125 protein-coding genes and 1 pseudogene (2 of these 126 only partly in view) are annotated in these 108569 nt (G+C 63.2%); 47 read left to right on the top strand and 79 right to left on the bottom strand.

The genetic code is table 11. The features are described from left to right. Together QWE_RS16465 and QWE_RS16460 are read right to left on the bottom strand one after the other, a co-directional pair. Window positions 1-2593, bottom strand: partial view of a baseplate multidomain protein megatron gene (locus tag QWE_RS16465; protein ID WP_006727291.1) — the 5' portion only. Its footprint begins 1187 nt before the window's first position; only the first 2593 of its 3780 coding nucleotides appear in the window; its start codon is at window positions 2591-2593; its stop codon lies off the left edge, out of view. Between the two features lie 2 nt (window positions 2594-2595). Then, window positions 2596-3111, bottom strand: a complete 516-nt coding sequence (locus QWE_RS16460) for an NlpC/P60 family protein (RefSeq protein ID WP_006727290.1) — start codon at window positions 3109-3111, stop codon at window positions 2596-2598. A 298-nt stretch (window positions 3112-3409) separates the two neighbouring features. Here QWE_RS16460 and QWE_RS16455 point away from each other — a divergent pair, with 298 nt between their 5' ends. Both QWE_RS16455 and QWE_RS16450 read left to right on the top strand, forming a co-directional pair. Continuing rightward, window positions 3410-3670 carry a CopG family ribbon-helix-helix protein gene (locus tag QWE_RS16455; RefSeq protein WP_006727289.1) on the top strand — a complete coding sequence of 87 codons (261 nt, stop codon included), beginning with the start codon at window positions 3410-3412 and terminating at the stop codon, window positions 3668-3670. Further along, complete coding sequence (locus tag QWE_RS16450) at window positions 3670-3978, top strand: type II toxin-antitoxin system RelE/ParE family toxin (RefSeq protein ID WP_006727288.1); 309 nt, start codon at window positions 3670-3672, stop codon at window positions 3976-3978. Before QWE_RS16455 ends, QWE_RS16450 begins: the two co-directional genes overlap by 1 nt. A gap of 105 nt (window positions 3979-4083) precedes the next feature. Here the strand turns inward: QWE_RS16450 and QWE_RS16445 are convergent, their stop codons facing one another. The 4 genes from QWE_RS16445 to QWE_RS16430 form a co-directional block, all read right to left on the bottom strand. After that, on the bottom strand, window positions 4084-4704 hold the full coding sequence (locus QWE_RS16445; RefSeq protein WP_006727287.1) for a heparin lyase I family protein: 621 nt from the start codon (window positions 4702-4704) through the stop codon (window positions 4084-4086). A gap of 304 nt (window positions 4705-5008) precedes the next feature. Further along, window positions 5009-5905, bottom strand: coding sequence for a DUF2163 domain-containing protein (locus tag QWE_RS16440; RefSeq protein WP_006727286.1), 897 nt, complete (start codon window positions 5903-5905; stop codon window positions 5009-5011). Further along, a complete protein-coding gene (locus tag QWE_RS16435; RefSeq protein WP_006727285.1) occupies window positions 5902-6534 on the bottom strand; it encodes a DUF2460 domain-containing protein in 633 nt (210 codons plus the stop codon). The genes QWE_RS16440 and QWE_RS16435 overlap by 4 nt, the downstream gene beginning before the upstream one ends. Window positions 6535-6623: 89 nt before the next feature. Then, window positions 6624-7202 carry an NUDIX hydrolase gene (locus tag QWE_RS16430; protein ID WP_006727284.1) on the bottom strand — a complete coding sequence of 193 codons (579 nt, stop codon included), beginning with the start codon at window positions 7200-7202 and terminating at the stop codon, window positions 6624-6626. A 172-nt stretch (window positions 7203-7374) separates the two neighbouring features. On the opposite strand from QWE_RS16430, the gene QWE_RS16425 reads away from it, so the two are divergent. The 3 genes from QWE_RS16425 to QWE_RS25925 are packed head-to-tail and all read left to right on the top strand — an operon-like array spanning window position 7375 to window position 8043. Then, the gene (locus QWE_RS16425; RefSeq protein ID WP_006727283.1) at window positions 7375-7620 is read left to right on the top strand and encodes a type II toxin-antitoxin system VapB family antitoxin; all 246 of its coding nucleotides are present in this window, start codon (window positions 7375-7377) and stop codon (window positions 7618-7620) included. Beyond that, complete coding sequence (locus QWE_RS25930; RefSeq protein WP_006727282.1) at window positions 7620-7880, top strand: type II toxin-antitoxin system VapC family toxin; 261 nt, start codon at window positions 7620-7622, stop codon at window positions 7878-7880. The genes QWE_RS16425 and QWE_RS25930 overlap by 1 nt, the downstream gene beginning before the upstream one ends. Beyond that, on the top strand, window positions 7849-8043 hold the full coding sequence (locus tag QWE_RS25925) for a type II toxin-antitoxin system VapC family toxin (protein ID WP_338058792.1): 195 nt from the start codon (window positions 7849-7851) through the stop codon (window positions 8041-8043). Before QWE_RS25930 ends, QWE_RS25925 begins: the two co-directional genes overlap by 32 nt. Window positions 8044-8200: 157 nt before the next feature. Here QWE_RS25925 and QWE_RS16415 read toward each other — a convergent pair whose 3' ends face one another. The 4 genes from QWE_RS16415 to QWE_RS16400 all read right to left on the bottom strand — a co-directional run bounded on the left by QWE_RS16415 (window position 8201) and on the right by QWE_RS16400 (window position 10214). Continuing rightward, window positions 8201-8812: a phage tail tape measure protein gene (locus QWE_RS16415; protein ID WP_006727281.1), complete on the bottom strand. Its 612-nt coding sequence runs from the start codon at window positions 8810-8812 to the stop codon at window positions 8201-8203. 385 nt (window positions 8813-9197) lie between these two features. Beyond that, entirely contained in the window at window positions 9198-9401 is a 204-nt protein-coding gene (locus QWE_RS24800) for a phage tail assembly chaperone (RefSeq protein ID WP_040300433.1), read from the bottom strand. Beyond that, on the bottom strand, window positions 9398-9799 hold the full coding sequence (locus tag QWE_RS16405) for a gene transfer agent family protein (protein ID WP_006727279.1): 402 nt from the start codon (window positions 9797-9799) through the stop codon (window positions 9398-9400). Before QWE_RS16405 ends, QWE_RS24800 begins: the two co-directional genes overlap by 4 nt. Window positions 9800-9806: 7 nt before the next feature. Next, on the bottom strand, window positions 9807-10214 hold the full coding sequence (locus QWE_RS16400; protein ID WP_006727278.1) for a phage major tail protein, TP901-1 family: 408 nt from the start codon (window positions 10212-10214) through the stop codon (window positions 9807-9809). 676 nt (window positions 10215-10890) lie between these two features. Between QWE_RS16400 and QWE_RS16395 the strand changes: the two genes are divergently transcribed. Beyond that, complete coding sequence (locus QWE_RS16395) at window positions 10891-12087, top strand: MFS transporter (RefSeq protein ID WP_006727277.1); 1197 nt, start codon at window positions 10891-10893, stop codon at window positions 12085-12087. On the opposite strand, the gene QWE_RS16390 is transcribed toward QWE_RS16395, so the two are convergent. From QWE_RS16390 to QWE_RS16330, 11 genes are all read right to left on the bottom strand, one after another. Beyond that, window positions 12084-12533 (bottom strand): HEPN domain-containing protein, encoded by a 450-nt coding sequence (locus QWE_RS16390; RefSeq protein WP_006727276.1) that lies wholly within the window; start codon window positions 12531-12533, stop codon window positions 12084-12086. The two genes, QWE_RS16395 and QWE_RS16390, sit on opposite strands and share 4 nt — an antisense overlap. After that, the gene (locus tag QWE_RS24480) at window positions 12523-12891 is read right to left on the bottom strand and encodes a nucleotidyltransferase domain-containing protein (protein ID WP_052018212.1); all 369 of its coding nucleotides are present in this window, start codon (window positions 12889-12891) and stop codon (window positions 12523-12525) included. The genes QWE_RS16390 and QWE_RS24480 overlap by 11 nt, the downstream gene beginning before the upstream one ends. Window positions 12892-13125: 234 nt before the next feature. After that, complete coding sequence (locus QWE_RS16380; RefSeq protein WP_006727274.1) at window positions 13126-13524, bottom strand: DUF3168 domain-containing protein; 399 nt, start codon at window positions 13522-13524, stop codon at window positions 13126-13128. 323 nt (window positions 13525-13847) lie between these two features. Next, a complete protein-coding gene (locus tag QWE_RS16370; protein WP_006727272.1) occupies window positions 13848-14183 on the bottom strand; it encodes a phage head closure protein in 336 nt (111 codons plus the stop codon). A gap of 2 nt (window positions 14184-14185) precedes the next feature. Next, window positions 14186-14755: a head-tail connector protein gene (locus QWE_RS16365; protein ID WP_006727271.1), complete on the bottom strand. Its 570-nt coding sequence runs from the start codon at window positions 14753-14755 to the stop codon at window positions 14186-14188. A 256-nt stretch (window positions 14756-15011) separates the two neighbouring features. Then, entirely contained in the window at window positions 15012-16298 is a 1287-nt protein-coding gene (locus tag QWE_RS16360; RefSeq protein WP_040300542.1) for a phage major capsid protein, read from the bottom strand. 56 nt (window positions 16299-16354) lie between these two features. Then, window positions 16355-16930: an HK97 family phage prohead protease gene (locus tag QWE_RS16355; protein WP_006727269.1), complete on the bottom strand. Its 576-nt coding sequence runs from the start codon at window positions 16928-16930 to the stop codon at window positions 16355-16357. Between the two features lie 454 nt (window positions 16931-17384). Beyond that, window positions 17385-17705 carry a DUF6107 family protein gene (locus tag QWE_RS16350; RefSeq protein WP_006727268.1) on the bottom strand — a complete coding sequence of 107 codons (321 nt, stop codon included), beginning with the start codon at window positions 17703-17705 and terminating at the stop codon, window positions 17385-17387. Between the two features lie 638 nt (window positions 17706-18343). Beyond that, complete coding sequence (locus tag QWE_RS16345; protein WP_040300430.1) at window positions 18344-19516, bottom strand: phage portal protein; 1173 nt, start codon at window positions 19514-19516, stop codon at window positions 18344-18346. A gap of 475 nt (window positions 19517-19991) precedes the next feature. After that, window positions 19992-20297, bottom strand: coding sequence for a Dabb family protein (locus tag QWE_RS16335; RefSeq protein WP_006727265.1), 306 nt, complete (start codon window positions 20295-20297; stop codon window positions 19992-19994). A gap of 82 nt (window positions 20298-20379) precedes the next feature. After that, a complete protein-coding gene (locus QWE_RS16330) occupies window positions 20380-21000 on the bottom strand; it encodes a glycoside hydrolase family 19 protein (RefSeq protein WP_006727264.1) in 621 nt (206 codons plus the stop codon). Between the two features lie 209 nt (window positions 21001-21209). On the opposite strand from QWE_RS16330, the gene QWE_RS25920 reads away from it, so the two are divergent. Together QWE_RS25920 and QWE_RS16325 are read left to right on the top strand one after the other, a co-directional pair. Next, window positions 21210-21335, top strand: a complete 126-nt coding sequence (locus QWE_RS25920) for a hypothetical protein (RefSeq protein ID WP_256367279.1) — start codon at window positions 21210-21212, stop codon at window positions 21333-21335. 354 nt (window positions 21336-21689) lie between these two features. Further along, window positions 21690-22046, top strand: coding sequence for an endonuclease domain-containing protein (locus QWE_RS16325; RefSeq protein WP_006727263.1), 357 nt, complete (start codon window positions 21690-21692; stop codon window positions 22044-22046). Window positions 22047-22332: 286 nt separating this feature from the next. Here the strand turns inward: QWE_RS16325 and QWE_RS16320 are convergent, their stop codons facing one another. From QWE_RS16320 to QWE_RS25795, 8 genes and pseudogenes are all read right to left on the bottom strand, one after another. Next, on the bottom strand, window positions 22333-23805 hold the full coding sequence (locus QWE_RS16320) for a DNA-packaging protein (protein WP_006727262.1): 1473 nt from the start codon (window positions 23803-23805) through the stop codon (window positions 22333-22335). Between the two features lie 443 nt (window positions 23806-24248). Then, window positions 24249-24719 (bottom strand): hypothetical protein, encoded by a 471-nt coding sequence (locus tag QWE_RS16315; protein ID WP_006727261.1) that lies wholly within the window; start codon window positions 24717-24719, stop codon window positions 24249-24251. A 172-nt stretch (window positions 24720-24891) separates the two neighbouring features. Continuing rightward, window positions 24892-26052, bottom strand: coding sequence for a GGDEF domain-containing protein (locus QWE_RS16310; protein ID WP_006727260.1), 1161 nt, complete (start codon window positions 26050-26052; stop codon window positions 24892-24894). Between the two features lie 184 nt (window positions 26053-26236). Next, entirely contained in the window at window positions 26237-26587 is a 351-nt protein-coding gene (locus QWE_RS16305) for a carboxymuconolactone decarboxylase family protein (protein WP_006727259.1), read from the bottom strand. Between the two features lie 202 nt (window positions 26588-26789). Further along, the gene (locus QWE_RS16300) at window positions 26790-26993 is read right to left on the bottom strand and encodes a heavy-metal-associated domain-containing protein (protein WP_040300537.1); all 204 of its coding nucleotides are present in this window, start codon (window positions 26991-26993) and stop codon (window positions 26790-26792) included. A gap of 78 nt (window positions 26994-27071) precedes the next feature. Continuing rightward, a complete protein-coding gene (gene cueR, locus QWE_RS16295; protein WP_052018222.1) occupies window positions 27072-27515 on the bottom strand; it encodes a Cu(I)-responsive transcriptional regulator in 444 nt (147 codons plus the stop codon). Window positions 27516-27773: 258 nt separating this feature from the next. Then, the gene (locus QWE_RS16290; RefSeq protein ID WP_006727256.1) at window positions 27774-30482 is read right to left on the bottom strand and encodes a heavy metal translocating P-type ATPase; all 2709 of its coding nucleotides are present in this window, start codon (window positions 30480-30482) and stop codon (window positions 27774-27776) included. Window positions 30483-31214: 732 nt separating this feature from the next. Then, window positions 31215-31460: pseudogene (locus QWE_RS25795) on the bottom strand (type II toxin-antitoxin system RelB/DinJ family antitoxin); the annotation flags it as partial. Between the two features lie 300 nt (window positions 31461-31760). Between QWE_RS25795 and QWE_RS16280 the strand changes: the two are divergent. After that, complete coding sequence (locus QWE_RS16280) at window positions 31761-32282, top strand: GNAT family N-acetyltransferase (protein WP_006727254.1); 522 nt, start codon at window positions 31761-31763, stop codon at window positions 32280-32282. Window positions 32283-32392: 110 nt separating this feature from the next. Here QWE_RS16280 and QWE_RS16275 read toward each other — a convergent pair whose 3' ends face one another. Genes QWE_RS16275 through QWE_RS16265 form a run of 3 tightly spaced genes read right to left on the bottom strand, consistent with a single transcriptional unit; the run spans window position 32393 to window position 33512 of the window. After that, entirely contained in the window at window positions 32393-32716 is a 324-nt protein-coding gene (locus QWE_RS16275; RefSeq protein WP_006727253.1) for a type II toxin-antitoxin system RelE/ParE family toxin, read from the bottom strand. Continuing rightward, window positions 32713-32991 (bottom strand): ribbon-helix-helix protein, CopG family, encoded by a 279-nt coding sequence (locus tag QWE_RS16270; RefSeq protein ID WP_006727252.1) that lies wholly within the window; start codon window positions 32989-32991, stop codon window positions 32713-32715. Before QWE_RS16270 ends, QWE_RS16275 begins: the two co-directional genes overlap by 4 nt. 56 nt (window positions 32992-33047) lie before the next feature. Further along, window positions 33048-33512: a YcgN family cysteine cluster protein gene (locus tag QWE_RS16265; protein ID WP_006727251.1), complete on the bottom strand. Its 465-nt coding sequence runs from the start codon at window positions 33510-33512 to the stop codon at window positions 33048-33050. Window positions 33513-33856: 344 nt separating this feature from the next. Here QWE_RS16265 and QWE_RS16260 point away from each other — a divergent pair, with 344 nt between their 5' ends. Next, the gene (locus QWE_RS16260) at window positions 33857-36046 is read left to right on the top strand and encodes a transglycosylase domain-containing protein (RefSeq protein ID WP_052018221.1); all 2190 of its coding nucleotides are present in this window, start codon (window positions 33857-33859) and stop codon (window positions 36044-36046) included. Between the two features lie 315 nt (window positions 36047-36361). Then, window positions 36362-37552 (top strand): GGDEF domain-containing protein, encoded by a 1191-nt coding sequence (locus QWE_RS16255; RefSeq protein WP_240532572.1) that lies wholly within the window; start codon window positions 36362-36364, stop codon window positions 37550-37552. A gap of 25 nt (window positions 37553-37577) precedes the next feature. Here QWE_RS16255 and QWE_RS16250 read toward each other — a convergent pair whose 3' ends face one another. After that, window positions 37578-39212 carry a sensor domain-containing diguanylate cyclase gene (locus QWE_RS16250; protein WP_240532571.1) on the bottom strand — a complete coding sequence of 545 codons (1635 nt, stop codon included), beginning with the start codon at window positions 39210-39212 and terminating at the stop codon, window positions 37578-37580. A gap of 203 nt (window positions 39213-39415) precedes the next feature. Further along, window positions 39416-39877 carry an L-alanine exporter AlaE gene (alaE, locus tag QWE_RS16245; protein WP_006727247.1) on the bottom strand — a complete coding sequence of 154 codons (462 nt, stop codon included), beginning with the start codon at window positions 39875-39877 and terminating at the stop codon, window positions 39416-39418. Window positions 39878-40113: 236 nt separating this feature from the next. Here alaE and QWE_RS16240 point away from each other — a divergent pair, with 236 nt between their 5' ends. Then, window positions 40114-40647: a DUF4269 domain-containing protein gene (locus tag QWE_RS16240; RefSeq protein ID WP_006727246.1), complete on the top strand. Its 534-nt coding sequence runs from the start codon at window positions 40114-40116 to the stop codon at window positions 40645-40647. Between the two features lie 132 nt (window positions 40648-40779). Here QWE_RS16240 and QWE_RS16235 read toward each other — a convergent pair whose 3' ends face one another. Beyond that, window positions 40780-41559 (bottom strand): class I SAM-dependent methyltransferase, encoded by a 780-nt coding sequence (locus QWE_RS16235; protein WP_006727245.1) that lies wholly within the window; start codon window positions 41557-41559, stop codon window positions 40780-40782. Window positions 41560-41954: 395 nt separating this feature from the next. Between QWE_RS16235 and QWE_RS16230 the strand changes: the two genes are divergently transcribed. After that, complete coding sequence (locus QWE_RS16230) at window positions 41955-42632, top strand: permease (RefSeq protein ID WP_240532578.1); 678 nt, start codon at window positions 41955-41957, stop codon at window positions 42630-42632. A 3-nt stretch (window positions 42633-42635) separates the two neighbouring features. On the opposite strand, the gene QWE_RS16225 is transcribed toward QWE_RS16230, so the two are convergent. From QWE_RS16225 to QWE_RS16215, 3 genes are all read right to left on the bottom strand, one after another. Further along, entirely contained in the window at window positions 42636-42902 is a 267-nt protein-coding gene (locus QWE_RS16225; protein WP_006727243.1) for a hypothetical protein, read from the bottom strand. Between the two features lie 185 nt (window positions 42903-43087). Next, on the bottom strand, window positions 43088-43606 hold the full coding sequence (locus QWE_RS16220; RefSeq protein WP_006727242.1) for a hypothetical protein: 519 nt from the start codon (window positions 43604-43606) through the stop codon (window positions 43088-43090). A gap of 129 nt (window positions 43607-43735) precedes the next feature. Then, window positions 43736-44629 carry an NAD-dependent epimerase/dehydratase family protein gene (locus tag QWE_RS16215; RefSeq protein ID WP_006727241.1) on the bottom strand — a complete coding sequence of 298 codons (894 nt, stop codon included), beginning with the start codon at window positions 44627-44629 and terminating at the stop codon, window positions 43736-43738. Between the two features lie 153 nt (window positions 44630-44782). Here QWE_RS16215 and QWE_RS16210 point away from each other — a divergent pair, with 153 nt between their 5' ends. The 3 genes from QWE_RS16210 (at window position 44783) to QWE_RS16200 (ending at window position 46125) form a co-directional block, all read left to right on the top strand. Further along, a complete protein-coding gene (locus tag QWE_RS16210; RefSeq protein ID WP_006727240.1) occupies window positions 44783-45262 on the top strand; it encodes a DUF3833 family protein in 480 nt (159 codons plus the stop codon). A gap of 79 nt (window positions 45263-45341) precedes the next feature. Continuing rightward, complete coding sequence (locus QWE_RS16205; RefSeq protein WP_157790721.1) at window positions 45342-45647, top strand: hypothetical protein; 306 nt, start codon at window positions 45342-45344, stop codon at window positions 45645-45647. Window positions 45648-45747: 100 nt separating this feature from the next. Then, window positions 45748-46125, top strand: a complete 378-nt coding sequence (locus tag QWE_RS16200) for a PH domain-containing protein (protein ID WP_006727238.1) — start codon at window positions 45748-45750, stop codon at window positions 46123-46125. A gap of 75 nt (window positions 46126-46200) precedes the next feature. Here QWE_RS16200 and QWE_RS16195 read toward each other — a convergent pair whose 3' ends face one another. Both QWE_RS16195 and QWE_RS16190 read right to left on the bottom strand, forming a co-directional pair. Next, entirely contained in the window at window positions 46201-46848 is a 648-nt protein-coding gene (locus QWE_RS16195) for a hypothetical protein (protein WP_006727237.1), read from the bottom strand. After that, window positions 46848-47288 carry a RusA family crossover junction endodeoxyribonuclease gene (locus QWE_RS16190; protein WP_006727236.1) on the bottom strand — a complete coding sequence of 147 codons (441 nt, stop codon included), beginning with the start codon at window positions 47286-47288 and terminating at the stop codon, window positions 46848-46850. Before QWE_RS16190 ends, QWE_RS16195 begins: the two co-directional genes overlap by 1 nt. A gap of 197 nt (window positions 47289-47485) precedes the next feature. Between QWE_RS16190 and QWE_RS16185 the strand changes: the two genes are divergently transcribed. Further along, window positions 47486-48070 (top strand): DUF1214 domain-containing protein, encoded by a 585-nt coding sequence (locus QWE_RS16185; protein ID WP_006727235.1) that lies wholly within the window; start codon window positions 47486-47488, stop codon window positions 48068-48070. Beyond that, complete coding sequence (locus QWE_RS16180) at window positions 48067-48618, top strand: DUF1254 domain-containing protein (RefSeq protein WP_006727234.1); 552 nt, start codon at window positions 48067-48069, stop codon at window positions 48616-48618. The genes QWE_RS16185 and QWE_RS16180 overlap by 4 nt, the downstream gene beginning before the upstream one ends. A gap of 52 nt (window positions 48619-48670) precedes the next feature. Here QWE_RS16180 and QWE_RS16175 read toward each other — a convergent pair whose 3' ends face one another. Together QWE_RS16175 and QWE_RS16170 are read right to left on the bottom strand one after the other, a co-directional pair. Then, window positions 48671-49609 (bottom strand): HD-GYP domain-containing protein, encoded by a 939-nt coding sequence (locus QWE_RS16175; RefSeq protein ID WP_006727233.1) that lies wholly within the window; start codon window positions 49607-49609, stop codon window positions 48671-48673. Window positions 49610-49836: 227 nt separating this feature from the next. Further along, window positions 49837-50049 carry a hypothetical protein gene (locus QWE_RS16170; RefSeq protein ID WP_006727232.1) on the bottom strand — a complete coding sequence of 71 codons (213 nt, stop codon included), beginning with the start codon at window positions 50047-50049 and terminating at the stop codon, window positions 49837-49839. Between the two features lie 325 nt (window positions 50050-50374). Between QWE_RS16170 and QWE_RS16165 the strand changes: the two genes are divergently transcribed. Further along, window positions 50375-51526: a DUF2336 domain-containing protein gene (locus tag QWE_RS16165; protein ID WP_240532569.1), complete on the top strand. Its 1152-nt coding sequence runs from the start codon at window positions 50375-50377 to the stop codon at window positions 51524-51526. A 209-nt stretch (window positions 51527-51735) separates the two neighbouring features. Here the strand turns inward: QWE_RS16165 and QWE_RS16160 are convergent, their stop codons facing one another. From QWE_RS16160 to QWE_RS16145, 4 genes are all read right to left on the bottom strand, one after another. Further along, a complete protein-coding gene (locus tag QWE_RS16160; protein WP_006727230.1) occupies window positions 51736-52083 on the bottom strand; it encodes a DUF1491 family protein in 348 nt (115 codons plus the stop codon). A 46-nt stretch (window positions 52084-52129) separates the two neighbouring features. After that, window positions 52130-52636 (bottom strand): type II toxin-antitoxin system YhaV family toxin, encoded by a 507-nt coding sequence (locus QWE_RS16155; RefSeq protein ID WP_006727229.1) that lies wholly within the window; start codon window positions 52634-52636, stop codon window positions 52130-52132. Then, window positions 52629-52952, bottom strand: coding sequence for a type II toxin-antitoxin system PrlF family antitoxin (locus QWE_RS16150; RefSeq protein ID WP_006727228.1), 324 nt, complete (start codon window positions 52950-52952; stop codon window positions 52629-52631). The genes QWE_RS16155 and QWE_RS16150 overlap by 8 nt, the downstream gene beginning before the upstream one ends. 169 nt (window positions 52953-53121) lie before the next feature. Further along, entirely contained in the window at window positions 53122-54585 is a 1464-nt protein-coding gene (locus QWE_RS16145) for a methyl-accepting chemotaxis protein (protein ID WP_006727227.1), read from the bottom strand. Between the two features lie 191 nt (window positions 54586-54776). Here QWE_RS16145 and QWE_RS16140 point away from each other — a divergent pair, with 191 nt between their 5' ends. Next, window positions 54777-55757, top strand: coding sequence for a glycosyltransferase (locus tag QWE_RS16140; protein ID WP_006727226.1), 981 nt, complete (start codon window positions 54777-54779; stop codon window positions 55755-55757). Between the two features lie 26 nt (window positions 55758-55783). Here the strand turns inward: QWE_RS16140 and QWE_RS16135 are convergent, their stop codons facing one another. Further along, window positions 55784-56794, bottom strand: a complete 1011-nt coding sequence (locus tag QWE_RS16135) for a peptidoglycan-binding domain-containing protein (protein WP_006727225.1) — start codon at window positions 56792-56794, stop codon at window positions 55784-55786. Beyond that, window positions 56766-58265 (bottom strand): sensor histidine kinase, encoded by a 1500-nt coding sequence (locus tag QWE_RS16130; protein ID WP_006727224.1) that lies wholly within the window; start codon window positions 58263-58265, stop codon window positions 56766-56768. Before QWE_RS16130 ends, QWE_RS16135 begins: the two co-directional genes overlap by 29 nt. A 500-nt stretch (window positions 58266-58765) precedes the next feature. On the opposite strand from QWE_RS16130, the gene QWE_RS16125 reads away from it, so the two are divergent. Next, window positions 58766-59230 (top strand): DUF5330 domain-containing protein, encoded by a 465-nt coding sequence (locus QWE_RS16125; protein WP_006727223.1) that lies wholly within the window; start codon window positions 58766-58768, stop codon window positions 59228-59230. A 273-nt stretch (window positions 59231-59503) separates the two neighbouring features. Next, window positions 59504-59920: a SufE family protein gene (locus tag QWE_RS16120; RefSeq protein WP_006727222.1), complete on the top strand. Its 417-nt coding sequence runs from the start codon at window positions 59504-59506 to the stop codon at window positions 59918-59920. A 9-nt stretch (window positions 59921-59929) separates the two neighbouring features. On the opposite strand, the gene QWE_RS16115 is transcribed toward QWE_RS16120, so the two are convergent. From QWE_RS16115 to QWE_RS16070, 10 genes are all read right to left on the bottom strand, one after another. After that, window positions 59930-60721, bottom strand: coding sequence for a DUF6456 domain-containing protein (locus tag QWE_RS16115; RefSeq protein WP_006727221.1), 792 nt, complete (start codon window positions 60719-60721; stop codon window positions 59930-59932). Between the two features lie 15 nt (window positions 60722-60736). Continuing rightward, a complete protein-coding gene (locus QWE_RS16110; RefSeq protein WP_006727220.1) occupies window positions 60737-61162 on the bottom strand; it encodes a helix-turn-helix domain-containing protein in 426 nt (141 codons plus the stop codon). Window positions 61163-61400: 238 nt separating this feature from the next. After that, window positions 61401-61829, bottom strand: a complete 429-nt coding sequence (locus QWE_RS16105; protein WP_006727219.1) for a Ros/MucR family transcriptional regulator — start codon at window positions 61827-61829, stop codon at window positions 61401-61403. A gap of 407 nt (window positions 61830-62236) precedes the next feature. Continuing rightward, window positions 62237-62566: a monovalent cation/H(+) antiporter subunit G gene (mnhG, locus tag QWE_RS16100; RefSeq protein ID WP_006727218.1), complete on the bottom strand. Its 330-nt coding sequence runs from the start codon at window positions 62564-62566 to the stop codon at window positions 62237-62239. After that, the gene (locus QWE_RS16095; RefSeq protein WP_006727217.1) at window positions 62563-62961 is read right to left on the bottom strand and encodes a cation:proton antiporter; all 399 of its coding nucleotides are present in this window, start codon (window positions 62959-62961) and stop codon (window positions 62563-62565) included. Before QWE_RS16095 ends, mnhG begins: the two co-directional genes overlap by 4 nt. Further along, window positions 62961-63434, bottom strand: a complete 474-nt coding sequence (locus QWE_RS16090) for a Na+/H+ antiporter subunit E (protein WP_006727216.1) — start codon at window positions 63432-63434, stop codon at window positions 62961-62963. Before QWE_RS16090 ends, QWE_RS16095 begins: the two co-directional genes overlap by 1 nt. Next, entirely contained in the window at window positions 63431-65011 is a 1581-nt protein-coding gene (locus QWE_RS16085) for a Na+/H+ antiporter subunit D (RefSeq protein ID WP_006727215.1), read from the bottom strand. The genes QWE_RS16090 and QWE_RS16085 overlap by 4 nt, the downstream gene beginning before the upstream one ends. A gap of 20 nt (window positions 65012-65031) precedes the next feature. Next, window positions 65032-65409 carry a Na+/H+ antiporter subunit C gene (locus QWE_RS16080; RefSeq protein WP_006727214.1) on the bottom strand — a complete coding sequence of 126 codons (378 nt, stop codon included), beginning with the start codon at window positions 65407-65409 and terminating at the stop codon, window positions 65032-65034. Continuing rightward, window positions 65409-65828, bottom strand: a complete 420-nt coding sequence (locus tag QWE_RS16075; RefSeq protein ID WP_006727213.1) for a Na+/H+ antiporter subunit B — start codon at window positions 65826-65828, stop codon at window positions 65409-65411. The genes QWE_RS16080 and QWE_RS16075 overlap by 1 nt, the downstream gene beginning before the upstream one ends. Beyond that, complete coding sequence (locus tag QWE_RS16070; protein WP_040300517.1) at window positions 65825-68221, bottom strand: putative monovalent cation/H+ antiporter subunit A; 2397 nt, start codon at window positions 68219-68221, stop codon at window positions 65825-65827. The genes QWE_RS16075 and QWE_RS16070 overlap by 4 nt, the downstream gene beginning before the upstream one ends. Window positions 68222-68524: 303 nt before the next feature. Between QWE_RS16070 and msrB the strand changes: the two genes are divergently transcribed. From msrB to QWE_RS16060, 3 genes are all read left to right on the top strand, one after another. Further along, window positions 68525-68938 carry a peptide-methionine (R)-S-oxide reductase MsrB gene (msrB, locus tag QWE_RS16065; RefSeq protein WP_006727211.1) on the top strand — a complete coding sequence of 138 codons (414 nt, stop codon included), beginning with the start codon at window positions 68525-68527 and terminating at the stop codon, window positions 68936-68938. Between the two features lie 105 nt (window positions 68939-69043). Further along, complete coding sequence (locus QWE_RS25285; RefSeq protein ID WP_157790720.1) at window positions 69044-69193, top strand: hypothetical protein; 150 nt, start codon at window positions 69044-69046, stop codon at window positions 69191-69193. A 155-nt stretch (window positions 69194-69348) separates the two neighbouring features. Further along, the gene (locus tag QWE_RS16060) at window positions 69349-69744 is read left to right on the top strand and encodes a hypothetical protein (RefSeq protein ID WP_006727210.1); all 396 of its coding nucleotides are present in this window, start codon (window positions 69349-69351) and stop codon (window positions 69742-69744) included. Window positions 69745-69871: 127 nt separating this feature from the next. Here the strand turns inward: QWE_RS16060 and QWE_RS16055 are convergent, their stop codons facing one another. Further along, complete coding sequence (locus QWE_RS16055) at window positions 69872-70444, bottom strand: nucleoside 2-deoxyribosyltransferase (RefSeq protein ID WP_006727209.1); 573 nt, start codon at window positions 70442-70444, stop codon at window positions 69872-69874. Between the two features lie 226 nt (window positions 70445-70670). On the opposite strand from QWE_RS16055, the gene QWE_RS16050 reads away from it, so the two are divergent. After that, on the top strand, window positions 70671-71396 hold the full coding sequence (locus QWE_RS16050; protein WP_006727208.1) for a TylF/MycF/NovP-related O-methyltransferase: 726 nt from the start codon (window positions 70671-70673) through the stop codon (window positions 71394-71396). Window positions 71397-71490: 94 nt separating this feature from the next. Then, a complete protein-coding gene (gene recQ, locus QWE_RS16045) occupies window positions 71491-73347 on the top strand; it encodes a DNA helicase RecQ (RefSeq protein WP_006727207.1) in 1857 nt (618 codons plus the stop codon). Between the two features lie 185 nt (window positions 73348-73532). On the opposite strand, the gene QWE_RS16040 is transcribed toward recQ, so the two are convergent. Further along, entirely contained in the window at window positions 73533-74669 is a 1137-nt protein-coding gene (locus QWE_RS16040; RefSeq protein WP_100220942.1) for a helix-turn-helix domain-containing protein, read from the bottom strand. Window positions 74670-74841: 172 nt separating this feature from the next. Between QWE_RS16040 and QWE_RS16035 the strand changes: the two genes are divergently transcribed. The 3 genes from QWE_RS16035 (at window position 74842) to QWE_RS16025 (ending at window position 77975) form a co-directional block, all read left to right on the top strand. Beyond that, on the top strand, window positions 74842-75588 hold the full coding sequence (locus QWE_RS16035; protein WP_006727205.1) for a hypothetical protein: 747 nt from the start codon (window positions 74842-74844) through the stop codon (window positions 75586-75588). A 489-nt stretch (window positions 75589-76077) separates the two neighbouring features. Continuing rightward, window positions 76078-77115, top strand: coding sequence for an NADP-dependent oxidoreductase (locus QWE_RS16030; protein ID WP_006727204.1), 1038 nt, complete (start codon window positions 76078-76080; stop codon window positions 77113-77115). A 185-nt stretch (window positions 77116-77300) separates the two neighbouring features. Continuing rightward, window positions 77301-77975, top strand: coding sequence for a type 1 glutamine amidotransferase domain-containing protein (locus QWE_RS16025; protein WP_006727203.1), 675 nt, complete (start codon window positions 77301-77303; stop codon window positions 77973-77975). Window positions 77976-78509: 534 nt separating this feature from the next. On the opposite strand, the gene QWE_RS16020 is transcribed toward QWE_RS16025, so the two are convergent. Continuing rightward, on the bottom strand, window positions 78510-79007 hold the full coding sequence (locus QWE_RS16020) for a GNAT family N-acetyltransferase (RefSeq protein ID WP_006727202.1): 498 nt from the start codon (window positions 79005-79007) through the stop codon (window positions 78510-78512). A gap of 134 nt (window positions 79008-79141) precedes the next feature. On the opposite strand from QWE_RS16020, the gene QWE_RS16015 reads away from it, so the two are divergent. Further along, window positions 79142-79621 (top strand): ABZJ_00895 family protein, encoded by a 480-nt coding sequence (locus tag QWE_RS16015; RefSeq protein WP_006727201.1) that lies wholly within the window; start codon window positions 79142-79144, stop codon window positions 79619-79621. A 157-nt stretch (window positions 79622-79778) separates the two neighbouring features. Here the strand turns inward: QWE_RS16015 and trhA are convergent, their stop codons facing one another. After that, window positions 79779-80438 carry a PAQR family membrane homeostasis protein TrhA gene (trhA, locus tag QWE_RS16010; protein WP_006727200.1) on the bottom strand — a complete coding sequence of 220 codons (660 nt, stop codon included), beginning with the start codon at window positions 80436-80438 and terminating at the stop codon, window positions 79779-79781. 201 nt (window positions 80439-80639) lie between these two features. Here trhA and QWE_RS16005 point away from each other — a divergent pair, with 201 nt between their 5' ends. Then, entirely contained in the window at window positions 80640-81023 is a 384-nt protein-coding gene (locus QWE_RS16005) for an MAPEG family protein (RefSeq protein WP_006727199.1), read from the top strand. Window positions 81024-81045: 22 nt separating this feature from the next. Here QWE_RS16005 and QWE_RS16000 read toward each other — a convergent pair whose 3' ends face one another. From QWE_RS16000 to xylF, 5 genes are all read right to left on the bottom strand, one after another. Then, window positions 81046-81231, bottom strand: coding sequence for a hypothetical protein (locus QWE_RS16000; RefSeq protein ID WP_006727198.1), 186 nt, complete (start codon window positions 81229-81231; stop codon window positions 81046-81048). Window positions 81232-81257: 26 nt separating this feature from the next. Next, complete coding sequence (locus tag QWE_RS15995) at window positions 81258-81911, bottom strand: hypothetical protein (protein ID WP_006727197.1); 654 nt, start codon at window positions 81909-81911, stop codon at window positions 81258-81260. Between the two features lie 374 nt (window positions 81912-82285). Beyond that, on the bottom strand, window positions 82286-83071 hold the full coding sequence (locus QWE_RS15990) for an ATP-binding cassette domain-containing protein (protein WP_006727196.1): 786 nt from the start codon (window positions 83069-83071) through the stop codon (window positions 82286-82288). A 14-nt stretch (window positions 83072-83085) separates the two neighbouring features. Next, window positions 83086-84399: a sugar ABC transporter permease gene (locus QWE_RS15985; protein ID WP_006727195.1), complete on the bottom strand. Its 1314-nt coding sequence runs from the start codon at window positions 84397-84399 to the stop codon at window positions 83086-83088. Between the two features lie 244 nt (window positions 84400-84643). Further along, window positions 84644-85684 (bottom strand): D-xylose ABC transporter substrate-binding protein, encoded by a 1041-nt coding sequence (gene xylF, locus QWE_RS15980; protein ID WP_006727194.1) that lies wholly within the window; start codon window positions 85682-85684, stop codon window positions 84644-84646. 239 nt (window positions 85685-85923) lie between these two features. Between xylF and QWE_RS15975 the strand changes: the two genes are divergently transcribed. Continuing rightward, window positions 85924-87135: an ROK family transcriptional regulator gene (locus tag QWE_RS15975; protein WP_040300513.1), complete on the top strand. Its 1212-nt coding sequence runs from the start codon at window positions 85924-85926 to the stop codon at window positions 87133-87135. A gap of 19 nt (window positions 87136-87154) precedes the next feature. Here QWE_RS15975 and QWE_RS15970 read toward each other — a convergent pair whose 3' ends face one another. After that, window positions 87155-87586: a hypothetical protein gene (locus QWE_RS15970; protein ID WP_006727192.1), complete on the bottom strand. Its 432-nt coding sequence runs from the start codon at window positions 87584-87586 to the stop codon at window positions 87155-87157. Window positions 87587-88015: 429 nt separating this feature from the next. On the opposite strand from QWE_RS15970, the gene QWE_RS15965 reads away from it, so the two are divergent. The 3 genes from QWE_RS15965 (at window position 88016) to tam (ending at window position 89779) form a co-directional block, all read left to right on the top strand. Further along, the gene (locus tag QWE_RS15965; protein ID WP_006727191.1) at window positions 88016-88228 is read left to right on the top strand and encodes a hypothetical protein; all 213 of its coding nucleotides are present in this window, start codon (window positions 88016-88018) and stop codon (window positions 88226-88228) included. 76 nt (window positions 88229-88304) lie between these two features. Next, window positions 88305-89012 (top strand): haloacid dehalogenase type II, encoded by a 708-nt coding sequence (locus QWE_RS15960; RefSeq protein WP_006727190.1) that lies wholly within the window; start codon window positions 88305-88307, stop codon window positions 89010-89012. Beyond that, on the top strand, window positions 89009-89779 hold the full coding sequence (tam, locus tag QWE_RS15955) for a trans-aconitate 2-methyltransferase (RefSeq protein WP_006727189.1): 771 nt from the start codon (window positions 89009-89011) through the stop codon (window positions 89777-89779). Before QWE_RS15960 ends, tam begins: the two co-directional genes overlap by 4 nt. A gap of 45 nt (window positions 89780-89824) precedes the next feature. Here the strand turns inward: tam and QWE_RS15950 are convergent, their stop codons facing one another. Further along, window positions 89825-90820, bottom strand: coding sequence for a magnesium transporter CorA family protein (locus QWE_RS15950; protein WP_100220941.1), 996 nt, complete (start codon window positions 90818-90820; stop codon window positions 89825-89827). A 446-nt stretch (window positions 90821-91266) separates the two neighbouring features. On the opposite strand from QWE_RS15950, the gene QWE_RS15945 reads away from it, so the two are divergent. Both QWE_RS15945 and QWE_RS15940 read left to right on the top strand, forming a co-directional pair. Further along, complete coding sequence (locus QWE_RS15945) at window positions 91267-91515, top strand: DUF982 domain-containing protein (protein ID WP_006727187.1); 249 nt, start codon at window positions 91267-91269, stop codon at window positions 91513-91515. Between the two features lie 77 nt (window positions 91516-91592). Beyond that, window positions 91593-92135, top strand: a complete 543-nt coding sequence (locus tag QWE_RS15940; RefSeq protein WP_006727186.1) for a chloramphenicol phosphotransferase CPT family protein — start codon at window positions 91593-91595, stop codon at window positions 92133-92135. A gap of 26 nt (window positions 92136-92161) precedes the next feature. On the opposite strand, the gene QWE_RS15935 is transcribed toward QWE_RS15940, so the two are convergent. Both QWE_RS15935 and QWE_RS15930 read right to left on the bottom strand, forming a co-directional pair. Further along, entirely contained in the window at window positions 92162-92599 is a 438-nt protein-coding gene (locus tag QWE_RS15935) for a YqaA family protein (protein WP_040300509.1), read from the bottom strand. Between the two features lie 211 nt (window positions 92600-92810). Beyond that, a complete protein-coding gene (locus tag QWE_RS15930; RefSeq protein WP_006727184.1) occupies window positions 92811-93113 on the bottom strand; it encodes a hypothetical protein in 303 nt (100 codons plus the stop codon). 287 nt (window positions 93114-93400) lie between these two features. On the opposite strand from QWE_RS15930, the gene QWE_RS25790 reads away from it, so the two are divergent. Further along, a complete protein-coding gene (locus QWE_RS25790) occupies window positions 93401-93640 on the top strand; it encodes a DUF1622 domain-containing protein (protein WP_240532568.1) in 240 nt (79 codons plus the stop codon). A gap of 57 nt (window positions 93641-93697) precedes the next feature. On the opposite strand, the gene QWE_RS15920 is transcribed toward QWE_RS25790, so the two are convergent. Further along, on the bottom strand, window positions 93698-93919 hold the full coding sequence (locus QWE_RS15920; RefSeq protein ID WP_006727182.1) for a hypothetical protein: 222 nt from the start codon (window positions 93917-93919) through the stop codon (window positions 93698-93700). 220 nt (window positions 93920-94139) lie between these two features. On the opposite strand from QWE_RS15920, the gene QWE_RS24475 reads away from it, so the two are divergent. Continuing rightward, window positions 94140-95663: a sensor histidine kinase gene (locus QWE_RS24475; protein WP_052018210.1), complete on the top strand. Its 1524-nt coding sequence runs from the start codon at window positions 94140-94142 to the stop codon at window positions 95661-95663. Between the two features lie 42 nt (window positions 95664-95705). Here the strand turns inward: QWE_RS24475 and QWE_RS15910 are convergent, their stop codons facing one another. Both QWE_RS15910 and QWE_RS15905 read right to left on the bottom strand, forming a co-directional pair. Then, window positions 95706-96533, bottom strand: a complete 828-nt coding sequence (locus tag QWE_RS15910; protein ID WP_040300422.1) for an SDR family oxidoreductase — start codon at window positions 96531-96533, stop codon at window positions 95706-95708. After that, window positions 96530-97723: a phytanoyl-CoA dioxygenase family protein gene (locus tag QWE_RS15905; RefSeq protein WP_006727179.1), complete on the bottom strand. Its 1194-nt coding sequence runs from the start codon at window positions 97721-97723 to the stop codon at window positions 96530-96532. The genes QWE_RS15910 and QWE_RS15905 overlap by 4 nt, the downstream gene beginning before the upstream one ends. Before the next feature lie 55 nt (window positions 97724-97778). Here QWE_RS15905 and QWE_RS15900 point away from each other — a divergent pair, with 55 nt between their 5' ends. Beyond that, window positions 97779-98837: a LacI family DNA-binding transcriptional regulator gene (locus QWE_RS15900; RefSeq protein ID WP_006727178.1), complete on the top strand. Its 1059-nt coding sequence runs from the start codon at window positions 97779-97781 to the stop codon at window positions 98835-98837. 24 nt (window positions 98838-98861) lie between these two features. On the opposite strand, the gene QWE_RS25915 is transcribed toward QWE_RS15900, so the two are convergent. From QWE_RS25915 to QWE_RS15885, 3 genes are all read right to left on the bottom strand, one after another. Next, complete coding sequence (locus tag QWE_RS25915) at window positions 98862-100550, bottom strand: methyl-accepting chemotaxis protein (RefSeq protein ID WP_006727177.1); 1689 nt, start codon at window positions 100548-100550, stop codon at window positions 98862-98864. A 263-nt stretch (window positions 100551-100813) separates the two neighbouring features. Beyond that, entirely contained in the window at window positions 100814-102502 is a 1689-nt protein-coding gene (locus QWE_RS15890; protein WP_006727176.1) for a methyl-accepting chemotaxis protein, read from the bottom strand. A 342-nt stretch (window positions 102503-102844) separates the two neighbouring features. Further along, window positions 102845-103234 (bottom strand): DUF2780 domain-containing protein, encoded by a 390-nt coding sequence (locus tag QWE_RS15885; protein ID WP_006727175.1) that lies wholly within the window; start codon window positions 103232-103234, stop codon window positions 102845-102847. Window positions 103235-103478: 244 nt separating this feature from the next. Here QWE_RS15885 and QWE_RS15880 point away from each other — a divergent pair, with 244 nt between their 5' ends. The 5 genes from QWE_RS15880 to QWE_RS15860 all read left to right on the top strand — a co-directional run bounded on the left by QWE_RS15880 (window position 103479) and on the right by QWE_RS15860 (window position 106991). Further along, a complete protein-coding gene (locus tag QWE_RS15880) occupies window positions 103479-105044 on the top strand; it encodes a helicase HerA-like C-terminal domain-containing protein (RefSeq protein ID WP_006727174.1) in 1566 nt (521 codons plus the stop codon). Between the two features lie 153 nt (window positions 105045-105197). Continuing rightward, window positions 105198-106004 carry an EAL domain-containing protein gene (locus QWE_RS15875; RefSeq protein WP_100220940.1) on the top strand — a complete coding sequence of 269 codons (807 nt, stop codon included), beginning with the start codon at window positions 105198-105200 and terminating at the stop codon, window positions 106002-106004. 52 nt (window positions 106005-106056) lie between these two features. Continuing rightward, window positions 106057-106377, top strand: a complete 321-nt coding sequence (locus tag QWE_RS15870; protein WP_006727172.1) for a YnfA family protein — start codon at window positions 106057-106059, stop codon at window positions 106375-106377. Between the two features lie 60 nt (window positions 106378-106437). Further along, window positions 106438-106686, top strand: coding sequence for a BrnT family toxin (locus QWE_RS15865; protein ID WP_006727171.1), 249 nt, complete (start codon window positions 106438-106440; stop codon window positions 106684-106686). Further along, window positions 106683-106991: a BrnA antitoxin family protein gene (locus QWE_RS15860; RefSeq protein ID WP_006727170.1), complete on the top strand. Its 309-nt coding sequence runs from the start codon at window positions 106683-106685 to the stop codon at window positions 106989-106991. The genes QWE_RS15865 and QWE_RS15860 overlap by 4 nt, the downstream gene beginning before the upstream one ends. A 27-nt stretch (window positions 106992-107018) precedes the next feature. Here the strand turns inward: QWE_RS15860 and QWE_RS15855 are convergent, their stop codons facing one another. After that, window positions 107019-107654 carry a LysE family translocator gene (locus QWE_RS15855; RefSeq protein ID WP_006727169.1) on the bottom strand — a complete coding sequence of 212 codons (636 nt, stop codon included), beginning with the start codon at window positions 107652-107654 and terminating at the stop codon, window positions 107019-107021. Window positions 107655-107776: 122 nt separating this feature from the next. Here QWE_RS15855 and QWE_RS15850 point away from each other — a divergent pair, with 122 nt between their 5' ends. Then, window positions 107777-108469, top strand: coding sequence for a helix-turn-helix transcriptional regulator (locus tag QWE_RS15850; RefSeq protein ID WP_006727168.1), 693 nt, complete (start codon window positions 107777-107779; stop codon window positions 108467-108469). Window positions 108470-108559: 90 nt separating this feature from the next. On the opposite strand, the gene QWE_RS15845 is transcribed toward QWE_RS15850, so the two are convergent. Further along, window positions 108560-108569, bottom strand: the 3' portion of a protein-coding gene (locus QWE_RS15845; RefSeq protein WP_006727167.1) for a fatty acid desaturase. 1043 nt of this gene lie beyond the right edge of the window; the window shows 10 of its 1053 coding nt (coding positions 1044-1053); its start codon lies beyond the right edge, outside the window; the stop codon is at window positions 108560-108562.

Below are 108569 nucleotides of genomic sequence, written 5' to 3'. Positions count from 1 at the left end.
CAAGTGCGGTCTCTTCCGGCATCGCCGCCGGCAGGTCGCGGGCCAGTTGCCGATCGGTCGCCGCCTCCACCTTGCGCGAGCGCACGCTCGCCTCGACATAATCCGACGCCGGATCATAAAAGGTCACCAGTGCCTCGGAAGCAAAATCGCTGTCATGGCCGCGCGTCTCGCTCCACAGCGGACGATCGGCGATGTCGGCAAGGACCGTGATCTCACGTGCAGCCAGGCTCGCCGTCGGCCGGGTGCGGAATTTCAAACGTCCGGCGTCCTCGATCACGTCGATCTGGAACAGTTCGAGCAAGGGCTCGATCAGATCACGCGCCGAGGTCAGATCACCCTTCACATAGCCGCCGAGGTCACCCGCCACTTCCGACACGTCGAAATCGGCAAAGCCGTGATCCCTGAGGATCGCCGCGATCGTGTCGGCCAGTGTCGCCGTGCCCAGGCGGCCGTTCAACCAATGCCCCGTGCGCCAGTTCGATCCGTCTGCCCAGAGCGCCATGTTCTGCGGGAAGGCCGGATAGGGCCGCGCGTCCCAGGTCCAGGCATAGACATGCGACGGATCGACCATATCAGGCGGCAGGAGACTGCCGGTCCAGTGATCAAGATGCGCCTCCAGAAAGCGGCGCTGCTGGCTGTCGCTGCGCGCACCCGCAGAGAAGTAAGGCCTTCCGCTCTCGGCCGATTTGGCATCGACGAAAATGTTTGGCTGGTTCGCCCCCTTGTCGACCGCGCCGCAACCGACCTCGGTCATCCAGAAGGGCTTCATGCGGGGTACCCAAGCCGTCGGGCTCGCCTGCTCGACGCCACCGATCCGGTTGAAATGCGGGTTCTCCCACCAGGATTTCAGGTCCTTGAACCTGAAGACCCAAGGCTTGCCATAGGCGCCATCGGTGATCGGCGTCCGCACCCGCGCGCGACGATCCGCTTCGCTCGCATAAAACCAGTCGAAGCCCTCGCCCGATGTCAGCGTCCGCGCAAATCCCTCGGCATCGTCCGCTCCGGTGAAACCATCGGGGCTTTCCGCCTCCAGATCCTCGTCCCGCCAGTCGGCGAGCGGCATATAGTTGTCGATGCCGACAGCCATGATGTGAGGACTCGCCCAGAGCGGATCGAGGTGAAAGAAAACGTCGCCCGAGCCATCCGGCGGCTGATGGCCGAAATACTCGGTCCAGTCGGCACCATAGGAAATCGCCGTCCCGCCGCCGAGCAGACCCCGTACTTCACCGGCGAGCGCCACCAGTGCCTCAACGAAAGGAAAGGCGTTGGCCTCATCGCGCAGGACGGTCAGCCCGCGCAGTTCCGAGCCCAGCAGAAAGGCGCCGACACCACCGGCAGCGGCGGCAAGCGCCGCATAATGCAATACGAGGCGTCGATAGCCGTCGCTGCGGTAGACGAAGCTGGAGACCTGCGCCCGCGCCGAGGCCGTCTTGTCGCTTCCGGGAGGATAGGCCGTGATCCGCCCGCGCCAGGGATAGGCCGCCTGCTCGGCGCCGCCATAGGGGTCGGGCAGCCCGTTGCCGGCGGGAATGTCCATCAGCACGAAAGGATAGAGCGTCACCTTCAGCCCGCGCGCCTTGATGTCCCTGATGGCCTCGATCACGCTCTCGTCGCTCGGCGAGCCGCCATAGGCCGGACCACCGCTGTGGCGCGACACCACATAGGCATCGCCCCGCGCCAGCCCCGCGACACTCCAGGGCCGGCTCTCCTCGTTGCGGTAGCCGACCTCCACCCCCGGCAGCACCCGGCAATCACCGGCGCGCAAATCCGTGCCGAACCAGGCCACCACCAGCGCCACGCTTTCGAGATCAGGGCAAAGCGCCTGCAATTCGTCCAGCGAGGCCTGCCAGTCGGTGGCCGCAACAAGCGTGTTGCGGTTCAGCCAGCGTTTCGCGCCCTCGCTCGGCGCATCCGAGATCCTCACCGTCGCATAACCGTGTTCCGTCGCGCCGGGGATCATCGTCACCGCCCGGATCTTCTCCTCCAGCGCCCCGACCGGTCGGATCACCTCGAACTGGATCAGCGGAATGCGGTTGCCGAAATCATCGAGCGGCAACCGCTCGAAGACGACATAGGCAAGCCCACGATAGGCTGGCGCATTGTCCGCGCCTTGCTTGGCCGCAATCAGCGGATCGGCCGGCTGGCTCTCGGTGCCGCGATAGACTCGCATCTCGATTTCGGTGGTGTCGAGTTCTCGCCCGTCCGCCCAGACCCGCCGCACGCCCGCGATCGGCCCTTCGCAGAGCCCGAGTGCCAGATTGGCAAAGTAGCGATAGGTCGTGGTGCGCGTGCCGCCGGAGGATTTGCCCCCGGTGCGCTCGGTCACCGTCTCTTCCTCGAAACGCGTCGCCCAGATCAGCGTGCCGCCCAGCCGCGCGGTGCCATAGAGCCTCGGAATGACAGTGCCTTCGCTGGCGCCGGAAATGCGCGCAGAAGACAGCCGTGCACCGTTCACTTCGCGGGTGCCCGAGAGCAGGCTCCGATCGATCATGCTGCCGGCGAGTGCACCCGCGGCCTGGCCGATCGCCGCCCCGACCGGCCCGAAGACGGAGCCGAGGGCAGCGCCCGCCGCCTGCAGAAGAATGGTCGCCATCTTCAGATCCTTTCGGGGAAGCGGTAGATGCCGGCAATCCTGCGCCGCCAGGCCGGCACGAGCGCCGATAGCGTTACCGCCGATTGTTCATAGGCATGGATGAAAGCATTGGGCGGCGGCTGACTGGGAGCGTATTCCGCCGACAACCGCTCCCCTGCGGCGTCCATCGCACCGCCGCCCGCTTCCGACGCCATGCAGGCCAGAATGCCCGCATGCTTCGCCGCCAGATGCGGCCGAAAGCGAAACAGCACGAGATCCCCCGCCCGGCTCTCCGCAAAGGACGCAACCGCCAGAAAATGCCGCCCGGCCGCGGCCAGCAACCGCTCCTCACCCGCCCGCTCCGCCCAGTCAGGCGCATAGGCCGGCACAGCCTCGGGCTCTTTGCCATAAAGCTCCCGCCAGATCCCGCGGACGAGTCCGAGACAATCGCAGCCCACCCCTTTCACCGATCCCTGATGCCGATAGGGCGTGCCGATCCAGGTCCCGGCAATCGCCAGGACGGATGTGTTGACGGACATGGGGAGGCTCCGGTTTGGGCGGTTGGATTGGGAAGCGGTGAGTTTGGAATGGACGAAGGGATCGCGCGAAGGGAATCGCCGCCATGGAGGCGAAGAGCGAGCAACAGCATTTCCCCTCACCCTGAGGTGCCTCGCCCAGCGAGGGCCTCGAAGGGTCGAGGCCAGATCTGCTGCAGTATCCTCCGAGCCCCTGCTCTGCAGGGGCTCCTCAGGATGAGGTCTGCCGCCTCGCAAGAGGCCCCTTCATCCATCACCAAATCCGTATTACAGTGTATTACGCTTGTACCGGAGGATCACGATGACCAAGCCACCTCTATCTGATCCGATTACGCTCCGTATCCCCGAGGATGTGCTCGCCGACATCGAGACGATCGCGCAGGCGACCGAACGCTCGCGGAGCTGGGTCATCGTGCGCGCGCTCAGAACCTATCTCCAGCGGGAGGGGGCGGAAATCCTCGCCTATCGACAGGGCCTCGAAGAGGTGGCCGCCGGCGACGTGGAGGACATCGACCAGGTCCTCAAAGACCTTGAACGCATCGCATCCGACAAGGTCGCCTGATGCGCGTCTTCCTTTCGAAATCGGCAGCAAGCTGGCTTCGAACGGAAATACGGTACCTGCAGCAGCGAAGCCCGGCCGGGGCGCAAAACTTCATCGCGCGCATCTCGAATGCAAGACTCGTGCTTGGCGCGCATCCTGAAGCCGGCCCGGTTGCCAGAAGCCTGCCCGTTCCAGGAGCCAGAACCTTCGTCATCGGAGACCATCTGCTCGACTACATCATAGAGGCCGACCACATCGTCATCGTCACGATCCGTCATGGGCGCATGCGTCCACCGGATCTGCCATTTGATGCGGACTTCGAAGATTGAAGCGCGGAAGTTCATCGTGCGGCATACCCCAGCATTTCCCCTCACCCTGAGTGCTCTCGCCCAGCAAGCGGGGAGAGGGGGCGCAGGCGTGGGGCCTCTTGGCCCTCACCCCGCCGCCCGGCTGACGAGCCGGTAGCTCGCCTCCTGGACGGGGCCGACCAGGCCTGCACGCATGTTGCGATAGATACCGTACTTGAAATGCATCGACTGGGTCGTGGCCGGCACGAGCGGGATGCCGGTCTCCTTGACCACCGTCCGGCCATTGACCGAGGCTGCAATCGCCCCGAGGCTCGCATGCCAGGTGAAGGTGTAGACGAAGGTATTCCATACGCCCTTGTTCAACGGCGTCTGATATTCGACGAAACTGCCGGCTTCCTTATTGTTGAGGCAGATCGTGAAAACACCCTCTTCATAGCGATTGAAGACGGTGTCATAGGTCCCGTTATGCCACTGGCCGAGCGTCTGCTTCGGGCTATATTCCGGATAACCCTGCGGGATCTGCAGGTGAAACTGGTAACGCCAGGTGGAGCCGATCGCGTCTTCCGTAGTCACCCGCGCCTCGCAGCGCTCGCGAAAGTTCGCCGCATCGCTACCCTCGGGACCGTTCCAGTAATCCCCGGCCTTGACGATGAAGGTCTCCACACCCCTCGCCCTGATATAGCGGCTCTCGTCGACCGCCTGAACGTAATAGGCATAACCGTTTCCGTCGGGGCAAATGATCTTCATGGGGACAGTCCTTTCATGCTTGGGGGATGTCGGCGTTGTCAGGGTTCTCCCCGCCCCGAGGTGCGCCCTCGCAGCGTCAGGGCGTCAAAGGGTTGGGATATGGTCAATGGTGTCCTCCTGCTCACGGCTCCGAGAGATCGGCAGCTTTTGCCCTTCACCCTGCCCTCTCCCCGCAAGCAGGGTGAGCGGGCGCGAGCGTCGGCCGTCTCGGCCTTCTCCCCGCCTGCGGGGAGAAGGTGCCGGCAGGCGGATGAGGGGCAGCGAGAACGGACCCCTCCCCCTCAAGGCGAGGGTCTTTGAGACCTCACCGATACAACACCCCGCCGTCATGGGTGCTGTCGCCGCTGACATAGGAATAGGCGAAGTCGCTGCCCGGCATATGTGGAAAACCGCGGAAATTCAGCGGGTTGCCAAAGATTGCTCGACACGTGGCAAAACTCTTGTCGCAGCCGACCGTCAGCGTCACGGCATCGCCCGCCCCCGGCCGCGCCTCCAGCGGCAACCAGAGCCTCAGCGTGAGCAGCCCACCCACCACAGCACTGCTCTCCTCGATCGCCAGCCGCTTGCCGGCCAGAAGGCCATCGTCGAACCTGAGATGCCCGAGCCGGAAATGCCCCTCGCCCACGCCCGGTAGGCCAGACACCGTCAGCCGGTCGGCCGCGAGCACCTCGGCAACGACGCCCGCCACTCTTCGATTGCCGATGTCCATGTTGACCCGGCACCTGTCATCGCCGAGATCGGCGTCGCAGCGCCTGTTATAGATCCGCCCCTCCGCCTGCTGCAGGCGATGGGCAAAGCTGCGGAGCTCCGCCGAAAAGCCCGGTCCTGCGCGGCTGACCTCGCCGATTTCCTGCAAGGAGATCAGCGCGTGCTGCTCCTCCGGCGCCTGCCAGTTGGTGAGAAAACACTCGACCCGCGCACCGTCAAAACGCCCGGCGGCGAGGTCGTCTTCGGTGATCGCCTCGCTCGAAAAGCCGCCACGCACCTCGGCACCCGGCGCCGCCAACCCGCTGGCGCTGCTTGCCTCGGTCGCCGCAAATCCGGCGCCCGGTTCGAACACCGTACCGGCGAAGATCAGCCGCTGGTCGTGCTCGGTAAACCCCAGTTGGAAGCCGTCGCGGCATGTAACGCGCCACGCCCGGGAGAGCGTCGTCTCGCCGGTCGCGACATGGGCGGCGAGCGCTGCGGGAAGCCGTCTCATGGGATCACCTCGATCAACGGAATGGAGGGAATGCGCCCGGCCCGGAAGGCTTCGAGATCGATCTTGATGCGGTCGGTGTCGAAACGGACTGGCACGTCATAGTCGAAACCCGCCCGGATCTCCGCGCCCTCTCCCGGCACATGACCCGCCGCAAACGTAACCATCCCGGTCGTCGCATCGACAGAAAACCCACCCGTCTGCTCTACCCCGTCGATCGCAACCCGCACCGAACCCGCCACCGGTTTCACCACCGGCCGCCGCTCGACCGCCGCGCCATCGCCATAGGCCTTCACCAACTGAAAAGCCGAGGTCTCGCCATCGCCCGCCCCGATCCACTGGTCGAGCGGCGTCACAGCCTCACCCGGCCGCGCCGAGGAGCCATCGACGGGATCGCGAAAGCGAAACCCATGCAGCTGCCCGCCGCGCGCCTCGAAGAATTCCAGCACAGCATAGAGATCGGCGACCGAGCGCACCGCGGTACCGACATCATACCGGCGCCTCGAAAATCGCCAGCGCCGATTGCGCGCCTCGCGGCCATTGGAGAGCGAAACGATATCCGTCTGCCGCCCCGGCCCGCCGCTCGTCGTCAGCGACAGGCGCAACGGAAAACGCTGTTCGTGAAAGGCCATGACGGGCTCCAAGACATAGATCGAGGCACACCCGCTTGGGGCGCCTCATGATGTATTGACGGATTTTTCCAGGGAAGGGATCGGCGCGATCAGCGAGATCTGCCGTTTGGTACAATCGTCAGATAACCGGCAGTCATCAGAGCCGTGTGCAACGAAGACACATGCAAGGCCTGCTCCAGCAGTCCGGTCACGATCCACTCGAGATAACCGACCAGGCTCTTCAGTTCCACTGTCAAGCCCTCTTCGCCCGCGTCCAGGTTTGGTGAGGTCGTGCGCACGGCACCCTGGGCGAGGAAGGTATGAAGTCTGTTTGTCTGTAAGGCAGGATTGGGAAAGCGGGAGGCGACCAGATTGAAATGCGGGGCGGTGTAGCCGGTTTCCTCCAGCAGTTCGCGCCGTGCGGCCACCTCCAGATCCTTGTCCAGGTCCTCTACCGCTCCACCTGGCAACTCAAGGAAAGTCCGCCCGGCAGCATGTCGATATTGCCGCGTTAGCACCAGATGCTGGTCTTCGGTGATGGCAACAATGTTCACCCAGTCGGGATAGGAGAGCACGTAGTAGGGATCGATCTCTTGTCCCTGAGGCGTCTCACACGTCTCGGCTCGCAGATCGATCCAGCGATCCTTGACGACTTGCTGGCTCTGGCGAACGCTCCACTTCGAATCCATGCGCATCTCCCTGCGAAACGAGTGACCGTAGACCCAACTTCCGTTGTCGTACAAACGGTCATTGCATGCCAGGCTTGGCGCCGACCGGCTGCCCAAGGCGCGGCTTGCGCCCCTTGGAAAAGCGACCACTGTCATCTACATTGAAAGCGGAAAACATCTACATGGAGCCGCCATGGCCATCAATGTCAACAATCCGGAAGCCGATGCGCTGACGCGGCAGTTCGCCGAGATGGCAGGCGTCGGCATCACCGATGCGATCGTGATCGCCATGAAGGAGGCGATCGAACGGCGCAATCGCGCCGAAACAGCGCTGGAAACGGCCGCGCGCCTCAGGAAAAAACACCAGATCGTGCTGGCGGAACGGGCCCGGCGTCCCCTTCCCCGCGCAGTCTTCGATGACCTGTGGGACGACAACTGATGTTCGTCGACGCCTGCGCGATTATCGCCCTTCTCTCGGACGAGCCGGAAGCACAGCGCGTGTCCGATGCGCTCGCATCCCTCACGCGGCCGTTCACTTCCCCGGTCGCTGTCCTCGAAACGGTTCTCGGTCTCGCCCGCCCGGACAAGCTCAATCTTCCGGTGCCTGCGGTTCAGGCCCTGGTGACGGAATTTCTCGAAGCCTACGGAATTTCTCGAAGCCCGCGGCATCGACATCCGCGATCTGCCGCCAGCCACTGAGACGGTTCGGCTCTCCTCGGAGGCAGCCCATCGCTATCGGCATGGCCGCCACGGCCTGAACCTCGGCGACTGCCTGCATTATGCCTGCGCCAAATTCCACGGCGTCCCGATGCTTGCCACCGCCGACGAGTTTCGCGCCCCGGATCTGGAGGTCGTCGCCTGAGCACAGGCCGGGCGCCGGCCGCGCTTGCTTGATTGCAGCTTCCGACGCCGGCCGCCCTTTCCTTCTCCCCGCCTGCGGGGAGAAGGTGGCCCGCAGGGCCGGATGAGGGGTAAGCCATTCCCTACTCCCTACTCCCTACTCCCTACTCGCTCCCCACTCACATCCCACGCCGTCCGCGCCCCACGGAGCGCGCCAGCATCGCCGTGATCTGCCCCTCGCTTCTGGCGAAACTCGCTGCATCGCTTGCCGTCACCTGGAAATGGATGACCGTCGTGCCACCGCCGCCCTCAGCCGCCACGCCGAGCGCGCCGTCCGCACCGCGTTTCAGCGGCAGGATCGCCTCCGCCCCGGCCTCGCCCATCAGTCCGGTCCCGCCGGCCATCGGAAAGTAGGTGGGCGCTGCCACGACGCCGCCCTCGGCAAACGGCGTGACCCGTCCCGGCACGCCGCCTTGCGCAAAGGCGGTAACCCCGCCTCCGGATAGCGCCGATCCAAACCCGGCGGAAAGGCTGCCGATCAGGCTGCCCGCCGCGTTGCCGAGCAGGGTCTCGAGCGGCTTCAGGCCCGAGGCGAGTGCGATGTCGGTGAGCCGCAGCCCGACCCCGCGCAACACCTCCTCCAGCCCCTTGCCGCCTGTCGTCGCACCTTTGAGCGCCGAGGTCAGCGCCCGGCCGAAACTCGCCGACCGGCTTTCGAGATCGTCGAGCACGGAAAGCGCTGCAACCGCATCGAGGTCGACTGCGACCGAAAGTGTGTCGTCATCGGTCATGGAAATGTCCTTTCGTGAAAGGGCCTGACGGACAGGCAGGAGACATCCGTGATGCCTGGCATCACTTTCCCCTCACCCTGAGGTGCTCTCGCACCGCGAGGGCCTCGAAGGGCGAGGCCATCGATCCAGTTGCTGAATGGATCCTTAGAGGCCCCGGCGCGGGCAGGGTTTCTCAGTATGAGGCGACGACAGTTCGCTCCCCCCTTGAGGGGAGGTCGCCGCGAAGCGGCGGGTGGGGTGAACCTGCTCTCGGCAGCAAATCCTGCTGGATTTCACGCCACCCCGAACCTGCGGTCCACCCTCCCCCTCCCCCTCAAGGGGAGGGTGGCTTCGACGCAAGCGTCACCCGATCCTCGCCCCGAGGGAGAGGCACTCACGCCGACGCTCAATCCGGAAACTGCCGCATCAAAGCCTCCACCTCGCGCCGCGACAGGCCACCGGACTCACCGAAAGCCCCCGCCATTGCCGCCAGCTCCGGCAGGCTCAGGCCCCAGAAAACGTGAGGAGAAAGCCGCAGACGGGAGAAACCAAGCGTCATCACCGATCCCCAGGGAAACGGCCGGACGTCTCGCCCGCCTGCGGCCCTCAAGGGGAGGTGCCGCCCTCGCCTGATCTCAGATCCTGCGCGTCTGGTTCAGCCCCAAAGGTCACCGCCAGCAGATCGCCCACCAGTTTCGCTGCACCCGCCACGCCGCCCTCGACCGCCATCTCGGCGACATCGGCATCCGAAACGCGGTTTCCCCCGCCACGCAAGCCGCAAGCGAGGATGCGCGTCAGATCGGCGCTCTTCAGCCGGCCGCCGGCAAACCGCGTCGCGAGATCCGTGAGACTGTCAGCCCCGAAAGCGGTCTCCAGCTCGGCAAGCGCACCGAGCGTCAGACAGAGAATGCGCCGCTCGCCGTCGATGACGCCTTCGACCTCGCCGCGATGGCGGTTGGCGCGGTTGACCGTCACCGGCTCGCGCATCTCGCGTTCATAGCCCCGCATGACCACCTCACAGTGCCGCGAAGGAAACGGCACCGGCCGATTCCAGCGCGATCTCGAAGGTCACCTCGCCCTCGTGATTGCCGGCATAGTCCAGCGCCGTCACCTGAAACGGTGCGGTCACCGTGCCGAAATCCGGGATCACCACCTGGTAAGTCAGGATCGACCCTGCAAAGAAGGCCGCCCTGACCAGTGCGTCCGAAGCCGCATCCTTGAACAGGCCTGAGCCGGTGAGCCCCGCCCGCCTGACACCCGCTCCCTCCAGCAATTCCCGCCAACGCCCGGCACTTTCACTATCGGTCACATCGACCGATTGCGCATTGAAGGCGAGCCGCCTCGCCCTCAAGCCCGCCACCGTCACAAACCCCGCCCCATCCTCGACCTTCAGCAACAGGTCCTTGCCCTTCTGCGCGCCCATGGTGTCTCTCCTTTGATGATGTCTGTGATTGTCTGTCGGGGGGGAGGCGCCGGCGGCGCTCCCACCTCCCCCTTGAGGGGGAGTTCGCCGCAAAGCGGCGGGTGGGGTGATCTTCGCCAGAATGGGCACAGCCGGAATCGGCATCCCCCCCCCTCAAGGGGAGGGTGGGCAGCGCTCCCATGCGTCCCCTTGAGGGAAGGAACCCGTCCCAGACAGGACTCGAGCGGTGGCCGAAGGCCAGAAATCGATCCAGTGAATCGATTTCAGCAAACGAAGGCCTGAGCGCGACGCCGCGCGAAGGCGATGAGAAGGCTTGAGGTCTGCGCAAGCTGCATAAACTTCAGATTTTCCAAGAAAGGGGCACTGTGAGATGGGCGCGGCTTAACGAGCCCACGTCTTGCCCAGATATGCCGCATCACCCCTCAAGGGGAGAGTGGCAGCGGCACACCCATGCGTCCCCTCACCCTGAGGTGCCCGGCAATGCCGGGCCTCGAAGGGCCGAGGCCACCAACAAGACGGATGCTTCGAGGCCCTCGCCTGGCTCGGGCAGCTCAGCATGAGGACCTCGTACTGGGCACGCCCTAACACGCGCGCACCCTAAGATTTTACCCTATCGCCCACCCTACAACCGGCCTAGAAGAAAACCCCCGCCCCGAACTATCCGCCTGAGTCTCCCATGAACATGCCCCGCACCCTCCTCGTTGCCGCGCTTGCGGTCTCGCAGATCCTCGGCTGGGGCACGACCTATGAAATGCCGGCGGTCTTCGGCCGGGCCATGGCGTCCGATCTCGGACTCGCCAACGAGACCGCCTTTGCCGGACTCACCGTAATGATGCTGACAATGGCCTTTCTCGGACCCTGGACCGGCCGACTGATCGCCCGCCACGGCGCCTCGAAGGTGCTCGCCATGGGCTCCATCCTGATGGCCACGGGCCTTGCCATGCTGGCGCTCTCCACCGGCATCGTCACCTATGCAATCGCCTGGCTGATCCTCGGCGCCGGCGGATCTTTTGCGCTCACCGTGCCGGCCTTTGCCGCCGTCGTCGAGCGCGAGGGTCACGGCGCCCGCCGCGCCATCGGCATCCTGATGATCTTTACCGGCCTGTCCTCTGCTGTCTGCTGGCCGCTGCTGACGCTGGCCGGCGAGGCCTTCGGCTGGCGCGGCGCGCTGCTGGCAGCAGCCGCAGCACAGCTATTTCTGGCGCTGCCGATCCATCTGTCCCTCGGCCGCATCGCGATCGCCCGCTCGGCCGAGGACCTCGCCGCGGATGCCCGGGAGCCGCTGGAGTTGAGCCGTCGCATGGCGACGATTGCCTTCCTGCTGATTGCGCTCTCGACCTCGCTCGCCAGCCTGATGACCTTCGGACTGTCGCCGCAGCTCCTGCATATTCTCGAACTCTCCGGCGCCACGCCGGCTCTGGCGCTCCAGCTCGGATCGCTGCGCGCCGTCTTCGGCATTGCTGCCCGCGCCTTCGATCTGGTGCTCGGCAAGCGCTCCTCGCCGGTGACCACCGGGCTTGCCGGCATGGCCATGCTGACCGGCTCGACCCTGCTTCTGATCTTCTCATCCGGCACGCCGTCGAGCCTGCTGATGTTCACCGCGCTCTACGGCTTCGGCTCCGGTGTCGCAACGCTTGCGCGCGCCACGCTGCCGCTCGCCTTCTTCTCCGCCAGCCGCTTCGCCCGCCAGTCGGCGCGCCTCGCTCTGCCGCAAAACCTCGCCAATGCGACGGCCCCGGTCCTGATGACGGCCGTCATCGACCGCGCCGGCATCGACGCCGGCCTCGTGCTTGCCACCCTCTTCGCCGCCACCGGCTTTGCGGCCATCCTGGCGCTGGCGGTGATTGCGAAGCGGGGACGGGTCAAGGTCTAGGCGCGCGGTGGGCTTGACGTCGTTGCTGGCAAACGATCCGAGGCGAGAAGCTCGACGCCAAAATACCCCGCGAGATCGGTCAGGATTTGCTTCAGCTTTGCGAGTGCTGCTTCCAGTTCAACGCGTTCGGCCCGCGCCGGAATTCGACCGGCGTCCTTGGGATAGCGATAGGTCGTCGCGAACACCGTCAGGAAAGTCAGCGGTGCAAACCGCGCCTTAAATGGATTCGTGTCGGGCAGCAGATCCCGCAACACGTCGATGCGGTGGCTATCCCGGCGCTCGGCCCGGATACCCTCCGCCGTCAGAAGGGCCAGCAGCATTTTCTCCGCAGCCTGTTGTGCGTGATAGGCGTCATTGCGGTTATCGGCAGCCGCAAGCAAGATCGCCGCCTCCAGATCCTCACGCGCCAACCGCAGTGCGTTGGCGATGTGCAGTTCAGCGGACAAGCAAAATACCGTCGTCTACGATGTGACTGGCCGCAGAATTCGCGACCTGAAGGTCCGCCTGGAAATCCGAAAGGCGCGCAACCGAAACGTCTGCATGCACCCCTGAGCCTTCCTGCAGGCGCCAGCCAAACAGCGGCGACATCAGCGTCTCCGGCGCGTCGTCCGAAACGATCACCTTCAGATCCCAGTCGCTTTGTGCCGTTGCCGCGCCGCGTGCACGACTGCCATACAGGATGACATCAATCGGATCGCAGGCGGCTTCGATGCGAGCAAGCAGGGTCTGCAGCTCCGGAAAGTCTTCCGGATCCGCCGCCCTGCCACCCAGGCTTTGCGCAATCAGGCCCATCGATCCACCCATGGAAGGTTTTATCGAAAGATAGCCGATTACCCGGGCAGTTTCCAGAGGGCCGCACTTTGTCGCGGCAAGGCGGACTTGGGCACCCACTCGGCGACCGTCCATCCCTCATCCCGAGGCGCCGGGCAAAGCCCTGCCTCGAAGGATCGAGGCCACAGAAAAACTGCTACCGGATCCTTCGAGACCCGCGCGGTGCGCGGGCACCTCAGGATGATGAGGTCGCAGCAATTGGACACATCACTCCACCACCGCCCGAAACCCCGCCTCGGCCACGAACAGCCCCGTCTTCACCTCGCGCCGGCTCGTCGTCCGGCGGTGGCGAAAATTGACCAGCCGAAACCCATCGAGCCCCTCCGGCAAGCTGTCGGCCAGTCGCCTCACCTCCGCCACCAGCCCTTCGGCCTCACGTCGGGAGACCGCACTCCAGGCCTCGAGCGTCAACAGGATCTCCGCGCCTTCAGCCTCGCCGGTCGAAAAATCGCGCGCTTCGACCGTGCCGACGACCAGCGCCGGAAAGCGTTGCGGCCGGACCGTTCGGTCGGACAGGCCCTGGGGTCCGAGCGCGGCTGTCAGTGCCGTGTCCGCCTTGACCGCCTGTTGAAGCGCTGCCAGCACGGCATTGACTGCATTCGTCATCTCACATTCTCCCAAGGCTTTGCCGTGTGACGCCGACCGGCTCTTTCGTGACTCTCGCGCACAGCCGGTGTCCGCGAAGCTTCCATCTGGCTAGCCGTCCGTCCGCGCCTCACCAGTCACCCGGTTATCGCGTCCGTCGGCACCCCGGCCTTCGGTCGCCGGCCCATCCGCGTCCATCCAGGCCCCCTCCGCCGAGGCCCGATCGCTCAGCTTCGCCACACGGACCGCCAGTGCCCGCCGCAAGATGTCTGCGAGTTGCCTGCCCGTCTCCTCCAGCGCCACGCCACGCCGCCCGGATCCGCGCCCTTGTCTGGCGCCGCCGCTCATCCCGTCACCTCGCGGCAAAGCGCCAGCTGAAAACGGCCCGTCTCGTCCGGATCGCGCACCGCCAGGATATCGAACACACGCGCTCCTTTTCGAAAACGCTGCCCGGCCACGAGATCGCCACGGGCCCGCACCGTCACATGATGCGTGACGGTCGCCACAAGCCCCGGCCCCTTCTCCTCCTCGGCAAAGCTGCGCGGCTCGACCAGCGCCCAGACACGGGCCAGTTCGACGAAGCCGGTCGCAGCCCCGCCCTGCCCATCTTCCACCGCCCCCGGCCGCTCCAGCACCAGCCGCGCCGTCAGCCGCCCGGCATCAATATCGAGCAGCGCCATGGTCAAAGCCCCCGCCGGCAAAAGGGCGCAATCAGCCGGTCGTAACCCGGCGGCACCACAGCCGGCTGGGCCTCGACCGCCACCACGCCCCGGCAGGCAAACATTGCCGCCACATGCAAAAGCATTGCCCGCTTCAGCGTCTCCGGTAGATCTGCGCCGCTCTCGCCAAAACCAGCCGAAAACTCCACCTCGATCCCGTTCATCGCCCGCCCCGGCTGCGGCACATCCCGCAGCCAAAGCCGCGCCGGCCGCGCCTGCCCATCGAGCAGATGCCCTTCGAGATCCACCGCCTGCGGCTCGCCGTCCCCGTCATAAACGATCACCGAAGTGATGGCCCGGACCGGCCCACGCGGAATGGTCACAACCCCATCCGCCGGCCAGTCGTCGATGCAGAGCCGGAAATCCCTTTCCGCCAGCACCAGCCCCGTCTCGCGCTCCAGATGCTCGCGGGCAACCGTGGCAAGCGCTGAAAGCAGCGCATCCTCGTCCTCCGTATCGAGCCTCAGATGCGCCCTGATCTCGACAAGCGTCAGCGGCTCCACGGCGGGTGGAGTGAGTTCAATGATGGTCATGGGAGTTTCCTTGAAAGCGGATTGCAGGCGCACCCCTCACCCTGAGGCGCCGGGCCACGCCCGGCCTCGAAGGGCGAGGCCACCCTGAAGAGTTGAGACATGGGATGCTTCGAGGGGCGCGCCGCGCCCACCTCAACATGAGGGAGCCGAAGTGCTGGGGCGGGCCCACCTCCCCCCATGTGGGGGAGGTCCCGCGAAGCGGCGGGTGGGGGTAACCGAGCTTCCGACCCTCCCCCTCAAGGGGAGGGTCAAAAACTCACGCCGAAAACTTCACCAGCTTGATCGCCTCGAAGTCCTGCACGCCGCCGCCCACACGTTTCGTCGTATAGAACAGCACATAGGGCTTGGCCGAATAGGGATCGCGGAGCACCCGCACACCCACCCGATCCACCACGAGATATCCGGCGCGAAAATCGCCGAAGGCGATCGCCGTGGCATTGGCCGCGATTTCCGGCATGTCCTCGGATTCGGCCACCGGAAAACCCATCAACGAGGCGGGGTCACCGGCCCGCGCCGGCGGCGCCCAGAGATAGTTGCCGTCGGCATCCTTCAGCTTGCGCACCGCGCCCTGGCTGCGGCGGCTCATGACGAATGTGCCGTTCTGCCGGTGCCCAGCCTTCAGCGCATAGACCGCGTTGATCAGCACGTCCGAGGCGCCGCTTGCCGCGAAAGCCCCCGCCGCCCCCGTCGAGACAGTGCCGATCTTGCCCCATTCCCAGGATGCGTCATCCACCTGTTCGTAAGACAGAAACCCCTTCGGCTTCAGAACCCCGTCGCCCGAAACGAAGGCCTCGCCCTCCTGTTCGGCAAAGGCGATGTCGACTTCGGCCGCAATCCAGGCCTCGATGTCGACGGCGGCATCGTCGAGCAGACCCTGGGTTGCCGCCGGCATGGCATAGAGCTCCATTGTCGGGAAGGCGAGCTCGGAAAGCTCCGGCGTGCCGGTCTGGCTTCGCGCCGCCGTCTCCGCCACCCAGCCGGAGGCAAAACCTGCCGCCGCAAAGGGCTTCTTCAGCACCGCGCCCGAAACCTGCCGCACCGTTGCCAGCGAACGGATCGGCGAGATCACCCTGAGCCTCCGGCCGATCTCCTCGTCCACCTGCGGCGGCACCAGGTAGCCGCCATCGCCCGACACACCTGCCGACAGCGCCTTCTGGTCGAGATCGCGCAGCGCTGCATCATCGCCACGCCGCACATAGGCCTCGAAAGCCGCCTTGTGTTCGGCAAGCCCCGCCTCGTCGCGACCGGGCCGCTCCAGCGCCGGACGGCGCTTTTTCAGCACGAGTTCGTCGAGCAGACGGCTCTGCTCGTCGATCGCCTTGTTGATCCGCTCCACCTTGTCGCGGGTCACGACATCGCTCGAAAGCTTCTCCTCGATCTCGCCCAGCCGCTCGTCATTTGCCTCCTTGAAGGCCTCGAAAGCCGTCATGAATTCGGCAAAGGCTGCCGTCACCGTATCGGGTGCCGCCTTCACCTCCGGTGCGAGCTTCGCCGCCGACACCTTCGCCCGCTTGCCGCTCCGCCCGCCTGCAGCAGACGCCATACGCCCCGCCTCGCCCATCATCTCCTGCCCTGTCATCATCGCCTCTTCCATGTCGCTCATCCTTTCGTGAAGTGATTGTTCGCCATCGAGCGAGCCGCCCGGCGCATCAGCCGGACGAGCTCGGTTTCCCTGTCGCGGTAGAACCGCCTGTGCTTGACGTTGGAGACCCTGGCCGTCGGCAGCATGGGAAAGGTCACCACCGAGATCTCCCAGAGATCGGCCTCCAGGATCCGCCGCACGGCCGTCTTGCGGTCGGCCCGCGTCTTGACCGCGCGAAAGCCTATCGACAGGCCATCCAGCGCGCCCGCCTTCATCAGCGCATGCACTTCGCGGGCACGGGCCACGTCGGTCGCCAGTCTCCCCTCGACATAAAGCCCCCGCTCGTCCTCGCGGATTTCCGTCCAGCGGCCGATCACCTCGGCCGGATCGTGCTGAAAGAGCATGCGCACGCCACCCGCCCCGCGCTTGGTCAGCGAGGCTGCAAAGGCCCCGGGTTCGATCGCATCGCGGCCCAGATCGACCTCGCCGAACAGGCTCGCATAACCCGAAAACCGCCCATCGCCCGCCACGCCCTTCAGCGTCAGCCCGGCATAACAAAACCGCGGCGCACCCGCCGTTTCCAAAGCCTGCATGGCTCGTCTCCTCGTGATGTTGATTTGTGTCTCGGCGTCGCATTCCACCTGGCCCCCGGTGGGCGTTCGGCGGCGATCCGCTCTCCCCCCTTGTGGAGGAGATGTCCGCGCTTCGATGCAATCGAAGGAGAACAGAGGGGGGTTGCCGTCGTACCCGCCGCAGCCGCCCACCTCGCCCTTGAGGGGGGAGGTCGCCGCAAGGCGGCGGGTGGGGGTGATCCCGGCTGCGAGTGGAATGCTGAACCCAGAAGGAGGCGCCGAAGTCATCACCCCACCCCGGAGCTTCGCTCCACCCCCCCTCAAGGGGAGGGTGGATAGCCGCACCGCCGGCACCCCCTCACCCTGAGGTGCCCGCGCACCCCCCGGGCCTCGAAGGGTCAAGGCCACCGATAACAACCTAGCGCCATCCTTCGAGGCCCCTGCCTGCGCAGCCGCTCCTTAAGGATGAAGGCGTTCACCCACCCACCTTGTCCCCCGCCCGGCCCGTCAGCCGCACCAGCACACCAAGCCCCCACCAGGCGGTGAAGGACGCCAAGGTCGCCCCGGCCAGCATGGTCTCCGCCGTCGACAGCTGCCCTTCGAGCCCCAGCTGGCCCGCGCCCCAGAGACCCGTCGGTCCGCCGAAGATCAGCCCGCAGGCGACGCCGGTCAGAAAGCGCACGGCCGCCTCGCGGCGATGTTTGGGAAGCAGATAGACCAGCGAGATTGCGGAGCCGGCGATAGCACCGATCACGCGCGCGGAGGTCACCCCGCCGTCATGGCCGAAGTCAGTCATTTGTTCATCTTTCGCGGTTAGCTTTGGTATGAGCGCCGGCCGGAACGATCCCGCCGACAGGCTGCGGCCGGCGCTTCCTCTTCCTTGTACGCACTCGTCGAGCGCTTCACCCGTCAGGTGAAGTGGGCGCAGATTGTCGAGTCCCTGGAATCGCTTGGCGGCGAAAGTTCACAGTCTGATTCCGTCGGTTCAATTGATGCATGAAGCCGCGGCCGGTCCTGCCTGCCTGGGCCTTGCGTCAAAACCGCATCAGTGCGACTTCTTCTGCCGGAGTGATCCAGTCGGCGGTGAGACCGGCACCGGGTGGGAGCTGGGACTGGGCGTCCATGGGCGCGTGTCCGTATCTGTCGAGCGAGCATCCTAGCGGGAACATACAAACCCGGCATCCTAGTGATGCTAGGGTTGCCAAGAGAACGGACCCCCTCACTTGCGAAATCTGAAGTTTAGGCGGCTTGCGCTCGCCTAAGCCTTCGATTTCGCTTTCTCCCCCACAGAGGGGGAGAGGGAACGCGCCGCCAGCCGCATCGACACCTCTCCCCTTTGTGGGAGAGGTTACAAAATCGAGGGCTTAGCCCGATCAGGGTTAAACCTCAGATTTTGTTGGTGAGGGGATCCGTGCTTGTGGCACAACAAACCCCTCAATACCCCACCGCCTCGCGCTTCTCCTCATCCGTCAAAAACGCCGCCGCCCCCACCCGCGCCCAGAGCGCATCGCGTTCCGCCGAAAGCCCCGCGACCGTATCGAGATCCGGCACCAGCCTCAGCGCCTCGCCCGTCAGCTCTCCGAGAAACACCGAAAGCGAAGCCCCCGTGCGGGTCACCAGCGGCAGCACGGTCAGCCGATAGAAGGCGCGATTGGCCTCCTGGTAATTGGCATAGGTATTGTCGCCGGGAATGCCGAGCAGCATGGGCGGCACGCCGAAGGCGAGTGCGATGTCGCGCGCTGCCCCGTTCTTCGCCTCGACGAAATCCATGTCCTTGGGCGAGAGCCCCATGGACTTCCAGTCAAGCCCGCCCTCGAGCAAAAGCGGCCGCCCGGCGCGCATCGGGCCGGAATAGCCCTCGTCGAGCTCCGTCTTCAGCCGCTGATACTGATCGGTCGAAAGATTGCCGCCCTCCTTCGGCTGGTAGACCAGCGCACCGGAGGGCCTTGCCGAATTGTCGAGCAGCGCCTTGTTCCAGCGCCCCGCCGCATTGTGCAGATCGAGTGCCACTTGCGCGGCCGCGAGCGGCGCAAATCCCTCGTGATCGTCGAGCGGATGAAAGAGCTTCAGATGCAGGAGACCATCGAGCGCGATCCGCCTTGCCCTGGTGCCGGCGCGGTAGTCATATGCAGACGGCCAGCCGTCGGCCCCGGTCACCACGCTCACCCTGTCAGGCCGAAGCAGATGCAACTCCGCCGCCCGATCAGAGGCACGCCCGCCCGCGGCCACCGCCTCGACATAGGCATTGCCCGAGAGCAGCAGCTGGCCATAGAGCGTCTCGAGAAAATCCGCCCCCGTCATCGCCCCGTTCGGCCGTGACAAGAGGGCAAGTGCCGGATGCCCCGGCTGCTCTGTCTCGCGCTGATAGGCGAGGAAGGAGATGCTGGCGGCGGCCTCCGAGACCATCCGCACGCAACGATGCGCGACCGGGTTCTTCATGAACCCCTCCCGCGCAAGTGCCGCATATGATCTGCCCGTCCACCGCGCCTCGCCCTCGCCCGCAATCAGCGCCAGCGCCGTGCCGGGTCGGGGGTGGAGTGCCTTCGCCTCAGGCACAGGGGGTCGATCCCGGGCGTGCGCCCAGGGCAGACGAAAGGGGAGTTTCATGGCGACTATCCTAAATGAGGTGGTTGGGGTCTCGAGTGCGTAGGCTTGGCTTCAAGCCAACCATCGCTTATCATCTAGAGGTTGCAACCTGGATCACGGAAAAGGGTCAATGCAGATGAACGCGCCAAGAGACGGTCTGACGGTTCTCATCCGAAACGAGACCCAGAAGCTGACAGCGAACTTCGTGAATACATGCGGGACGACAATGGTGGCGATCGGTGTGCTGACGCCGACGATCAATGCGATCGTGACGGATCCGAGAACGCTTAGCCCGCTAGCCGTCTTGGGATTTTCTGCATTCGGCGTTATATTGCATTTGTGGGCACGAACATTTCTCGCGGACCTTGAGGAAGCACCATGATGGACATCACCGCGACCAGCGGTTTCTTCAATCAGGCCGGCCTGTTTTTGCTCGGCGTGTCGATCCTTGCCGGGATCTACCTTCTGCTGCGCCGGCGTCAGAGCCGCTGAGCTCTCACACCCGCCCTGTCACCGCATCCTCCACCACATAATCCGCCGCAAACCGCTCCTCGCGCAGCGGCTTCACACGCCGGATGCTCTCTTCATACAGCGGATGTGCCTTGTAGGCGGCGAGTGCTGCCTCGTCCTCGAATTCGCCATAGACGACGAGGTCGATGCTGCGGTGAAAGCCGTCGGTCTTCACATTCGTGCCGATCTCCAGCCGTTTCGCGCTGGGGATTTCCGTCAGGATCGACAGCCCCGCCCTGACGGCCTCCAGATTTTCGGGGCTCACGGTGAAGAAGACGATGTGGCGGATCATGGGGCACCCTCAACCTGTTGCAACGCAAGAGCCGATAGCATCGCGCCGCCTTCCGCTCAATGCGCCGCCTCGCCCGTCTCACTCACACCACCAGCCCCGCCCTGATTGCCGCGTCGAAGGTCCGCGCCGTCACCCCGATCTTCTTCGCCCGGTCGGTGCCGTTGACGATCTTGCGCGCGCCCGTCCAGTCGGCTTTCGTGCCTGAAAAGAAGTCGGAAAGCCTGGCCCCCGAAAACAGCCCCTCGGTCATGCCGACCACCAGAATGGTCGCGGACACGTCGAGCCTCAGCGCCAGATCCGGTTCGGCGACGAGGTCGAGGCCCGTCACCCGGCTCATCTTCGCGTAATTCTCGCGATGGGTGATCTGCACCAGACCGCGTCCATAATAGCTCCGGCCCGCTGCATCGCGGCGCCAATAGGGCGTCGACACCGTCGGCAGCTTCCCCGCCCGCCAGGCCCGTTCCAGCCGGTTGACGGCTTCCTCATCGTCGGGCGCAAAGGTCTCGCGCACCGCCTGCATGGTGCCGCCGGTCTCGTGATGCGCGGTCGCCAGCATATAGGCGAGCCAGCGCGGATCGCCCCAGCCGCGCGCCGAAAACCGCGGCAGCACCGCCTCCACGCCATCCACCTGCCCTTGAGACAGCCGCCCGCCGAACACGGCATTGCGCAGCCCCGCGAAGACGATTCGCCGGTCGATCCGCATGATGAAATCCTCGATGTCGGGGAAAACGGCGCAACGCCTCGCCTCTGTGGGGGCAGCGCCGACAAAAAAAAGTTCAGAATTAAAACGATTGAAGAAATTTCAATCGTTTAGAGCTCGTTCCGTTCATATTTACAAAGGTTTAACGCTGTGGAACTTTCGCCCCACAGACACGTTTGGAGGCCAGACTTCCAAACCCGAGGAGGGAAGAGATGCAGACGAACACTTCGACCAAGACCGCCGCGCCGGCAACGATCCCGGCCCATGTCCTGCAGCGCCTCGAAAACGAATGGCGCCAGGTCCGCCAGCCGGCAGCCCCCGCAACGGCTGCGAAGTAAACCGATCCACCGCATTGCAGTGTGAAACCGGCGCTCGAGAGGGTGCCGGTTTTTCGTTTTGGATGCCTACTGAACCGATCCCCTCACCAACAAAATCTGAGGTTTGGCCCTGATCGGGCTAAGCCCTCGATTTTGTAACCTCTCCCACAAAGGGGAGAGGTGTCGCAGCCGCCAGCCCTGCGCTCCCTCTCCCCCGCTGTGGGGGGAGAAAGCGAAATCGAAGGCTTAGGCGAGCGTAAGCCGCCTAAACTTCAGATTTCGCAAGCGAGGGTTCGGTTACACAGGCACAACCCTACTGATAACTTGAAAACACAACCCAAAAGCGCATACTTCCCCCATCCAAAGGGTCAGTTCATGCGCTACGAACCGAAACCCCTCGCCCAAGCCCGCGCACGACAAATGCGCGCCGACCCTACCACACCCGAAGCCATGCTCTGGCGGGCACTCCGCGACCGCCAGCTCGGCGGCGCAAAGTTCCGCCGCCAGGTGCCGCTCCGCGGCTACATCCTCGATTTCGTATGCTTCGAAGCGAAACTCATCGTCGAAGTCGACGGCGGGCAGCACGGCGACAGCGCCCACGACATCGGCCGCGACGCCCTCTTCCGCGCCGAAGGTTTCCGCATCCTGCGTTTCTGGAACGACGAAGTGCTGGAGCATCTCGATGACGTCTGCCGGCATATCCTTTCGGAGCTGCAAAATGCGGGTGGGTGAGGGTGGCAGTTGAACCGATCCCCTCACCAACAAAATCTGAGGTTTAGCCCTGATCGGGCTAAGCCCTCGATTTTGTAACCTCTCCCACAAAGGGGAGAGGTGTCGCAGCCGCCAGCCCTGAGCTCCCTCTCCCCCCGCTGTGGGGGAGAAAGCGAAATCGAAGGCTTAGGCGAGCGTAAGCCGCCTAAACTTCAGATTTCGCAAGTGAGGGGATCAGTTCAGTCGGCACAACTCGAAGCAATTTCCGCGGTCCCTGCATCGTAACAACACCTCAGCATGAGGGACCTCACACCCCCCGGATCCGCGGCTCGCCACCACCCTCCAGCATCAGCGCCGTCAGCGCCCAGACCAGCGCATCCAGCCGGTCCGGCGAGCGCCCATTCGACAATCCCTCCGGACCGAAATCACACATCTGATCCTCAAGCTCGGTAAACCGCCCCGCATGCAGCACCCGCCCCTGCTCATAGAGAGCCGCCACCGGCTCGGCGCGCAGGAACTTGCCGCGCGTGGCTCGGACCGTCGTGACCGGCAGCCGCGCCTCGATACCCTCGAGCACGGCACGCACCATGTCACCGCCCTGGTTCACCTCGGCCACCACCCGGTCGGCCTCGAAGCGCCGATAAGCCGACACCACCGCCCGCGCCCAGCCGGCTGGGCCGGTGCCCTCGACCGAACAATCGGAGAGCACCACCGCCTGGCCGTTCTCCTTCAGACCCGCCACTACAATGCCGCAACAGGCGGAGACCCCGCCCGCCGGCGGATCGACTGCCACCACGATGCGCCGCAAGGGTTCGGCCAATTTCACCACGATCTCGTCGAGCCGCGTCCGCTTCCACAAGCCGTCCGCCCGGTCCTCGATCAGTTCGCCATAGAGCTCCTGGCGCCCCAGTCTTGTCCCGCCATAACGGGCGGACAGCGCCGCCAGAAATCCCGGCGCCAGATGCCTCGCATTGGCCGCCGTCGCCATCCTCGTCAGCGCCGTTCCCTCATCCGCCATCAGCCGCTTCAGAAGCGGCACCGGCCGCGGCGTCGTCGTAACCACCTGGCGCGGATCATCACCCAATCTCAGCGCAAACTGCAGCATGTCGAAGGTCTCGTCGGCATGTTTCCACTTCGCCAGCTCGTCGCACCAGGCGAGATGAAACTGCGGCCCACGCAGGCTTTCGGGGTCTTCCGAGGAAAAGATCTGCGCGATCGCCCCGTTCGGCCAGACCAGCCGTCGCCTGGAAATCTCCACCTCCGGCCGCATGCGTCTCGCAATCCTTGAAAGCCCCGAGGCCCCGTCGATCATCACCTCGCGCGCATCGCCGAGCGTCTCCGCCACCAGCGCAATGCGCAGATCCGTCCGCTTGCCCGCGGCGATCACCTGCGCCTGCACCCATTCGGCGCCTGCCCGCGTCTTGCCGGATCCACGTCCGCCGAGGATCAGCCAGTTGCGCCAATCCCCCTCCGGCGGCAATTGCTCGGGCCGCGCCAGAAGCGGCCAGTCGCGGGCGAGAAAGGCAAGATCACAAGGTGAGAGCCGCGCGAGGTCGAGTGCTCCCTCAGGGCGGACGGCGACACCGTCGCCATACCTCACCGCCCTTGCCGCCACCCGCACGTCCAGCATCCGATGCCTTACCACTGCCTCCGAAGCATCAAGCCCCGCCGCCGCCCAGGTCTCGGGCGTCACCGTCGTGGCAACAGTCTCCAGAGCGGCCGTGGTTCTCTTGCCAATCCCGGCCAGCGCCTCGGCTTCCACCGCGGCCTGCCCGATCATGGCGGATACAGCCCGCACATTCTTCGCCGCCCGATCCCTCGTCCGCCGCCCCGGGGATTTCGGCGTCATCGGCAGTCTCCTTGGGCGGTCATGCAAAACAATTTGAGCCTTCTCGGTGGCCCTCATGCTGAGGTGCCCGCGTTTGGCGGGTCTCGAAGCATCCGTTTGATCCGGTGCCAACAGAACCGATCCCCTCACCAACAAAATCTGAGGTTTAGCCCTGACCGGGCCAAGCCGTCGATTTTGTAACCTCTCCCACAGATGGGAGAGGGGTCGCCGCCGCCAGCCCCGAGCTCCCTCTCCCCCCTCTGTGGGGGAGAGAGCGAAATCGAAGGCTTAGGCGAGCGCAAGCCGCCTAAACTTCAGATTTCGCAAGTGAGGGGATCGGTTCCGTTGGCAAGCCTTGTTCATCATTAGGCCTCGAAAGCTTCGGTCAATCCCACTCACGGCGGCCCCCGCCCCTCGGCCAATCCTGCAACCTCTGCCAGCCTCGCCGCCACCGCGCTCTCCAGCCGCTCGGCCACCGCCGCCTCGACCCTGGCTACGATCAGAGCCTCCACCTCGCCGCGCAAAATCTCCGGATCGCGCGCCTCGAGCAGACGTTCCTCCGCATCCAGCCGGTCGCGCTCCAGCTGGCGCAACAGTGCATCGATCTTTTCCAGCGTGCGCACGATCAGCGCAATCGCATCGGTCGCCGCCTTGATGTCGGCGCGCGCCAGTTTCGCCAGTGCCTCGTCGGCCCCGTCGATTAGGCTCTCGGCGCCTGCCCTTAAGCGGCGAAACAGGTCGAACTGGGCACGCATTTCGATGGTGAATTCCTGGAGCAAATGCTCCAGATCGCCAGCGCCTGCCGCCTTCACCTCGATCACGTCAGGCAGCGCCTCGAGATCCCCGCATCGATCCTCGCCCAGCATGGCCGCCTCCGAAACGAACGAAGGGCCCGCCAAGCGGACCCTTTCCAAACCTCTCCGGATCACCCTGGCCCCCAAGGCCACAGCTTTCCGATCATGCACAAACCCTATCCGACGACCGTCACGGTGTCAAGGATTATTTTCCTATTTGACGTAGGCACCACCTCACGCGCCCTCACCCCGCCTTCGACCTGTTCCGCCCCGCACTCTTCGCCTCATACAGCGCCAGATCCGCCCGTGTCACCAGATCGCGCGCTTCCCGAACGCCGCCCTCGCCGGTCCCGGCATAGCCGACCGACACCGTGACATGGGCCAGCCCGTCGGCGCGGGCCGGATGCGGGATTGAAAGCTCGCGCACGGTTCGCACCAGCCGGTCGGCCAGAAACGCGCCGCCGGTCTCGGCGTCGACGGCAAACAGCAGGGTGAATTCCTCGCCGCCATAGCGGGCGACAAAGCCGTCATGGCGGGCGGCGAAGGTGGCAAGGGCGGAGGCGATGCGGCGCAGGCAATCGTCGCCCGCCACATGGCCGAAGCGGTCGTTGAAGGCCTTGAAGTGATCGACATCGACCATCAGCAGCAGCACGGCGCCCGGCGCTGCGAGCCAGGTGCCGAGCGTTTCGTCGAGATGCCGGCGGTTGGCAATCCCGGTCAGCATGTCGGTGAGCGTCAGATCGCGCAACTGGTCGCCGCGGCGTTCCGCAAGGTCAGCGCGGTTCTGCGCGTCGTAGCGGGCGAGATAGGTGAGACAGCGCTGTCTCTCGACATGCCAGTTGCCGTAGAGCGTGAAGAAGAGACCGGTCACCACCTGCACGGTCAGCGGAAAGATCAGGTTCTCGTCCAGACCCGGCTTGGCGTGAATGACGAAGAGCGCCGTCAGGCAGGTGACGGCGGTGAAGATCAGGGCAAGGCGAAAACGTAGCACCAGCAACATGTTGCCGAAGAGCAGGACGAGCGGCAATTCGCCCAGCGTATAGGTCGCATAGGCCGATTGCGAGATGTAGAGCAGATAGAGCGGCAGGAGGCTTGCGACGAACATGCCGCCGAGCAGGAGCAGTTCGCGCAGCGCCGGCGGCACGCGCGGCACGAGGTAGAAGATCGCCAGCGAGCCCGGCACCAGCACGAAGAGGCGCATGGCAACCGTGAACGGCTGGATGTCGGCCATCAGGTGCAGGCTGGTGAGATTGTAGATGTTGTAGACGATCAGGCCGACGATGATCGCATGGCGCAGATGCCGGATGCGCTCGGCGCCGAAATCCCGTTCCTCGGCCCGTTCCACCTCGGGGGCCATGCGCAGCAGCCAGTTCAACCGCCCTTTCGCGCCCGTCTCCGTCTGCATGCCCTGGCCATTGCTCCCTGGCGACGCGCGAGTGGCGCCGCATCTGAGATCAGCATGACGGAGTGCTGCAAATTTTTCGCTAATTTAGAACGCGCAAAACGAAGCAAGTCCGGCATTTTTTGGGCCGCGACCCGGCGACGTCGCGCCCGGTTTCGCCCCGGCTCGGGCCCAGCTTGCGCCTGCCTCAGGCCTCCGGTCCGCCGAACTGCTCCCAGGCAGCCATGGCGTCGCCGGCATACATCAGCGACGGGCCACCGCCCATGTAGACTGCAAGCCCCAGCGTCTCCTCGAATTCTGCCTTGGTGCAACCGAGCTTGATCAGCGCTTCGGTGTGAAACCCGATGCAGCCGTCACAGCGAGTGGAGATCGCAATGCCGAGCGCCACCAGTTCCTTGACCTTTTTCGACAGCGCCCCGTCCTTGGTCGCCGCACCGGCCATGGCCGAAAAGCCCTGCATCACATCCGGAATGTCCTTGCGCAAGGTCTTGATCCCGTTCGAGATATCCCGGGTGATGGCGATGTAGTCCTTGCTCATGGCGGCGTCTCCAAGATATATACGATACTACATATATATTGAGGTTTGAGAGCTTTGCAAGGGAGAGTAGGCAGTAGGCAGTAGGCAGTAGGCAGTAGGCAGAGAGATCTGCATTCTTTCCAGCGGATGACGTCAACCGTTTCTCGCTCTTCTCTCCCCCCTGGCCCTATTGCCTACTGGCTACTGCCTACTCCCTACTGCCTCACATTTCCCGCACCGGCGTATAGCCCGCCTCGCGGATCGCCTCTTCGGCGAGAGCCGCATCGCCCTCAACGAAGGCCTTGCGGGCGGCGAGATCAATGGTCACAGCCTTGCCCGGCAAGACCTCCGCCAGCGCCTTGACCACAGTCTTCTCGCAGTGCCCGCAGGTCATGTCCTCGATCTTGAAAATCGTCTGTCCGATCATCGTCTTGTCCTTTCCATTTGCCGGCAGCGTCGAGCCGTCGCTTCCAGTCTCTTTCTGCACCTTCCCATGGGGGCAAGGTCAATCCCCGCAGCAGTTGCCGCCCTCATCCTTGGCGGCGGTCTTTTGCCGCAGCGGTCTGCCCTCAAGATCGGCGAGGATCGGGCAGTTCGGCCTGTCGTCTCCGTGGCAGCGCTCGGCGAGATGGGCGAGCGTGTCGCGCATCGCCTGCATTTCCGCGATCTTTCCTTCCAGCTCCTCGACATGGGCAAGCGCCAAGGCCTTCACCTCGGCACTCGCGCGCTCCTTGTCGTCCCAGAGCTTCAACAGCCGCTCGGTCTCCTCGAGCGAAAAGCCGAGGCTGCGCGAGCGCCGCACGAAGCGCAGCCGGTTGACGCTGTCGGCGTCATAGACCCGATAATTCGAGGCCGTGCGGCCCGCCGGCGCAATCAGCCCGATCTCCTCATAATAGCGGATCATCTTGGCCGACACGCCCGAGGCATGCGAGGCTTCACCGATATTCATCGTCATGGTCGTTTCTCCTTTCGTCGCCGCCCCCTCAGTTCCTCTCCCCCTCGGTGGGGGAGACGCGCCCCCCATGCGTTGGAAGACAGGGCGGAGCAGCGGCCTCCCCCGCAATCCGCTCTCCCCCCTTGTGGGGGAGATGTCCGGCAGGACAGAGGGGGGGTGCAACACATGCCGTCTTCCGCCAAAGCATACCCCAGATCGCCCCCCTCTGTCGGCTTCGCCGACATCTCCCCCACAAGGGGGGAGAGTGTCTCCTCACCCCGTCACCTTCGCGGTCCGCAACCGCAGCGCATTCGACAACACGAACACGCTCGAAAGCCCCATGGCCGCCGCCCCCAGCATCGGCGAAAAGGTCACGCCGAAGAGCGGATAGAGCAGCCCGGCCGCAACCGGGATCAGCGCGACATTGTAGCCGAAGGCCCAGAACAGGTTCTGGCGGATATTGCCCATCACCTTGTCCGAGAGCTCGATCGCATGCAGCGCGCCCATCAGGTCACCGCCGACCAGCACGACATCGGCGCTTTCGATTGCCACATCCGTGCCGGTGCCAATCGCAATGCCGGCATCGGCCGTTGCCAGTGCCGGCGCATCATTGATGCCGTCGCCGACAAAGGCGACCTTCTCACCTTTCGCCTGCAGGTCCTTGATCGCGCTCACCTTTCCCTCCGGCAGCACTTCGGCGACCACCGCATCGATGCCGGCTTTATTCGCCACGGCCTCGGCGGTGCGCCTGTTGTCGCCGGTCACCATGACAAGCTTCAGACCTCGAGCCTTCAGGGCTGCAATCGCCTGTTCACTCGTCTCCTTGATCGGATCGGCAACCGCAATTGCCGCTGCGAGCTTGCCGTCGATGGCGACGTAAAGCGGACTTGCGCCCTCGTCGGCAAGACGGGTGACGGCAGCCTGCAGGCTGGCGGCGGAGACAGCCCCTCCCCCCTTTGGGGAGGGGTTGGGGAGGGGTCTTTGAGCTGGCAAAGAGCCCGAAACAAAGTCCCCCTCTGGCCTGCCGGCCATCTCCCCCACAAGGGGGGAGAGACCGTGTGGCATCACCCCGAGCTTCACCATGAACCGGTCAGCCCCGGCAGCTACCCGCCTGCCCTCGACCATCCCGGTCACGCCAAACCCAGCCACCGCCTCGACATTCTCCACGGCAGACAGCGCCATCCCGCGCGCCTCAGCCGCCCGCACGATGGCATCCGCCAGCGGGTGCTCCGAGCGCGCCTCGAGGCTCGCGGTCAGGCGCAGCACCTCGGCCTCGTCGAACCCCTCTGCCGTCACGATCTCGCTCACTTCGGGCTTTCCGGCCGTGATCGTGCCGGTCTTGTCCATGACAACCCAGTCGATCTGGCCGAGGCTCTGTAGCGCCTCGCCCTTGCGAAAGAGCACGCCGAGTTCGGCGGCGCGCCCCGTTCCGACCATGATCGAGGTGGGCGTGGCCAGCCCCATGGCACAAGGGCAGGCAATGATCAGCACGGCCACTGCCGCCACGAGCCCATGGGTATAAGCGGGCTCCGGCCCGACGATCAGCCATAGGAACAAAGTCACAACCGCGATGCCGATGACTGCGGGCACGAACCAGGCCGTCACCTCGTCGACCAGCTTCTGGATCGGAAGCTTTGCCCCTTGCGCCTCCTGGACCATGCGGATGATGCGCGACAGCATCATGTCGGCGCCGATGCCTGTCGCCTCGAAGCGGAAGCTCCCCGAACCGTTGACCGTTCCGCCGATGACGGTGGCGCCCGGCCCTTTTTCGACCGGGATCGGCTCGCCCGAGATCATCGCCTCGTCGACGGCGCTTGCCCCGTCGATCACCCGGCCATCGACCGGAATACGCTCACCAGGACGCACGACGACGACATCGCCGAGCCTCACCTCGGAGAGCGGCACATCGCGTGTCTCACCCTCACGTTCGACCCGGGCCGTCTTCGCCTGCAGACCCGCGAGCTTGCGGATCGCCGCCCCCGTCCGGCCCTTGGCGCGCGCTTCCAGAAGCCGGCCGAGCAGGATCAGCGAGACGATGACGGTCGCCGCCTCGTAATAGACATGCCGGGCATCGACGGGCAGGATTTCGGGCGCAAAGGTGGTCACGACGGAATAGAGATAGGCGGCCCCGGTACCGATCGCAACCAGCGCGTTCATGTCGGGGGCAAGACGCCAGAGTGCTGGAAAGCCTTTCAGATAAAAGCGCCGCCCGGGACCGGCCAGAACCGCCGTCGCCAGCGCAAACTGCAGGAGATACAGACTGTTGCCGGGGAAAAGATCCATCAGCACATGATGCAGCGGCGGATAAATATGCCCGCCCATTTCCATGACGAAGAGCGGCAGTGTCATCACGAAGGCAATCAGGAAATCACGCTTCAGCCCGGAGATCTCCTTCTCCCGCCGCGCCTCGCGGCCATCAAGCGTCTGGCCTCCAGAGACAGCCTGATCCGCTGACATCGCCGCGTCACCAGTGCCGGCGTGGCCGCTGGCGCCCTGCCCGCCTGCGGCAGCGGCTTCCTCCGCTGAAGCACCGACAAGCCGGACAGCATACCCCGCCTTGGCCACGGCTGCGGTGAGCGCCGGCAGGGCCAATGCCCCGCCCAGCACCTTCACGATTGCCTCGCCGGTCGCGAGATTGACGCTTGCCGTCTCGACCGACGGCACCGATTTCAAGGCCTTCTCGACCCGCGACACGCAGGAGGCGCAGGTCATGTCCTCGACCTCGAGCACCAACGTCTCGGCCTTGGCCTCATAGCCGGCCTTGTCGATCGCTTCGAGCAGGGCGCCTGCCGTAAAGCCCTTGCCGGGCGTCACCGACAGGGTCTCGGTCGCGAAATTCACCGCGCTCGCCTCGACCCCCGGCACCGCCGCCACGGCCTTTTCCACCCGCCGCACACAGGAGGCGCAGGTCATGCCCTCGACAGGCAAAAGGATGGTTTCATTCTTGTTGTTGGCCAGATCTGGCCTGGACTGCATATTCATAGCGGTCACCTCCGCCATGATAGATGGACCTTCCCATCATGGGAGGGTCAAGGGCGGCGATGCCAATTAGTTTTCGAGAGCTGAAAAATCCGTGCGAAGAGAGTCAATAAGGTTCTTCAAGTGAACACGTCTCGCGTCGGGCAAATGCCAGAACGGCCAAGGATCGGCTGCAATTCTTCCAATCAAGGTAACAATTTCCACCGCCATTCGCGGTAAGCCGGCCAACTCGATCGACCATCCCGCTGGCTCAAAGTGGACAAAACGATTTCGGAGTTCATGAAGCAGCTCAAAAGCATGCTTTTCGCTAGCCGAAATCTCTATTGGTTGACCCGCTCCCAACTCCGTCATCTCGTCCCTGGTTTGAACCCGAGAGAAAAGCGTCTTCATGTCAGCGAGACGGGACGACGGAAACGGATCCGAGATATTCTTTGGCTTACCAGCAATATGGCGCTCACGATCTCGCTCATGCCACTCCAGCTGTCTGTCGACGGATCTCTGATCGAGTGCACCCACGCCGGCTGTGCCGTTCAAATGACAGACTAAAGCTCCCTGTAGCGCGTTGTGAAGGCAGATGACGAGGTATTTCCAGTTTAAGGGCTTGAACCGAAGATCCTCCAGGAAGGTTTTGCAAGCTTCCAGCGATCCCAATACGTCTTCACGTTCATCAACGCGCAGCCAAACGTCGGAACGGGCAGTTGCAGACGACTGAACTCTTTGGACATCCGTGAGCTTTTCTACAGCGTCATCCTGGACATCATCGCGCACATCCTCCAGCGCTTCGCGCACCTTGGCGCGGAACCAGGCATCATGAACGGCGGGATCCGAGAGGAGCTGGATCGGGAGAACACCTTCATTGGCGGTGCGTGTCAGCAGAATGCGCACTGCATCGGACACAGTCAGCCCCATGCTCTCCAGCACAGCGGCCGCGCGGTCGCGGATATCGGGATCGATGCGTGTCTGAACGAGTGCGTTGGTCATACCGGGCTCCCAAGGTGGCAGTGTAATTCAATTGAATGGCGACGACAATCACCGCAGCCAACATCCTCCTCTTGAGGGGGAGGGTCGGAGCGCAGCTCCGGGGTGGGGTAACCAAGATGCCGCGTTTGGCTTCACTTGACGACGTCGAACACTCAGGGTCACGCTCATCCGGCGCTTTGCGGCGATCTCCTTCTCAAGGGGGATGTGGGGGATTCGCCCGCTGCCCCACCCAGACCTATCATGGGCTTGTCGCGGAGCTTCGGAGGACCTAGGTGTGCATCCTTCACCGGAGAAAAGCACATGACGCTGAGCTTCACCCGGGGCGAAACGCTGCCTGCGGACCTCCCTCACATCCCTCACCTCAATGCCGCCGCCTTTCCGCGAGAGGATCTGGTGCCGCTGGTCGAAGCCCTGCTCGCCGACCCGGCCGTCCTCTCGCTCTCTGCCCATCTCGACGACAGGCTGATCGGCCATATTCTTTTCACCCGCGCACGGCTTGAGACTGCCGACGAGACCGTCGCCCTGCTCGGGCCACTCGCCGTGCAGCCCATGCACCAGCGCAAAGGGATCGGCAAGGCCCTGATCGCCGAGGGTCTGGCGCGACTGAAGGCCGAGGGCGTCGCCGAAGTTTTGGTGCTCGGAGACCCCGCCTATTACAGCCGCTCCGGTTTCCGTCCGGCAAGCCGGGTGACGCCGCCTTATACGCTCCCTGCCGAATGGGTGGCGGCTTGGCAATGGCAGAGGCTTGATGGCGCAGACGAGGATCTGTCCGGGATCCTCGTTTTGCCCGAGGCCTGGATGCGGCCGGAACTGTGGGGCTAAAGGTCATCGGAGGATGCCCGGCTCCCACTAAGAGATGAAGCGCAATCCATGCGCCGGCATGGAGTGAGGCGGAAATGCGTCAGCGTATGCGTCGACGTGATCGATCAGCGTCAGAAATCGCCGCCTTGATCTTCACCCCGCGAGCGGGGCTCATACTGTCGACCACCGTAGTAGATTCCGATGATGGTGACGGTGCCGTCGCTAACTTCAAAAAGGATTGTCACTCGTCTCCGGAAACCGATTATGCGCAGTCCCGCTCGCAAATCGACGCGGACCGTTCCACGATGAGGAAAGGTCTTTAGCTGCTGGCAATAATCGACAATCGCATTGACATATGCGGCGGCTCGGCTGGCGGACGAAGCTTGGGCAATGTAGTCTTCCAGGGCTTGTAACTGGTCCAGAGCCTCAGGTGCGAAGCGCAAACCGTAGCTCAACGCGAAGCACGCCCGGCGCGTTTCTCGCTCAACCGCGCCCGCACCTCATCTACACTCAGAGCACTGTCGGGATCAGCCTTGAGCCGGTCGTAGGCCGCGACACCCTCGGTCATCAGCCATCTCTCAAAAGATGCCTTGTCTCGCGCGGCATGTTCCAGGTCTTCGATCTGCGCGGCAATCGCCTCTTCAACCAGCGCGGCCTTGCTCTGGCCGGTGGTCCGGGCGAGCGCCTCCAAACGGGCATCAAGGTCTTCGGGCAGCGAAATGGCGAGCATGGTGGCAATCTCCTTGATCGGCAGAATAACATCAACACCACCGCCTCGCGAGCCCCTCAATCCCGCTCCGCGCCAACTCGCATCGGCCAGTCGACCACGTAATCCTCGAGATCCTCGACATCGAGCCCCTCCTCCGAAATCGTACGGCCGCGGGCGGAAATGCCGGCCTGATGCACCGTCTCGGGGCTGCCCGAGACCAGCGGGTGCCACCAATAGAGGTCGAGGCCCTCGTCGATCAGGCGGTAGCCGCAGGTGGGGGGCAGCCACTGGATTTCGCGCAGGCCCTTGAGCGTCAGCTGGATACAGTCGGGCACGGTTTCCTGGCGGTTCTCGTAGTCGGAGCAGCGACAGCTATCGCCGTCGAGCAACTTGCAGGCAACCGAGGTGAAGACCACCTCACCGGTGTCCCAATCCTCCAGCTTGTTGAGACAACAGAGGCCACAGCCGTCGCAGAGGCTTTCCCATTCTGCGTTGCTCATTTCGGCGAGCGTCTTGGTCTTCCAGAAGGGCTTGTCTGTCATCGTCTCGTTCAACTGACTGTGATCTTTCGCTCTTGCTGCGGCATCTGGCTGCGGCGCGGGCCGCGATCCTTTGCCACTCGGTGGCCGGGGTGCAACGCCTCCGCTCAAAAGCGCGCCCGGGCGGCGCCCGGTTCACCATGCGCCTCGAAACCGCTTGTTCTTTTACAGCAAATCGACCATCACTCACATAATGACGACCCGCCCGTAATCTCTTCGGGTCCTGATCCCAATCGGCGGGCGCGTCAAGGGAGCCGACAACAAGTTTTCGGGAAAAAGCCACGGTGGCCGACAAGGACAAGCCTGACGATCTTCAGCCTGCGGAGCGCCTCGGCGGCGCCGACGGCATCGATCGGCCAGCCTCGGGCGGCACTTCGGCAAGCCCCGAAAAGCCACGGAAGCTGAAGCGCCACATCTTTCTCAAGATCGATAGCTGGCTCGATTCGACGCTGTGGAATGCCGGCTACGACCTCGCCGAGGCCTGGGAAGAAATCACCATCTTCTTCCGCCGTTTCCGTGTCCGGGGCCTCAAGAAGCTCGGCTTCGAGATCGCCGGCGAAGCCATGACGCTCGGCACGGCGGGCATGGTGCTCTTGCTCGCGCTTGCCCAGCCGGCCTTCGAGGAAACCAAGAAGGACTGGCGCAATCACGACAATTTCGCCGTCACCTTCCTCGACCGCTACGGCAACACGATCGGCCATCGCGGCATCATCCATGAAAATTCCGTGCCGGTCGACGAACTGCCGGACCATCTGGTGAAGGCGGTTCTGGCGACGGAAGACCGGCGCTTCTTCGAGCATTTCGGCATCGATTTCATCGGCCTTGCGCGCGCCATGACGGAAAACGCCAAGGCGGGTTCGGTCGTTCAGGGCGGCTCGACGCTGACGCAGCAGCTGGCGAAGAACCTCTTCCTCACCAATGAGCGCTCCATCGAGCGCAAGATCAAGGAAGCATATCTCGCGCTCTGGCTGGAGGCCAATCTTTCCAAGCAGGAGATCCTGTCGCTCTATCTCGACCGCGCCTATATGGGCGGCGGCACGTTTGGCGCAGCAGCCGCCTCGCAATTCTATTTCGGCAAGAACATCACCGAAGTGACGCTTGCGGAAGCGGCGATGCTTGCGGGCCTCTTCAAGGCGCCGGCCAAATATGCGCCGCATGTCAACCTGCCGGCAGCGCGTGCGCGCGCCAATGACGTGCTCACCAACATGGTGCAGAGCGGGCTGATGACCGAGGGCCAGGTGGTGGCGGCGCGGCGCAATCCGGCCTCCGTGATCGACCGCGACAAGAAGGAAGCGCCGGACTTCTTCCTCGACTGGGCCTTCGAGGAAGTGCAGCGCATTGCCGCCCGCTTCAAGGATCATACGCTCGTCGTGCGCACCACGATCGATCTCGGCCTGCAGCAGGCAGCCGAAGAGGCCGTCGCCTCATCGCTGCGTGAATATGGCGAGAGCTACAACGTCAAGCAGGGCGCCGTGGTGATGGTCGAGAATGGCGGGGCGGTGCGGGCCATGGTCGGCGGACGCGACTATGGCGAGAGCCAGTTCAACCGCGCCACACGGGCGCTGCGCCAGCCGGGCTCCTCGTTCAAGATGTATACCTATGCGCTGGCTATGGAAAACGGCTACACGCCGCAGACCGTTGTCGTCGACGGCCCGGTTGCCTGGGGCAATTGGAGCCCGCAGAACTATGGCCGAAGCTATGCCGGCCGGGTGACCATGGAAACGGCGCTGGCCAAATCGATCAACACGATCCCGGTTCGGCTCGCCAAGGAAAAACTCGGCATCGACGCGATCATCCAGACCACCAAGGCGATGGGTGTGGAAACGCCGATCAAGAAGGACGTGACGATCCCGCTCGGCACATCCGAGGTGACCGTGATGGACCAGGCGACGGCCTATGCCGTGCTGCCGGCCGGCGGCTATGCTTCGCGCCGCCACGGCATTGCGCAGATCGTCAATTATGCTGGCGACGTGCTGTATGACTTCGAGCGCGACGCGCCCCAGCCCGAGCGCATTCTGTCGGAACAGGCGGCCCGCTCGATGAACCAGATGATGACCAAGATCCCCTATATCGGCACGGCAAGGCGCGCGGCCGTCGACGGGATCCTGACGGCCGGCAAGACCGGCACCACCCAAGCTTACCGCGATGCCTGGTTCGTCGGCTATACCGGCAATTACACCGCCGCGGTCTGGTTCGGAAACGACGACTACACCTCGACCAACAACATGACAGGCGGCTCGCTTCCGGCCATGACCTTCAAGAAGCTGATGGACTATGCCCATCAGGGCATCGATATCAAGCCGATCCCCGGCGTTGATCAGCCGATGCCGGCAAAGGAAGCAAAGCCCCAGGTGGCGGATGCGGCCAATCCGGATGCGCTGCCGCCGATGGTGCGTCCGCGCTCGCTGTCATCGCAATCGACCCGCCTGATCCGGGAGCTGGCCACGCGGCTTAAATCAGCCGACGCGCTTTCGGCACCGGCAGGGACGGCCCAGGCCGCCATCGAGCCGCAAACCACCGGCTCGACCGGCCGTTAAGACAATCACAAGTTTACCGCGCCTCAAGCATGGCGGCTGCGAATCGCGACAGCGATGCGCCAGCTTCCGACGGCCCGTTCGTGTCATTGAGGCACAGGTCTCCGCCCTCTCTCACCTACCATCCTGAATTGAAACAGGTTGCAGCTTCCAAGGCTTAAGAGGTCTTCCGGCATTTACCGGGGGTTAACCATGGCGCTTGTGTTCATCCATGATTTCTCGTATTGGCACATCGCCTTCACCCCAAATTAAGGGGGCCAGACATAGATTTCAGCCGTTTTCGACGGTTCATATATTTCAATCGGTGATTGGACATCCATGATGAGATGGCTCGGACTTCCCGCTAGGCCCCGATTGACGGTGGAGCAACATGCGGCATTCCTCGAAGATCGCGCAGCTTTGCGCAGCCGGATGCTGAAGGCGGCCGTTATCTGCGTCCTCATCTTCTATCTCGCCTGTTTTCTTTTCGATCTGTGGTTGCTCGGCGATGTCACCATGTTGTCGGCGGTGCTGCGCTTCGGGGTGATGCTGCCGATCGCGATTGGCCTGCTCGTCTACATCGCCGGCAATCATCCGATCGAGAAGAAGGAGATCGCCGCGATCCTGGTGGCGCTTCTTGCCAATGTCTGCTGGTGCGCGATCCTCGTCTCCAGCTCCAGCCCGGGCGTGCTCACCTATTTCTATGCGGCTGCGACCTTCCAGATGGCGATCACCATCGCTGCCGCCTCGCCGTTCCGTCCGGCGCTGCGGGCCAGCATCTTCACCTTCTGCCTGAATTACTCGGCGATCTGGTTCCTTCAGGGGGCGAGCCCCTCCTATGTGATCCAGCATCTGGCCGTCTACATGCCGACGGTGCTGATGACGCTGCTGGTCTCCTATCAGCTGGAAGTCGAGGCGCTCACCAGCCATCTGCAGATGCAGGAGAACGAAGCGCTGAAGCGGGAATTGTCGCGGCAGAACAAGGATCTCGCCCGGCTCTCCGTCACCGACCCGCTGACCAGGCTTGCCAATCGTCGCGGCACCGAGATGGAGCTGATGCGGCTTGCGACGGAAGTGCCGGACGAGGCGCGGCGCGTCGTGCTGCTGGTCGCCGATGTCGATCACTTCAAGGCCTATAACGACGCCTATGGCCATGGCGCCGGCGACGAGTGTCTGAAACGGGTGGCCCGCGCCATGCGCCGTGCCCTGCCGATGGAGGCGCATCTCGCCCGCCATGGCGGCGAGGAATTCCTCGCCATCCTCTCCGACGCCGATGCCGACATGGCACCGACGCTGGCCGAGAGCCTGCGCCGCGCGGTCCGCCAGCTCGGCATTGCCCACGGCTTTACCGGCGACCGCAACACCTATGTGACGATCAGCGTCGGCGCGGTCTCAGGCAGGATCCAGTCCGAGGGCGACTTCGAACGCCTGCTCGACCTGGCCGACCGCGCGCTTTACGCGGCCAAGGCCGACGGCCGCAACACCTGGCGCGTCAGCCTCGACGAGGACGAGGCGCGGGTGGTGGCGTGAGGGTGAGTGGGACGGCTTTCGACGCCTAGGTCTCACCTGTCGCCCCGCGGGTTCTGTTCCGTCCCGCGCTCTTGGCTTCGTAAAGCAGCTTGTCTGCCCGTTCGTACAATGTCGGGAAGCTCTCACCGCCAGAGATGGAGGTGATGCCCATGGTCGCTGTCACCAGTCCCTGGACAACGGGAACGCCACTGGCGACGGTCGTCGGGATCGCCTCGCGTCGTCGCTCGGCCTCTTTCTCCACGTCATGCCCGCGCAGCATCAGCAGGAACTCTTCGCCACCCAGGCGATAGGCGCGCACGTCCGGACCGGCCTCCAGCGCGACGGCCACGGCCTTCAGCACCTCATCGCCGATGTGATGCCCGTAGCCATCGTTGATGGCCTTGAAATGATCGAGGTCCACGACAGCGAGGGCGGTAAAGTGGTCGGCCCGCAGCTGCTCGAACTGGCGCTCGATCGCCCGCCTGTTGAGCAACCCGGTCAGTGGATCGGTTTCGGACAGCCGTTCCAGCAGATCCGCCTCACTCCGCGCTCGATCACGCTCACGCCTGATGATCACAAAACGATCGGCCACGCCAAGCGCCGTGAGCAGCACTTCGAACATGCAGCCGAAATAGAACAGCAGCATGGCGTCCGTGCTCGGCAGCCCGGGCACGACACCCGTGACGATGCGGATCAGGCCGACCAGGATCAACGGCGCGTAACCGATGGCCTGGAACCTTGCGGCGCGGCTTCCACGACGCAATGCGTCGATCATCGACAACAGGAAGACGGCAAGAACCGGCGCAAATGCTGCCGTATAGACGGCAGATTGCACCGGACGTGCGACGAAGGGAAAGCTCGCGTGAAACAGGCTGAGGAAGATCGCCCATGCGGCGCAATAGGGAAGAATGCGCCGCAGCAGCGGATGCAGCTTGCCTTGCTCGATGAAGCTATGGGTGAACATCAAGCCTGCGCTGATCGTAAGCCCGAAGATCAACGTGGTCATGGCGCTCAGCATCATGGGCGGTGGGTCGAAGAACACGACCGCCAGACCGGACGTGACGACGATCGTCATCAGCATCGACAAAGTGAGAGCCGAGTGCCAGAGAACGAAGGACTGCCTGAGGGCTCGGTAGAATGCCGCATTGAATATGAGAGGCATGACGAGCATGCCGGTGAGGCCGGCAAGGAGCAGCAGAAAGCGCAGATCGTCGGTGTCCGCGCCCGCATCAACAGGCGATAGATAGGCGTTCTCCAGGGTCATTCGGTGAGACGGCCGGTCAATCACCGCGACGACGTGCCGGGTCATCTGCGTGAGAACCGGCAGGGGCGCGCTGAAGTAACCACCAGCCATCGAGCTGCGCAAGGAGGCGGCAGGGAGAGACGTCTGGCGCGTTGTAAAATCCTGGTCGATTGCCAGCAGATGCACGGCTTCGAGTGCGCTCCGCCTCGAGAGCAGATAGCGCGGCGGGGTCTGATCGGCTTGGATGTCGAAGCGAAGGAGCACGCGCTCGGCAGCGATCGAGAAACTCTGGCCGGCGCCTGAGCAGGACCATCTTTCATCATCCCGCGCCACTGCAACGGGATCTTCCGATAGCGTGGCTTCAGCCCAGCAGGCGGGGCGAATGCTGGCGGAATCGCTCGCATGGGCGGCGTCGGCACCCAATCTTGCCAGCGTCACCAAAAGCAGAGATATCGTTAAGATTTTAAAGAAACCGTTCGAAATCATAGACTTTGCGATAGCGCAGAAAGCTTTTGATGCCGTTAAGAGCCGGTGAAGCGGCAGTTGCTTTCGGGTAGACGTAGATCGGTTGGGTGAAGCCAAAAGGACTGCATCGGCTTAACGCAGTTGGGGCTGTGACCGGCCCGAAATTTCCCTTGCGTTCAGGTGTTCAGTGACATCGGCTTTTCGCCTCCAGGCGGCAGCCCGAAGAGGTGCCGTATCCAGTTGAGGAACGCTCCGTAGGGTCGGCCGAGCACGATCATCATTAGTGCTGCACCCAGCACACCCCGTATCAGCCCATCCCCGGTGGCTCCGCTGAATGCGATGATCGCCGCGTAAATCGGCACCTGAAAGCTCATCAGTGCCGAACTGTCCCAGAAAAGCTGGGAAACGCGTGTTTCCTTCGCATGGCTCATCATCCAGTCGCGCCACATGCCATAAGGCCGTCCCACCGGAACCATCAGAACGCCTCCGATCAGACGTGCATGAAGCACCTGCTCCCAAGTCATTCCGGCAATGAACCGTTCATTGATGATGCCGGTTGTGGTGAAGAAAAGGATCAAGGCCAGCGTATCCGCAACATAGGCCCGCGTGCTTCCTGATCGCGTCGTGGTCTCTGACAAGTCATCTCTCCCGTCGCCTGTTCATGCCCTTAGGAGACATAGCGTCCCGATGTTGGGTTTGTTCCAGAACTAGACGAACCAATGACCGCTCCTGCTTGCGCGGGAGGGGAAAGTCATCGCGACAAAGCCTCTGCCAGAACCTTACGGGTTTCAAGCCCGCCCCCTGAACGACCAAGCTTGATCCGCTCCCCCGCCGGCGTTAGGTACGCAGGCCAATCCTCTCTCGGGGCGAGCCAGTGTCGCGGACCGACTATCAGACTGCCGTGCACCAGATCGGCATCCTCAAGACCCTTGCGGCCTATGATCCGCATATCGCGGGCACGCCGCCTCTCGGGGTCGATACCCTGACCAGCGATATCGACATTCTCTGCTGTGCGCCGAATGCCGAGGCGTTTGTTGCCGATGTGGTGCGGTCCTATGGCGGGATGAGCGGGTTTCGCATCTGGCAGTGGATAGCGGACGACCGGCCGGTGATCGCGACGTTTCAAGCATGCGGGTGGGATTTCGAAATCTTCGCCAGCCCCCTGCCCGTTGCCGAACAGTTCGGCTGGCGCCATTTCGAGATCGAGCGGCGGCTGCTGGCGCTTGGCGGTGACGGGTTGAAAGAGGCCATTCTGGCGCTGCGGCGGCAGGGCTTGAAGACCGAACCGGCCTTCTGGTCGGCGCTGGCACGAGAGGGCGATGGCTATCTCGGTCTGCTGTCTCTGGAACAGGCGACAGACACAGAGCTTCGCAAAATGCTTGATGCGGCCGGCTTCGGGTCACGTTGATCCGCGTTGAGATGCGGGAGGCAGCGGTGACGTGAGAGGTCACCGGCGCGACGCGCGGCCGAGTTTGGCGTCCCTTGCCCCTCATCCGGCCTTCGGTTGCCTCCTCCCTGCCATGAGGGAGAAGAAAAGCGCTCAGCCCTCTTCCGGCTTCCCGATCGGATAGAGGAAAAGCCGTGTCTTGCGGGAGTCCGACAGTTCCCAGATTTCATCCGGATCGACATCCGGCACCGGAAAACTGTTGGAGACGAAGAGGCTGCCAGGCTTCATCTCGCGCGACAGTTTCTGCCAGAGGACGGTCATCGGGGCGGGTGAAAGGAAGGCGTAGACGAGGTCTTCCTGCGAGACATCCGTCTTCCAGAGATCGCCGCGGCGGATCTCGCCCTTGCCCGAGATGAGCGACAAGAGACGGGCTGCGAGATAGACGGCCGGGGCATTCTCCACGCCCCGTGCCCGCCGGCCCTCGCCGTCGAGCGCGCGGACCACGCCGCCGAGGCCGCAGCCAAGGTCGAGCATGCGGACGGCCTTGCGATCGCGCATCAGGTCGTTGAGCACCGAGGCGGTTTCGGGATTGGTGAGATAGAGCGGCACGCGGCCGCGCGTGGTGTTGGAAAAGACGAGCGCCAGAACGAGAAAGGCGATGCCGAAGGGCCAGGCGGGCAGATTGCCGAGCAGGAGTGCCGAGCCCATGGCGAGCGGAAAGAGGAAGGCAATCAGCAGCCACCAGCGCGGAAGGCGCAGAAGCGCGCAGATCAGTGCCGCAAGCGCTCCCTGCAGGACGAGCGCAATCATGATCAGCGGCAGGCGCTCGACCGAGGTCGACAGCGGCGCGGTGACGACCGCCACCACAGGCAGGGCGACGACCTGGGCGAGAAGCGCGCCGAGGATCGGCGTCTTGCGGAAAAGGACGAGCATTCGGTCTCCGGGGACTGACAATGGCCGCGACACTGGCAGGGGGTGTTGCGATTCTCAAGCGCTATCCGCCCTGCCCGGCAACAAGCACTGGCTCTTCATCCTGAGGAGCCCTCGCAAGGCGAGGCCTCGAAGGATCGAGGCCGCAGTTTTGCCATCCGCCCTCGTCCTTCGAGGGTCGCTACGCTCCCGCCTCAGGATGAGGGCTAGCCCCCCGGGGCGCGCGTGGGAATGGGGCAAGTCACACATGGTTTGGGCCCGGGACGCAGATCGGTCGGGTGCGGCGGGTTTGCCGTGCCGGTCTTGCGCCCTCTCTTCGCGGCTGGCATCGTCGGCGCAACCCCTGCTCCGCCACCATGGCGGCATCGGGCGGTCAGGCGGGGTGATCTATGGATTTCATGAGGTTGTTGAAGTCGTTGGAGGAGTTGCTTTATGAGATCCTCTCCTGGCTGATCTTCTATCCAATGACCTTCTGGCGCGCCTTTACCCGGCCACTCAGCATGATGCGCTATGCCGATGACGAGCTGGAGGACCGGCCGGAAGACCAGTATGACGACACGATCAGTCCGCCCCTGTTTCTGTTGATCACGCTGTTGCTCTCCCAGGCACTGTCGACGGCATTTCCCTCCGTCGCTCCCTCAGCGGAAGTCAACGCTCTCACCCATTCCCAGTCCAATCTTCTGATCCTCCGCGGCGTGGTCTTCGGCATCTTTCCGATGGTCATGGCCGTGACGCTGATCCGCAACAAGGGGCTGATCCTGACCCGCTCCACGCTTCGCCCGCCCTTCTTCAGCCAGTGCTATGTGGCAGCGCCCTTTGTTTTCCTGGTTGGCCTTGCCGTCGACTGTCTGCTGATTCCGGCAGATCGGGGTCTGCCTTATGCGGCAGCCATTTTTCTTGGTGCCGTCGTCTGGTACGGGCAGGCGGAAATCCGGTGGTTCCAGCGCGATCTCGGGATCGGCGGCCTTCGGGCGACGGGGCTCTTTCTCCTCGCCTTTTTCGTGGCGATCACGGTGGCCCTTGTCGTGGCGGTCGGCGTGGCGCTGGAGCTACCGCGCTGGCTAGCGCCGGCTTGAGCATCAGTGCCGACGGTGGAGGCGTCCGCTCCGCTCGCCGTCTTCCGCGGCAGTGTCGCCGCTCAGGCGGCGGCCGACCTCGGCCTCCAGCTCCGTGCGTTCCCGCGGGTCGAAATCGCGATAGCCGTGAATTGCCGCATGAGACCAGAGAATGCGCCCCGAAAGGATGGGGGCATCGATCGTCGAGATCACGTGCCCCTGCATCGCCACATCGAAGGTGACGAAGCTCTGGCCGCGCACTTCGGTTTGCGCGTAGTTGGCGATTTCCATGCGCTTTTCTGGCAAGCTGATCTTCCGGGGCCGTCTTCAAACCCTAGAAATGCAGGGTTTTTCCATGTTCCTCATATGTGAAAAACGACGCCGTTTCATCCTCCATTTTAGGTTTTTACCCCTAAAAAATGATAGGGCGGCCGAAGCCGCCCTGGTTCACTGCCAACGGTGTTCACGTGATGTCGTCAGCGGCTGTCGCGCCGCGCCTGGCCGTTCTTGACGAACTGCGAAACGCGTCCGACTTCCATCGGATTGACGAGGTCCGGACCGCGCTCATTGGGCACCGAGCGCATGCCTTTCTTGGCACGGCGCGAGGTCGGGCGGTTGGGGCGGCTCGCCGCGCGGCGCATTTCCAATGCCTTCTCGGCATTACGCTTCAACTCCTCGCGGGAGGAGAAGCGCTTGCGACGGGCAATCTCGCCGTTGACGCGCTGGAGCGCGGCAGAGAGGGCGGCAAACTTCTCGCGGCTGCCGGCATTGTCTGCTGCGGGCTTCGCGCCCGAGGGAGCCGCCTTGCCACGCATTTCGCGACGCTGGCGGCTGGCGATGTCACGGGCGCGATCGCGGCGGTCGCGCAGGTTCTTGCGGAGCGAGGAGAGATCCTCATCCGTCCGCTCGGCAAGGTGCGGATGCCGCGAGGCTTCCACCAGTTCCTTCTCGGTCTCATCGAGAAGTCGCAATTCCATCCGGCGTGCCTGGGCCATATCAGTCTCCCTCATTCATTCGTCTATTACGATAACAAGGGAATAATGGCAGACTGACTGCGATGTTCCATCCGGATCGGCTCCGGATGGCTGACATTCGAGTGAGCGAGATTTGAACGGCGGGGGTCGTCAGACCTTCACATATTTGCGCCAGTCGTGCTCTTCCTTGAAGCCGAGGAGTTCCCGGATCTTACGGTTCGACAGCGGCGCCTCGAAGCCGTCGATCTCGCCCGTGATCGGCGTGTTCGGGGCATATTTCGCCAGGAATTCGCGGGTCGGCACGGTTGCGGTGATCGTGTCGTTGACGGCGTTGAAGACCTGGAAGCCGAGGCCGTCCTTTGCGACGCAGAGATCGACGATTTGGCCGAGATCGCGCGCATCGATATAGGACCAGGCATTGCGCTTGCGGCATGGCGGATCGCCGAGATAGCCGGGGAAGTTTGCGTAATCCTCGGGCGAAATGACATTGCCGATGCGCAGCGCGTAAACATCGATGCCGAACCGCATGGCAAAGGCACGGGCGGTCTTTTCGTTGACGACCTTGGACAGGCCGTAAGAGTCCATCGGATCGACGTCATAGTCTTCGGTGAGCGGGAATTCCTTGTAGTCCTTGTCGCCTTCGGCAAAGCAGACGCCATAGGTGGTCTCGGAAGATGCGATGATCACCTTCTTGATGCCGAGCTTGGCGGCGGACTCGATGACGTTGTAGGTCGAGACGGTGTTTTCCGCGAAGGTCTTGTTGTCGGGATGCATCAGGATGCGCGGGACAGCGGCGAAATGCACGACCGCATCAACCGGCTTCGGGCCGCCTTCCTGTTCATAACCGTCATAGCCGAAATGGCAGGAGAGCGCGTTGAAGACCTCGCCGGCATCGGTGACGTCGGTCAGCAGGGTATGCACGCCTGGAACGTCGAGCACGGCGCGGTCGACATTCAACACCTTGTGTCCCTTACCTAAGAGATAGGGCACGACATGGCGCCCCGCCTTGCCGCTGCCGCCGGTAAACACGATCCGCTTGCCCATGATGATCCTCCTCGATGATGATGTTGTCGGATGACCAGATAGCGCGGCGGAGGCAAAAGCGTAAGGGGCTAAAGCGCGCCTTGATCTCCCAGGGGAACCCGAGCCGCCTTCCCCGTGTTTCACCGGACCATTCGGCAACCGAGGAGAGACGCCTTGAAACTCGAGGATTTTGCAGACAAAGAGCCCAAGTTCGTTCTGGAGGAGTTCTTCTCCGGCACGCTGCGCGGCTATGGCATGACCATCGGGAGGCTGGGCGGCTTCCAGAACCGGTTCACGATCGACGCCCGCGGGCGCTTCGACGCGAGCGCCAATGTGCTGTCGCTGACGGAAGACTATTTTTTCGATGACGGTCATTCCGACACGCTGACCTGGACGATCCTGAAGCGCAGCGAAAACCGCTATGAGGGCCGCGAGACGCTGATCGACGGCACGGCAGAGGGCGAACAGTCCGGCTGCGCCTTCCGCTGGCAGTATTCCCGCGACGTTCCCGACGCCGATGGTTCGAAAACCCGGTTCGGTTTCGACGACTGGTTCATCCTGCATGACGAGCGGCATATGAGCGTTCATGCCTCGCTGACCAAGCTCGGCGTGGAGGTGGCGAAGCTGGAGGCGTTTTACGAGCGGGTGGGTTGAGCTCAACGGCAGCGCGCGTCCTCAAATTGTCATCCGGCCTGCGAGGCGCTACATTCGTGTTGCGCGGAGGCAGATGGGCATGAGCACCGACAATATCAGTCTCGATTTCCTGGCAACGCAGTCCAGGCTGCAAATCGAGGAATTGCGCCAAGTCCGCAAGGATATGGCCGACATGATGCGGCTGCTCAATGCAACCTACGACCTGACCCGCCGCGTCGAGCGGCGAGAGACCGAGCTTCGCGACGACGTGGAGTTGATGATCAAGATGGAGATTGGCGGCTCCCTGGCCAACATGCAGAGCAGGCTTGATGAGTCTCTCTCGCGCATCGAAGCCAGCGTTCATGATGTCACTCAGAGGGTGGAGACGCTGGAAGGCAGAACCTAGACAGCCGTTCAAGCCTTCGAGAGTTCCGTCCCGTGAAGACAGCGTCTTGAAGGGACTTTCGTGACTTCCCATTTTCGACACCGACCACAGGAGGAAGGAAATGGGTTTGTTCGACGGATTGCTGGGCCATGGATCGAGCGTCGATCCAGCCGATCTCGCCAAGCGGCTGGATGGCGTGTTGATCGAGGGTGAGCGCGTCTCGCTCGCCTTCCGGGTGATCCGCGACGTCTTCGTCTTCACCGACAAGCGGCTGATCCTGATCGACGTGCAGGGCATTACCGGCTCGAAGGTCGACTACATGTCCGTCCCCTACCGCGCCATTACCCGCTTCTCCGTCGAAACCGCCGGCACATTCGACCTCGACAGTGAATTGAAGATCTGGGTCTCGGGGAGCCATGATCCGCTGAAGAAGACGCTGAAGAAGGGCACGGATGTGAGGGGCATCCAACGAGCGCTGGCGGCGGGGGTGTTGCGGTAGGGAGAGCTTCCCCACCAGACCTAGGCACGCGAACAACTCAAAGATGGCTGCGCATAAATGGACAGCATTCGCCCGTCAGGTGAGCGCCTCATCGACCGCTTGGAAGACGGCCTTTAGTTCATCTACGGATGGCTCGGAGGTGATGTCACCATGCACGATCCTATTACGGAGAAGTGCCAAGGGTCTCAACTGCACCTCTCGTTCGGGGGATAGATAGCCCAGCCGAGCGAGAGACTCGAGCACCGTACCGGGTTTGCGCGGACGATGATCTGCATCTTCGTCCACCCGATGCAAAGCCGCTTCCAGCAGTGACCAGCCCATCACGAAAGCGGCCCGGCGCTGCCCCTTTTGTCCCAAATCTCGTAAATCATTCAGCTGCTTGCGGATCGCAGCCTCCGATGCAATGGGCAGGGCGCTCGACGCCTGAGGGTCCGCCCCGCCATAACTGACGACGAAACGCCAATCGGGCTGACCTACAAAAAGCCTGCTGATTGCCTCGAAGGATAACCCTTGCTGCCCCTTCCGGGACTGCATGAACTGTATGGCCACGTTCTGGCCAGTCTTGAGCGCCACTGCGTCGGGACGATACCCGCCGAAAAAGGACGGCAGCTCTTCAGAACCCGGATGCTCTATGAAACGAAAACCCTGCTTTACATAAGCTTCGCGAATCCGATCGATTGGAAGCTCATCGGCATCTGTTATTTGCTGCGTGTTGGCTGCCATCAGCGCCTTCTCCAACTCAGATCATCGGCGATATGAACATATACCACGGGGGTCGAAGCTTCCGAAGAGCTCATGTGATCCAAGGCCGAAGCAAGTTGCTGACTTTGGCTGCTGATTTCCCATGCAATGTCGGGCTCGAATTTTTGCACCGTGACCATTTCGATCATTTGATCGTCCAGATAAACGACGCCAATCAACGCATCCAGTATCGGCTTGACGATATTGTCGATGTCGCCGCCCATTGGCGCGAGTGGAAAATAGTAGATCGTGATTGCGAGTGACGACGGCAAGAGGAAGGTCTGTATGTCCCTCTCACGTATCCTCGCTGCAGCAGCTTGGGCTACCGTATCTTTCCATCGACGAAGCGAGGTCGAGCGCGCCTGCAGCGAGAGCGGCGTACCGAGAACAAAAAAGTCGAACGGAAATAAAAGCCCTTCCACGCCAGACCGCCATAAACGAGCAGGCAACGATGCTACAGCTTTTGCGCGAAGCTGGTCAATCTTCGGCTTTGAGGGTCGACGTCCCCCTCTCCTCCTCCCTACCCCGCAAACTTCCCTCACCCCCGAATCAGTGATACCCCTCGGGCACTGCCGCCCGGCGCGATTGCGCCTGCATTGCCGAAGGTCTCGACCCGCCCGTGTTTCGTGTTCCCCTCATCGTCGCCACTGCGCTGACCATTGCCTTCGGAGGCGGGATTCTGTCGGCGCTTTCGATGCTGAACGCCTCCGTCGGGTTCGGGGCGATCGAAGTGGCTGGCTGGCGGGCGTTTCCCGCCGCACAGACGGCATCCGCCGATCCTTATGCGAAGGCGCACCGGGCCAAGGGTGGGCGGCTGCTTTATGGATCTGCCGAGGGGCTGCAGTTCACCGCCTATCGCGATAAGGACGGCCTGACGTTGACGGGCACCTGCTCCTACCGGATGAGCGGGCGCACGCCGACGGCGCGGCTGTGGACGCTTTATGTCGCCGATAGCGCCGGCAATCCCCTGGATGCGGGGGCCGAGCTTCCGACGGCGAAGAATTCCCAGACGGTTCTCAGGCGCAGTGACGGGACATTCGACATCACGATCTCGCGCACGGCAAAATCCGGCAACTGGCTCGCCATACCCGATGCCGGCTCATTCCAGCTGGTGCTGACACTGCTCGATACGCCGGCGGCCGCCTCGACGGGCCTCTCCGGTCTTGCCATGCCGGTCATCGAGCAGATCGGATGTGGCCAATGAGCAAGCTTCTCTACGCCATCCTGACCGGTTTCTTCGGTGCCGTGCTCTTGCACATCATCATCATTCTCGGCGTGCCGCATTTCACCGGGCGCGATGCCTATACGCGCGTGACCGCCGAGGGTGCTCCCTTCGTCTTCCACCCGCTGTCGGCTCAGCCCGATGCGGTGGGGCTGTCCAACCTCGATCCCTATCTTCGGGTCGCCGTCTGTCATTTCGACATCACCCGCCAGCCGCTGTCCCTCATTGCCCTTGGAGGCGGCGTCGATTTCTGGTCGGTCGCGATCTATGACCGGGAGGCCAACGAGATCTTTTCGATGAACGACCGCACTTCGGTTGCCGGCGATCTCGACGTGCTGGTCGCAACCCCGGTCCAGGTGGCGCAGCTCAGGAAGACACCGATCGCAGCACTCGCCGAAACCATCCTGGTCGAGCATCCGGGCATGGAAGGTTATGTTGTGCTGCGCGTGCTTGCGCCGCAGGCAAGCTATGAGGCCGATGCCAAGACGTTTCTGGCCGATGCGGAATGCCTGCCGTTCATCGGGCGGTGAACAGGTCTTGTACCAAGTGCCGAGAACAGGTTCCTGACACCGCCACTTGAGTTTAGCCGATCGGCTCGTCGCTCAGGACGCTGCCCAGCCGGATGACCATCTTGCGATCGAAATGATGCGGACGGGCAAACATCCAGTCGAGCGCCTGCGAGACCGTCCAGGGACGCTTGTAGGGACGCACGGATGTCAGCGCCTCGAAGACGTCGCAGACCGCACTCAACTGTACCGGGACGCTGAGGTCCTTCTGCTTCAGCCCGAGCGGGTAGCCGGAGCCATCGAGAACCTCGTGATGCAGGCGGCAAACGTCGAGCACCACTTGCGGGATCTCGGGATGGGTCTTGAGCAACTGGTAGCCTGCCTCCGGATGGTTGCGGATGACGACGCGCTCACGATCGGTCAGATGACCGGGCTTGTTCAGAATTTCGTTGGGGATCAGAAGCTTGCCGATATCGTGCAGCATGCCCGCGACGCCGAGGATCCGCACCGTCTCGTCGTCCATTTGCAGCGAGCGCGCCAGAAGCGTCATCAATCCACTGACGGCAAGTGAATGGACATAGGTGGTCTCGTCCTTGCTCTTGAGCCGCGTCACTTCCAGGGCGATGACGGTGCTGTCGGACCAGAGCTCGGCATTCTCGTCGGCTGCCTCTGAGAGATGCGCCATGTCGAGCGGGCGACCCGAGACGATGTCGCCGAGACTGGCGCGGAGCACCTTTGCGGATTGTTTGACGACCCCGCGAGCGGCCCGCGTGCGCACGTCCTTTGGCGGCAGGGATGACGAGGCTGGCTTGACGGCTGACACCTTGCGGCCATCCGGATCGACGCCGAGACGCAGATTGATCGACACGTCTGTCGCAGACGAGGTCAGGATTGCCGCCATGTCGCGGTCGCACTTGAGCAGGAAGCGGCGTCTGGCAAACTCCCGGCTGGGGCACGCGACGCTTTCGATGAACATTCCCTTGCGAATGCGATCCTTGGCAATCTTCATGAGCATGGATGGTCGACCTGCTCCGCAATAGGCGCCCTTGCCAGGGGCAGCGGTTGATCGGACGTAATGCCACGACTTCTTATTTTATCTTATCCTACATAAACGATTTACAACCGGTGAATCGCTAGAAATCGGGTGTGCGACATGCCTTCGGAGCCTTGAGCAGTGACACGCCGCGGAGGCCCGGATCTCACCACGGCGACCGGCAACGGCGAATGACGAGAGGATCGCGCTCAGAACGGCCGCCGGCCTGGGCCGAAGACAGGTCCCTGTGGAGCTGGCAGGGCCGGCAAGGTCGGCAGTTCCACCCGCGGCCAGATGGCGTTGGGATCCAGCCGCTCGTAGCGGATGCCGGTGAAGAATAGTATCTCTGCCTTGTGCTCACCCGTGGCCGTCGATCGGCGCGAAGGGTTCAGCCGGTCCGAAATCCTGATGATATCCGCCATGCTCGTCTCCTTTCGAGAAGAAAGATCGAGAGGGTCGAGAGCATCATCTCGCCCTGCCCTCCTTTTACGAGGGCCGGCACAATCCGGTTCATGTTGCGGAAGGTCTCACACAAACCAGGGTCATCTGCGCCTTTCTCCGACGCGTTCCCCCTGTCGCGGTTCACCCCACGAAACGGGGTACGCATATGCCTAATATCGGAAACATGCGGCGAATCGTCTGACATGACCATCCGCCTGTCCACAAGAAGCCATAGGTTAGTTAACAGCTTGCTAACAAATTCGTTCTAATCTCGCACACATCTGTATTGCGTTGGAGTGGTTAGTCGTGAGCGAACAGTTCAGGGAGCTTGAAAGGCCGGCCGGCGCGCGGAACAAGGATGTCGTTCTGATGGCCACGGTCACGAGTTTCCAGGCGCTCTCCTTTCCCGGCAAGTCGGAACTCCGACAATTTGCCGAACTGTTCCAGCCGCTGTTTGCCGGGTCCTCCGTCGAGGCCCGCCGGGAAGCAGTCGCAGCCCTCTCGCAGAGCCCGAACCTGCCGCTCTCGATCGCAGCCTTCATCGCCTCTCAGCCGATTTCGATCGCCGCGCCCTTCCTTGCCTCCTCTCCGGCACTCTCCGACGATATGCTGGTGATGATCGCGCGCACGCAAGGTGCCGATCATGCCCGCGCCATCGTCAAGCGCGAGCGGCTGTCGCCGACTGTGATCGATGCCCTGGTCTCGCTGCGCCACGCGCTGCCGCCACGACCGGACAAGGTGAAGGCGGATGAGACGAAGCCTGAGGTTCAGACTCCGCAGGCGGCAAAAGCTCCGCCCTCGAGCTTCGACCAGGTGATGGCGGATCTCGAAATGAGCGACCTGCCGGGCGCCGCATCAGCGACGGTGATTGAGCCCGCTGCAGAAAGCCGCGAGGAGTCGCTGCGCCAGACGATCAAGCGCATGGCCTATCAGCAGCGGCCGCCCCGCAGCGACCGGCTTGGCCGACGCCAGGTGACGCCGGTGCAGACCGCACTGCTCGTCCGCTTTGCCCGCACGAATGACGGCGGCTTCTTTGCCACGACTCTCGCCGACATGCTGACCTCGAGCCGCTGGCTTGCTGAGCGCATCCTGCTCGACATTTCCGGGCGGCAGCTCGCAACCACGCTTGCCGGCGTTGCCATGGAGGATCGCGAGGCGATCTTCATCCTCGAGCATATCTATCCGCATCTCGCCCGTCGCGAGAACGGCGCGAGCCGGGCGGAAAACCTCTTCTTCGGCATGGACCCGGACCAGGCCGAAGCCCGGATCGACAGCTGGATCCGTGCCGACCGCTATACCTTTGCCGGTGAAGAGATGCAGGCCGAGGCGCGTGACGGCTCCGAACGCCCGACGGTGCCGAGCAGCAAACCGCTGACCGCCGCCAATCAGGCTGCATCAAAGCGTCAGCCAGTCGGCGACGAGCATGGGCGACAGGTGCTGAGGGCGCGCAAGCGGTAGACCCAGGACATAGGTAGTAGGCAGTAAACGGTAGGCTTGCCTGCTTGTGTGTGGGTTTTCGTAGCCGCCGTCGCCGGTGGTCACCCCACCCCGGCGCTTTGCGCCGACCCTCCCCCTCAAGGGGAGGGTGGATGGCGATGGCCGACGCACTTTCGCTCGACGGCCTCTTCCGAGGGGCTGATCTCACGCCATGCAGAGCGGGCTTACGCTCAATCCTCGCCATCCGTCAGCGTCAGATAGGTGCCGAGATGCTCCACCTCGATCTCGACCAGCCAGAGATCGCTGTCGAACTTCTGCTCGCGGGCAATCAGAGCCTCCACGGCCTCGGGTTCGGCACGCACGAGGCGTGGCTCGAAGATGCGGTCATCGCGCGTCTCGTCATCGATCATGGCCTGGGGTGCCGGGCCATAAAGCGTCTCCAGACCATCGCGGAAGCGCTGGCGCACGAAGATCGCGCCGGAAGCCTCCGAACCCTTGGCGACAACAGCAGCATAGCCGCCGTCGGAGAAGACGCGGCGGGTGAGTGCGGAGACGAAGATGTCGGAGCGGATGCGCATGGGCTAGGGTTTAGGGGATTGCGCGGGCGGCGTCGAGGGTCGAGGGTCAGGGTTCGTCTATCGGCTTTATCAATTGCGCAAATCGAGCGCCTGCCCCTTTGGCCTCGTTGAGGACCATATCGAAATCGTCCGGCGGATGGCCGCTGTCGAGCATACTCTTGAAGACCGAATAGGCATCGGATCGACTGCCATAGGCACGGAGCGTGTCGTCATCGTTCACCCAAACGAAGACGATAATCTTGCGGCTGCTGTCAAAGCGAAAGAACAGCCTGTATTGCTGGAAGAACTTCGCCCGGAACCAGTGTTTGTGGTGACTGCCCAGCGTATGACCCTGACGGAATTGCGGGGCTCCCGGATCGGCCGGAATATCGGTCGTCACGAGCTTGAGGATCGCGGCCAGCCGCTTCGAAGCATTCTTCTGACGCCAAGTCTCCGGATCACGGCGCTTTCGCGCTTCGACTTCGTCCGCAAGGGTCAGCAACTGATCGAGAAAAAGGGGGTGGGCATAGACGGCCCAGCCATTGGCCGTGAAGGGCGCGCCGAGTTCACTCATCTTCCGGCGACAGTGGCGCGTCGAGATCGACGGCGACATCTCCGACCAGTGCTCCGATCCGCTGCACCAGCGCTCCCTCCATCGGCTTCAGCCGTTCGGGATGATCCATCACATCGCGTTCCAGCAGATCCAGGAAGGCGCCGAGTGCCGGATCGCGCGCTTCGGCCACAGCTTCGATATACACCCGGCCGCTCGCGTCCGTACGATAGCGGATCTGGTCGCCCTTACGCAGTTGCAACTGTTTTCGCACACCCGTCGGAACCGTGGTCTGGTACCGATCGGTCAGCTTCGAAATCTCGTCAGGTCGCATCGTCATGGCCGGGCCCGCAGATAAGAAGGCTCAAAAGTAATGCATCTGCATTGCCTGCGCAAGTCAATGGTGAGAGCCGCACGAACGAGCAGGCCGACACGCCGTGTCGACTTGGGATTCACTCGCTCAATCGCACGGTCATCTCAACACACCTTTGCCGACCGCAATCGGACGACTACACCTTCACGGCCAGCCTTAGCCCGCCCCAGTGCCGTCCGGCGACGAAGATCGGGGCGGAGATATCCTTCATCAGGACAAAATTGCCGCCGCCCATGTCGCGGCGGTAGGTCTGGACGAGGAAGGGGGCGGTGGAGCGGCCGGCGGAGAGGCCGACGCGGTCGTTGAAGATGCGGCGGTTGCGGCAGTTGGCGGTGTTCCACACCGTGTCGCCGGGGCGCTGCGGGGCGGAGAACTTCTTGTTGTGGGTCGGCAGATAGCCGTTTTCGTCAACCGCGGCACAGAAGCCGATGCGCTCCGAAGACCCCGCCACCGGCTCGATGATCGCGGGCAGCACCTGGTCGGTGAATTCGGTGAAACCGGTCATCATCTGCACCGGGTCGGTGCCAGGGATCGGACGATAGTTGCGGTCGAAGAGATCGCTCGTTCGGATGCGGCCGCTATCGACGGCATTCTGGAAGGCCTGCGAAATGCGGGCAGCGACATCGACGGCGGTGTCGATCCAGTCGCTGTCGGCGGTGCGGATGCCGGCACTCGCGGTCAGCTGGATCAAGGTTTCTGAAAGCGCCACCACCTTGTCGACGCGGCCTGCGGTCTGCTGCAGGTGATGGTCGGACTGGCGGACTTCCGCCGACATGTCGCTGAGGGTTGCGACGAATTCCGAGCACTGGCGATCGACCTGGTCGGTCGTCTGGGCCATGGCCGAGGAGCCGTCGAGAATGCGGGTGATGACCTGCTCCATGGCGGAGAAGGACTGGTTCATCGCCTGGGAGGTCTCGCGCACGTCGCGGGCGCTCGCGGTGGCGCCACGGCCGGCATCGGTCAGGCGGACGATCTTCTGGCGGATCTGATTGAGGGTTTCCTGGATGGCGCCGGTCGCCTGGGAGGTCTGCAGCGCAAGCGCGCGGACTTCGGCTGCAACGACGGCAAAGCCCTTGCCGGCCTCGCCTGCACGGGCCGCTTCGATCGCGGCATTCAGGGCGAGCAGGTTGGTCTGGCGGGCGATGGTGCCGATCTCTTCGGCGACCTTGTCGACTTCGGCGAGCGACTGCGAAAAGCTGCCGATCTCCGTGCCGATTTCCTCCGAGGTCTCGACCATGTGATCGATCTTGTCGACGGCGCCGGTCAGGCGGGTCGCGCTGTCGGTCAGCATGCGACGGGCTTCGCCCGCGGTCTGATCCGTCTCGCGCAGGGTGCTTGCGACATCGCGATTGGTTTCGGCGATCGACAGCGCTGTTCGGGTAATGCCGTCGAAAGTCACCGCATGGCGTTTGGAAATGCCGGCGACGTCCTGGATCGCTCCGGCAATATCGACGAGATCGACGCCGAGCGTCGAGGCCTCTTCGGCCAGCCGCTGGACGATGCCGCGCAAGGTGGCTGCATCGATCTCCGGCGGTCGCGGGGTCTCCGCCACGTCCGGCTGGTGGTCATCATCGTATCGCGCGTTCATCGCAGCAGTCATGGATCTTCCTCCTCCAATTGAAGGAGTCTACCTCTAGTATGATTAATGAGGCCTTTCGTTAGGGACTGCGAAAATTCGCCTAGACGAAAGTCCGGTGCACAGTCGATGTCCGGCCGCCCTCCCCTCCCTCGAAGAATTGCCGGATCAGGACACGGCATGCTAGGTGACGGGGCATTGACCTCAAGGCCGCCATGCACATCGTTCTCGCCACTCATACCCGCATTCCCGCCCTGCGTTACGGCGGCACGGAACGCATCATCGCCTGGCTTGGCCGCGCGCTTGCCGAAAAGGGTCACGTTGTCGGACTTCTGGGGCCAGCGGGTTCGACATGGCACTACGGACCGCTTACGGTTTTCGATCCCGATCAACCGCTCGAGGTTCAGATCCCGCGCGAGGCGGATGTGTTTCACAGCCATGTCGGGCTGGATCCCGATTTCGACGGCAAGGCCTGCCAGACGATCCATGGCAATGCGGCGGGTGCCCGGCTGCATCGCAACTCGATCTTCGTCTCCGCCAATCATGCCGCACGGCATGGCGCTGCCGCCTTCGTGCATAACGGGCTCGATCCGCGCGTTTATCCCGAGCCTAACCTTGCCCATGGCGGCCGGTCCCTCGCCTTCCTCGCCAAGGCGGCCTGGAAGGTGAAGAATGTGCGTGGCGCGATCCGGGTGGCGCGGAAGGCCGGGCGGCGGCTCGACGTGCTCGGCGGCTATCGCCTGAACCTGAAGATGGGGCTGCGGCTGACGCTCGATCCCAATGCACGCTTTCACGGCATGGTCGACGACGCGGGCAAGGCTGAAGTGCTCGGGCGGTCGGCTGGCCTGCTGTTTCCGGTGCGCTGGCACGAACCCTTCGGGCTCGCGGTGATTGAGGCGATGTATTTCGGGCTTCCGGTCTTTGCCACGCCCTACGGGTCGCTGCCGGAACTGGTGCCGGAGCATGTGGGCTGCCTGTCGGACAGGGGCGAGGTGCTGGCGGAGGCGATCCGCGATATCGGCCGGTTCGACCGCGCGGCGATCCACGGGCATTTCCGGGAGCATTTCACGGCGGAGCGCATGACAGCGCGCTATCTGTCGTTCTACGAGCGTATCGAGGCGGGAGAGAGCCTGCACCCGGCAACCTTGATGGCGCCGGTCGCGCCCCATCAGGGCTTGCTGCCCTGGACGGACTGAAGCGCCGCCGCTTCAGGGGCGCATGATCACAAGGCGCCGATGGATTTCAGCTTCTTCAAGACGGCCGCGCTCGGCTCGCCGGTTTCCGGCAGCTGGTAGTGGCGCTCGAAGCGCCGGATGGCCGCCCGGGTGTCTTCGCCCGGCACGCCATCGATGCGGATGTTCTTGTAGGCCATGTTGGAGAGGCCACGCTGGATTTCCATGACCAGGCCCGGATCGAAATTTGCCTGCTGCACCGGCGGCGGGGCCGTCGGTTCGACGGTTTTGGGCGGAACGGGCTGGGCGGCGCTGACCGGACGCCGCGGCGCGGTGACCACCTGGGCTTCGGAATTGCGGATGGCGGCAGCAACCGGGTCTTCACCCGGCGCATCGACATCCATCACCGGGCGCTGCGCCGGGACGGCGGCGGTGATGCCGCGGTCGAGGGTGAGCGCTGCCAGGAGTTCGGGGGTCACGAGACCATTTGCCTCCATGCCGACGGTCTTCTGGAAGATGGCAATCGCGGTTTCCGTGCGCGGCCCGATGACGCCGTCTGCCTCGCCGTCATAGAGACCGCGGCGCAGGAGTTCACCCTGGACCTCGCGAATGAGGCCGGCCGTCTCCGCGGCATTGGCGGGAAGGCTCGCGGGCACGGGCGAGGCTGATGTCGCGGTTTGAGCCGGTGCTGCGGCCGGGCGCGCTTCGGTCGTCTCCGAGGGCGACGTTTCGCTGCCCGGCTTTTCGCGTTCGATGCGGAAGGTGGTGACGTTGTCCGCGTCCTGTTCGCTCAACAGCGGGCTGCGCGGCGTGCCGGCAAGGGCGGTAAAGTCGGCCGCATCACGGGTGCGCAGGAATGGCGAGGGATGCTGGCCCGGCTGATACCACAGCGCATTGGCGGCGATCGTTCCGAAGACAAGCGTAAAGCAGAAAGCGCCACCCACGGCACGCGGATGACGGCCGGCAAGCCGCGCAAGGGCGCCAGCACCCGTCGAGAGAACCAGGAGGACCTTCGATCCCGCCTTCTTCTTCTCAGGCGATTTTCGCTTTCGCTTCGTCATGCGCCGGTGCTTTCCCACCCCTTGTCAGATCAGTTCCCGTCTCGGCCAGGCGCGGCGGGAATTCGACCATGTTCGTTTCACCGGCAGCCCTGGCGCCCGAACCGTCTGCCGGCAGCGTCACCAAGACCACGGTGCCCTCGCCTGCGCGGCTTTCGATCCTGAAAGTCCCGCCATGGAGAGCCGTCAATCCCTTTACCAGCGAAAGGCCGAGGCCGGAACCCTCGTAGTTGCGATTGAGATCGTTCTGCACTTGTGTAAACGGGCGACCGAGCAGAGCCATCTTCTCCGGCGCGATGCCGATACCGGTATCGCTGATGCTAATCGTCACTTCGTTGCCGTGCCTTGCGGCATCGATGTTCACGGCACCACCGGCATCGGTGAACTTGATGGCATTGCCGACCAGGTTGATGACGATCTGGCGCAGCGCCCGGCCATCAGCCGAGATCTCGCCAAGACCCTTGGGCAGGCGGCTTGTCAGCTTGACGCCCTTGGTCTGTGCCTGCAGCGAGAGCATGCGTTCGCATTCGGTCAGCGACTGCGCGAGATCGACATCCTCAAGCATCAGTTCGTAGCGGCCCGCCTCGATCTTAGACATGTCGAGCATGGTGTTGACGACGGAGAGCAGGTGCGCGCCGGACTGGCGGATCAGCTGGACATATTCGCGCTGGCGGTCGTTTTCGAGCTTGCCGAAGTATTCGCCGATCAGAATGTCGGAAAAGCCAAGGATCGCGTTGAGCGGCGTGCGCATCTCGTGGCTGACGGCAGCGAGGAAGCGGCTCTTGATCTCGTGGGCAGCACTTGCCTCTTCTTCCTTGCGGGCCACCTCGTCGCGCATCAGCATCTCGCCTTCGATGTCGAGCATCTGGGCGCGGACACCGGCAAGCGTGCCATCGTCGGAACGAACGGCGGTCATGTCGAGACGGACGTTGAGGAACTGGGCCTGATCGAGGCCGATGACCGGACGGTCGAGCCTGAGATCGGTCACCACGACATCGGCGCCGAGGCGCAGCTCGTCGAGCGCCTGGACGAAGGCCAGACGGTCGGAGACATGGACCTGCTCGACAAAGGCGCGCGACAGCGGCTCGCGCAGGAAGGAGAGGAACATCTGACGGTCACGGCCACCGGCCGCGCGGACGATGCCCGTCGCGTCGAGCGTCAGGAAGAGGCCGGGGCAATATTCGTAAGGGTCGGTCGGGATGGTCGCGAGGACCGTCTCGGCCTCGTCTCGCTCGCTTCCGAGGCGAAGGCCCGAGACCAGCGCGAGGGCTGCGAGAAGGTAAAGGGCGGTGACGAGGGCAAAACCGATCGGCAGACCGGTCGCGACGCCAAAGACCAGCGTGAGGATGGCGGGCACGGCGACGAGCGCGGGGAGAACCGCAAGGGTCAGCCGGCGCAAGGCAACGATCTCGGCCCGGTCGACCGGACGGCCAACGGCATGACGCACCAGAAGCCGGGCCAGGAGCCCGTCCATCTTTACCGTCAATGCAGCCGACATTTTACGCAATACAACCACGCCAGAAATCCGCGACCGGTTCATCTGATTTATGGGTCTGAAGATAGGCCGACGCGCTTAAGGAATAGATAAGGCAGAGCCCCGGAAGGGCCCCGGCTCAGCCGTTCTGACCCGAAACAGGACAGCCGAACGAGGCTTTCCAAATCATGGTTAACGGGGCGTAAGCACTGAAATCATTCAAGTTTTCTGATGGTCGTTAAGATTTGTGTCGGCGCCACCAAGCCAAAAGCGGTGGATTGCGGGGCCAGCGCCACATTTATGCTTAACGCTGACCGCTAAAGTTTTACGGACGCGTCCCGAAATGGGGAGATCACTCAAATTTTAGTCAAATTCGCATCAAAACCGACCGGCTTTCGCAAATCGATTTTGGCGAATCAAACCTAGGGTGGAATTCACGAGTTCGGGGAGAAACCCGGACCGTTCCGGCAAAGACCGGCAACAGGGATTTGGTGAAGACAATGTGGTTTCTGATCAAGGGAACTTTCTATTGCACCGCGACGCTTGTCGCGCTCTCCTTCCTCGCGGCACCGCCTGCAGAGGTAAAGGATGGCGCCAGCTTCGACATGGGTGCCGCCATCACCGCCGCAAGCGGTGCTTATGAGTATGTCACCTCGCTCTGCGTCGAGAAGCCCGAGGTCTGCGAGAAGGGCAAGGCAACCTTCCAGGCGCTCGGTCAGCGGGCCCGCGAAGGCGCGCTCGTCGCCTATCAGCTGCTCGACCAGCAGTTTACCGACGAGGGCACGGCCGTCGTCGCCGACGAGATCCAGGCGCCGAAGACTGGCGCCGTCGAGATTATCAGGCCTCAGGTCGAAACACCTCGGCTCGTCAGTGTCGATACCGAAGCGCCCGTCATCACCGGCACGGTGACACCGGCGGAACGGCCGAGGCATCTGCCGAAACCCTACCAGCCGCCGAAGCCCTGAGGGGTTGAGGCGCATGACCGCCGCTCACGCGGTCATCTGACGAATTTCGGGGCGGACAGCCGCCCCTCCCCGCCTTGCAGCCGGCCCAGCCATGGACCGGATGCCTGTCTGCCTGTCCCTGACTGAATTCGGCATTTGCCGGGCCGCGTAGCGAAAGCTGCGCGGTTTTTCTTTTTTCGGGCTTAGCTCAGGCAACGCTTTCATTGCCGCAGCCGGTTCAAAAGCTTGTCGGTCTCAACTATATGGGTCCGACGTAACGAGCGGGTGGGCAGCATGGCTAATTTGAACGAGATGATCGACGACTTCGGCTTCCTGGATGATTGGGAGGACCGGATGCGCTACGTCATCGAGCTCGGCAAGGCGCTGCCGGATCTGCCGGACAGCGAGAAGACCGCCGAAAACAAGGTGCAGGGCTGCGCAAGCCAGGTCTGGCTCTCGGTCTCCTCGGGCGAAGGTGCCGATCCGGACATGACCTTTCGCGGCGACAGCGACGCCTTCATCGTGCGCGGTCTCGTTGCGATCGTGCTGTCAGCCTATTCCGGGAAGAAGGCATCGGAGGTGGTCAGCTTCGATGCGCTCGACCTCTTCAAGCAACTCGGCCTTCTCGAACACCTGACGGCCCAGCGCGCCAACGGCTTGCGCTCGATGATCCAGCGGATCCGCGAAGAGGCGGCGCGTCGGCTGGTTTGAACTGCCACCTCAGCCGATCTCCGGCCGAAATCCCTCGTCGCCCCAGTGGCGGGTGCGGGACCGGACGGGTGGCGGGGCGTAGTGGCGGGCGAGCGACAGCAAGGCGGTGCGCAGCATCAGCTTGGCGGAGCGTGCCGGCCACTGGCGCTCGTGTTCGACCGTTTCCAGACCCTTGCCGAAACAACAGACATCGAGCGCCACGCCTGACAGCTCCGGCCCCATGGCCTCGACGGCACGATTGACGCGGTTGCGGGCCGAGAGCGTCGCATCTGCGAAGTCAACTGCTGGCGGGGGTGCACCCTTGTTGCGGGTCGACAGGCGCGGCTGCCAGCTGGCGGTGATGCGCGGCTGCAGGCCGGCGAAGTCGAAATCGGCGGCCAGCCGCTCTCCCGCGGCAACAGCCTCCTCCGAGAGAAACGGACGACCGTCTTTCTCCTTCAGGCGCAGAAGGGGAAAAAGCGGCGATTCCTGCAGATTGCGGCGAACGGCCTGACGGCCCTGGGGCATCTCGAGCGTCACGGTCTCGACCGTGCGGTGCTGGGCGGCATGGGCCTCCTCGGGCAGGTCGCAGAGATCACGGCGCAGCCAGGCGGCGGTCTCGGTGGTGGCTGCAAGACCGCCTGGTGTGTGGCGAAGCAGGCCGTCGGCCACCAGGCGGGCGAGGAGGTCGGGCGGGGCCTCGACCGGCAACGTGGCCAACCGACCGGTGGTGCCGTGCGGGGCGGCTACGGGCTGTGTCAAAGGGCCGGCCAGAGCATGACGGAGGATCTGGCGGATCTGTTTTCGTTCGCTGCGAGTCATGACCTGCCCTCTCCTTCAGATGCGCTTGCCGACAATCAGGTGGACCGCGCTTGCCATCCGCTCGACGATCGCGACAAAGGTGTCGTAGGCGCGGTCGTCGCGGCGGTCCTCGACCATGCGGCAGGCGTGGCCGACCGTGGTGCGATCACGGCCGAAGGCCTGGGCCACCTCCCCCATCGGCATCGAATAGGCGACGTGGCAGACATACATCGCCACCTGGCGGACATGGCTCGTCGCCCGGCGGCCAGGCTCCTGATCATGCTCAAGGCCTGTGGCGCGCAGCAATTCCTCCGTCAGCTGCCGGACGATCATGCAAAGCAGCCGTCGCTCCGGCGTCAGCGGACGGTCGGCAAGATCATCCTGCTCGGTTGCGGGCGGCCATTCGACAGAGGGTGCAACGGGAAAGGTCTGGGATGGGGACAAGGCGTCGTCAGGTCTCATGGCTCACTCCGCTTAAAGGATTTTATTCCTATTCAAGCTAGCAGAGCCAGAGGGAATGTGAACCCCATGATTTTAGGGGCATCGAGACCTTGTTCAGATTCGACAGGAGGTCACTGGCCACGCGGAGGGTGTGGCGAGCGATTACTAAAGAAGGATCCTTTTCCTATTAACCCATACAAAAAAGGCCGGTCGCGGGACCGGCCTGTTCTTCCTCGCCGCGCGAGAAATCGATGAAGGCTTACTTGGCGCGCTTGCGGCGCTGGCCGAGGCCCATTTCCTTGGCGAGGCGCGAGCGCGCTTCGGCATAGGCCGGGGCAACCATCGGGTAGTCGGCCGGCAGGCCCCACTTCTCGCGGTATTCTTCCGGGGTCATGTTGTAATGGGTCATCAGGTGTCGCTTCAGCGACTTGAACTTCTGGCCGTCTTCGAGGCAGATCAGATAATCGTCCTCGATCGACTTGCGGATCGGAACCGGCGGCTTCGGCTTTTCGACGACGGCCGGGACCGGGGTCGGCGAAGCGGTGTTGTTCAGGGCCAGGTGTACATCGGCAATCAGGTTGGTCAGGTCTGTGACCTGGACGACGTGATTGCTGACATAGGCAGAGACGATGTCAGCGGTCAGTTCGACCAGCAACTGCTGGCTTGGACCCTGCTGGGTTTCAGTCATTCAATTCTCCTGTTCAGATCCCGAAGGGGCCGCCGCCCCTGCAGACAATAGTTTAACTGTCTTCCCGATCCGGCCGGACTGGGAAGGCGAAAGACACCCCCACGAAGATCACCAATTTGCCGGGTCGGCCCCAAACCGTCCGGCGTGATGCCACGCAGAAGTCAGCGAAGATCAGGTGTTAGACATTGCCAATAGCTGGCAGTTCACTTCGCCTAGATACCGCGAACGCAACAGATCAGCGCTCTCAAGAGTGAATTAACACCCCTGCCGCAAATGTCCACCTGATATTTCTACTAGATTTGACGGGTATAAAACTTTTCTATTCGTCGATCACGCATTTTGCATTGAGCAAGATAGCTAGGATTTCAATAGAGACGCTTACTCAACCGGGAATATCAGCCGTTTCATTATGACATCATATCGTCACGTACTGATGCGGACGACAGCTTGTAGCCGACCTTGTGGGCCGCGCGGGCAAGCAGATGGGCGGAAATCGGCGCCGTCAGGATGAAGAAGACGATGCCGGCCACGGCGCGTCCCAAGGTCGCGATATCGGCCGCATGCAGGCCAACGGCCAGAAGCAGCAGACCCGAACCGACCGTGCCGGCCTTCGAGGCGGAGTGCATCCGGGTATAGAGATCCGGCAGACGATTGAGGCCGATTGCGGCGATCAGGGAGAAGAGCGCGCCGCCGATGGTCAAAACGGCAATGGCGATGGCTGCGAGGAGCGAGATCATTTGGCCTCCTTGCCGAGAGATCCGGCCGGTTTGCTTGCCTTGACGTTCTTTGTCGCCTTCGTCTTAGCGGACTGCTTCGACTGACCGGGACCGGCCTCCACCCCCTCCCCTTCACCGACGCGGCCACGCGCCAGGATGAAGCGGGCAAAGGCGACGGTCGCGAGGAAGCCGACAAGGCCGAGCGCGATCGCGATGTCGATATAGAGCGTATAACCGGTTCTGAGCGCAATTACGGCGATGAAGCCGATGACAATGCCGACGAGCATGTCGAGGGCGATGACGCGGTCCGGCAGTGTCGGACCGACGACGGCGCGGTAGACGGTCATCAAAAGTGCAATCACCAGGATGACGATGGCGACGACGGATGCGTATTCGACGATGAGTTCAGGGGTCATCAGGCAAATGCCTCCATGATCTTCTTCTCGAAGCCCTCGGCGATGTCACGGCGGGCGGCCTCGACGTCGGAGCAGTCAATCGCGTGGATGTAGAGTGTCGTGCGATCCTCGGAGACGTCGATGGAGAGCGTGCCGGGGGTGAGCGTGATGAGATTGGCGAGCAGCGAGATCTCCCAATCGCTCTTCACAGTCAACGGATAGGCGAAGATGCCGGGTTTCAGGTCCATCTTCGGCCGGAGCACGAGTGTTGCGACACGCCAGGCGGACTTGGCGAGTTCGACGAGGAAAAGCAGGACCAGGGCCAGCACGCGACGGAAGCGGCTCGTATAGTCGCGACCGACGAAACGCTCACGCAGGAGGTAGAGCGTGAGCAGCGAGATGACGAAGCCGAAGATCAGATTGGGGACTGTGAAGCTGCCGGAGACGGTGGCCCAGATCACCGCCATCAGGATGCTGAGTGCATAAAGGCTCATCGGGCAACTCCTTCAGGAAAGACGGAGCGGATATAGGCGGTGGGATCAGAGAGACCGGCGGCCGCCTGCTGGGTGGCAACGATCAGGCTGTCGGGGAAAAGGCCGAACCAGACCACGAAAGCGGTCAGGATGACGATCGGCGTCATGCGCCAGCGCAGCGCGCCCGCCGATGCGGGGGCCGATGTTGCCTGCGCACTGCCTTCGACGGCGACCGGGCGCCAGAAGGAGAAGAGGAAGACGCGGCCAAAGGCGATCGTCGTCAGGAAGCCGGAGACGAGCACGGACGCGGCCAGCCACCAGGCGCCGATATCGATCGAGGCCTTGACCAGAAGCGCCTTGGGCCAGAAGCCGGAGAACGGCGGAAGACCACTTGCGGCGAAGAAAAGTGCAAGGGTGATCGCGGCAAATGTGGGCGCTGCTGTCCAGAGGCCGGCCACACGATCGAGGCGGTAGCTGCCGCCGATGCGGCCGATTTCACCGGCGACCAGATAGAGCGCGGTCATCAGGAGGATGGAGTGCAGCGCATAGAAGATCGCAGCCCCCACCGCCATGTCGCCGCCGATCGCCACACCGGCCATCATGTTGCCGATGCCGGCAATGACGACGAAGCCGAGGAAGCGGCGGATATCGTTCTGGGCGAGCGCGCCGATCGCGCCGAAGATCATGGTGAGGGCCGCGACGATCGCGATGACGAGGCTGAGCGCCTCGCGCTCGACGGGGAACAGCATGACCACGACGCGGAACAGGGCGTAGACACCGACCTTGGTCAAGAGGCCGGCGAACAACGCCGACACGACCACGCGCGGCGTGTGATAGGAGGCCGGCAGCCAGAAATTGACCGGGAAGGCCGCAGCCTTCATCGAGAAGGCCAGGATGAACAGCGCCGTCAGCGTCATCAGCGGCGCGGTCTCGGCATATTGCGGGACCTTCATGGCGATGTCGGCCATGTTGAGCGTGCCGAAGATGGCATAGACATAGGACACGCCAATGAGGAAGAGCGTCGTCGCCATCAGGTTGAGGACGGCATATTTCAGCGCGCCATCGATCTGCTCGCGCTCCGATCCGAGGATCAGGAGGCCGAAGGAGGAGATCAGCAGAACTTCGAACCAGACATAGAGGTTGAAGATGTCACCGGTGAGGAAAGCACCGGAGACACCTGCCATCAGCAACATCAAGAGCGGGTAGAAGCCATAGCGGCGGCCGCTATTGTTGATCTCGACATGGGCGTAGAGCGCGCCGCAGAAGGCGACGATGGCCGCGGACAGTGCGAGCAGCGCACCGGCAAGGTCGACGGTAATCGCGATGCCGAAGGGCGGCAGCCAGCGGCTCATCATCATGGTCAGGGGGCCATCGGCCATGACCTTGGCAAGCAGCAATGCATTGTTGAGGACGAGCAGCGCCAGTCCCGTCAGTGCCACCGGCGGATGCCAGTGGGTGCGGTGGCGGATCATCATCAGGATCGCGCCGAAGACGATGCAGAGCGCCATCGGCGTGACCGCGAGCCAGTCGGCAGCCGTCATCGGCTCCATGACATAGGCGGCGGCGTAGTCGGCAGGGGTCGTTGTGGGGGCAGCCATGTGGTCCTCGTGTCTCCCGCTCAGTAGCCGCTCGGCGGCAGCGGCTCGTCCATCGGCTCGGCGACACGCATTTCACCCGTGTCGTCGGTGCCGAGGTCCTGATAGGCGCGATAGCTCAGCACCAGCAGGAAGCAGAAGAAGGAGAAGGAAATGACGATCGCCGTCAGGATGAGCGCCTGCGGCAGCGGATTGGCGGTTCCGGCCGGCAGTACGTCGACACCGCCCGGAATGATCGGCGGAATGGACGGGGTCAGGCGACCGGCGGTGAAGAGCAGCATGTTGACGGCATTGCCGAGCAACACGAGGCCGAGCAGGATGCGGACGATCTTTTTCGACAGCATCAGATAAACGGCGGCGGCAAAGAAGATACCGACGACGAGCGAGAAGATGACTTCCATCAGCCGTCATCCCTTTCTTCGAGTGCAAGCGCGATCGAGGCGAAGGTGCCGACGACCACGAGATAGACACCGATGTCGAAGGAAATCACGGTTGCGAGCGGCACTTCGACACCGAAGAGGCTCGGATAGATCCAGACACCGGTCATGAAGGGGTAGCCGAGCGGCGCGGAGATGAGGCCGGACAAGGCGGCGATCAGCAGGCCGAAGCCGGCGATCGACATCGGATGGAAGACCATGGCGCGGCGAACGGCCTGAACGCCGAAGGCGATGCCGTACATCGCAAAGGCAGCAGCGCCGATCAGCCCGCCGATGAAGCCACCGCCCGGCTCATTGTGGCCGCGCAGCAGGACGAAGATCGAAAAGACCAGCATCAGTGCCGTCAGGAAGGGTGCGAAGGTGCGGAAGATCAGGGTGTTCATGAGCGCTTGCCACCTTTCGTCTTGCTCGGACGTGCCACCTCGGCGGAGGCGTTGGTCGGGGCCATGGCCGGTGCTGCCGGGGCTCCAGCCACCCGGATGCGGATCAAGGCCAGGATCGACAGGCCGGTGACCATCACGACGCCAATTTCACCCAGCGTATCGACGCCGCGGAAGTCGACGATGATGACGTTCACGACATTGGCGCCGTGGGCGATAATCTTGGAGTGCTCGGCGAAGAAGGCCGAGAGCGAGCCATCGAAGGGACCCGAGGTCGAGGCCGCCAGCATCAGGCCGAAACCGAGGCCGCAGGCGATCGCCAGCGAACCATCAAACAGCCGCGCTGCCATCGGGCGATGGTCGGAGAGCGAGAGCCTGAGCCGGGTCATGACCAAGGCCAGAATGATGACCGAGAGTGTTTCGACCATGAACTGGGTGAAGGAGAGATCCGGTGCGCCATAGAGAAGGAAGATGACAGCCACGGCAAAGCCCTGGATGCCGAGGCAGACGATGGCGGTCAGGCGATCCTTGGCGGTCAGAACGGCAATGACGCCGATGACCGCGATCACCAGGATCGCCATCTCATGCAGATCGACGTCGCGCGGCAGGACCAGGTCTCGCGGCAGTTCGTCGAAGACGATCGGGGTGACCAGAAGCACGGCCGCGATGAAGACGAAGGAAAGCGTGATGTAGGTCTCAAGCCGGCCGTTCTGGACGAGGCGCGTCACCGCAGTCGAGAAACGGACGAGCCCTGCGATGAAATGGTCGAAGCCGCGATCGGGGCTGATCCCAAGACCCGTGACGAGACGATCGACCGATGCTCTCAGACGCTCGAGGCCGAGATAGAGCACCAGACCGATCAGCACCGTCAGCACGGAGAGCGCAAGTGCTGCACCGAGCGAGGGGATCAGGCCGATGGTCACGCTCTGCGCCTCGCCATCGACGGCGCTTGCCATGGGCGACGAGATGAAGCGATGGGCAAGGCCGGAGAAGAGCGCGCCGCCAAGCGACAGGAGGGCGAGCGTCAGCGGGCCGATCCACAGGAGCACAGGTCCCTCATGGGCATGTTTCGGCGTCGGGCCTTCCTTGCCGATGAAGGGTTTGAGCCCGACGGCAAAGGCAATGACGAACATCAGCGCATTGCCGATGACGGCAACGGCGGTGAAGAGAATGGCGCGCGGATCGGAGCCGGCCAGCGCATAATAGATCTCTTCCTTAGCGAGGAAGCCGAAGAGCGGCGGCAGGCCGGCCATGGAGACGCCGGCGAGAAGGGCGGCAGCGAAGGTGATCGGCATCAGCTTGCCGAGACCACCCAGCCGCGTGATGTCACGCGTGCCGGCCTCGTGGTCGATCGCGCCGGCGACCATGAAGAGGGCGCCCTTGAACAGCGAGTGGGCGACGAGATAGAGCACCGCCGCCTCGACCGCATGTTCGGTGTCGAAGCCGGTCAGCATGACGAGCAGGCCGAGCGAGGCCACCGTCGTATAAGCGAGCATCAGCTTCAGATCGGTCTGGCGGACGGCGAGCACCGAGCCGACGATCAGCGTGATGCCGCCGAAGAAGGGCAGCAGGATTTCCCAGGCGGGCGTTTCGCCCATGACCGGGTTCAACCGCATCAGGAGATAGACGCCGGCCTTCACCATGGTGGCCGAATGCAGATAGGCCGACACCGGGGTCGGCGCTTCCATGGCATTGGGCAGCCAGAAATGGAAGGGGAACTGGGCCGACTTGGTGAAGGCGCCGCCGAGCACGAGCAGGAGCGCAGCCAGATAGAACGGGCTTTCGCGCAGCGCGTCGCCGGTCGAGAGCAGAAGCGAGAGCTGGCTGACGCCGGTGATGTTCCAAATGAAGATCATGCCGGCCAAGAGGATCAGGCCGCCACCGCCGGTGACGACCAGTGCCTGCAGGGCCGCACGGCGCGAGGCTTCACGCGTGTGGTCGAAGCCGATCAGCAGGAAGGAGGTGATCGAGGTCAGCTCCCAGAAGACGAAGAGCATCAGGAAGCTGTCGGAGACGACGAGGCCGAGCATTGCGCCCATGAAGAGCAGGATGAAGCCGATGAAACGGCCCTGCTGCGGATGCCCCTTCATATAGCCGCCGGCATAAAGCACGATCAGCGTGCCGATGCCGGTGATCAGAAGCGCGAAGGTGAGCGACAACCCGTCGACGAACCAGGAGAAAGAGAGATTCAGGCTGGGCACCCAGGCATAACCGCCGGTCACACGCTCGCCGTTGGCGATTTCGGGGAGGAAGCCGGCAAAATGGGCAAAGGCGAGCGCCGGCGCCAATGCCAGAACCCAGGCACCGTTTGCACCGAGACGGGAGACGATCCACGGCGCCAGTACGGCGGCGGCAAACGGCAACAGCATGGCGACCCAAGTCATGTCGCTCGTCATCTCAGGCATTCCATCTCCCCGTGGGCAACGATCAGCGCTCGACCATCAGTCGATACTAGGTGGCACGTGTTAGGACAAGCCAACCTTTGTCTCAAGCGAAAACGGAACCTTGTCCCTTCACGGACGCGTCAACCCACGATTCTGTGAGATCGCAGTGAGCGAGTTCAGTTTCTCGTGAAAGAATTGCGAGGCGCCGACGACCAAAGCGCGGTGGCGACAATTGCCGCCTTGTCACTCTCTCCCTATCTATAGGGCAACAGCAGCGAGGCTTTGCCCTCCCCCTGCCTGGCCAAGGAGATCATCATGACCGCTTCCACGACCGCCCCGAAGATCGTCAAGTCCGATGCCGAATGGCGCGAGCAGCTGACGCCGGAGCAATACCGGATCCTGCGCGAGCACGGCACCGAGCGCGCCTTTACCGGGCCCTATTGGGACAATTTCGAAAAGGGCCTCTATCGCTGTGCGGCCTGTGACGAACCGCTCTTCGTCTCCGACACCAAGTTCGACGCCGGCTGCGGCTGGCCGAGCTATTTCGAGCCGGTGAAGGCGGATGCCGTGACCGAGCATCGCGACACGGCCTTTGGCATGGTGCGCACGGAAATCCGCTGCGCCAATTGCGGCGGGCATCTGGGACATGTCTTTCCCGACGGCCCGAAGCCGACGGGCTTGCGCTACTGCATCAACGGCCATTCCATGGTATTCGAACCGATCGGCTGATCGGGACGATCACCCTGGGAAGAATCGCACGGCCGGGTGGCCGGGCGGCTCCCATTTCGCTAGCGCCACTTTCGTGTGGCAGTCATTTTTCCGAGCGAGACCTGCTTGAAGACAAAGACCATTCTCCTTCTCGGCTTCGTTGCCGTCGCCACCGTTATCGGCATGTCGGCCCCCAGGTTCGCCGAAGGCGAAGCCGAGGCGACGGCATCGATGCCGCGGAAACACTGCGCCGTGATCGGCTGCGCCATGCAGTGAACGGCCGCCCCAGCGGCCGGCAGACCGCCTGACGCGCGACGCTGCCTTTCTTGGCTGTGGAAAGCTTCGATCTAAAGCTCCAGTTGCAATCTTTGCATTTGACCGGCAAACGCGTTGATGGAACCCCATCCTGGTTAACAACCTGGGGGTCTACCATGCATACCAAACTCGCGACCGTTCTCGGTCTCGCCGCCGTGCATTCATCCTGCGCCAGCAAACCGCAGGACATCGAAGCAGCCTATGTCTCTCCGACACTCTATGAAAGCCTGTCCTGTGACCGCCTGCGCGAAGAGGCAACCGCCGTTTCGGCCCGTGCCATTGCGGCAAGCGGCGCGCAGCAGAAGAAGGCCGACAATGATGCAGTCGCCGTCGGGGTTGGCCTCGTTCTCTTCTGGCCGGCGCTGTTCTTCGCCAAGGGCGATGGCGCCTCGGCCGCGGAAGTCGCGCGACTGAAGGGGGAGATGAAGGCGATCGAGGGCGCATCGATCAAGAACAATTGCGGCATCCGCTTCGAGGCCCCGACCGCAAAGCGGGCGGCCAAGAAGGCCTGACGGAGAGCACCACCCTCCCCGCTCCGGGGAGGGTTGGCTCTGCAGCCTTAGGCCCTATGGACACAACCAGGAAGAGGATGCGGCGACTGTTTGCAGGACCTCAACCTGTCCGGGGAAATACTTGATTTCAGACTCTTTCTGACAGCGCCTTCAGGCACTGCTCGAAGGCCGTGAGATCCGTATAGAGCCGCGCCGGATCGGCGGCATGGACGGCCACCGGGCCGCCGCGGCGCTCGACGCCGCCATGCAGCATGAGATTCTCGATCATGTCGAAATCCTCCAGCGAATGGCCGTCCGGCCCGCGCATGCGGCCCTCGCCGTCGGCGCTCAGCTTGCCCTCATACCAAGCGAGCGTGCGCTGGTAATGGGTCTCTGCGACATTGGTGTAGCAGGCGACGATCTTGCCGGCGCCGCACATGTAGCCGAGCTCGAAGACCGTGCCCGGATCCGCCGCGATGCCGCGAAAAGGCGTAAGGTTCGCGATCACGCCATCGGCGCGGTTCATGAAGCTCTCGTCGATCTCCGAAATATTGAGCCCGAACTGGCGCTTCGTCGGGGCCGGCGGGATGGCGAGATCGCCGGGGCAGATCGGCTCGAAACCATAGGCGCGCGTCATTGCGGCCTTTTCATCGAGGACTGTGCGGGCATTGGGGAGGAAGACTTCGGGGCCGGCGAGATAGAGTTTCAGGGGAAAGGACATGGGAAATGGCAATCTTCTGGTCGTTGCGGAAATGCGCCGAAAGGACCATGAGGGCCGTCGGTCGGCAAGGGCCTTTGCGTTCTGTGCACAGGCTTGGACGGCGGCAAAGCCTCCAACTGCCTCGCTATAGACGACGCTCGCCTGCCTTCGACAGATCAGGCTCGTGCAAGACACCGTGTCTAAAGATTGGGAAGCGGAAACTTGGGGCCAAAGGGCACACACGACTATGGAAGCTATCTCAGTAGGCAGCCCGCAATTCGTCCAGTACATCGCATTGATCATCAACGAGGTCATCGGCAAGAAGCCGGGCGGATCGTATAATCTGGAAGCCGTGGCAAACCTTACCGCCGCGATCTCGGCAGCGCAGTATATGTCCACGCGAATGACGGGCGCCAAGCGATTGGACACTCCGACCGAGGTGCTCGACTATGCGCTGTCCTGCGCGACCGTCCCGGGGCTCTGCCTCGAATTCGGCGTCTTCTCGGGAAAATCCATCAACCAGACTGCCCGGCAACGGCCGGGCACCGTGTACGGCTTCGACAGCTTCGAAGGGCTGCCGGAGGGTTGGCGTGAGGGCTATGAAAAGGGTGCGTTCGCCCGCACCGACCTGCCGGCTGTCGAGCCAAATGTCGAGCTGGTCATCGGCTGGTTCGACCGCACGCTGCCGACCTTCCTCGACTCGCATCCGGGTCCGGTCTCGTTCCTGCATGTCGATTGCGATCTCTATTCGTCGACGCAGACCGTGTTCACGCAGCTGCGTGAGCGCATCGTGCCCGGCACGATCATCCTGTTCGACGAGTACTTCAACTACCCCGGCTGGGAGCTGCATGAATTCAAGGCGTTCCAGGAATTCGCCGTGAGCACGGGCCTGCAATACGAATACATCGCGCTCAACCTCAACCACCAGCAGGTGGCTGTGAGGATCAACGGCTGCTTCAACCGCTGGGTCTGAGCCAAATTCCCCGAGTTCATTGCAAGGGCGCCTTCCCGGCGCCTTTCTGCTTTGCGGTGGCCATCTCCTGGCCTCTCGGCTAAACCCTCTGATCATGCCGACTCAGTCCCTCACCGATCCGCTCTTCTCGCACCCTGCCCTGGACGGTCCGCTTTCCGTCCTGAAGCGCATCTATGGCTATTCCGCCTTTCGCGGGCGCCAGGCGGAGGTGGTTTCGCATGTCGTGTCCGGCGGCGATGCCGTGGTGCTGTTTCCGACGGGGGCGGGAAAATCGCTCTGCTTCCAGGTGCCCGCACTCTGCCGGCCGGGCGTCGGCGTGGTCGTATCGCCGCTGATTGCCCTGATGCGCGACCAGGTGGAGGCCTTGAAGGGCCTCGGCGTCAAGGCGGCGGCGCTCAACTCGACGCTCAGCCGCGAGGAATATGTCGAGATCCGCCGGGCGCTCGATCGCGGCGAGCTCGACTTTCTCTATGTGACACCGGAGCGGACGGCGACGCCAGGTTTCATCGAGATGATGCAAGGTGTGGAGATCGCGCTTTTTGCCATCGACGAAGCCCATTGCGTGTCGCAATGGGGGCATGACTTCCGGCCGGAATATCGCGAACTCGGCAAGCTTGCCGACCTCTTTCCCGGCGTGCCACGGCTGGCGCTGACGGCGACCGCCGATCCGCATACGCGGGAAGACATCATTGCCCGGCTGCGGCTGGACGAGGCGCAAGTCTTCACCACCTCCTTCGACCGGCCGAACATCGCCTATGAGATCGTCGAGCGGGACCAGCCGCGCCAGCAGCTTTTGCGCTTCCTGTCGCGCCACAAGGGATCGAGCGGCATCGTCTATTGCCTGTCGCGCGCCAAGGTGGAGGAGATCGCCAGCTGGCTCGACGATCAGGGGATCCGGGCGCTGCCCTATCACGCCGGCATGGACCGGGCGATCCGGGATGCCAATCAGGATGCTTTTCTCAAAGAGGAAGACCTCTGCCTGGTCGCCACGGTTGCCTTCGGGATGGGCATCGACAAGCCGAATGTGCGCTATGTCGCGCATCTGGATCTGCCGGGTTCGGTCGAGGCCTATTATCAGGAGACGGGGCGCGCGGGGCGTGACGGTCTGCCCTCCGAGGTTTGGATGGCCTATGGCATGGCCGATGTCATCCAGCGTGGGCGGATGATCGATGAGGGTGGTGCGGCCGACGATATCAAGCGGGTGGAACGGGCCAAGCTCAATGCGCTCTTGGCCATCTGCGAAACGCCCGGCTGCCGGCGCCAGGCGATCCTCAAGCATTTCGGCGAGAGCCACCCGGGCCAATGCGGCAATTGCGACACCTGCCTGAAGCCTGTCGAGACCTGGGACGGTGCCGAGGCCGCGATCAAGGCGCTGGCCGCCATCTACCGCACCGGAGAGCGCTTCGGCACTGGGCATCTGATCGATGTGCTCACCGGCAACGAAAACGACAAGACGATCCGTTTCGGTCATACGGACATGCCAGTCTTCGGCGCGGGCAAGGATTTACCCGCGAAGACCTGGCAATCGGTCTACCGCCAGCTTCTGGCGGCCGGCTATATCCGTGTCGACCATACGGCTTACGGCGCGCTGACGCTGGAGGAAAGCGCGCGCGCCGTCTTCAAGCGCGAGGTCGATGTGCGCTTCCGCAAGGACCGGCCGACCACGGGCAAGGCAGCGCGCGGCCAGTCCTCGCGCACGGCGCAGGCCAAGGCCGGGCTCGACCAGGCGGATCAGGAATTGTTCGAGGCCTTGCGCGCCAAGCGCATGGAGCTTGCGAAAGAACAAGGCGTGCCGCCTTACGTCATCTTCCCCGACACGACGCTGGTGGCACTTGCAACCGGACGGCCGATGGACGAGGACGAGATGCTGTCGATTTCCGGCATCGGGCAATCGAAGCTGGAGCGCTATGGCGACGCCTTTATCGAGGTGATCACGGCCTATTCGCGGTGATGGATCACCCTCCCCTTGAGGGGGAGGGTCGGAGCGAAGCTCCGGGGTGGGGTGACGTGGAGACGTCAGCGCTGATCGACAGATCGAACTCGAGGCTCTGGTCACCCCCACCCGCCGCTTCGCGGCGACCTCCCCCCTTAAGGGGGAGGTGCGTCAGACGTTGCGCGCAGCCCCTCATCCAGCCTTCACGTCACCTTCTCCCCGCCGGGGAGACGAGAAAGCTGCCGTCGCCAGTCGCTGGGGCTTTCGCCTGTCACGCGCAGGAATTCGCGGTTGAAGTTGGATTTGGTCATGAAGCCCGCCTCGAAGAGGATGCGGGTGACGGGCATGTCGGTCTCGGCAAGCAGGCGGCAGGCCTCTGATATGCGGTGGTTGTTGACGTAGTGCGAGACGCTGATGGCGTGGACGCGGTTGACGGCTTCAGACACGGCGCGGGCGGGTAGTCCAAGACGGCGCGCGAGGCGGGCGAGGTTGAGATTTGGGTCCGACCAGAGGCGCTTCTCCCGCATCAGGTCATCAAGCGCGGTTGCGATGTGGCGGTGATCTTCGGTTGCGGCTCTGGTCGGTGCGGGAGAGGCAGAGGTGGAGATGTTCGTGGCGTCTTCGGGGACCGATGGCCGGTCAAGCACGGAGAGCGCGCGAGGCTCAAGAGCGATCGGCTGATCGGCAGCCGCATCAGCCCCCTCGCCGGCCTCTTCCTGGCCGGCGGTGACGGCGCCGATGCCGAGGAGGAGCAGGATCAGCGTTGTCGCGGCCGAGACGACCATGGGTGAATAGCGCCCGCCGGACCAGAGCATGTCGAGGCTGATCGCGACATCCGTCAGCGCCGAGGCAATCAGGGCAATGGCGGTCAGCATCAGGGCACGGAAGGAGCGCAGCGAGCCATCGAGGCGGGCGGCGATCAGCCCGTCGGGACCAAGGCGGCCGAGCCAGAGCAGCGCCAGACCATAACCGAGGAAATTGGCGATGATGACGAGATCGACCGGTGCCCGGCCGACCACCAGCAGAACAAGCGTCGCCAGCATCGGGAGAAGATGCGGCCAGTCGTGGACCGAGAGCCCCGGTCTTTCACGGGTGAGATCGCGGAAGGCGAGGAAGGAGAGCGCAGGCACGAGGCTCGCCATGACAGGCAAGGCCGGCAGCACCGCCATCATCCCATAGCCCCAGCGCAACCCGACCAGCAGGCTCTGCACCACATAGAGCGCCAGCAGCGCGAGGAAGAGGCCGTTGCGGCGCCAGCTTTCGCGGCCTTCACCGAGAAGGCGCACAAGGAAGACGGCAAGGAACAGGGCGACGAGGAAGGAGAGTGGGACGAGCAGCATGCGGATGTTTCGATCATGGAGGCCAAGTGAGCTGGCTGCGACCATGACCGAAAGCGCGATCCCGGTCGACCCGGATCGCGATCGAGGTCGCGGGTGCCAGGTGTATCGACGGAGATGAGGGCATCGAAACGGGCCGCCCGAAAACGGGAGTGCCAAACCAGGAGTGTCCTTCATGCGCAAACGAACCATTCTTCTTTCCATCCTCGGCGGGATCATCGGCCTCGCCATCATCGACGGCAGCGTGCAGATGATCCGGGCAAGCGACGCGCTGTCGGGGCCGATCGACCTCACCGGCGTGACGCAGCTTTCGGTGACCGGGGCTGCAAGCGACATCTCCATTTCCACCGGCGGCGACGGCGCGCGGGAGGCCCTCCTCTCAGGCACGCGGCATGGCTGGGGGGCGATCTGGCGGTCCGGCTGGTTTGCGGGCGATTGCATGGGTGAGGCTCAGATGCGTCGGGACGGCGACACGCTTCACGTCGACATGGGCGATCGGGGCGGGTTCTTCGGCTGGAACGACTGGGACGACTGCACGCTCTCCCTGACGGCCACCCTGCCGCCGCAGACCCGGATCTCGATCCGCCAGGATGCCGCGCGCATGCGGCTTGCCGGCGACTTCGGTGCCATTACCGTCGACAGCGATGCCGGCGACTTCGCCCTGACCGGCCATGCCACGTCCGTCGCGGTCTCAGGCGCGGCCCTGCGTGCACGGCTCGCCTTCGAGCGGGTGATGAACACCGAAGAGATCCGCATTTCCGGCAAGATGCTGGATGCGACCGTGATGTTCCTCGTGCCGACGCCGATCTCCTATGGCGTCGAGGCCGTCGCCTCCTTCGTCGACAGTGCCTTGCCGAACACGCCCGGTGCCAAGCCCGAGATCCGGATTCGCGGCGAGATGGCGCGGGTGCGGATCGAGTGAGGCGGCGGGCACCGCCGTGCTCGGAGCGGAGGAAGGCTGAGGGGGTGGGCGGACCCGTGATGACTTGCTTGCGCTCCGCGCCCCCCTCATCCGGCGCTTGAGCGCCACCTTCTCCCCGCTGGGGAGAAGAGAAAGAACGGCGTCAGCGGTTTCATCACCCTCCCCTTGAGGGGGAGGGTCGAAGCGGAGCTCCGGGGTGGGGTGAATGGGCAAAGCACCGGCTCTGCCCAGTGCATCGAACCCGCCGGACGTTTCACCCCCACCCGCCGCTTTGCGGCGACCTCCCCCCCTCAAGGGGGAGGTGGGGAGCGCCGTGCCTTCCTCCGTCATGACCGCGACAGGATGTCATGGAACAACGCCATCCGGGTGCCGTTGTCATGGCTCATGGCCGTCGTCTTCGGTGAGCGCCAAGGCGCGATCGACGATCGAACGGGCATCGTGCTGATGGCCCGGCCGAGACGGACGGGCCTTGCAAGACAGGAGATTTCCATGCCGCAATCGACCGATGCCAATCGCCGCTTCGTGCTGGCTGAACGCCCCAAGGGCGAACCCAACGATCAGACACTGCGGCTTGAGACCGTCGACATTCCCGAACCGAAAGACGGTCAGATGCTTTTGCGCACCGTCTTTCTTTCGCTCGATCCTTACATGCGCGGGCGGATGAGCGATGCTCCCTCCTATGCGGCGCCGGTCGAGATCGGCCAGACCATGGTCGGCGGTACCGTGTCGCGCGTGGTGACCTCGAAGCTCGAGGGCTTCAAGGCGGGTGACTGGGTCGTCGGCTTCACCGGCTGGCAGGACTATGCGCTGTCCGACGGTCGGGGCGTGACGCCGCTTGGCGCCCATCCCAGCTATCCCTCGTGGGCGCTCGGCGTGACCGGCATGCCCGGCTTTACCGCCTGGTCGGGCCTGAAGGAAATCGGCAAGCCCAAGGCGGGCGAAACGCTGGTGGTAGCCGGTGCGACCGGCCCTGTCGGCTCGACCGTCGGGCAGATTGGCAAGATCCTCGGGCTGAAGGTCGTCGGCATTGCCGGTGGGCCGGAGAAATGCGCCCATGCCACCGACACGCTCGGATTCGATGCCTGTGTCGATTACAAGGCTGATGGATTTGCCGACGCGTTGAAGCAGGCGCTGCCCGACGGTATCGACATCTATTTCGAGAATGTCGGCGGCCAAGTGTTTGATGCGGTCGCGCCGCTTCTCAACACGGCTGCGCGCATCCCGCTTTGCGGACTGATCGCCCAGTATAACGCGACTTCGCTTCCAGACGGTCCCGACCGGCTGGGCTGGCTGATGGGGCTCTTCCTGAAAAAGCGCGTCACCGTTCGCGGCTTCATCGTCTTTGATGATTTCGGCCATCTTTATCCGGAATTTGCCAAGGAAATGGGCGGCTGGGTCGAGGCCGGCAAGATCAAATACCGCGAAGAGATGATCGACGGGCTGGAACAGGCGCCGAGCGCCTTTGTCGGCCTTCTGCGCGGCGAGGCCTTCGGCAAGCGGGTGATCCGCGTCGGGCCGGATGACTGACCTGCCGGTGGCTCGATCCTTCGAGGCCCTCGCTTTCGCGAGGGCACCTCAGGATGAGGGCGTCTGTCGCCTGAAATACCAAGATCTCCCCTCACCCTGAGGTGCCCGACCGCGTCGGGCCTCGAAGGGCGGGGCCTCCGAAGCAAACATGAATGCTCCCATTCCAACAACAAAGGAAAACACCGATGAAAATCCTCATGGTTCTCACCTCGCACGACCAGCTCGGCGACACCGGCAAGAAGACCGGCTTCTGGCTCGAAGAATTCGCCGCCCCCTATTACGTTCTGAAGGATGCCGGCGCCGAGATCACGCTTGCCTCGCCGAAGGGCGGCCAGCCGCCGCTCGACCCGAAGAGCGACGAGCCGGATGCGCAGACAGAGGCGACCGACCGGTTCAAGGCGGACCAGACGGCGCAGCAGCTGCTGGCCTCGACCACGCCGCTGTCGCAGATCAAGCCGGACGAGTTTGATGCTGTCTTTTATCCGGGCGGCCATGGCCCCCTCTGGGATCTGGCCGAAGACCGGGACAGCATTGCGCTGATCGAGGCTTTCGCCGCCAAGGATCGCCCGATCGGTGTGGTCTGCCATGCACCAGGCGTGCTGCGTCACGTGAAGGGCACGGATGGCCAGCCGCTCGTTTCGGGCCGCAAGGTGACGGGCTTCACCAATTCGGAAGAAGAGGCCGTTGGGCTCACCGAGGTCGTGCCCTTCCTGGTCGAGGACATGCTGCAGGAGCGCGGCGGGCATTATGAAAAGGGCGCCGACTGGGGCGTCTATGTCGTGACCGACGGCAAGCTGGTGACCGGCCAGAACCCGGCCTCATCGGAAGAGGCGGCGAAGAAGCTACTGGCGCTGCTGTAAGGCAATGCTTCCCCTCCCCTTGAGGAGAGGTGGGTGCTTCGGGCTCTCCTCATCCTGAGGGGCCTGCGTCAGCAGGCCTCGAAGGATCGAGGCCCCGACGCCTCTACGCGCCCTCGTCCTTCTGATATCGCTACGCTCCCACCTCAGGATGAGGGCTGATCGTTTGCGCGGAGATTCCACCCTCCCCTTGGGGCGAGGTGGGTGTTTTGGAACCCCTCATCCTGAGGTGCCTGCGCCAGCAGGCCTCGAAGGATCGAGGCCCCGACGCCTCTACCCGCCCTCGCCCTTCTGATATCGCTACGCTCCCACCTCAGGATGAGGGCTGAACGTTTGCGCGGAGATTCCACCCTCCCCTTGGGGCGAGGTGGGTGCTTTGGAACCCCTCATCCTGAGGTGCCTGCGTCAGCAGGCCTCGAAGGATCGAGGCCCCGACGCGCCCCACCCGCCCTCGTCCTTCTGATATCGCTACGCTCCCACCTCAGGATGAGGGCTGATCGTTTGCGGCGACCTCCCCCTTAAGGGAGAGGTGGCGCCTCAGCCCAGCTTCAGCTCCATCATCGTCAGATCCAGCCAGCGGCCGAATTTCTGGCCGACCTCGTGGTGGGTGCCGACGAGGCGGAAGCCGAGTGAGGTGTGGAGTGCAATCGAGCCCGTGTTGCCGGCTTCGATGGCGGCGACCATGACGTGGATGCCGCCCGTCTTCGCGCGCTCGATCAGCGCCGTCATAAGCGACTTGCCAAGCCCCTGGCCGTAATGATCCTTCTCGACATAGACGGAGTGTTCGACCGAGGCGCGGAAGCCATCGAAGGGCCGCCAGTCGCCATAGGAGGCGTAGCCGGCGATCGTTCCGTCGATATCGGCAACCAGGATCGGAAAGCCTCTCGTCTGGCGCAGATCAAACCAGGCGCGACGGTTGTCGAGATCAACAAGCGTCTCGTTCCAGATCGCGGTCGTCTCGGCGACGGCGTGATTGTAGATGGCGAGGATGGCGGGAAGATCGGCTGGCGTTGCGTCGCGAAGGATGAGGGGCATGATGCGGCTTCTGCAATTTCTGGCGGAAAAACCGCCATGCGGGATCGAGGTGTGACGGGCGATACTTCGCCGCATCGACACATCAGGCAACAAGGGTGCAAAGGCAAGACCATCACCGACGGAAAACAGATTTCATGACCTCCATGCTTCCCGGCCTCATCACCCGCTATGTGCTCGTCTTCGTCGCCGCACAGCTGTTCATCTATCTCCTCGTGCTGGTGCTCGACAATTTCGGCTGGGGCGACAGCCTGTCTTCGGCCGGTAATGTGGCCGTGCTGATGGCCGCCGGATCATCTGCGGGTACGTTCGTGGCGCAGCGGCTGAAGGCACGGCCGAGCTGGGGCTTGAGCCTCAAGCTTTCGGCCCTGCTTGCCGTCCTTGCGGTGCTGCTCGGCTCGCTCATCCTTCTTGCCATCATCTGGGTGAACGGGATCACCGGCGCCGAACTGCAGCTTCTCGCCGCGCAGATGGGCATGACGCCGGTCGTGGCGACACTGGTTCTGGCGGCGGTGTCGCTGGCGCTCAGTTTTCCGATGACGCTTGCAGGCTTTCGCATCGGTGCCGGCCAGGTGGCCAAGCAGATCGAAAAGCAGGCGAAGATGACGGGGATCTGAGGGCTTAGGCTTTGCGTCGTCCATGCTCGGGCCGTGTGCCGAGCACCATTGCCGTTGCAGCGGGTGTGACGAGAGCGGGAGCGTCGAGGCCGGGGCCGGCCTCGGTAGATCCTCGGGACAAGCCCGAGAATGACGGACGACTGAGGTCTACCGCCCCTCAGCCCAGGCTGATGGCCGTGAACACTGCCGAATAGTGGACGATGGCGGCCGTCACCACGAAGGCGTGCCAGATGGCGTTCTGGAAGCGCAGGCGTTCCCAGACATGGAAGACGACGCCGGCCGAATAGATGCAGCCGCCGACGATGATTAGCGTCAGGGTGACGCCGGGAATGATCTCCGAGATCGGGCCCATGGCCAACGCCCCGCTCCAGCCCATGCCGAGATAGAGCAGGATGGCGAGACGGTCATAGCGGCCGGGAAAGCGGAACTTCAGCCAGATGCCGGTGAACGCCGTGATCCAGATGCCGATGAGCAGCGCCAGGATCATCGGGCGATCGGCGCCCTGGACGAGGAAGGGCGTGTAGGTCGAGGCGATCAGGATGAAGATCGCCGAGTGGTCGAAGCGGCGCAGGATCCACTTCACCCGGGAATGCGGCCACATGTTGTAGGTGAAGGAGACGCCGAGCGAGATGATGAGGCCAAGGCCGTAGATCCAGCTGGCGGCGATATTGGCATAGTCGGAATAGACGGTGGCGTAGAAGATCAGCGCGGTCGCGCCGACCAGCGCAAAGACCACGCCGATGCCATGGATGATCCCGTCGGCGACCAGCTCGTGCAGGTCGTAGGCGCGGCCAAACTTGAAAGGATCGGAAGTCATCGGGTCTCTTCGTTTCTCGGCATGAAGACGGATCGGCGGGTGGCCGAAGCAATGCGGCGATGATGGCGGAAAAGCCTGCAGACGACAAGCCGAAGGACCATCACGAACCTGTCGACCCGGTAATCTTGCTTGCTTGCCTTCTCACCCCACGCCGCCTACCAATCAATGGTTACCAATGCCTTTTCACGCTTCGGATAGACAATGCGTTTTACCATTCTCGCGACCTTTGCCGCCCTCCTCACCTATTGCTGGTTTCTGCTCAAGGTCGGCCAGGCGCGCCGAAAATTCGGCGTCGAGGCGCCGAAGACGACCGGCAATGCAGACTTCGAGCGGATCTTTCGAGTGCAGCAGAACACGGTGGAGCAGCTGGTGCTGTTTCTGCCGTCGCTCTGGATCTTCGGTTTCTACGTCTCCGACATCCTGGCCGGGCTGCTCGGCCTTGGCTGGACGGCAGCGCGGGCGCTCTACGCCGCCGAATACTATGCCGATGCCAAAACGCGCGGACCGGGGGCGGCCCTGACCTTCCTGATTGGCATCGTGCTCCTGGTTGGCGGTACAATTGGCGCGCTGATCAAGGGGCCGTGAGGGGCCCGCCTGTCGGAGAATTTCACGGCTGCGATGCTGCGGGCTGCGGCCGCAGAACCGTATCAGGCGCATCATCTGGTGTCGGGTTGGCTTTTAGATCGGCGATCAGGGCCTTCATCTCGGCGATCTCGCGCAGCTGCACCTCAATGATGCTGTCGTCGAGTTGTCGCAAGCTTGGGCAGCACATGTGGGCGCGTTCGCTGGCCATGATGGCGATGGAGTGAAACGGCTCATCTAGAATATGATGTAACTGTAAGCGGTTCCGTTCGCGTTGAAGCTGGCATATTTTCCGGTGGCGTTGTCACGACGCGTGCCATCTTCGGCCCTGTAGGTATGTGCAGCGAGGAATTCGTCCAATCCTTCAACGGTAGAGCTACCCGATTCACCCTTCGGAGTGCCATCTGCATAGAAGTAGTTGGTCTGTGTCAGAGGTGCAGATACTCCATGAGCCGAGAGATCGATCTCGACGATGGTGCCTTCGGCCGCTGCTTTAAGGTAAGCCCTTGCTTCTTCTGCGCGTGGTCCGGAACCTGCAGCCTGCTTTTGTTTAATTTCTAAAGCGAATTCCCTCATTTGCTCGTCGCTGACAACCTTGCCGGTGCCTGTCTTCGTTAGGCTATACTCGCCGTTTTCTCCGTCAACGCGCGTGGCGTCGTCCATAGTGAAAACGCCGATGGAACGATTGTCATCGTCCGATTTCATGCCAGCCACAATTTCAATGATTTTGCCGATGGCGTTGCCGGCCTTGAACACGTCGTCCGTATTGCCAGTGGTCTGCCCTAGTGTGCCGGTTCCTGACGAATTGTTGTCTGCACCCGGCTTTACGGGAGTGGTGCCGAAAAGAAGAGCAATTGAGTTACTGGAAATGTTGTTAATGCTGGAAATCATTGGACAGCTTCCTGTGCGAAAACGGTGATCGTCCAACACGGACACCCCGCCGTGGGGAAGCATCATGCTTGCGGGGTAGGTTATTGAGATGCCCGTAAACGAACCACTAAATTTCTACCCTGAGTTTTCTTTCCTTAAAAGGCGCATACTTTTGCAGGTGAGAATTCTGGTTTCGCCACCCAGCTAAAGCGATGCTGGGCTACGAGAGCTGTATCTCAGTTTAGTTTTGGTAAACCTGATCGACAGTGCGACGGACCTTGGTGAGGCGCGAAGATCCTGGCTTTTGACCTCAGCAAACACTCGATGCCAATCCCCCAAACGCAAACGAGGGAGCTTAACGCCCCCTCGCCTGTCTCAATTCACGCTCGCGACGCTCACGCCACCTGCATGGCCCCCGGTCCGGGCACAGCACCGGGAGGGCACTTGCCGAGGATGATCATGCCGAGGACTTCGTCCTTGGTGACATCCTCGGTGCGGGCATGGCCGACCACACGGCCGTTCTTCATGACGAAGACGCGGTCGGCGAGGTCGAAGACGTCGTGGATGTCGTGGCTGATCAGGAAGATGCCGATGCCGTCCTTCTTCAGCTGCTGGATGAGATCGCCGACCTGGGCGGTTTCCTGCGGGCCCAAGGCGGCCGTCGGTTCGTCCATGATCAGGATCTGTGCGTCGAAGAGGATCGCGCGGGCGATCGCCACCGACTGGCGTTGACCGCCGGAGAGCGCCTTCACCGGCTCCTTGAAGCGCTGGAAGTTGGGATTGAGGCGCCCCATGACTTCGCGGGCCTTGGCTTCCATCGCGACGTCGTCGAGCGTGCCCCAGGCGGTGCGCAGCTCGCGGCCGAGATAGAGGTTGGCGGCGGCATCGACGTTATCGGCGACGGCGAGCGTCTGATAGATCGTTTCGATGCCATACTTCTTGGCGTCGCGCGGGTTGTTGATGTCGGCGAACTCGCCGCGAACCAGGATATCGCCGTTGTCGCGCTTGTAGGCGCCCGACAGGATCTTGATCAGGGTCGACTTGCCGGCACCGTTATGGCCGAGCAGGGCCACGACTTCGCCCGGGAAGAGGTCGATCGAGGCGTCGTCGACGGCGTGAATGCCGCCGAAGGAAATGGAAACGTTGCGCATTTCCACGAGGGGGGTGCGATTTTCAGACATGAGTTCAACTCCCCTTACTTCGCACGCGAGCGGTAGACGGTGTCGAGCCAGACCGCGACGACGAGCACGATACCGATGACGATGCTCTGGAGCGGTGTGTCGAGACCGAGCAGAACCATGCCCGAGTTCAGTGATTGCATGACGATGGCGCCGAGCATGGCGCCGGCGATGGTGCCGACACCGCCGGCAAGCGAGGTGCCGCCGATGACGGCTGCGGCGATGGTGTAGAGCTCGTCGAGCGTGCCCTGAGCGTTGGTCGCGGCGTTCAGACGGGCCGTCGAGATGGCGGCGGCGATGGCGCAGAGCGCACCCATCAGCGCGAACAGCTTGACGATGACCCACTTGACCTTGATGCCGGCGAGTTCGGCGGCTTCCGGGTTACCACCGATCGCAAAGACATAGCGGCCGAAGCGCGTGCGGTTGGTGATGAAGGCCATGACCATGGCGATGCCGATGGCGATCAGAACCGGAACGGCGATGCCGAGACCGATCTGCAGGCCACCTTCCGGCCAGGCAATGCCATTGGCTTCGGCATAACGGCGGGCGAGGTTGACCGGCATGTAGTAGCTGTTGGCGACCCAGACGGCACCGAGAACCGCGATGCAGCCGGAGATGACGAGGAAATACTCGGCCCAGACCGGACGCAGCGGGAAGCCGAAGCGACGACGCTGGCGGCGGGTGTTGAGAATGGTGAGCACAATCATCAGGCAGGCGACGAGGCCGACGACCCAGCTTGCGGTCACGCCGATCGAACCATCGGCACCACCGCCCATCAGGCGATAGGTGGTGTCCATGGGAGCCACCGTCGCACCTGATGTCACCATCCAGGCAGCACCGCGCCAGACGAGCAGGCCGCCGAGGGTGACGATGAAGGCGGGCACGCCGAGGAAGGCGATGATCGCGCCATGCAGCGCGCCGATCGCCGTGCCGACGAGGATGCCGGCGCCAAGCGCGATGATCCACATCATCGGATGTTCGAAGCCGATGATCGGCGGCAGGATGCGGGCCTGGAGCACCGCCATGATCATGCCGACGAAACCGAGGATAGAGCCGACCGAGAGGTCGATGTTGCGCGTGACGATGACCAGCACCATGCCGGTCGCCATGACCGAAACGGAGGCCGCCTGGACCGAGAGGTTCCAGAGGTTACGCGGGGTCAGGAACAGGCCGTTCGACAGGATGTCGAAGCCGACCCAGATGAACCCCAGAGCGATGACCATGCCGAGCAGGCGCGTATCGATTTCGGTGGCTTGAAAGAAGCGTTTTACCGCTGAAACATTGGATGCCCGGGCACCATGCGCGGGTGTGGCAAGGCTGTGATCCGCCATACGAAAAATTCTCCCCAGTCGTTTGTCGGCTTGCGAAGGGCCGCGCCTTGCGCGGGCTTGCGGGCATTGGACCCGCCATGCGGATCGAGGCATCTGACGTTCTTCGGCGGCTGTTGCTAAAGTGTGCGGTGGCCCCTTAAAGCCGCCGATACCTTGCTGCCGCGATGCTCTCGACCAGTCGAAACGCCGCAGCGCAAAAGGCTGCGGCGTTCCGGCTCAAGCTCTGTGGTCAGTCACTACAGGATCAGTTGCAGGCGGCAACCGAACCGGCGGCAACGCCCTGGCATGCTTCTTCCTTGGAGATCCAGCCAGCGTCGATGACGACGTTGAGGTTGTCCTTGGTGATCGGCAGCGGAGCGATGAAGTAGGAGTTCATTTCGACGCCCTTCGGGCCGCCCGAGAACTTCACGGTGCCTTCGACTTCGTCCATCGACTTGCCGGCGGCCAGTTCGTTGGCGATTTCAGCGGCCTTCTTGCCGAGTTCGCGGCTGTCCTTCCAGACAGACACGGTCTGGGTGCCGAGCGCGACGCGGTTCAGAGCGGCCTTGTCGCCGTCCTGGCCGGAGACCGGAACGGAACCGGCGAGACCCTGGGCTTCAAGAGCTGCAACCACACCGCCGGCCATGCCGTCGTTGGACGAGACAACAGCGTCAACGGCGTTGTTGTTGGCGGTCAGGAACTGCTCCATGTTCTTCTGGGCAGCTTCCGGCTTCCAGCCGTCGGTATAGGCTTCGCCGACGTTCTTGATCTTGCCGGAATCCATCGCTTCCTTCAGCACTTCAACCTGGCCGGAATAGAGGAAGTCGGAGTTCGGGTCGGTCGAGGCGCCTTTGATGAAGACGTAGTTGCCTTCCGGCTTCGCCTTGAACACTTCGCGAGCCTGCATGCGGCCCACTTCCTTGTTGTCGAAGGTGATGTAGTAGGCGTCCGGGTTCTCGATCAGACGGTCGTAACCGACGACCGGGATACCTTCAGCAGTCGCCTTTTCGATGGCCGGTGCAATGGCTTCCGAATCCTGGGCGAGAACGATCAGGGCGTTTGCACCCTGGGCGATCAGGCTTTCGATGTCGGTGAGCTGCTTGGCGGCAGACGTCTGGGCGTCGGCGGAGATGTACTTGTTGCCGGCAGCTTCGAGCGCTGCCTTGATCGCGGCTTCGTCCGTCTTCCAACGTTCTTCCTGGAAGTTCGACCAGGAGACGCCGACGGTCAGGCCTTCGGCATTGGCGACAGAATGCAGGCTCACGATGACGGCAGTTGCTGCCATCAGCTTCATAACGGATTTCATTTTTAAAACCTCCCAAGGTGAAAGCGGACCGTCGGAAGACCTCCCAACCTACGACCCGCTGCGAAACTGCCCTTACCCCATGGACCCCCGTCCAATGGTTTTTCTCGACAGTCGAGAAAATAACTGTCAGAAGATTCTCACGCTGTCAACACGAGCCGGGGGAGGCTTGCAAAGACAGTTGCCAAATGCTTTGGGAGGAGCATGCGGTGGACCATACGAGAGCGGGCGACAAGCCCATCATGACAGCCAGTCCGAGGGCGAGCACCGAGGCCGTTCGCCATCAGAACAACGGGCTCGTGCTCAAGGTGCTCAGGCGCGAAGGGCCGCTTGCCCATACCGATCTGTCGGCGGCGACGGGGCTCTCCTCGGCAACCGTTTCGGCAATTACCTCGCATCTCGAGAAAAATGGTTTGCTGGAGCGCCGCGAGGTGGCGAATGCCGGCCAGCGTGGACGCCCGCGGGCCCTCTTTGCCCGGCGCCGGGATGCCGCCCATGTGATTGCGGCGCGCATCTCCTCGCATGCGGTTCAATATTCGCTCGCCGATTATCGCGGCACGATGATCGACCGTTTCGAGGAAGCGCGCGAACAGGGCACGGAATCGCCGAAGCGCTTTCTCGACGGCTTCCGGGCGGCCCTCGAGCGGCTGATCCAGAGGTCGCGTCTGCCAGCGTCTTCGATCTCGACCATTTCGATTTCCAGCAAGGGGCTGGTCGACCGGGAGGGGGCGAAGCTCTTGTGGTCACCGGTCTTCGGCTATCAGGAGCTCGACTTCGAGACAGCCCTTTCCGGCTTCAGCGGCAGCCGGATCCACCTGTTCAACGAGAGCCTGCTCGTCACCCATGCGCTGGCGCTTCGGCTGGAGAAGAACAGGGGCGTGCCGCTTGCCTCGCTCGCGACGCTGTCGCTCGGCCACTCGATCGGGCTCGGCATCGCCTATCGCGACCAGCATGGCGACCTCGAGATCCGGGCGCCGAATTTCGGCCATATGCTGCATGCCGATGACGGCAAGCTTTGCCGCTGCGGGGCGATCGGCTGCATTGAGGCCTCCGCCGGCTTCTATGGCATTCTGCGCATGGCCTTCGAAGTGCCGCCGGACACGATCCCGGCGAGATTCGTGCCGCTGGCCGAGATGGAGAAGATCGCAAGCCGCGCCCGCCAGGGCCACCGCGCCTCGGAATATGCGTTCCGCCAGGCAGGGCTTGCGCTTGGCCAGGGATTATCACGCATGCTGAGCCTCGCCGAGGAGACCATGCCGATCGCGATCACGGGCCCCGGCACGCGCTTCATGGATCTCTTGACCCGCGGCCTCGACGAGGGGCTGGCGCAATCGCAGCATGTGCGCGTGCGCGGGGCACCGGAGATCCTGATCATCACCGAGGAAGAGACGCTCGTCTTCGAGGGGCATGTGGACCGGGCGCTGACGGAGATCGATCAGGATCTGGGCGGGTGATGGGGTCTCTCAAGAGACGTCAACCGGCAGGCTTTGGCCAGACGGTCCAGAGCCACGTAGGCGACAAGGTTTCTCGGGCACCGGCAAGATAGAGCCCCCGGATCGAGCGAAGTGCGGCCCATAGCGAAAAGATGTATCCCACGTTAAGCATCGCAATGTTTCGCATTCTGGCATGCGCTGCTTCGAGGGCATTCGTCGGCGGGAAGCCGAGGATCATCACGAGGAAGATTACCAGGAGCAGTCCCCAGCTCACCAGCGCGACCGCGCTGGTCTGGTACTGAAAGACAGCATGGCTGCGCACCTGCTCATCTTCGGAGGACCTTGCCCGAGAGGATCTCGCATAGGCCGCCAGCAGCAAGGGCCAGAAGAACAGGCCAAACAGGATGAAGGCATAGTTTCGAGCCGTGTTGAATTCCCTGGCCTTGGATCCGATGGTCGCCGTCTCTGACATTCACACCTCCTATGATTGCAAGAATGATGTAACTCTCGCAGCTCGCCGGCGCAATCCGACATCGATCTGGCTCTCTTAGAGGGATTAACAAGGCGTGACCGCAAACCGTCGGATCCGAGCAAGACCGCCCTGGAATTCCAGGGGCCGCATCGCCTATTGGGAAACGAGAATGAACAATCGTATCTTGAGCCCGCCCAACGGCGGTCCGGCGCGGCGATGACAAGAAGTGCTGAGGCCCTTCCGGGGCAGAATTCCCACTGAAGATGCCGCGAAAGCATGCGAAACACACAGTTTCAGATCGACGTTTCAAGAAAGCTCATGCATAGGGGGCGGATCAAATTTTGACATGCGAAGAGCCGCGCGGCTGAGAGGTGAGACGCCATCCGAGCAGTCGATCCATCTTGTGACCGTGCTTAGAGAAAGACCCCGATGATCAAGATCATGGTATTGCTGCATGCCGCTCAAGGCCGCGACTGGCAGACGCCGCCGAAGGGCACGAGCCTGAAGACCTTGGCCGAGGCTGAGGAACAGGGGCTGATCGAGGTTCGTGGCGAATTCCAGAAGCGGCAATTCCGGCTGACGACACGCGGCTTTTCGACTGTCGAACACGACCGGAAGCGACTCGCGGCGCGTCGCAGCTGATTGTGATTTGAGGTCGGCCCCTGCCCGCTTGAACGGCCGACGCCTGCGCCCTACCCTCCTTCAAGGAGGAAGCTTCATGACAGACGCGATCGCATCCCATGCTGACGGCAGGACCGGGTCCGGGCGCCAAGCCTATGTCTTCGATGCCTATGGTACGCTGTTCGATGTGCATGCGGCGGTGCGCCGGCATGCTGCGGCCATCGGGCCCGATGCCCAGGCGCTGTCCGATCTCTGGCGGGTGAAACAGCTGGAATATACCTGGGTGACCAGCCTGATGGGACAATACCGGGATTTTCGCGCGCTCACCGAAGATGCGCTCGACTTTTGCCTTGCCCGATTTCCCGGCGTCGACAAGGGTCTGCGGGTGGATCTGCTCGACGCCTATCGCAAGCTCGACTGTTTTGCCGAGGTGCCAGATGTGCTGGCAGCACTGCGCGAGACCGGGGCGCGGATCGCAATCCTCTCCAATGGCACGCCCGCCATGCTCGACGAGGCGGTCGACGCAGCCGGGATCGGGCATCTGATCGACGAGATCTTCTCCGTCGACCCTCTCAAGATCTACAAGACGGCGCCGGCGGCTTATGCGCTGGTTACGTCGAGCCTGCGGGTTTCCGCCCCCGACATTGCCTTCCAGTCCTCCAATCGCTGGGACATTGCCGGCGCCAAGGCCTTCGGCATGACCTGCCACTGGATCAACCGGTCGGGTGCACCGGACGAATATGTCGAGTTCCCCCCCGACAAGGTGCTGTCGTCGCTTTCGGGCCTGGTCGAGGTTCCGGCGTGAGCTGGTCGGCAACGCAATATCTCCGTTTCGAGGACGAGCGGACGCGGCCAGCGCGCGATCTTCTTGCAAGGGTGCCGCTGCCTTCCGCCGAACGGGTGATCGATCTCGGCTGCGGGCCGGGCAACTCGACGGAGCTTCTCGTCGAGCGCTTCGGTGCATGCTCCGTCAGCGGGATCGACAGTGACGACGACATGCTGGCAAAGGCAGGCGCGCGCCTGCCGGAGATCCCCTTCGTCAAGGCTGATCTGGCGACCTGGCAACCGGAGGCGCCGGTCGATCTGCTGTTCGCGAACGCCGTCTTCCAGTGGCTCCCCGGCCATCTCGACATTTTCGAACGGTTGATGGAGGGGCTGAAGCCCGGCGGCATGCTGGCGGTTCAGATGCCCGACAATCTCGGCGAGCCCAGCCATCTCGCCATGGAGGAGACGGGGGCCGACGGTCCGTGGTCGGAAGCCTTTGCCGGTGGCCGCCTGCGCCGCGCCGGACTGCCACGGCCGGCCGACTATCTGCAGCGTCTGCAGCCGCACTGCTTATCGGTCGATGTCTGGCACACCGTCTACTACCACCCGATGCGCGATGCCGAGGCGATCGTCGCCTGGGTCGAGGGCACCGGCCTCAGGCCCTATCTGGCCGCCGTGGCGCCCGAGCAGCGGGGGGCCTTTCGGCAGGCCTATCTGCAGCGGATCGACGCCGCCTATCCGCCGATGGCGGACGGACGGCGGCTTCTCGCCTTTCCGCGACTGTTCGTCCTTGCCGTGAAGGCATGAGCAGCCAGGGATCGGCAGCATCAGGGGCTTCCGGACGCTTCCTGGTCAGAGCCAGCCCTTGCGCTTGAAGACGAGGAAGGGCAGGAGCGCGGAGAGCAGCATGATCCCGAGCGCCATCGGATAGCCGATCTTCCAGCTGAGTTCCGGCATGGTCTCGAAGTTCATGCCATAGATCGACGCGACCAGCGTCGGCGGCAGGAAGGCGACCGAAGCGACGGTGAAGATCTTGATGATCTGGCTTTGCTCGAGATTGATCAGACCGAGCGTCGCTTCGAGCAGGAAATTCACCTTGTCTTGCAGAAATTCGGCATGGTCGCCAAGCGAGCCGGCATCGCGCTGCAGGAGCTTGATCCGCTGACGGATGTCCTTCGCGGTCTTGCGCACCGGCACTTCGAGAGCGGCGTGATAAGCGACGAGCCGGGAGATCGAGACCAGGCTTTCGCGGGTCGCCGTGATCAGGTCGCCCTTGCGACCGATCTGTTCGATGAGGGCCTGCAAATCGCGGCTGCTGGCGCCGGTCTTGCCCTTGCCGTCATCCTTGCTGCCGGTCTTGCCCTTTGCGGTCTTGGCGCGAAAGACCCCGCGGGAGACGGCATCGATTTCGTTGCCGGCGCGCTCCAGCACGTCGGCGAGCCGATCGATGATCGCTTCCAGGAGACCGAGCATGACCGTGTCACCGCTGATGCAGACGAGACCGTTCGGACGGCAGGCGCGGGCGCTGAAGGCGGCAAAGGGCTTCGGATCGGCATAGCGGATGGTGACGAGGCTTGCGCCCTTCAGGACGAAGGTGACGGGCGTCTTTACCGGATCGTCGCCATCGAGGCCGGCAAGCGCGGTCATGGTCATGAATTCGGCACCGTCCTCCTGATAGAGGCGCGCGGAGAGTTCGATCTCCTCCATCTCGTCACGGGTCGGCAGCGCGATCGCCAATGCCTGCTCCACGAGCCGGATTTCGCCGGGCTCCGGGTTGACGAGGTCGAACCAGATCGGGGTGGGTGGGGCAGCCGCTGGCGGCAGAGCCTCGTCCCCTGCCCCGGCCATGGCAAGCGCTGGAACAGGCGCGCGGGCTTTGCCGAGAACGGCAGAATCAACGGGCACGAGGTGGTCGGCTTCGCGGGAAAACAGGCGCAGCATGGGTCTCTCCTTCGGCGGACGTCAAGCCCGCCTCCCCATGCGCATGCAGGACTAGAGACGGGGCTTCGGCCCAATATGTGACGTCGAACTTCGACTGTCGGGGTTCATCTTCCTGGTCCTTTTGGTTGGCGCGCTCCTGACAGGCGCCTACTACGAAGTAGATGTTCCCGGAACGGACGAAAGTCAATCTTTGCCCGCCGCTGGTCTGCCATGCCGAATTGCGGCAACGGCACTTCCGGTCCATATAGCCGCCGAGATCAGAAAGCGTGGCAACAGACGTCACTCTCGGTTATGCAGACCCCAGATCGGGCCACCGACCCTTAAGGTGGCAGCAAGACAGGAAAGTGAAAGCGATGAGCAAGACCTGGAGCAAGCCCGTGATCCTGCACGGGATCGGCGAAGAGGGCGAGGATGTGGTGGTCGACAGTTCGCTCGGGGCCTCCTGGGCGTTGATCGAGGACTGGCCGGAGGAAGAGAGCGAGGTGCTGGACAAGGCGCTTCTGGTGCTCGGCGCCGTGGCCCAGGGCAAGGCCAAGGAAGAGGACGGGCGAAAAGCGCTCATTTCGGCGGCGACGGCAGCGGGCGTGAAGTTTACCGCGTGATGGCAGGATAGACTCGACTTGGACGACGGACCCTCGCGCGGCGAGTCGACCCTTCGGCTTGAAGCAAGGATCGGGACATGGCGTGCATCATCTTCCTGCATGGCGCGTCGAGCAGCGGCAAATCGACGATCGCCAAGGCACTTCAAGACCGCATCGAGGCGCCCTTCTGGCACATCTCAATCGATCATTTGCGGGATGCCGGCGTCCTTCCAACCGCCCGGTTCAAGAGGGGTGACTTCCGCTGGGCGGATGCGAGGGCCGCGTTTTTCGACGCCTTCCACGCCTCGCTGAAAGCCTATGCCGATGCCGGCAACAATCTCATTCTCGAACACATCCTGGACAAAGACGGCTGGCTGGAGACGCTAACCCGTTTCTTCGCCGGTCACGACGTGCTCTTCGTTGCAGTCCACTGCCCCGTGGACCTGCTTGTCGAACGCGAGAGGCTGCGAGCTGACCGACCCATTGGAAGCGCGAAGATAGATTTCGAAACGATCCATAACGGCAAAATCTACGATCTTGAGATCGACTCGACGGCCGACATCGAGAGCAATGTCGAGCGTATCCTCACCCATTGGCGGACAGGCCACAGAGCCTCGAGTTTCTCCCAGAAGGGCCTTTAAGTCTCTCCTCGATCACGGTCCGGCAATCACATCAAACCGAGGGTGAGTGCGGCGAGCACGGCATAACGCCCGGCCTTGGCGATGGTGACGAGGATCAGGAAGGTTGCGAAGGGCGTGCGCAGGAGGCCGGCGACGACCGTCAAGGGATCGCCGATGACCGGCACCCAGGAGAGTAGCAGCGACCAGATGCCGAAGCGGCGGTACCAGGCTTCGGCACGGGCGAGCTTCTGTTCGGAGACGGGAAACCAGGGACGGTCGCGGAAATGCTCGATAAAGCGGCCGAGCAGCCAGTTGACGACCGAGCCGAGCACATTGCCTCCCGTTGCGACGAGGAGCAGCAGGACAACAGGCTGCTCTTTGGCGAGGATCAGGCCGACCATTACGGCCTCGGACTGCGCCGGGACAATGGTCGCGGCGAGGAAAGCTGCCAGGAAAAGTGCTGTATAGGCGGCGAAAGCGGTGATCACCGGCCCGGTCTAGCGCGGCGAGTTCCGGCTGGCAACGTGGCGGGCGGAGTTGGTCGGCGTAGGTTTCTGGCTTCAGTCTCTCAGGCTGGACACGCGACGGCTTCGGAACCGTATGGCCAAAAAGAAGGGCCGCCATGCATCCGGGGGGCGATGCATGGCGGCCGGATGGCCGGGGGCGGGCCATCGAAACTATATCAGACGGTTCTGGTCAGACGACGCGGCGGGCGGCGTGCTCGATATCTGTGCCGGCGGCTTCATCGGCATCGATCACGCGGCTTCCTTCAACGCGTGCGCCGGGCTCCAGACCCTCGGGGCCATGTTCGCGGACCTGATGCGGGGCGGGCGTGGTGATGGCGCCGTGCTTGGGGTCGTTGACGTCCTGACCGCGGACGCCATCGGCATCGGCCTTGCGTTCATCCGGGTTGCTGCGCGTTTCGCGTTCGCGGGTCGCATCCGCAATCAACCGGTCGAGTTCGTCCTCGGTCATGGCGCTGAGATCGAAATCCTGCATCGGGGTCTCCCTGCTTCTCGAGATGGACGGTGTTCGTCTCATCAACGCGCGACACGGCGAAAGGTGCCGTGACCTGTTGGCGATTGTGGAAACCGATCGGATGGGGGAACGTTGCACCCGGATCAAAGGGGAGCCGGAGCCATGGATTTCGTCAGCATCATGCACATCATCACCCGGGTGATCGAAGGGTCGGCGTTGCAGTCATCGTCATCGGCATCGCGGTCTCGGGATTTGCATATCTGAAAAGCCCGCGCGGCCTGAATGCCTATGGAGATCTGAGGGCCGGCATGGGACGGGCCATCCTGCTCGGGCTCGAGCTGATGGTGGCCGGCGATATCATCAACACGGTGGCGGTGGAGCCGAGCCTCGATTCCGTGTTGGTGCTCGGCGTGATCGTCATCATCAGGACCTTCCTCAGCCTGTCGCTGGAGGTCGAGATTTCCGGTCGCTGGCCCTGGCAGGGGGAACGCGGGACGCAGAGCCTGCATCGGGGCAAGACGGATGGCGGGGAGGATGAAAAGATGTGATCAGCGCGGTGCATGCCGCGGAAGCCGCATGCACCGCTCCGGCGTCACATCAGACGCTCAGCGCTCCGGATTATCGGCATTGGCGAGCGGCGATGGGCGGCCGTCCGGGCCATCCTGACCCTCGCGCTGATCACTGTCTTCCATGTCCTGATCGACCAGATAGGTGTCGGAGCCCAGCCGGTTCGCCTCGCGGCGTGCGTCGGGGCGGATCGCGGTGCCGGCGGGCTCAGCGAGCTTGCGAACGCCTTCCTCGCGATGGTTTTCGCCGTCTGAGGTCATCGACTTCCTCCATGATTGTATTCGGGGATTAGGTTCAGGCTTGTCCTCTCTGCCGAACGGGCATGTGATCGCTTCGTTCCGACTTGCGGTGGCAAAACTGGTTCCAGGGGCAGGTCATCGTGTTGCAATGATGGTTCCAAACTGCTCTATAAGGACAGCCTTGAACATTTTTCGACACAACTTCGAAAGGGCGCACGGCTTGGCAGTCTGGGGTCCCGATATGGTGTTACGCTGGTTCCGGACCATTCAAATCGGGAGTGTCCTGATCCCGGTCGTGGGTGGACTGATCTGGGGCGGCATCGCCTGGCAGGAGCAGAAGGCGATCGCGACCGATCATGCGGTCGACAGCGTCACCCTTGTCCGCCAATATTCCCAACGCCTGATCGAGACCGAGCTCATCAAGCATGGTGCGGCCCGCAGCCGTGTCAACGATGAGCCGGCAGACTTCCTGCGCTCGGAGGCCTTTCACAGCTTTCTCGCCGGGCTTGACAGCCGCCAACCGGACAATTTCGGACTGGTGGTGATCAGCGACGAGGGGCGAATGCTCGCTTCGAGCCGTGCCTTTCCGGTCGACATGGTGATGGGGTCTCGCGACTACATCGACGCGATCAGGGGTGGCAGTCGGCTCTTCATCGATCGGATCAAGCTGGAGCCGGGCGGCGAGGACGCGATCATTGTCGCGACACCCTTCGTCACCAATGATTTCCGCGGCATGATCGTCTCGTCGATCGCAACCGACACCAGCCGCACCTTCCTGCGCGATGTCGCGGCACAGGAGAATGAGGCAGCTTCCCTTACCCGCGACGATGGCAAGCTCCTGGTTCGCCAGGTCCCGGCCGAGCCGATCGTTCTTGCACCCGACACCCCGGCGCGGCAGAACATGGCGATCAGCAATGAAGGTGTCTACGAGGCGCTGGCGATCTCCGACGGTATCCGGCGCATTTACGCCTTCAGCCGGCTCGGTGGCATTCCGCTCGTCGCCAATTTCGGCGTGCCGATCGACGGCATTCGTGCGGCCACCATCCGCAGCGTCTTGCCCGTCTGGCTGCTGATGCTCGCGATCAGCGCCTTCACGCTGGTTGCGACGTCGCTTGCGAGACGCAGCATGCTGGTTCAACGCGAGAGCGACCGGCAGGCGCTGAAGCGGGCCGAAGCGGAAAACCTCGCGCATCAACGGGCCGAACTCGTGCGCGAGATGAACCATCGGATCAAGAACAATCTCGCGCTGGTGACGAGCCTCATCAACATGCAGGCAAGGCGCGGCAGTGTCGACGTGCAGGCACTGCAGATGCGGGTCAGGGCGCTGGCCGAAGTGCATGACCTGCTCTATCGCTCCAGCCATGGCGAGAAGATCGATCTCGGCGAGCTTCTGACCCGCGCCTGCGATCCGGCGACCTTGGTGCCGGAAGATCGTCACATCACGCTCGACGCCGTTCTGCCGAGCGGCATCCTCCTGCCTGCCGACCGGGCATCGCCGCTGGCGCTTGCAACGCTGGAACTGGTGACCAATGCGGTGAAGCATGCCTTTGCCGGCCGGGAGCGCGGTACGATCCGCCTGACGCTGACAGCGGAAAACGACGGCCGGGCCAGTCTCACCATCGCCGATGACGGCGTCGGCATTGATGAGGAGACCACGCGCCGCTCGGGCACCCGTCTCGTCGATGCCTTTGTCGTGCAGGTGGGCGGTGAAATGACCCGCGAGATCGATGGCGGGACGCGCTATGTGATCCGGTTCAGCCTGTGAGGGAAGCCGCGTCGGGGGTTCCGCGACTTCCCTCGCCTCCCCTCAGAGCGTCATTTTTTCCTTCGGGTGCGGGCTGTCCTCATAGGCGCCCCAGATCGACTGGTCGAAATTGATCGTGGCACCCGTCATCAGGCCGCTCTCCTCCGACGACAGATAGGCGCAGGCGCGGGCGACCTCGGCCGGATCGACGAGGCGGCCAAAGGGCTGGCGGGCGGCGGCTTGCTCCAGCCAGTCGGCGGGCGCGCCATGATATTCCCGCTGGATGCGGTCTTCGCCGTCGCTTGCCATCCAGCCGATGTTCAGCGCATTGCAGCGGATGCGGTTTTTCAGGAGGCCGAAGGCGACATTGCGGGTCAGCGTGTCGAGCGCGCCCTTGGAGGCGCAATAGGCGGCAATGAAGGGCTGGCCAGCCATCGATGACATGGAGGAGATGTTGACGATCGTGCCCTCGACACCGTCGCGCAGCATCAGCTTCACCGCATCCTGGATGAGGAAAAAGGGCGCGCGGGTGTTGATCGCGAACATGCGGTCGAACAGCGCTTCGTCGGTGTCGAGGATCGTGCCGCGATCGGTGATGGCGGCGACATTGACGAGGGAATCAATGCGGCCGAATTTTTCGTCGGCCGCGGCAATCACCCGGCGGCAATCAGCGACCTCGCCGAGATCGGCCGAGACGAAATGCACCGGGGTGCCGTAGCGCTCGGTGATCTCACGGGCCTTTGCCTCACCCTTGTCGCGACTGCGACCGCAGATGACGAGGCCCTTTGCTCCGCGCTCGGCAAAGAGCCGCGCGACTTCCGCGCCCAAGCCTTGCGTGCCGCCGGTAACGACAGCGATCTTGTTGTCCAGTCTTCCCATTTTGGTCCTCATGCCCTGCGCTTGGCAGCCTGTGTCTCGACGAGCGCTGCGAAGGCCTCCGGTTCCATGCCCGCCTCGAGCGCTTCCGCCATCATGGTGTTCTGCGTCTTCGGCGCAAGGCCACCGACCGGCGGATCGCTGTCGAGATTGGTCGGGAAGGCATAACCTTCCGCCGTGGCCGCAATGGCATTCTCAATTTCGGCCGCGGTGAGCGCGCCCGATGTGCGGGCAGCCAGAAGCGCGGGATAGACGGCCTTGCACATGGCGTCGCGGTCAACGCTTTCCATGGCGCGGCCGAAGGCGGAGGAGACCTGCAGGAGGTTTGCCATGCGCCAGATATCATCAGACACATTGTTGCCGGCGCCGTGCATCAGGGCCGGGTTGAAGAAGACGGCGTCGCCCTTCGACAGCGGCAGCTGCACGTGGCTCTCGGCGAACACAGCCTGGAATTCCGGCCGGCCGAAAGCGAGGTAACCTTCAAAGAAACTCTGCGAATAGGGCAGGAAGAGTGTCGGGCCACTTTCGACCGGCATGTCGCAATGGGCGACCGCGCCCTGCAGCGTCAGCAGTGGCGAGACCGCGTGGATATGGCCCGGATAGGCCTGCATCTGCTCTGGCGACATGAAGCCGAGGTGATAGTCGCGATGCGGGACCTGCGCCTTGCCGCCGGGGTTCACCCGGTTCATCTGCGCCGTCATCTGATAGCCGCGGCCGAGCCAGGCTTCCGAGGCCATGGCGATCGCGTCCGAGGCATAATAGCGGGCGAAATTGTCGGGGTCGGCGAGCGCGTGTTTCTGCAGCGAATTCCAGATGCGGTCATTGGCGCCGGGTTTGGCGAAGTGGTCGGCGGCGGCCTTGCCGCCTTCCTTCTCGGCCTTGACGATGGCGTTGAAGACCTCGGTGGCGCGATCGACGACCGACAGGTCGGCAATGGCATTTTTGATGACGATGACGCCGGGGCCGGTCGTAAAGGCTTCGACCCATTCGGCCATCAATTCGCGGCGGGCTTCCGGATCGCGGGCGATGTCGCGCACGGCCGATCCGTCATAGAGGAGCACGTTCTTCTCGACGCCGGCTGACAATGGCCAGTCTTCGCGCCTGGTCTTTTGCGCCACCAATACCTTGAAAGTCTCGATGTCACCGGCCTGACTGTCGAGCCAGACCTTGTCGCGACGGCGGCTGGTCAATGTTCTCTGGTCCATGATTTCCTCCCGAAACCCTCATCCCGCTTGACCATAGTCAGACGACGGGCGAGAGATGAGCGGCAAAACACCTCAAAAACACCTCAAGGCCGAAGCCATGCGTCCGCCCTTTCCGCTCAAGGACATCGCCCTGCAATCGGGCCTCAGTCTCGCCACCGTCGATCGGGCGCTGCATGGACGCGGGCATGTGGCAAAAGCGACGGGACTTCGCGTCGAGGCGGCGATCGCCGAACTCGAGCGGCAATATGCCGAGGCACGTATCGGCGGGCGGCGTCTCGTCATCGACGTCGTCATGGAAACACCGCAGCGATTTTCGAATGCCGTGCGCGCGGCCTTCGAAGCCGAGCTGCCGGGCATGCGGCCGGCTTCGCTATCGGCGCGCTTTCACGTGGCCGAGACGATGGAGGAGCGCGATCTCCTCGCCATCCTCAAGCGCATCCGTCGGCGCGGCAGCCATGGCGTCGTCGTCAAGGTGCCCTCGACGCCGGCGATCGCGGCGATGGCAGCCGAATTGATGGCAAGCGGCATTCCTGTGGTAACGTTGGTGACCGATCTGCCCGCCACGGTGCGGCAGGGTTATGTCGGCATGGACAATCGGGTGGCGGGGTCGACGGCCGCCTATCTGCTCGCGCGCATGGCGGGGCCGGCTCAGGGCAAGGTGCTGGTCACACTATCGAGTGCGCGATTTTCAGGCGAAGAGGAACGCGAGCGCGGCTTTCGCGACGCACTTGAAAAGGACGCGCCGCATCTTGGCATCGTGACGATTTCAGAGGGGTTTGGCGTCGACCGCACGACGGAGCGGCTGGTGAAGGCGGCGGTTGTCAGCCATCCCGAGATCCGCGCCGTCTATTCGATCGGCGGCGGCAACCGGGCGATCCTGCGCGCCTTTGCGGAGGAGAAGCGCCGGATCGACGTGTTTGCCGCCCATGACCTCGATGCCGATAACAGGGCGCTTTTGGCCGAGGGGCGCCTCACCTTCGTCATCCATCACGACCTTCGCCAGGACGCCCGAAGCGCCTGCCAGATGATGATGGCGCATCACCGCATGCTGCCCCGAGATTTCCAGGTGGCACCATCGCGGGTGGCGATTGCCACGCCGCATGAGGTGATGTGAGGCGGACCACCCGGCCGCAGCCGGTCAGGCCGCTCGGCTGACCGCGTGCTGCGACTGCGCGCCTTTCGCGCCCGTGGTCTGGAAGCGGGAGACCATGGTGTAGAGTTCCCGGGCGCTCTCCGAGAGGGAGGCTGCCGTGGCACTGGCTTCCTCGCCGGTCGCCGCACTCTGCTGGGTCACCTTGTCGAGCGTGTTGATGGCTCCGTTGATTTCGCTGATCCCCTGCGACTGCTCACGGGCAGCAATAGCGATCGCGTCAACATTCGTATCAATTTCCTGGACCTGGTTGACGATGGACTGCAGGGCTTGTCCGGTCTTGTCGACGAGGCTGACACCGTGTTGTACGGCACCGGACGCTTTGGCGATGAGGGCCTTGATATCCTTGGCAGCACTGGCCGAGCGCTGGGCGAGTTCGCGCACTTCCTGGGCGACGACGGCGAAACCCTTGCCGGCTTCCCCGGCCCTTGCAGCCTCGACGCCGGCATTGAGGGCCAGCAGGTTGGTCTGGAAGGCAATCTCGTCGATGACACCGATGATGTTCTCGATTTCCCTGGAGGAACTGGCGATCTCACCCATGGCAGCCGTCGCCTCCTTGACGACGAGACCAGAGCCTTCCGCATTGGAGCGCATCTCGCCGACCAGCTGTGTGGTCGCCTGTGTCCGGCCCGTCGTATCCTTGATCGTGGTCGTGATCTCGTCGAGGGCCGCAGCGGTCTCCTCGACCGTGGCCGCCTGACGTTCACCATTCGTCGCAATACCGTCGGCGATGTCATTGATCACGTTGGCATTGGCCGACAGAGCCTGAACGGCATAAACAATGCCGCTCAAGGTCTCATCAAGCGCATGAGCGGCAATGTTGACATCCAGTCTCGTCGCTTCCAAGACCGCATCGAGCGGTTCGTTGAGGCGCACGGTCAGATCGCCTTCGGCAAGCCGCTTGATCGCAGCGCCGATGATCTTCACGGCCTTCATGCGACCGCTGATATCGGTGGCGACCTTGATCACCCGATAGACCTTGCCGCGCGAATTGAACACAGGCGTGTAGGCTGCCTGAATCCAGACCTCGCGTCCGCCTTTGCCGTAGCGGACGAAGTTGGACGCCAGGAATTCACCGGCGCGGAGGTTTTCCCAGAACTGGGCGTAATCGGATGTGCGCGCATAGGTGGGTTCACAGAACATGCTGTGATGCTTGCCGATGACCTCCGAGCGATCATAACCCATGGCTGCCAGGAAGTTGTCGTTGGCCTCGACGATCGTGCCGTCGGGTTCGAACTCGATGATGGCTTGAGACTGATCGATCGCGCGCAGACGATTGTTGTCGTGGAGGGCGCCGATTTTGGTCGTGGTGATATCCGACGCGATCTTCAGGACGCGCACAACCCGGCCGCCATGGAAGACCGGATTGTAGGTCGCCTCGATCCAGACGTCCTCGCCAGCCTTGCTCTGGCGGCGGAACTGGCCAGCCTGAAACCGACCCGCGGCCAACTCAGACCAGAAGCGCTGATAGTCCGGCGACTGGCGGATCGCGTCTTCGCAGAAGATCCGGTGATGCTTGCCGACGATCTCATCCAAGCGGTAGCCCAGCGTTTTCAGAAAGTTTTCGTTGGCATTGACAATCGTGCCATCGGGCGCAAACCAGATCATGGCCTGCGCATTGGAGAGGGCTCTCATGTCATCGGCAAGTTTGGTCGCGTGCAGGTAGTCCGTCAGCATGTTCGTGCCTCTCGAGATTCAATGAATATACCAAAGCACCCGAAAATTAATGTTTACTAAATTTACCCGCGCGCCACTGCTAAATTTGATAAACGCCAAGAATGTGCGACCGGAAGAATGCAACTGAAAAAGGCCAACCGCGCTGATGCTGCGGCTGGCCCGTTGACCTAATCATTTGGTGGAAGGATGTTCAGGGATAGGCCCGGGAAGAGCCACCAACATTTTTCGCACGCCTGCCCGATCCGCGAAGTTTACTTCAGCCCTCAGGCGGCCCTGCCCATGGCGTGCTGAACCTGTCCTGGTTTCAGCGCCGATGTCTGGAAGCGGGAGACGAGGCCGTAGAGGTCGCGGGCGCCGTCGGCGAGGGAATTGGCGGCGGCACTTGCTTCTTCGACGGTGGCGGCACTCTGTTGCGTCACCTTGTCGAGCATGTTGATCGAGCTGTTGATCTCGCCGATCCCTTGCGCCTGATCGCGGGCAGAGATGGAGATGGCATCGACATTGCCGTCGATTTCCTGGACCTGATTGACGATCGATTCCAACGCGTGGCCGGTCTTGTCGACGAGGGCTACGCCGTGGCTGACGGCATTCGCAGACTTGGCGATCAGGCCCTTGATGTCCTTGGCAGCGCTTGCCGAGCGCTGGGCGAGTTCGCGGACCTCCTGGGCAACGACGGCGAAACCCTTGCCGGCCTCGCCTGCTCTTGCTGCCTCGACGCCCGCATTGAGCGCCAGAAGATTGGTCTGGAAGGCGATCTCGTCGATCACGCCGATGATGTTTTCGATCTCGCGCGAAGAGCCCGCGATCTCGTCCATGGCGGATGTCGCCTGGGTGACGACGGTGCCCGACGCCTCGGCATTGGCGCGCGTCTCGCTGACGAGGCGGGTGGTGGCAAGGGTGCGGCTGGTCGTATCCTTGACCGTGCGGTTGATTTCTTCGAGAGCCGCTGCCGTCTGCTCGACCGTCGCGGCCTGGCGTTCACCGTTTGCAGCGATGCTGTTCGACACGTCGCTGATCACGGCTGCATTTTCCGACAGCGCCTGGGCCGCCCGGACGATGCCGGTCATGGTGTCGTCCAGCGCCTGGGCAGCCGTGTTGACGTCGAGCCTTGTCGCTTCCAGGACGGCATCGAGCGGCTCGTGCAGACGCACGGTGAGGTCGCCATCGGCAAGGCGCTTGATGGCCTGGCCGATGATCTTGACGGCGCGCATGCGTGGGCTGATGTCCGTGGCGACCTTGATCACCTTGTAGACCTTGCCGCGCGAATTGAAGACGGGCGTGTAGGCCGCCTGGATCCAGACCTCGCGGCCACCCTTGCCGTAACGGACGAAATTGGACGAGATGAACTCGCCGGCGCGCAGACGCTCCCAGAACTGGGCATATTCGGTGGTCTCACCATAGGCCGGATCGCAGAACATGCGGTGATGCTTGCCGACGATCTCGGCTGCTTCATAACCCATGGCTTTCAGGAAATTGTCGTTTGCCTGGACGATGGTGCCGTCGATCTCGAATTCGATGATCGCCTGGGACTGATCGATCGCCCGCAGCCGATTGCCGTCGTGCAGGGAGGCGATCTTGCTTGTCGTGATGTCGGAGGCGATCTTCAGGATGCGCACCACACGGCCGCCGCTGAAGACCGGATTATAGGTCGCCTCGATCCAGACATCGTCGCCCGACTTGCTCTGGCGGCGGAACTGGCCGCTCTGGAAGCGGCCGGCGGCAAGTTCCGACCAGAAACGCTGATAGTCCGGAGAAGTGCGGATCGCTTCCTCGCAGAACATGCGGTGATGCTTGCCGACGATCTCGTCCAGGCTGTAGCCGAGCGTCTTCAGGAAATTCTCGTTGGCGTGAAGGATGGTGCCGTCCGGCGAGAACGAGATCATCGCCTGTGCCGTGGAAATCGCCCTCATGTCATCGGCAAGCTTATTCGCGTTCAGGTAGTTCGACAGCATCTTGGCCCCCAGGCGTGGATCTATGCGTCAATCAAACCTGCGTTATGTTAACGCCTGCTAAATGGGAGCCTGTGCTTTGCCATAAATGACAAACGTTAAGCGGGAAATCGGGCCAACGGACCCAAAAAAGGTTGAATTCCGATTTTCTCAGAAAGCCTGCCAGACAAGGCCACCACCATTTTTGAGGGGTATGAACTGATGGCAGCCCCTCTCCCATGCGCCCGCTGCGCCGATGTTAACCCTTGTTCCATGGGTGGAACAATCCGCCATGTCGCAGAGCCATAAAAAAACCGCCGGATCTGCACCCGGCGGTTGATGACGCATTTTCTGACGGAAGATCGATCAGACGAACTGGCTCAAGCCCGGGACCGAGGCGACGACTTCGTCGACCACGTCGGCGCCGGCGTATTCGCGGGCGACGGCCATGGTTTCCTTGGCGAGGGTGGAGATTTCGCCCATGCCGAGGCCTTGCGACATCAACTGCTGGCCGAGGCCCATGATGCCGCCGCCGCCGATGGCGCTCATCAGGCCGCCGAGCAGGCCGCCGCCAGACCCTTCGCCATTGTGCTTGGCGACCAGTTCAGCCGCACCGGGGATCGCTTCGATCATGCGGGCGACCGGGCCGTCGGCTGCTTCGCGCTGCAGGAAGCCGAGCATCATGCCGAGGGCCGTTTCGGCCTTTTCCTGGGAAATGCCGACATTGTCGGCGATGCGGGTGACGATTTCGCTCATCTTCGAAGTCCTCCTGAGGCGATTTTGACGTTAACGTCAACGTAATGGATGTTCATTCCGAACTCAAGCGGTCCGGCTGTGGCGCGGCAAAATTTGCCGGGGAAAGGGCAGCTTCTGCAGAGCACCGCCGAGCCCCTGGACGACAATGACCGTACCAAGGTGAGACATCCGACCGTTGTCGATGTTCCACACTCCTCCTATAAGAGCAAGCTGAAGTCCTGATGACGATGGGAGAAACGTCCGCATGCTGCAAGAAGGTTCGCTCTATCTCGGCACCAGCCGCCATCCGGACGACAGCCTAAACAAGGCCGAATATCTGGCGCTGAAATACGGCAACCGCCACGGCATCGTCACCGGCGCGACGGGCACCGGCAAAACGGTCACGCTGCAGGTGCTGGCCGAGAGCTTTTCCGAGGCCGGCGTTCCGGTCTTTGCCTCCGACATCAAGGGCGATCTTTCCGGCATTGCCGCCATGGGCGAGCCGAAGGACTGGATCACGCAGCGGGCAGAGCAGATCGGCTTTACCGATTATGCGCCGGCCGAATTCCCCGTGATCTTCTGGGATCTCTATGGCGAGAAGGGCCACCGGGTGCGCACCACGGTGGCCGAGATGGGACCGCTGCTCCTGTCGCGCCTGATGAATGCTTCGGAGGCCCAGGAAGGCGCGCTCAACATCGCCTTCAAGATCGCCGACGAAGGCGGGTTGCCGCTGATGGACCTCAAGGACCTGCAGGCGCTGCTCAGCTATATGGCCGAGCATGCCACCGAGCTTTCCAGCCAGTTCGGCCTGATCTCCAAGGCCTCGATCGCCACGCTGCAGCGCGGGCTTCTAATCCTCGAGCAGCAGGGCGCGGAGAATTTCTTCGGCGAGCCGGCGCTGAAGGTGACCGACATCATGCGCACCACCCATGACGGACGCGGCGCGATCTCGATTCTGGCCGCAGACAAGCTGATGATGAACCCCAGGCTTTACGCGACCTTCCTGCTCTGGCTGCTCTCGGAACTCTTCGAGGAACTGCCCGAGGTGGGCGATATCGACAAGCCGAAGCTGGTCTTCTTCTTCGACGAGGCACATCTCCTCTTCAACGACGCGCCAAAGGTCTTGATCGAGCGCGTCGAGCAGGTGGTTCGGCTGATCCGCTCCAAGGGGGTGGGCGTCTATTTCGTCACGCAGAACCCGCTCGACGTGCCGGAGACGGTGCTCGCCCAGCTCGGCAACCGCGTGCAGCATGCGCTGCGCGCCTATACGCCGAGGGAGCAGAAGGCGGTGAAGACGGCGGCTGATACCTTCCGGCCAAACCCGGCCTTCGATTGCGCCACCGCGATCACCCAGCTTGGCATCGGTGAGGCGCTGGTCTCGACGCTGGAGGCGAAGGGCATTCCCTCCATGGTCGAGCGCACGCTGATCCGCCCGCCCTCCGGCAAGGTGGGGCCGATCGACGACGCCACGCGGCAGAAGGTGATGAACCTCTCGCCCGTGGCCGGGGAATACGACGTGGATCTCGATTCGGAATCCGCTTACGAGATCCTCAATGCCCGGGCGAAGAAGGCCGCAGAGGCCGAGGCTGCGCGGCGCGCGGTGGAGGAAAAGGCGAAGGGCGGCGACAGCGCTGCCGGGCGCTGGACCTTGCCAGGCTTCGGTGACGAGCCCGAGGAGAAGCCGAGCGGCCGGACGACGACGACGAAACGCACCGGCGGCTATCAGCGCGAGACGGTGATCGAAGCGGCGATGAAGAGTGCGGCGCGCTCCGTTGCGACGTCGGTCGGCCGGGCTCTGGTGCGCGGGATCCTCGGCAGTCTTAGACGGTGAAGGCTTGCATTTTTCTCGCACGCCACAAGAACTGAGTGACGAAAGCTCGCCGTTATCGGCGGGTTTTTGTTCACTTCCGTGCAACCATCCCTGATGTATACTGGACATTGATACAATTCGCGGACCTCTCTCCGGGAATTCATGGGGTCGAGCTTGGACAGCAGTCTGGATCACGTCGTTCTGGTCAACAATGCAAAGCGCGCGCTGGAACGCGGACGCTTCGAGCTCACCTATCAACCGATCTATTCCGTCGACAACCGGGAAGTGGACAGTGTCGAAACACTGCTGCGCTGGCGTGTTGCGCCTGGTCGACTGGCGGTCGCACAGGACTTCCGCTCGGTGTTCCGGGATCCCATGCTGTCGCTGTCGATCCGCGACTTCGTGCTGTCGACGACGCTGCGCCAGGCGGCGCGCTGGCGGGCCGAGGGCCACGACATGGGCCGCATCAGCGTCAATGCCACGGCCTTCGACCTTTGTGCCGGCGATTTTGCCCTGCGGCTCACCGACATGGTGCAGGGTTTCGGCCTGGCACCCGACATGCTGGAGATCGAGGTGGCGGAGCCGGCCTTTTACGGCCCGCTGGCAAAGCCGGTGAGCCTTGCGCTCGAAGCCCTGCATTATTGCGGGTTTTCGCTCGCCATGGACAATTTCGGCGCGACCCATGCCGGGCTTGCGGCGCTGCGCAACCATAGCTTCCGGCGCCTGAAGATCGACCATTCGCTGATGCGCAGCGCGCTCACCAATGCCGTCGACAAGGCAATCGTGCGCCATGTGATCGCGCTTGGCCATGATCTCGGCATGATCGTCACGGCAGCCGGCGTCGAGAACGAAGACCAGATGGAAATCGCCGTGCAGCTCGGCTTCGACAGCGTGCAGGGCTTCTTCGTCTGCGTCCCGAAGGAAGCCGAGCTTCTGCCGCGCGTCTGTCACGTGCTGAACCTGCAGGGCCGATCCGCCTGAGCCTTGGGACTCCGCCCTTTCGCCCTCCTTCACGAGATGGCAGGATGGCGTCATGACCCTGCTGATCTATCCCCTCGCCGCGCTTGCCGAAATCGCCGGATGCTTCGCCTTCTGGGCCTGGCTGAAACTCGACCGCTCGCCGCTCTGGCTGGCGCCCGGCCTCGTCTCGCTCGCCCTCTTCGCCTGGCTGTTGACACTCGTGCCTTCTGATGCGGCGGGCCGGGCCTATGCGGCCTATGGCGGTGTCTATATCGCCGCGTCACTCGCCTGGCTGTGGCTGATCGAGGGGCAGCGGCCTGATCGCTTCGACCTTACGGGTGCTGCAATCTGCCTTGTCGGTGCAGCCGTGATCCTGTTGCCACAGCGGGGCTGAGCGAAAAGCCCCACAAATCGCAGGATGCCGGCTTGCGCAATTTCCGTATATACATAAACTATGATCATCGTCTGGGACGAACCGAAGCGGCTCGCGAATATCGACAAGCATGGGCTGGATTTTTCCGACCTGTCGCTTGAGTTCTTCCAGCGCGCCCTGATCCGACCAGCCAAGAGAGGCAGGCTGCAGGCCGTCGGTCGTTTGGCAGATGGAACGGTGGCAGTCATCTTTGTTCGCCTTGGAACGGAAGGGCTGTCCGTCATTTCGATGCGCCCAGCAAATGCTGCCGAAAGGAGGGCTCTACGATGAAGAAGACCAAGCCTGTGGCGGATGGCTTTCGTGAGGGCCGTGGGTATACGCGTACCGACTGGAATGAGGTCGGCGACAATCCCGAGATGAGCGAGGCCGAAATCGCGGAACTCCGCCCCTTCCGCGAGGTCTATCCGGATATCGCCGAGGCGATCGACCGCAAGCTCGGCCGGCCGAAGGCGGAGAGCCCGAAAAAGGCGATCAGCATAAGGCTCGACCAGGAGGTGATCGATCGCTTCAAGGCAACCGGGGACGGCTGGCAGTCGCGGATGAACGAGGCGCTGCGCAAGGCGGTGGGGCTGTGAGGCCCAGCCACCGCCCCTTCCAGGCCATCACCAACTCCGCCAGCCCTCGACGAGCATCAGCACCGCCACCGCGACCAGCAGCCAGCCGGCGGCGCGGCCAATCCAAATGGTCACCTGCGGCTTCGAGGTGAGCGCGTCGCGGCCCTTGGCGGCGGCGAGCGCGAGACCGCCATAGACGGTTGCCTGGAGAAGCAGGGTGAGCGCGCCCATGACGAGAGCCTGACGCCAGAAGGGGCCGTATTCGGGCCGCATGAACTGCGGGTAAACGGCGAGGATGAAGAGCCAAGCTTTCGGATTGATGAGGCAGGTGATCAGCCCCTGGGTGAAGATGCGGGCCGTTCGATGCAGCCTTGATGCCTCGATGTCGTCGATGACGATGGCGCTTCTGGCAAGCGTGTAGCCGATCCAGATCATATAGGCTGCGCCGATCACCAGCATGGGACCGGCGAGTTGCGGAACCAGCGTGGAGAGGGTCGCGACCGCGACCGTGCCGAACAGCGTGTGAAAGGCGCCGCCGAGCATGATGCCGGAGGTTGCGGCCACCCCGGCCCGGCGACCGCCGGTCAAGGCGTTGGCGGTGACGAAGATCATGTCCATGCCAGGCACGGTGATGATGCCGGCCAGAAGCAGCGTGAAGAGCCCAAGGTTTTCGGCGTAGGTCATGTCAGTTGCCCGTGCTGTGAGGGGGATGACCGATCCAGGTTTTGCGCCTGTTTTCAGCCTGTTGGGACGTGCTATACAGAGAGCCAACTGACAGAGCTGTGTCAGTTGCGACGGGGGATCACATGCGCAAGGCTTCCCGGCTGTTCGAGATCATCCAGATCTTGAGGCTCGCCGACCACCCGATAACCGCGCAGCAGATTGCGGAAAAACTGGAGGTCACGCAGCGCTCGATCTATCGCGACATCGCGGCCCTCCAGGCGATGCGCGTGCCGATCGAAGGCGAGCGCGGGATCGGCTATATCCTCAGGCCCGGCTTTCACCTGCCCCCCTTGATGTTCACGGCCGAAGAGACCGAGGCGATCGTGCTCGGCATGGCGCTGACGAAACGCACGGCGGACCGGGAGCTGCGCGAGGCCTCGGCCCGGGTTCTCGACAAGATCGCCGCTGCTGTGCCGGGGCCATTGCGCGAGGCGATCGTCTCACGCTCGCTCTATGCCTGGGGTCGGGTGGCTGAAGCCCCCGAAGCGATCGACTTCTCGATGATCCGCCGCGCCATCCGCGACGAGGAAAAGCTTGATATCGATTACGTCAACGAGCAGCAGCAGGCGACGAGGCGGCGAATCCGGCCGATCGCCGTCATCCATTATGCCGAGGCCGAAGTCGTCGTCGGCTGGTGCGAGTTGCGTGAGGCCATCCGCAATTTTCGGGTCGACCGGATCAGGGACTGCCGACCGACAGATGACCATTTCCGCCGCGAGGGCCACCGGCTGCGCAAGCTCTGGGTGGCGGGCTGGGAGACGGGCGGGCAAGGTTGAGCCAAGGCCACCGTTTTCACCGTCGAAACGAAAACGCCCGCTGCTCGGTTGAGCAACGGGCGCATGGATTTGGAAGCTATCGTGCAAAGATCAGGCGACG

This window comes from Agrobacterium albertimagni AOL15, from assembly GCF_000300855.1.
Taxonomy (GTDB): Bacteria; Pseudomonadota; Alphaproteobacteria; order Rhizobiales; family Rhizobiaceae; genus Allorhizobium; species Allorhizobium albertimagni.
Note: the sequence above shows the minus strand (reverse complement) of the source record. Positions and strands in the feature narration are given on the sequence as shown.

Coding starts and splice junctions, on each gene's coding strand:
- QWE_RS16460 (WP_006727290.1), bottom strand. CDS start 3,111: ATGTCCGTCAACACATCCGTCCTGGCGATTGCCGGGACCTGGATCGGC.
- QWE_RS16455 (WP_006727289.1), top strand. CDS start 3,410: ATGACCAAGCCACCTCTATCTGATCCGATTACGCTCCGTATCCCCGAG.
- QWE_RS16450 (WP_006727288.1), top strand. CDS start 3,670: ATGCGCGTCTTCCTTTCGAAATCGGCAGCAAGCTGGCTTCGAACGGAA.
- QWE_RS16445 (WP_006727287.1), bottom strand. CDS start 4,704: ATGAAGATCATTTGCCCCGACGGAAACGGTTATGCCTATTACGTTCAG.
- QWE_RS16440 (WP_006727286.1), bottom strand. CDS start 5,905: ATGAGACGGCTTCCCGCAGCGCTCGCCGCCCATGTCGCGACCGGCGAG.
- QWE_RS16435 (WP_006727285.1), bottom strand. CDS start 6,534: ATGGCCTTTCACGAACAGCGTTTTCCGTTGCGCCTGTCGCTGACGACG.
- QWE_RS16430 (WP_006727284.1), bottom strand. CDS start 7,202: ATGGATTCGAAGTGGAGCGTTCGCCAGAGCCAGCAAGTCGTCAAGGAT.
- QWE_RS16425 (WP_006727283.1), top strand. CDS start 7,375: ATGGCCATCAATGTCAACAATCCGGAAGCCGATGCGCTGACGCGGCAG.
- QWE_RS25930 (WP_006727282.1), top strand. CDS start 7,620: ATGTTCGTCGACGCCTGCGCGATTATCGCCCTTCTCTCGGACGAGCCG.
- QWE_RS16415 (WP_006727281.1), bottom strand. CDS start 8,812: ATGACCGATGACGACACACTTTCGGTCGCAGTCGACCTCGATGCGGTT.
- QWE_RS16405 (WP_006727279.1), bottom strand. CDS start 9,799: ATGCGGGGCTATGAACGCGAGATGCGCGAGCCGGTGACGGTCAACCGC.
- QWE_RS16400 (WP_006727278.1), bottom strand. CDS start 10,214: ATGGGCGCGCAGAAGGGCAAGGACCTGTTGCTGAAGGTCGAGGATGGG.
- QWE_RS16395 (WP_006727277.1), top strand. CDS start 10,891: ATGAACATGCCCCGCACCCTCCTCGTTGCCGCGCTTGCGGTCTCGCAG.
- QWE_RS24480 (WP_052018212.1), bottom strand. CDS start 12,891: ATGGGTGGATCGATGGGCCTGATTGCGCAAAGCCTGGGTGGCAGGGCG.
- QWE_RS16380 (WP_006727274.1), bottom strand. CDS start 13,524: ATGACGAATGCAGTCAATGCCGTGCTGGCAGCGCTTCAACAGGCGGTC.
- QWE_RS16370 (WP_006727272.1), bottom strand. CDS start 14,183: ATGGCGCTGCTCGATATTGATGCCGGGCGGCTGACGGCGCGGCTGGTG.
- QWE_RS16365 (WP_006727271.1), bottom strand. CDS start 14,755: ATGACCATCATTGAACTCACTCCACCCGCCGTGGAGCCGCTGACGCTT.
- QWE_RS16360 (WP_040300542.1), bottom strand. CDS start 16,298: ATGGCGTCTGCTGCAGGCGGGCGGAGCGGCAAGCGGGCGAAGGTGTCG.
- QWE_RS16355 (WP_006727269.1), bottom strand. CDS start 16,930: ATGCAGGCTTTGGAAACGGCGGGTGCGCCGCGGTTTTGTTATGCCGGG.
- QWE_RS16350 (WP_006727268.1), bottom strand. CDS start 17,705: ATGACTGACTTCGGCCATGACGGCGGGGTGACCTCCGCGCGCGTGATC.
- QWE_RS16345 (WP_040300430.1), bottom strand. CDS start 19,516: ATGAAACTCCCCTTTCGTCTGCCCTGGGCGCACGCCCGGGATCGACCC.
- QWE_RS16335 (WP_006727265.1), bottom strand. CDS start 20,297: ATGATCCGCCACATCGTCTTCTTCACCGTGAGCCCCGAAAATCTGGAG.
- QWE_RS16330 (WP_006727264.1), bottom strand. CDS start 21,000: ATGCGGATCGACCGGCGAATCGTCTTCGCGGGGCTGCGCAATGCCGTG.
- QWE_RS25920 (WP_256367279.1), top strand. CDS start 21,210: ATGCAGACGAACACTTCGACCAAGACCGCCGCGCCGGCAACGATCCCG.
- QWE_RS16325 (WP_006727263.1), top strand. CDS start 21,690: ATGCGCTACGAACCGAAACCCCTCGCCCAAGCCCGCGCACGACAAATG.
- QWE_RS16320 (WP_006727262.1), bottom strand. CDS start 23,805: ATGATCGGGCAGGCCGCGGTGGAAGCCGAGGCGCTGGCCGGGATTGGC.
- QWE_RS16315 (WP_006727261.1), bottom strand. CDS start 24,719: ATGCTGGGCGAGGATCGATGCGGGGATCTCGAGGCGCTGCCTGACGTG.
- QWE_RS16310 (WP_006727260.1), bottom strand. CDS start 26,052: ATGCAGACGGAGACGGGCGCGAAAGGGCGGTTGAACTGGCTGCTGCGC.
- QWE_RS16305 (WP_006727259.1), bottom strand. CDS start 26,587: ATGAGCAAGGACTACATCGCCATCACCCGGGATATCTCGAACGGGATC.
- QWE_RS16300 (WP_040300537.1), bottom strand. CDS start 26,993: ATGATCGGACAGACGATTTTCAAGATCGAGGACATGACCTGCGGGCAC.
- cueR (WP_052018222.1), bottom strand. CDS start 27,515: ATGAATATCGGTGAAGCCTCGCATGCCTCGGGCGTGTCGGCCAAGATG.
- QWE_RS16290 (WP_006727256.1), bottom strand. CDS start 30,482: ATGAATATGCAGTCCAGGCCAGATCTGGCCAACAACAAGAATGAAACC.
- QWE_RS16280 (WP_006727254.1), top strand. CDS start 31,761: ATGACGCTGAGCTTCACCCGGGGCGAAACGCTGCCTGCGGACCTCCCT.
- QWE_RS16270 (WP_006727252.1), bottom strand. CDS start 32,991: ATGCTCGCCATTTCGCTGCCCGAAGACCTTGATGCCCGTTTGGAGGCG.
- QWE_RS16265 (WP_006727251.1), bottom strand. CDS start 33,512: ATGACAGACAAGCCCTTCTGGAAGACCAAGACGCTCGCCGAAATGAGC.
- QWE_RS16255 (WP_240532572.1), top strand. CDS start 36,362: ATGATGAGATGGCTCGGACTTCCCGCTAGGCCCCGATTGACGGTGGAG.
- QWE_RS16235 (WP_006727245.1), bottom strand. CDS start 41,559: ATGCTCGTCCTTTTCCGCAAGACGCCGATCCTCGGCGCGCTTCTCGCC.
- QWE_RS16230 (WP_240532578.1), top strand. CDS start 41,955: ATGAGGTTGTTGAAGTCGTTGGAGGAGTTGCTTTATGAGATCCTCTCC.
- QWE_RS16225 (WP_006727243.1), bottom strand. CDS start 42,902: ATGGAAATCGCCAACTACGCGCAAACCGAAGTGCGCGGCCAGAGCTTC.
- QWE_RS16220 (WP_006727242.1), bottom strand. CDS start 43,606: ATGGCCCAGGCACGCCGGATGGAATTGCGACTTCTCGATGAGACCGAG.
- QWE_RS16215 (WP_006727241.1), bottom strand. CDS start 44,629: ATGGGCAAGCGGATCGTGTTTACCGGCGGCAGCGGCAAGGCGGGGCGC.
- QWE_RS16205 (WP_157790721.1), top strand. CDS start 45,342: ATGAGCACCGACAATATCAGTCTCGATTTCCTGGCAACGCAGTCCAGG.
- QWE_RS16200 (WP_006727238.1), top strand. CDS start 45,748: ATGGGTTTGTTCGACGGATTGCTGGGCCATGGATCGAGCGTCGATCCA.
- QWE_RS16195 (WP_006727237.1), bottom strand. CDS start 46,848: ATGGCAGCCAACACGCAGCAAATAACAGATGCCGATGAGCTTCCAATC.
- QWE_RS16180 (WP_006727234.1), top strand. CDS start 48,067: ATGAGCAAGCTTCTCTACGCCATCCTGACCGGTTTCTTCGGTGCCGTG.
- QWE_RS16175 (WP_006727233.1), bottom strand. CDS start 49,609: ATGCTCATGAAGATTGCCAAGGATCGCATTCGCAAGGGAATGTTCATC.
- QWE_RS16170 (WP_006727232.1), bottom strand. CDS start 50,049: ATGGCGGATATCATCAGGATTTCGGACCGGCTGAACCCTTCGCGCCGA.
- QWE_RS16160 (WP_006727230.1), bottom strand. CDS start 52,083: ATGCGCATCCGCTCCGACATCTTCGTCTCCGCACTCACCCGCCGCGTC.
- QWE_RS16155 (WP_006727229.1), bottom strand. CDS start 52,636: ATGAGTGAACTCGGCGCGCCCTTCACGGCCAATGGCTGGGCCGTCTAT.
- QWE_RS16150 (WP_006727228.1), bottom strand. CDS start 52,952: ATGACGATGCGACCTGACGAGATTTCGAAGCTGACCGATCGGTACCAG.
- QWE_RS16145 (WP_006727227.1), bottom strand. CDS start 54,585: ATGACTGCTGCGATGAACGCGCGATACGATGATGACCACCAGCCGGAC.
- QWE_RS16140 (WP_006727226.1), top strand. CDS start 54,777: ATGCACATCGTTCTCGCCACTCATACCCGCATTCCCGCCCTGCGTTAC.
- QWE_RS16135 (WP_006727225.1), bottom strand. CDS start 56,794: ATGACGAAGCGAAAGCGAAAATCGCCTGAGAAGAAGAAGGCGGGATCG.
- QWE_RS16130 (WP_006727224.1), bottom strand. CDS start 58,265: ATGGACGGGCTCCTGGCCCGGCTTCTGGTGCGTCATGCCGTTGGCCGT.
- QWE_RS16125 (WP_006727223.1), top strand. CDS start 58,766: ATGTGGTTTCTGATCAAGGGAACTTTCTATTGCACCGCGACGCTTGTC.
- QWE_RS16120 (WP_006727222.1), top strand. CDS start 59,504: ATGGCTAATTTGAACGAGATGATCGACGACTTCGGCTTCCTGGATGAT.
- QWE_RS16115 (WP_006727221.1), bottom strand. CDS start 60,721: ATGACTCGCAGCGAACGAAAACAGATCCGCCAGATCCTCCGTCATGCT.
- QWE_RS16110 (WP_006727220.1), bottom strand. CDS start 61,162: ATGAGACCTGACGACGCCTTGTCCCCATCCCAGACCTTTCCCGTTGCA.
- QWE_RS16105 (WP_006727219.1), bottom strand. CDS start 61,829: ATGACTGAAACCCAGCAGGGTCCAAGCCAGCAGTTGCTGGTCGAACTG.
- mnhG (WP_006727218.1), bottom strand. CDS start 62,566: ATGATCTCGCTCCTCGCAGCCATCGCCATTGCCGTTTTGACCATCGGC.
- QWE_RS16095 (WP_006727217.1), bottom strand. CDS start 62,961: ATGACCCCTGAACTCATCGTCGAATACGCATCCGTCGTCGCCATCGTC.
- QWE_RS16090 (WP_006727216.1), bottom strand. CDS start 63,434: ATGAGCCTTTATGCACTCAGCATCCTGATGGCGGTGATCTGGGCCACC.
- QWE_RS16085 (WP_006727215.1), bottom strand. CDS start 65,011: ATGGCTGCCCCCACAACGACCCCTGCCGACTACGCCGCCGCCTATGTC.
- QWE_RS16080 (WP_006727214.1), bottom strand. CDS start 65,409: ATGGAAGTCATCTTCTCGCTCGTCGTCGGTATCTTCTTTGCCGCCGCC.
- QWE_RS16075 (WP_006727213.1), bottom strand. CDS start 65,828: ATGAACACCCTGATCTTCCGCACCTTCGCACCCTTCCTGACGGCACTG.
- QWE_RS16070 (WP_040300517.1), bottom strand. CDS start 68,221: ATGACGAGCGACATGACTTGGGTCGCCATGCTGTTGCCGTTTGCCGCC.
- msrB (WP_006727211.1), top strand. CDS start 68,525: ATGACCGCTTCCACGACCGCCCCGAAGATCGTCAAGTCCGATGCCGAA.
- QWE_RS16060 (WP_006727210.1), top strand. CDS start 69,349: ATGCATACCAAACTCGCGACCGTTCTCGGTCTCGCCGCCGTGCATTCA.
- QWE_RS16055 (WP_006727209.1), bottom strand. CDS start 70,444: ATGTCCTTTCCCCTGAAACTCTATCTCGCCGGCCCCGAAGTCTTCCTC.
- QWE_RS16050 (WP_006727208.1), top strand. CDS start 70,671: ATGGAAGCTATCTCAGTAGGCAGCCCGCAATTCGTCCAGTACATCGCA.
- recQ (WP_006727207.1), top strand. CDS start 71,491: ATGCCGACTCAGTCCCTCACCGATCCGCTCTTCTCGCACCCTGCCCTG.
- QWE_RS16040 (WP_100220942.1), bottom strand. CDS start 74,669: ATGCTGCTCGTCCCACTCTCCTTCCTCGTCGCCCTGTTCCTTGCCGTC.
- QWE_RS16035 (WP_006727205.1), top strand. CDS start 74,842: ATGCGCAAACGAACCATTCTTCTTTCCATCCTCGGCGGGATCATCGGC.
- QWE_RS16030 (WP_006727204.1), top strand. CDS start 76,078: ATGCCGCAATCGACCGATGCCAATCGCCGCTTCGTGCTGGCTGAACGC.
- QWE_RS16025 (WP_006727203.1), top strand. CDS start 77,301: ATGAAAATCCTCATGGTTCTCACCTCGCACGACCAGCTCGGCGACACC.
- QWE_RS16020 (WP_006727202.1), bottom strand. CDS start 79,007: ATGCCCCTCATCCTTCGCGACGCAACGCCAGCCGATCTTCCCGCCATC.
- QWE_RS16015 (WP_006727201.1), top strand. CDS start 79,142: ATGACCTCCATGCTTCCCGGCCTCATCACCCGCTATGTGCTCGTCTTC.
- trhA (WP_006727200.1), bottom strand. CDS start 80,438: ATGACTTCCGATCCTTTCAAGTTTGGCCGCGCCTACGACCTGCACGAG.
- QWE_RS16005 (WP_006727199.1), top strand. CDS start 80,640: ATGCGTTTTACCATTCTCGCGACCTTTGCCGCCCTCCTCACCTATTGC.
- QWE_RS16000 (WP_006727198.1), bottom strand. CDS start 81,231: ATGGCCAGCGAACGCGCCCACATGTGCTGCCCAAGCTTGCGACAACTC.
- QWE_RS15995 (WP_006727197.1), bottom strand. CDS start 81,911: ATGATTTCCAGCATTAACAACATTTCCAGTAACTCAATTGCTCTTCTT.
- QWE_RS15990 (WP_006727196.1), bottom strand. CDS start 83,071: ATGTCTGAAAATCGCACCCCCCTCGTGGAAATGCGCAACGTTTCCATT.
- QWE_RS15985 (WP_006727195.1), bottom strand. CDS start 84,399: ATGGCGGATCACAGCCTTGCCACACCCGCGCATGGTGCCCGGGCATCC.
- xylF (WP_006727194.1), bottom strand. CDS start 85,684: ATGAAATCCGTTATGAAGCTGATGGCAGCAACTGCCGTCATCGTGAGC.
- QWE_RS15975 (WP_040300513.1), top strand. CDS start 85,924: ATGACAGCCAGTCCGAGGGCGAGCACCGAGGCCGTTCGCCATCAGAAC.
- QWE_RS15970 (WP_006727192.1), bottom strand. CDS start 87,586: ATGTCAGAGACGGCGACCATCGGATCCAAGGCCAGGGAATTCAACACG.
- QWE_RS15965 (WP_006727191.1), top strand. CDS start 88,016: ATGATCAAGATCATGGTATTGCTGCATGCCGCTCAAGGCCGCGACTGG.
- QWE_RS15960 (WP_006727190.1), top strand. CDS start 88,305: ATGACAGACGCGATCGCATCCCATGCTGACGGCAGGACCGGGTCCGGG.
- QWE_RS15950 (WP_100220941.1), bottom strand. CDS start 90,820: ATGGCCGGGGCAGGGGACGAGGCTCTGCCGCCAGCGGCTGCCCCACCC.
- QWE_RS15945 (WP_006727187.1), top strand. CDS start 91,267: ATGAGCAAGACCTGGAGCAAGCCCGTGATCCTGCACGGGATCGGCGAA.
- QWE_RS15940 (WP_006727186.1), top strand. CDS start 91,593: ATGGCGTGCATCATCTTCCTGCATGGCGCGTCGAGCAGCGGCAAATCG.
- QWE_RS15930 (WP_006727184.1), bottom strand. CDS start 93,113: ATGCAGGATTTCGATCTCAGCGCCATGACCGAGGACGAACTCGACCGG.
- QWE_RS25790 (WP_240532568.1), top strand. CDS start 93,401: ATGGGACGGGCCATCCTGCTCGGGCTCGAGCTGATGGTGGCCGGCGAT.
- QWE_RS15920 (WP_006727182.1), bottom strand. CDS start 93,919: ATGACCTCAGACGGCGAAAACCATCGCGAGGAAGGCGTTCGCAAGCTC.
- QWE_RS24475 (WP_052018210.1), top strand. CDS start 94,140: ATGGTGTTACGCTGGTTCCGGACCATTCAAATCGGGAGTGTCCTGATC.
- QWE_RS15910 (WP_040300422.1), bottom strand. CDS start 96,533: ATGAGGACCAAAATGGGAAGACTGGACAACAAGATCGCTGTCGTTACC.
- QWE_RS15905 (WP_006727179.1), bottom strand. CDS start 97,723: ATGGACCAGAGAACATTGACCAGCCGCCGTCGCGACAAGGTCTGGCTC.
- QWE_RS15900 (WP_006727178.1), top strand. CDS start 97,779: ATGAGCGGCAAAACACCTCAAAAACACCTCAAGGCCGAAGCCATGCGT.
- QWE_RS25915 (WP_006727177.1), bottom strand. CDS start 100,550: ATGCTGACGGACTACCTGCACGCGACCAAACTTGCCGATGACATGAGA.
- QWE_RS15890 (WP_006727176.1), bottom strand. CDS start 102,502: ATGCTGTCGAACTACCTGAACGCGAATAAGCTTGCCGATGACATGAGG.
- QWE_RS15885 (WP_006727175.1), bottom strand. CDS start 103,234: ATGAGCGAAATCGTCACCCGCATCGCCGACAATGTCGGCATTTCCCAG.
- QWE_RS15880 (WP_006727174.1), top strand. CDS start 103,479: ATGCTGCAAGAAGGTTCGCTCTATCTCGGCACCAGCCGCCATCCGGAC.
- QWE_RS15870 (WP_006727172.1), top strand. CDS start 106,057: ATGACCCTGCTGATCTATCCCCTCGCCGCGCTTGCCGAAATCGCCGGA.
- QWE_RS15865 (WP_006727171.1), top strand. CDS start 106,438: ATGATCATCGTCTGGGACGAACCGAAGCGGCTCGCGAATATCGACAAG.
- QWE_RS15860 (WP_006727170.1), top strand. CDS start 106,683: ATGAAGAAGACCAAGCCTGTGGCGGATGGCTTTCGTGAGGGCCGTGGG.
- QWE_RS15855 (WP_006727169.1), bottom strand. CDS start 107,654: ATGACCTACGCCGAAAACCTTGGGCTCTTCACGCTGCTTCTGGCCGGC.
- QWE_RS15850 (WP_006727168.1), top strand. CDS start 107,777: ATGCGCAAGGCTTCCCGGCTGTTCGAGATCATCCAGATCTTGAGGCTC.